Origin of the sequence: Asanoa sp. NPDC049475 (genome assembly GCF_040676915.1) — a bacterium.
Classification (GTDB): domain Bacteria; phylum Actinomycetota; class Actinomycetes; order Mycobacteriales; family Micromonosporaceae; genus Asanoa.
The window spans coordinates 256,322-367,537 of record NZ_JBFAPY010000001.1; the positions used below are offsets into that span (position 1 = coordinate 256,322).

At 71.2% G+C, this 111,216-nt stretch carries 116 protein-coding genes, 2 pseudogenes and 1 riboswitch (2 of these 119 only partly in view); of the genes and pseudogenes, 66 read left to right on the plus strand and 52 right to left on the minus strand.

The annotated features are described in order from the left end of the window. The 7 genes from AB0J88_RS01210 to AB0J88_RS01240 form a co-directional block, all read right to left on the minus strand. A protein-coding gene (locus tag AB0J88_RS01210) for an AAA family ATPase (protein ID WP_364354536.1) crosses the window boundary here: on the minus strand, positions 1-1,255 show its start. The gene continues 1,259 nt to the left of window position 1, outside the view; the window shows 1,255 of its 2,514 coding nt (coding positions 1-1,255); it begins with the start codon at positions 1,253-1,255; the stop codon falls past the left edge of the window. A 10-nt stretch (positions 1,256-1,265) separates the two neighbouring features. Continuing rightward, entirely contained in the window at positions 1,266-1,583 is a 318-nt protein-coding gene (locus AB0J88_RS01215; protein WP_364354539.1) for a hypothetical protein, read from the minus strand. A gap of 46 nt (positions 1,584-1,629) precedes the next feature. After that, complete coding sequence (locus AB0J88_RS01220; protein ID WP_364354628.1) at positions 1,630-2,232, minus strand: ATP/GTP-binding protein; 603 nt, start codon at positions 2,230-2,232, stop codon at positions 1,630-1,632. Positions 2,233-2,362: 130 nt separating this feature from the next. Continuing rightward, positions 2,363-2,803: a DUF742 domain-containing protein gene (locus AB0J88_RS01225; RefSeq protein WP_364354542.1), complete on the minus strand. Its 441-nt coding sequence runs from the start codon at positions 2,801-2,803 to the stop codon at positions 2,363-2,365. Continuing rightward, positions 2,800-3,276: a roadblock/LC7 domain-containing protein gene (locus tag AB0J88_RS01230; protein ID WP_364354545.1), complete on the minus strand. Its 477-nt coding sequence runs from the start codon at positions 3,274-3,276 to the stop codon at positions 2,800-2,802. Before AB0J88_RS01230 ends, AB0J88_RS01225 begins: the two co-directional genes overlap by 4 nt. After that, positions 3,273-6,356, minus strand: a complete 3,084-nt coding sequence (locus AB0J88_RS01235) for a nitrate- and nitrite sensing domain-containing protein (protein ID WP_364354548.1) — start codon at positions 6,354-6,356, stop codon at positions 3,273-3,275. Before AB0J88_RS01235 ends, AB0J88_RS01230 begins: the two co-directional genes overlap by 4 nt. Beyond that, the gene (locus AB0J88_RS01240) at positions 6,343-7,572 is read right to left on the minus strand and encodes a hypothetical protein (RefSeq protein ID WP_364354551.1); all 1,230 of its coding nucleotides are present in this window, start codon (positions 7,570-7,572) and stop codon (positions 6,343-6,345) included. Before AB0J88_RS01240 ends, AB0J88_RS01235 begins: the two co-directional genes overlap by 14 nt. Before the next feature lie 311 nt (positions 7,573-7,883). Between AB0J88_RS01240 and AB0J88_RS01245 the strand changes: the two genes are divergently transcribed. From AB0J88_RS01245 to paaN, 5 genes are all read left to right on the plus strand, one after another. After that, entirely contained in the window at positions 7,884-10,667 is a 2,784-nt protein-coding gene (locus AB0J88_RS01245) for an alpha/beta fold hydrolase (RefSeq protein WP_364354554.1), read from the plus strand. After that, positions 10,667-11,533 (plus strand): ABC transporter permease, encoded by an 867-nt coding sequence (locus tag AB0J88_RS01250; RefSeq protein WP_364354557.1) that lies wholly within the window; start codon positions 10,667-10,669, stop codon positions 11,531-11,533. Before AB0J88_RS01245 ends, AB0J88_RS01250 begins: the two co-directional genes overlap by 1 nt. Before the next feature lie 82 nt (positions 11,534-11,615). Continuing rightward, positions 11,616-11,749, plus strand: a riboswitch (SAM riboswitch). A 10-nt stretch (positions 11,750-11,759) separates the two neighbouring features. Then, positions 11,760-13,046 carry a threonine synthase gene (gene thrC, locus AB0J88_RS01255; protein WP_364354560.1) on the plus strand — a complete coding sequence of 429 codons (1,287 nt, stop codon included), beginning with the start codon at positions 11,760-11,762 and terminating at the stop codon, positions 13,044-13,046. A gap of 332 nt (positions 13,047-13,378) precedes the next feature. After that, on the plus strand, positions 13,379-14,389 hold the full coding sequence (locus AB0J88_RS01260) for a GNAT family N-acetyltransferase (RefSeq protein ID WP_364354563.1): 1,011 nt from the start codon (positions 13,379-13,381) through the stop codon (positions 14,387-14,389). A 113-nt stretch (positions 14,390-14,502) separates the two neighbouring features. Next, positions 14,503-16,182 (plus strand): phenylacetic acid degradation protein PaaN, encoded by a 1,680-nt coding sequence (gene paaN / locus AB0J88_RS01265; protein ID WP_364354631.1) that lies wholly within the window; start codon positions 14,503-14,505, stop codon positions 16,180-16,182. Between the two features lie 92 nt (positions 16,183-16,274). On the opposite strand, the gene AB0J88_RS01270 is transcribed toward paaN, so the two are convergent. Then, complete coding sequence (locus AB0J88_RS01270) at positions 16,275-16,736, minus strand: helix-turn-helix domain-containing protein (protein WP_364354566.1); 462 nt, start codon at positions 16,734-16,736, stop codon at positions 16,275-16,277. 58 nt (positions 16,737-16,794) lie between these two features. Between AB0J88_RS01270 and AB0J88_RS01275 the strand changes: the two genes are divergently transcribed. Continuing rightward, the gene (locus tag AB0J88_RS01275; RefSeq protein ID WP_364354569.1) at positions 16,795-17,802 is read left to right on the plus strand and encodes an alpha/beta hydrolase; all 1,008 of its coding nucleotides are present in this window, start codon (positions 16,795-16,797) and stop codon (positions 17,800-17,802) included. 3 nt (positions 17,803-17,805) lie between these two features. Here AB0J88_RS01275 and AB0J88_RS01280 read toward each other — a convergent pair whose 3' ends face one another. The 3 genes from AB0J88_RS01280 to AB0J88_RS01290 are packed head-to-tail and all read right to left on the minus strand — an operon-like array spanning position 17,806 to position 19,589. Beyond that, the gene (locus AB0J88_RS01280; RefSeq protein WP_364354572.1) at positions 17,806-18,342 is read right to left on the minus strand and encodes a GNAT family N-acetyltransferase; all 537 of its coding nucleotides are present in this window, start codon (positions 18,340-18,342) and stop codon (positions 17,806-17,808) included. Between the two features lie 49 nt (positions 18,343-18,391). Next, positions 18,392-18,724 carry a gamma-glutamylcyclotransferase family protein gene (locus tag AB0J88_RS01285; RefSeq protein ID WP_364354575.1) on the minus strand — a complete coding sequence of 111 codons (333 nt, stop codon included), beginning with the start codon at positions 18,722-18,724 and terminating at the stop codon, positions 18,392-18,394. A gap of 28 nt (positions 18,725-18,752) precedes the next feature. Then, the gene (locus AB0J88_RS01290) at positions 18,753-19,589 is read right to left on the minus strand and encodes a serine hydrolase (RefSeq protein WP_364354578.1); all 837 of its coding nucleotides are present in this window, start codon (positions 19,587-19,589) and stop codon (positions 18,753-18,755) included. A 251-nt stretch (positions 19,590-19,840) separates the two neighbouring features. On the opposite strand from AB0J88_RS01290, the gene AB0J88_RS01295 reads away from it, so the two are divergent. Then, positions 19,841-20,041 (plus strand): cold-shock protein, encoded by a 201-nt coding sequence (locus tag AB0J88_RS01295; RefSeq protein WP_089253617.1) that lies wholly within the window; start codon positions 19,841-19,843, stop codon positions 20,039-20,041. Between the two features lie 525 nt (positions 20,042-20,566). Beyond that, positions 20,567-22,186 carry a chaperonin GroEL gene (gene groL / locus AB0J88_RS01300; protein ID WP_364354581.1) on the plus strand — a complete coding sequence of 540 codons (1,620 nt, stop codon included), beginning with the start codon at positions 20,567-20,569 and terminating at the stop codon, positions 22,184-22,186. A gap of 180 nt (positions 22,187-22,366) precedes the next feature. On the opposite strand, the gene AB0J88_RS01305 is transcribed toward groL, so the two are convergent. The 3 genes from AB0J88_RS01305 to AB0J88_RS01315 form a co-directional block, all read right to left on the minus strand. Continuing rightward, a complete protein-coding gene (locus AB0J88_RS01305) occupies positions 22,367-22,540 on the minus strand; it encodes a hypothetical protein (RefSeq protein WP_364362150.1) in 174 nt (57 codons plus the stop codon). 63 nt (positions 22,541-22,603) lie between these two features. Continuing rightward, positions 22,604-23,536 (minus strand): GNAT family N-acetyltransferase, encoded by a 933-nt coding sequence (locus AB0J88_RS01310; protein ID WP_364362151.1) that lies wholly within the window; start codon positions 23,534-23,536, stop codon positions 22,604-22,606. A gap of 10 nt (positions 23,537-23,546) precedes the next feature. After that, entirely contained in the window at positions 23,547-25,817 is a 2,271-nt protein-coding gene (locus AB0J88_RS01315; protein WP_364362152.1) for a S8 family serine peptidase, read from the minus strand. 54 nt (positions 25,818-25,871) lie between these two features. On the opposite strand from AB0J88_RS01315, the gene AB0J88_RS01320 reads away from it, so the two are divergent. Then, positions 25,872-27,665 carry a glycerol-3-phosphate dehydrogenase/oxidase gene (locus tag AB0J88_RS01320; protein ID WP_364362166.1) on the plus strand — a complete coding sequence of 598 codons (1,794 nt, stop codon included), beginning with the start codon at positions 25,872-25,874 and terminating at the stop codon, positions 27,663-27,665. Here AB0J88_RS01320 and AB0J88_RS01325 read toward each other — a convergent pair. After that, entirely contained in the window at positions 27,662-29,056 is a 1,395-nt protein-coding gene (locus AB0J88_RS01325; RefSeq protein ID WP_364362153.1) for an FAD-linked oxidase C-terminal domain-containing protein, read from the minus strand. The two genes, AB0J88_RS01320 and AB0J88_RS01325, sit on opposite strands and share 4 nt — an antisense overlap. Positions 29,057-29,079: 23 nt before the next feature. Between AB0J88_RS01325 and AB0J88_RS01330 the strand changes: the two genes are divergently transcribed. After that, entirely contained in the window at positions 29,080-29,364 is a 285-nt protein-coding gene (locus AB0J88_RS01330; RefSeq protein WP_364362154.1) for a DUF4031 domain-containing protein, read from the plus strand. On the opposite strand, the gene AB0J88_RS01335 is transcribed toward AB0J88_RS01330, so the two are convergent. Then, complete coding sequence (locus AB0J88_RS01335; protein ID WP_364362155.1) at positions 29,333-29,974, minus strand: metal-dependent phosphohydrolase; 642 nt, start codon at positions 29,972-29,974, stop codon at positions 29,333-29,335. The two genes, AB0J88_RS01330 and AB0J88_RS01335, sit on opposite strands and share 32 nt — an antisense overlap. A 123-nt stretch (positions 29,975-30,097) precedes the next feature. Here AB0J88_RS01335 and AB0J88_RS01340 point away from each other — a divergent pair. Further along, a pseudogene (locus tag AB0J88_RS01340) lies at positions 30,098-31,387 on the plus strand (PrsW family intramembrane metalloprotease); the annotation flags it as partial. On the opposite strand, the gene AB0J88_RS01345 reads toward AB0J88_RS01340, so the two are convergent. Continuing rightward, on the minus strand, positions 31,378-31,710 hold the full coding sequence (locus AB0J88_RS01345) for a co-chaperone GroES (RefSeq protein WP_089253609.1): 333 nt from the start codon (positions 31,708-31,710) through the stop codon (positions 31,378-31,380). The pseudogene AB0J88_RS01340 and the gene AB0J88_RS01345 overlap by 10 nt on opposite strands. Before the next feature lie 126 nt (positions 31,711-31,836). On the opposite strand from AB0J88_RS01345, the gene AB0J88_RS01350 reads away from it, so the two are divergent. Further along, complete coding sequence (locus tag AB0J88_RS01350; protein ID WP_364362156.1) at positions 31,837-33,111, plus strand: AI-2E family transporter; 1,275 nt, start codon at positions 31,837-31,839, stop codon at positions 33,109-33,111. A gap of 214 nt (positions 33,112-33,325) precedes the next feature. On the opposite strand, the gene AB0J88_RS01355 is transcribed toward AB0J88_RS01350, so the two are convergent. Beyond that, a complete protein-coding gene (locus AB0J88_RS01355; protein ID WP_364362167.1) occupies positions 33,326-35,317 on the minus strand; it encodes an ATP-dependent DNA helicase in 1,992 nt (663 codons plus the stop codon). Between the two features lie 201 nt (positions 35,318-35,518). On the opposite strand from AB0J88_RS01355, the gene AB0J88_RS01360 reads away from it, so the two are divergent. Further along, the gene (locus AB0J88_RS01360) at positions 35,519-36,022 is read left to right on the plus strand and encodes a DUF402 domain-containing protein (RefSeq protein WP_364362157.1); all 504 of its coding nucleotides are present in this window, start codon (positions 35,519-35,521) and stop codon (positions 36,020-36,022) included. Here AB0J88_RS01360 and sigJ read toward each other — a convergent pair. Continuing rightward, positions 36,019-36,936, minus strand: coding sequence for an RNA polymerase sigma factor SigJ (gene sigJ / locus AB0J88_RS01365; RefSeq protein WP_364362158.1), 918 nt, complete (start codon positions 36,934-36,936; stop codon positions 36,019-36,021). The two genes, AB0J88_RS01360 and sigJ, sit on opposite strands and share 4 nt — an antisense overlap. 87 nt (positions 36,937-37,023) lie before the next feature. Here sigJ and AB0J88_RS01370 point away from each other — a divergent pair, with 87 nt between their 5' ends. From AB0J88_RS01370 to AB0J88_RS01380, 3 genes are all read left to right on the plus strand, one after another. Further along, positions 37,024-37,893 (plus strand): PPK2 family polyphosphate kinase, encoded by an 870-nt coding sequence (locus AB0J88_RS01370; RefSeq protein WP_364362168.1) that lies wholly within the window; start codon positions 37,024-37,026, stop codon positions 37,891-37,893. A 150-nt stretch (positions 37,894-38,043) separates the two neighbouring features. After that, the gene (locus AB0J88_RS01375; protein WP_364362159.1) at positions 38,044-38,670 is read left to right on the plus strand and encodes a DUF47 family protein; all 627 of its coding nucleotides are present in this window, start codon (positions 38,044-38,046) and stop codon (positions 38,668-38,670) included. 4 nt (positions 38,671-38,674) lie between these two features. After that, positions 38,675-39,676, plus strand: a complete 1,002-nt coding sequence (locus AB0J88_RS01380) for an inorganic phosphate transporter (protein ID WP_364362160.1) — start codon at positions 38,675-38,677, stop codon at positions 39,674-39,676. Between the two features lie 239 nt (positions 39,677-39,915). Here the strand turns inward: AB0J88_RS01380 and AB0J88_RS01385 are convergent, their stop codons facing one another. Both AB0J88_RS01385 and AB0J88_RS01390 read right to left on the minus strand, forming a co-directional pair. Continuing rightward, the gene (locus tag AB0J88_RS01385; protein ID WP_364362161.1) at positions 39,916-40,419 is read right to left on the minus strand and encodes a hypothetical protein; all 504 of its coding nucleotides are present in this window, start codon (positions 40,417-40,419) and stop codon (positions 39,916-39,918) included. A 70-nt stretch (positions 40,420-40,489) separates the two neighbouring features. Further along, positions 40,490-41,452, minus strand: coding sequence for a Gfo/Idh/MocA family oxidoreductase (locus AB0J88_RS01390; RefSeq protein WP_364362162.1), 963 nt, complete (start codon positions 41,450-41,452; stop codon positions 40,490-40,492). A 42-nt stretch (positions 41,453-41,494) separates the two neighbouring features. Here AB0J88_RS01390 and AB0J88_RS01395 point away from each other — a divergent pair, with 42 nt between their 5' ends. Next, the gene (locus AB0J88_RS01395; protein ID WP_364362163.1) at positions 41,495-42,313 is read left to right on the plus strand and encodes an NUDIX hydrolase; all 819 of its coding nucleotides are present in this window, start codon (positions 41,495-41,497) and stop codon (positions 42,311-42,313) included. Here the strand turns inward: AB0J88_RS01395 and AB0J88_RS01400 are convergent. The 7 genes from AB0J88_RS01400 to AB0J88_RS01430 all read right to left on the minus strand — a co-directional run bounded on the left by AB0J88_RS01400 (position 42,300) and on the right by AB0J88_RS01430 (position 48,685). Next, positions 42,300-44,576, minus strand: a complete 2,277-nt coding sequence (locus tag AB0J88_RS01400; protein ID WP_364362164.1) for an excinuclease ABC subunit UvrA — start codon at positions 44,574-44,576, stop codon at positions 42,300-42,302. The two genes, AB0J88_RS01395 and AB0J88_RS01400, sit on opposite strands and share 14 nt — an antisense overlap. Before the next feature lie 21 nt (positions 44,577-44,597). Further along, complete coding sequence (locus tag AB0J88_RS01405; protein WP_364362165.1) at positions 44,598-45,380, minus strand: hypothetical protein; 783 nt, start codon at positions 45,378-45,380, stop codon at positions 44,598-44,600. 63 nt (positions 45,381-45,443) lie between these two features. Further along, on the minus strand, positions 45,444-45,767 hold the full coding sequence (locus tag AB0J88_RS01410) for a DUF1416 domain-containing protein (protein WP_364362169.1): 324 nt from the start codon (positions 45,765-45,767) through the stop codon (positions 45,444-45,446). A 5-nt stretch (positions 45,768-45,772) separates the two neighbouring features. Beyond that, positions 45,773-46,621, minus strand: coding sequence for a sulfurtransferase (locus AB0J88_RS01415; RefSeq protein WP_364362170.1), 849 nt, complete (start codon positions 46,619-46,621; stop codon positions 45,773-45,775). A 162-nt stretch (positions 46,622-46,783) separates the two neighbouring features. Beyond that, a complete protein-coding gene (locus tag AB0J88_RS01420; protein WP_331716730.1) occupies positions 46,784-46,861 on the minus strand; it encodes an Ms5788A family Cys-rich leader peptide in 78 nt (25 codons plus the stop codon). A gap of 79 nt (positions 46,862-46,940) precedes the next feature. Next, the gene (locus AB0J88_RS01425; protein ID WP_364362181.1) at positions 46,941-47,645 is read right to left on the minus strand and encodes a DUF2993 domain-containing protein; all 705 of its coding nucleotides are present in this window, start codon (positions 47,643-47,645) and stop codon (positions 46,941-46,943) included. A gap of 137 nt (positions 47,646-47,782) precedes the next feature. Beyond that, entirely contained in the window at positions 47,783-48,685 is a 903-nt protein-coding gene (locus tag AB0J88_RS01430; RefSeq protein WP_364362171.1) for a hypothetical protein, read from the minus strand. A gap of 242 nt (positions 48,686-48,927) precedes the next feature. On the opposite strand from AB0J88_RS01430, the gene AB0J88_RS01435 reads away from it, so the two are divergent. The 3 genes from AB0J88_RS01435 to mshD all read left to right on the plus strand — a co-directional run bounded on the left by AB0J88_RS01435 (position 48,928) and on the right by mshD (position 51,730). Beyond that, on the plus strand, positions 48,928-49,635 hold the full coding sequence (locus AB0J88_RS01435) for a response regulator transcription factor (protein ID WP_364362172.1): 708 nt from the start codon (positions 48,928-48,930) through the stop codon (positions 49,633-49,635). A 99-nt stretch (positions 49,636-49,734) separates the two neighbouring features. Next, positions 49,735-50,790 carry a polysaccharide deacetylase family protein gene (locus AB0J88_RS01440; RefSeq protein ID WP_364362173.1) on the plus strand — a complete coding sequence of 352 codons (1,056 nt, stop codon included), beginning with the start codon at positions 49,735-49,737 and terminating at the stop codon, positions 50,788-50,790. Between the two features lie 16 nt (positions 50,791-50,806). Continuing rightward, complete coding sequence (gene mshD, locus AB0J88_RS01445; protein ID WP_364362174.1) at positions 50,807-51,730, plus strand: mycothiol synthase; 924 nt, start codon at positions 50,807-50,809, stop codon at positions 51,728-51,730. On the opposite strand, the gene AB0J88_RS01450 is transcribed toward mshD, so the two are convergent. Further along, positions 51,722-52,219, minus strand: coding sequence for an anthrone oxygenase family protein (locus AB0J88_RS01450; RefSeq protein WP_364362175.1), 498 nt, complete (start codon positions 52,217-52,219; stop codon positions 51,722-51,724). The two genes, mshD and AB0J88_RS01450, sit on opposite strands and share 9 nt — an antisense overlap. 259 nt (positions 52,220-52,478) lie before the next feature. On the opposite strand from AB0J88_RS01450, the gene pstS reads away from it, so the two are divergent. Genes pstS through pstB form a run of 4 tightly spaced genes read left to right on the plus strand, consistent with a single transcriptional unit; the run spans position 52,479 to position 56,618 of the window. Continuing rightward, positions 52,479-53,588, plus strand: a complete 1,110-nt coding sequence (gene pstS / locus AB0J88_RS01455; RefSeq protein WP_364362176.1) for a phosphate ABC transporter substrate-binding protein PstS — start codon at positions 52,479-52,481, stop codon at positions 53,586-53,588. Between the two features lie 42 nt (positions 53,589-53,630). Beyond that, a complete protein-coding gene (gene pstC / locus AB0J88_RS01460; protein ID WP_364362177.1) occupies positions 53,631-54,749 on the plus strand; it encodes a phosphate ABC transporter permease subunit PstC in 1,119 nt (372 codons plus the stop codon). Further along, entirely contained in the window at positions 54,746-55,822 is a 1,077-nt protein-coding gene (gene pstA, locus AB0J88_RS01465) for a phosphate ABC transporter permease PstA (protein ID WP_364362178.1), read from the plus strand. The genes pstC and pstA overlap by 4 nt, the downstream gene beginning before the upstream one ends. A 19-nt stretch (positions 55,823-55,841) precedes the next feature. Then, positions 55,842-56,618, plus strand: coding sequence for a phosphate ABC transporter ATP-binding protein PstB (pstB, locus tag AB0J88_RS01470; protein WP_204082774.1), 777 nt, complete (start codon positions 55,842-55,844; stop codon positions 56,616-56,618). A gap of 58 nt (positions 56,619-56,676) precedes the next feature. On the opposite strand, the gene AB0J88_RS01475 is transcribed toward pstB, so the two are convergent. Together AB0J88_RS01475 and mtfM are read right to left on the minus strand one after the other, a co-directional pair. Further along, the gene (locus tag AB0J88_RS01475) at positions 56,677-57,270 is read right to left on the minus strand and encodes an FABP family protein (protein WP_364362182.1); all 594 of its coding nucleotides are present in this window, start codon (positions 57,268-57,270) and stop codon (positions 56,677-56,679) included. Continuing rightward, positions 57,267-57,371: a small membrane protein MtfM gene (gene mtfM / locus AB0J88_RS01480; protein ID WP_275408206.1), complete on the minus strand. Its 105-nt coding sequence runs from the start codon at positions 57,369-57,371 to the stop codon at positions 57,267-57,269. Before mtfM ends, AB0J88_RS01475 begins: the two co-directional genes overlap by 4 nt. Positions 57,372-57,394: 23 nt before the next feature. Here mtfM and AB0J88_RS01485 point away from each other — a divergent pair, with 23 nt between their 5' ends. Further along, complete coding sequence (locus tag AB0J88_RS01485; protein WP_364362179.1) at positions 57,395-57,757, plus strand: DsrE family protein; 363 nt, start codon at positions 57,395-57,397, stop codon at positions 57,755-57,757. Then, positions 57,757-58,383, plus strand: coding sequence for a class I SAM-dependent methyltransferase (locus tag AB0J88_RS01490; protein ID WP_364362180.1), 627 nt, complete (start codon positions 57,757-57,759; stop codon positions 58,381-58,383). Before AB0J88_RS01485 ends, AB0J88_RS01490 begins: the two co-directional genes overlap by 1 nt. Before the next feature lie 158 nt (positions 58,384-58,541). Here AB0J88_RS01490 and AB0J88_RS01495 read toward each other — a convergent pair whose 3' ends face one another. Then, a complete protein-coding gene (locus tag AB0J88_RS01495; protein WP_364359786.1) occupies positions 58,542-59,975 on the minus strand; it encodes an MFS transporter in 1,434 nt (477 codons plus the stop codon). 130 nt (positions 59,976-60,105) lie between these two features. Between AB0J88_RS01495 and AB0J88_RS01500 the strand changes: the two genes are divergently transcribed. The 7 genes from AB0J88_RS01500 (at position 60,106) to AB0J88_RS01530 (ending at position 65,367) form a co-directional block, all read left to right on the plus strand. Beyond that, on the plus strand, positions 60,106-60,750 hold the full coding sequence (locus AB0J88_RS01500; protein ID WP_364359789.1) for a helix-turn-helix domain-containing protein: 645 nt from the start codon (positions 60,106-60,108) through the stop codon (positions 60,748-60,750). 19 nt (positions 60,751-60,769) lie between these two features. Continuing rightward, the gene (locus tag AB0J88_RS01505) at positions 60,770-61,201 is read left to right on the plus strand and encodes a Fur family transcriptional regulator (protein ID WP_364359792.1); all 432 of its coding nucleotides are present in this window, start codon (positions 60,770-60,772) and stop codon (positions 61,199-61,201) included. Beyond that, entirely contained in the window at positions 61,198-62,283 is a 1,086-nt protein-coding gene (locus AB0J88_RS01510) for a folate-binding protein (protein WP_364359795.1), read from the plus strand. The genes AB0J88_RS01505 and AB0J88_RS01510 overlap by 4 nt, the downstream gene beginning before the upstream one ends. A 22-nt stretch (positions 62,284-62,305) precedes the next feature. Beyond that, entirely contained in the window at positions 62,306-63,145 is an 840-nt protein-coding gene (locus AB0J88_RS01515) for a 3-keto-5-aminohexanoate cleavage protein (RefSeq protein WP_364359798.1), read from the plus strand. 24 nt (positions 63,146-63,169) lie between these two features. Next, entirely contained in the window at positions 63,170-64,129 is a 960-nt protein-coding gene (locus AB0J88_RS01520; RefSeq protein ID WP_364359801.1) for an asparaginase, read from the plus strand. 84 nt (positions 64,130-64,213) lie between these two features. Further along, a complete protein-coding gene (locus AB0J88_RS01525; RefSeq protein ID WP_090791581.1) occupies positions 64,214-64,816 on the plus strand; it encodes a helix-turn-helix transcriptional regulator in 603 nt (200 codons plus the stop codon). Next, a complete protein-coding gene (locus AB0J88_RS01530) occupies positions 64,816-65,367 on the plus strand; it encodes a hypothetical protein (RefSeq protein WP_364359804.1) in 552 nt (183 codons plus the stop codon). The genes AB0J88_RS01525 and AB0J88_RS01530 overlap by 1 nt, the downstream gene beginning before the upstream one ends. Before the next feature lie 59 nt (positions 65,368-65,426). Here the strand turns inward: AB0J88_RS01530 and AB0J88_RS01535 are convergent, their stop codons facing one another. From AB0J88_RS01535 to AB0J88_RS01555, 5 genes are all read right to left on the minus strand, one after another. Continuing rightward, positions 65,427-66,164 (minus strand): alanyl-tRNA editing protein, encoded by a 738-nt coding sequence (locus AB0J88_RS01535; RefSeq protein WP_364359807.1) that lies wholly within the window; start codon positions 66,162-66,164, stop codon positions 65,427-65,429. A gap of 11 nt (positions 66,165-66,175) precedes the next feature. Further along, a complete protein-coding gene (locus tag AB0J88_RS01540) occupies positions 66,176-67,069 on the minus strand; it encodes an alpha/beta hydrolase (protein ID WP_364359810.1) in 894 nt (297 codons plus the stop codon). After that, on the minus strand, positions 67,066-67,383 hold the full coding sequence (locus AB0J88_RS01545; protein ID WP_364359813.1) for a DUF2516 family protein: 318 nt from the start codon (positions 67,381-67,383) through the stop codon (positions 67,066-67,068). Before AB0J88_RS01545 ends, AB0J88_RS01540 begins: the two co-directional genes overlap by 4 nt. 133 nt (positions 67,384-67,516) lie before the next feature. Next, a complete protein-coding gene (locus AB0J88_RS01550) occupies positions 67,517-67,723 on the minus strand; it encodes a hypothetical protein (RefSeq protein ID WP_364359816.1) in 207 nt (68 codons plus the stop codon). Between the two features lie 46 nt (positions 67,724-67,769). Continuing rightward, positions 67,770-68,141 carry an MmcQ/YjbR family DNA-binding protein gene (locus AB0J88_RS01555; protein ID WP_364359819.1) on the minus strand — a complete coding sequence of 124 codons (372 nt, stop codon included), beginning with the start codon at positions 68,139-68,141 and terminating at the stop codon, positions 67,770-67,772. 46 nt (positions 68,142-68,187) lie between these two features. On the opposite strand from AB0J88_RS01555, the gene AB0J88_RS01560 reads away from it, so the two are divergent. Then, the gene (locus AB0J88_RS01560; RefSeq protein WP_364359822.1) at positions 68,188-68,670 is read left to right on the plus strand and encodes a GNAT family N-acetyltransferase; all 483 of its coding nucleotides are present in this window, start codon (positions 68,188-68,190) and stop codon (positions 68,668-68,670) included. Between the two features lie 55 nt (positions 68,671-68,725). Here AB0J88_RS01560 and AB0J88_RS01565 read toward each other — a convergent pair whose 3' ends face one another. After that, positions 68,726-69,286 carry a hypothetical protein gene (locus tag AB0J88_RS01565; protein ID WP_364359825.1) on the minus strand — a complete coding sequence of 187 codons (561 nt, stop codon included), beginning with the start codon at positions 69,284-69,286 and terminating at the stop codon, positions 68,726-68,728. A gap of 688 nt (positions 69,287-69,974) precedes the next feature. Between AB0J88_RS01565 and AB0J88_RS01570 the strand changes: the two genes are divergently transcribed. From AB0J88_RS01570 to AB0J88_RS01595, 6 genes are all read left to right on the plus strand, one after another. Continuing rightward, positions 69,975-70,418 (plus strand): hypothetical protein, encoded by a 444-nt coding sequence (locus AB0J88_RS01570; RefSeq protein ID WP_364359828.1) that lies wholly within the window; start codon positions 69,975-69,977, stop codon positions 70,416-70,418. A 73-nt stretch (positions 70,419-70,491) separates the two neighbouring features. Beyond that, positions 70,492-70,971, plus strand: a complete 480-nt coding sequence (locus AB0J88_RS01575) for a hypothetical protein (protein ID WP_364359831.1) — start codon at positions 70,492-70,494, stop codon at positions 70,969-70,971. A 7-nt stretch (positions 70,972-70,978) separates the two neighbouring features. Continuing rightward, a complete protein-coding gene (locus AB0J88_RS01580) occupies positions 70,979-71,425 on the plus strand; it encodes a hypothetical protein (RefSeq protein WP_364359833.1) in 447 nt (148 codons plus the stop codon). Beyond that, positions 71,422-72,609 carry a hypothetical protein gene (locus AB0J88_RS01585; protein ID WP_364359836.1) on the plus strand — a complete coding sequence of 396 codons (1,188 nt, stop codon included), beginning with the start codon at positions 71,422-71,424 and terminating at the stop codon, positions 72,607-72,609. Before AB0J88_RS01580 ends, AB0J88_RS01585 begins: the two co-directional genes overlap by 4 nt. After that, positions 72,606-73,079 carry a hypothetical protein gene (locus tag AB0J88_RS01590; protein ID WP_364359839.1) on the plus strand — a complete coding sequence of 158 codons (474 nt, stop codon included), beginning with the start codon at positions 72,606-72,608 and terminating at the stop codon, positions 73,077-73,079. The genes AB0J88_RS01585 and AB0J88_RS01590 overlap by 4 nt, the downstream gene beginning before the upstream one ends. Positions 73,080-73,126: 47 nt before the next feature. Next, positions 73,127-73,999 carry a DMT family transporter gene (locus AB0J88_RS01595; protein ID WP_364359842.1) on the plus strand — a complete coding sequence of 291 codons (873 nt, stop codon included), beginning with the start codon at positions 73,127-73,129 and terminating at the stop codon, positions 73,997-73,999. Here AB0J88_RS01595 and AB0J88_RS01600 read toward each other — a convergent pair. The 3 genes from AB0J88_RS01600 to mshA form a co-directional block, all read right to left on the minus strand. Next, on the minus strand, positions 73,996-74,721 hold the full coding sequence (locus AB0J88_RS01600; protein WP_364359845.1) for a peptidase E: 726 nt from the start codon (positions 74,719-74,721) through the stop codon (positions 73,996-73,998). The two genes, AB0J88_RS01595 and AB0J88_RS01600, sit on opposite strands and share 4 nt — an antisense overlap. 270 nt (positions 74,722-74,991) lie before the next feature. After that, positions 74,992-75,507: a YbjN domain-containing protein gene (locus tag AB0J88_RS01605; RefSeq protein ID WP_364360186.1), complete on the minus strand. Its 516-nt coding sequence runs from the start codon at positions 75,505-75,507 to the stop codon at positions 74,992-74,994. After that, entirely contained in the window at positions 75,504-76,862 is a 1,359-nt protein-coding gene (gene mshA / locus AB0J88_RS01610) for a D-inositol-3-phosphate glycosyltransferase (RefSeq protein ID WP_364359848.1), read from the minus strand. Before mshA ends, AB0J88_RS01605 begins: the two co-directional genes overlap by 4 nt. Positions 76,863-77,034: 172 nt before the next feature. Here mshA and AB0J88_RS01615 point away from each other — a divergent pair, with 172 nt between their 5' ends. The 3 genes from AB0J88_RS01615 to AB0J88_RS01625 all read left to right on the plus strand — a co-directional run bounded on the left by AB0J88_RS01615 (position 77,035) and on the right by AB0J88_RS01625 (position 79,083). Next, entirely contained in the window at positions 77,035-77,853 is an 819-nt protein-coding gene (locus AB0J88_RS01615; RefSeq protein WP_364359851.1) for an SDR family oxidoreductase, read from the plus strand. Positions 77,854-77,870: 17 nt separating this feature from the next. After that, positions 77,871-78,668: a class I SAM-dependent methyltransferase gene (locus AB0J88_RS01620; RefSeq protein ID WP_364360189.1), complete on the plus strand. Its 798-nt coding sequence runs from the start codon at positions 77,871-77,873 to the stop codon at positions 78,666-78,668. Between the two features lie 79 nt (positions 78,669-78,747). Beyond that, entirely contained in the window at positions 78,748-79,083 is a 336-nt protein-coding gene (locus AB0J88_RS01625; RefSeq protein ID WP_364359854.1) for an LPXTG cell wall anchor domain-containing protein, read from the plus strand. Positions 79,084-79,176: 93 nt separating this feature from the next. Here the strand turns inward: AB0J88_RS01625 and AB0J88_RS01630 are convergent, their stop codons facing one another. Next, positions 79,177-80,265, minus strand: coding sequence for a UDP-N-acetylmuramate dehydrogenase (locus AB0J88_RS01630; protein WP_364359857.1), 1,089 nt, complete (start codon positions 80,263-80,265; stop codon positions 79,177-79,179). A 70-nt stretch (positions 80,266-80,335) separates the two neighbouring features. Here AB0J88_RS01630 and AB0J88_RS01635 point away from each other — a divergent pair, with 70 nt between their 5' ends. Both AB0J88_RS01635 and AB0J88_RS01640 read left to right on the plus strand, forming a co-directional pair. Continuing rightward, on the plus strand, positions 80,336-81,097 hold the full coding sequence (locus AB0J88_RS01635; protein ID WP_364359860.1) for a maleylpyruvate isomerase family mycothiol-dependent enzyme: 762 nt from the start codon (positions 80,336-80,338) through the stop codon (positions 81,095-81,097). Between the two features lie 4 nt (positions 81,098-81,101). Continuing rightward, positions 81,102-82,130: a LacI family DNA-binding transcriptional regulator gene (locus AB0J88_RS01640; RefSeq protein WP_364359863.1), complete on the plus strand. Its 1,029-nt coding sequence runs from the start codon at positions 81,102-81,104 to the stop codon at positions 82,128-82,130. A gap of 80 nt (positions 82,131-82,210) precedes the next feature. On the opposite strand, the gene AB0J88_RS01645 is transcribed toward AB0J88_RS01640, so the two are convergent. Both AB0J88_RS01645 and AB0J88_RS01650 read right to left on the minus strand, forming a co-directional pair. Then, positions 82,211-83,434, minus strand: coding sequence for an MFS transporter (locus AB0J88_RS01645; RefSeq protein WP_364359866.1), 1,224 nt, complete (start codon positions 83,432-83,434; stop codon positions 82,211-82,213). Between the two features lie 39 nt (positions 83,435-83,473). Beyond that, a complete protein-coding gene (locus AB0J88_RS01650; protein WP_364360192.1) occupies positions 83,474-84,769 on the minus strand; it encodes an MFS transporter in 1,296 nt (431 codons plus the stop codon). Between the two features lie 144 nt (positions 84,770-84,913). Here AB0J88_RS01650 and AB0J88_RS01655 point away from each other — a divergent pair, with 144 nt between their 5' ends. Beyond that, the gene (locus tag AB0J88_RS01655; protein WP_364359869.1) at positions 84,914-85,663 is read left to right on the plus strand and encodes a phosphoglyceromutase; all 750 of its coding nucleotides are present in this window, start codon (positions 84,914-84,916) and stop codon (positions 85,661-85,663) included. 3 nt (positions 85,664-85,666) lie between these two features. Here AB0J88_RS01655 and phoU read toward each other — a convergent pair whose 3' ends face one another. After that, the gene (phoU, locus tag AB0J88_RS01660; protein WP_364360195.1) at positions 85,667-86,308 is read right to left on the minus strand and encodes a phosphate signaling complex protein PhoU; all 642 of its coding nucleotides are present in this window, start codon (positions 86,306-86,308) and stop codon (positions 85,667-85,669) included. A 171-nt stretch (positions 86,309-86,479) separates the two neighbouring features. Between phoU and AB0J88_RS01665 the strand changes: the two genes are divergently transcribed. From AB0J88_RS01665 to AB0J88_RS01680, 4 genes are read left to right on the plus strand one after another with little or no spacing between them, the layout of a single operon-like run. Continuing rightward, positions 86,480-87,769 carry an ATP-binding protein gene (locus AB0J88_RS01665; RefSeq protein WP_364359872.1) on the plus strand — a complete coding sequence of 430 codons (1,290 nt, stop codon included), beginning with the start codon at positions 86,480-86,482 and terminating at the stop codon, positions 87,767-87,769. 13 nt (positions 87,770-87,782) lie between these two features. Continuing rightward, positions 87,783-88,466: a response regulator transcription factor gene (locus tag AB0J88_RS01670; RefSeq protein WP_089253558.1), complete on the plus strand. Its 684-nt coding sequence runs from the start codon at positions 87,783-87,785 to the stop codon at positions 88,464-88,466. Between the two features lie 29 nt (positions 88,467-88,495). Next, the gene (locus AB0J88_RS01675) at positions 88,496-88,744 is read left to right on the plus strand and encodes a type II toxin-antitoxin system prevent-host-death family antitoxin (RefSeq protein ID WP_364359876.1); all 249 of its coding nucleotides are present in this window, start codon (positions 88,496-88,498) and stop codon (positions 88,742-88,744) included. Continuing rightward, positions 88,741-89,115, plus strand: a complete 375-nt coding sequence (locus AB0J88_RS01680) for a type II toxin-antitoxin system death-on-curing family toxin (RefSeq protein ID WP_364359878.1) — start codon at positions 88,741-88,743, stop codon at positions 89,113-89,115. Before AB0J88_RS01675 ends, AB0J88_RS01680 begins: the two co-directional genes overlap by 4 nt. On the opposite strand, the gene AB0J88_RS01685 is transcribed toward AB0J88_RS01680, so the two are convergent. Continuing rightward, positions 89,112-89,993 carry a hypothetical protein gene (locus AB0J88_RS01685; protein ID WP_364359881.1) on the minus strand — a complete coding sequence of 294 codons (882 nt, stop codon included), beginning with the start codon at positions 89,991-89,993 and terminating at the stop codon, positions 89,112-89,114. The genes AB0J88_RS01680 and AB0J88_RS01685 overlap by 4 nt on opposite strands. Before the next feature lie 87 nt (positions 89,994-90,080). Between AB0J88_RS01685 and AB0J88_RS01690 the strand changes: the two genes are divergently transcribed. Together AB0J88_RS01690 and AB0J88_RS01695 are read left to right on the plus strand one after the other, a co-directional pair. Further along, on the plus strand, positions 90,081-91,025 hold the full coding sequence (locus tag AB0J88_RS01690; RefSeq protein WP_364359883.1) for a Ppx/GppA phosphatase family protein: 945 nt from the start codon (positions 90,081-90,083) through the stop codon (positions 91,023-91,025). A gap of 61 nt (positions 91,026-91,086) precedes the next feature. After that, positions 91,087-91,887 (plus strand): sugar phosphate isomerase/epimerase, encoded by an 801-nt coding sequence (locus tag AB0J88_RS01695; protein WP_364359886.1) that lies wholly within the window; start codon positions 91,087-91,089, stop codon positions 91,885-91,887. A 9-nt stretch (positions 91,888-91,896) separates the two neighbouring features. Here AB0J88_RS01695 and AB0J88_RS01700 read toward each other — a convergent pair whose 3' ends face one another. Further along, on the minus strand, positions 91,897-92,430 hold the full coding sequence (locus AB0J88_RS01700) for a CGNR zinc finger domain-containing protein (RefSeq protein ID WP_364359890.1): 534 nt from the start codon (positions 92,428-92,430) through the stop codon (positions 91,897-91,899). 137 nt (positions 92,431-92,567) lie between these two features. On the opposite strand from AB0J88_RS01700, the gene AB0J88_RS01705 reads away from it, so the two are divergent. From AB0J88_RS01705 to AB0J88_RS01730, 6 genes are all read left to right on the plus strand, one after another. After that, positions 92,568-93,488, plus strand: coding sequence for a proline dehydrogenase family protein (locus AB0J88_RS01705; protein ID WP_364359893.1), 921 nt, complete (start codon positions 92,568-92,570; stop codon positions 93,486-93,488). A 53-nt stretch (positions 93,489-93,541) separates the two neighbouring features. Next, positions 93,542-94,852, plus strand: coding sequence for a hypothetical protein (locus AB0J88_RS01710; RefSeq protein WP_364359896.1), 1,311 nt, complete (start codon positions 93,542-93,544; stop codon positions 94,850-94,852). A gap of 175 nt (positions 94,853-95,027) precedes the next feature. Further along, positions 95,028-95,237 carry a helix-turn-helix domain-containing protein gene (locus AB0J88_RS01715; RefSeq protein ID WP_089253551.1) on the plus strand — a complete coding sequence of 70 codons (210 nt, stop codon included), beginning with the start codon at positions 95,028-95,030 and terminating at the stop codon, positions 95,235-95,237. A gap of 217 nt (positions 95,238-95,454) precedes the next feature. Continuing rightward, complete coding sequence (locus AB0J88_RS01720) at positions 95,455-95,556, plus strand: AURKAIP1/COX24 domain-containing protein (protein ID WP_007465623.1); 102 nt, start codon at positions 95,455-95,457, stop codon at positions 95,554-95,556. Positions 95,557-95,668: 112 nt separating this feature from the next. Continuing rightward, entirely contained in the window at positions 95,669-96,730 is a 1,062-nt protein-coding gene (locus AB0J88_RS01725) for an NAD-dependent epimerase/dehydratase family protein (protein WP_364359901.1), read from the plus strand. A gap of 275 nt (positions 96,731-97,005) precedes the next feature. Then, positions 97,006-97,875, plus strand: a complete 870-nt coding sequence (locus tag AB0J88_RS01730) for a lysophospholipid acyltransferase family protein (RefSeq protein WP_364360197.1) — start codon at positions 97,006-97,008, stop codon at positions 97,873-97,875. Between the two features lie 22 nt (positions 97,876-97,897). On the opposite strand, the gene AB0J88_RS01735 is transcribed toward AB0J88_RS01730, so the two are convergent. From AB0J88_RS01735 to AB0J88_RS01745, 3 genes and pseudogenes are all read right to left on the minus strand, one after another. Further along, complete coding sequence (locus AB0J88_RS01735; RefSeq protein WP_364359904.1) at positions 97,898-98,773, minus strand: HAD-IB family hydrolase; 876 nt, start codon at positions 98,771-98,773, stop codon at positions 97,898-97,900. A gap of 368 nt (positions 98,774-99,141) precedes the next feature. Beyond that, positions 99,142-100,008 (minus strand): annotated as a pseudogene (locus tag AB0J88_RS01740) (DUF5667 domain-containing protein); the annotation flags it as partial. A 115-nt stretch (positions 100,009-100,123) separates the two neighbouring features. Then, positions 100,124-101,017, minus strand: coding sequence for an ECF subfamily RNA polymerase sigma factor, BldN family (locus AB0J88_RS01745; RefSeq protein WP_364360200.1), 894 nt, complete (start codon positions 101,015-101,017; stop codon positions 100,124-100,126). Between the two features lie 555 nt (positions 101,018-101,572). Between AB0J88_RS01745 and AB0J88_RS01750 the strand changes: the two genes are divergently transcribed. Genes AB0J88_RS01750 through AB0J88_RS01760 form a run of 3 tightly spaced genes read left to right on the plus strand, consistent with a single transcriptional unit; the run spans position 101,573 to position 104,001 of the window. Beyond that, positions 101,573-103,114: an AMP-binding protein gene (locus tag AB0J88_RS01750; RefSeq protein WP_364359907.1), complete on the plus strand. Its 1,542-nt coding sequence runs from the start codon at positions 101,573-101,575 to the stop codon at positions 103,112-103,114. Continuing rightward, on the plus strand, positions 103,107-103,343 hold the full coding sequence (locus AB0J88_RS01755; RefSeq protein WP_364359910.1) for a glutaredoxin family protein: 237 nt from the start codon (positions 103,107-103,109) through the stop codon (positions 103,341-103,343). The genes AB0J88_RS01750 and AB0J88_RS01755 overlap by 8 nt, the downstream gene beginning before the upstream one ends. Then, on the plus strand, positions 103,336-104,001 hold the full coding sequence (locus tag AB0J88_RS01760; RefSeq protein ID WP_364359913.1) for an HAD hydrolase-like protein: 666 nt from the start codon (positions 103,336-103,338) through the stop codon (positions 103,999-104,001). Before AB0J88_RS01755 ends, AB0J88_RS01760 begins: the two co-directional genes overlap by 8 nt. Here the strand turns inward: AB0J88_RS01760 and AB0J88_RS01765 are convergent. Together AB0J88_RS01765 and AB0J88_RS01770 are read right to left on the minus strand one after the other, a co-directional pair. Then, positions 103,990-104,634: a response regulator transcription factor gene (locus AB0J88_RS01765; RefSeq protein WP_364359916.1), complete on the minus strand. Its 645-nt coding sequence runs from the start codon at positions 104,632-104,634 to the stop codon at positions 103,990-103,992. The two genes, AB0J88_RS01760 and AB0J88_RS01765, sit on opposite strands and share 12 nt — an antisense overlap. Before the next feature lie 22 nt (positions 104,635-104,656). After that, positions 104,657-105,961, minus strand: a complete 1,305-nt coding sequence (locus AB0J88_RS01770) for a sensor histidine kinase (protein ID WP_364359919.1) — start codon at positions 105,959-105,961, stop codon at positions 104,657-104,659. A 299-nt stretch (positions 105,962-106,260) separates the two neighbouring features. Between AB0J88_RS01770 and AB0J88_RS01775 the strand changes: the two genes are divergently transcribed. The 5 genes in view from AB0J88_RS01775 to hemB are tightly spaced (each overlapping or abutting the next) and all read left to right on the plus strand, a layout consistent with a single transcriptional unit that may run on beyond the window. Continuing rightward, positions 106,261-106,986: a redox-sensing transcriptional repressor Rex gene (locus AB0J88_RS01775; RefSeq protein ID WP_364359922.1), complete on the plus strand. Its 726-nt coding sequence runs from the start codon at positions 106,261-106,263 to the stop codon at positions 106,984-106,986. Then, the gene (locus tag AB0J88_RS01780) at positions 106,983-108,290 is read left to right on the plus strand and encodes a glutamyl-tRNA reductase (protein ID WP_364359925.1); all 1,308 of its coding nucleotides are present in this window, start codon (positions 106,983-106,985) and stop codon (positions 108,288-108,290) included. The genes AB0J88_RS01775 and AB0J88_RS01780 overlap by 4 nt, the downstream gene beginning before the upstream one ends. Beyond that, positions 108,287-109,213, plus strand: coding sequence for a hydroxymethylbilane synthase (gene hemC / locus AB0J88_RS01785; protein WP_364359928.1), 927 nt, complete (start codon positions 108,287-108,289; stop codon positions 109,211-109,213). Before AB0J88_RS01780 ends, hemC begins: the two co-directional genes overlap by 4 nt. Next, complete coding sequence (locus AB0J88_RS01790; protein WP_364359930.1) at positions 109,210-110,790, plus strand: uroporphyrinogen-III synthase; 1,581 nt, start codon at positions 109,210-109,212, stop codon at positions 110,788-110,790. The genes hemC and AB0J88_RS01790 overlap by 4 nt, the downstream gene beginning before the upstream one ends. Further along, positions 110,790-111,216, plus strand: the 5' portion of a protein-coding gene (gene hemB, locus AB0J88_RS01795) for a porphobilinogen synthase (RefSeq protein ID WP_364359931.1). Its footprint extends 557 nt past the window's final position; 427 of the gene's 984 nt are visible here — the first part of the coding sequence; its start codon is at positions 110,790-110,792; its stop codon lies beyond the right edge, outside the window. The genes AB0J88_RS01790 and hemB overlap by 1 nt, the downstream gene beginning before the upstream one ends.

Here is a 111,216-nt window from a genome sequence, read left to right on the forward strand (position 1 = left end):
TCGGCGGATCGGTGGTGCGCTCGGCGGCCACCGCGCGCAGCCGAGCCGCGGCCGAGTCGGGGGTCAGCGCCGCGATCTCCGGCGCCCAGACGGTCAGCAGCCGGGCGCCGACCGCGGCGGAGACGGCCCGCACCAGGTCGGACTTGCCGGAGCCGGCCGCGCCGGTGACCAGCACGCCGAGCGACACCGAGGTGGCCAGGCGGCTCAGCACGTCGCGGTGGTGGAAGCCGAGGTCGAGGAGCTCGGTGAGCTGGTGAGCCTGGTTGCGCAGGCCGGGCAGGTCGTCGACGCTGGGCGCGTTCTCGTCGACGACGGAGCCCTCGACCACGTCGCCGTCGATGACGGTGTGGCGGTCGTCGCCGGTGGTTCCCGGCCCGGCGGGCCGGGTGTCGGTTGACCCACCTTCGCCGCTCGCCCAGGCGCCGGCGCCACCGTCGGCTCCGCCCCCAGCTCCGCGCCCGGCGCCGGCACCAGCCGGGCCGGCTGAGCCACGCGCGCCACGCGGGCCGCCCGAGCCACCGGCGCCAGCCGGACCGCCGCGACCACCGCCGCCAGCGCCGACCGGGCCGCCAGCGCCGCCAGCGCCGACAGGGCCGCCAGCGCCGACCGGGCCGCCAGCGCCGCCAGCGCCGCCTGCGCCGACCGGGCCGGCCGCTGTCCGTCCGCGCGAAGCCTGGGTGATCTGTCCGTTCTCCCAGCCCACGACCGTGTCCATGGTGACCAGCGCGCCCTCGGCCGGGTTCACGTCCACGACGTCGAGCAGGGTGCTGGTCCAGGCGTAGCCGACCCGGTTCGCCAGGCTCTGCCGGGCCGCCGCGACCAACGACCGCGCCGCCTCGTCGGGCACCACGTCCTGGGGCAGCAGGGACACGTCGTCGCCGGGCGAGATGACCTTGCCCAGCAAAGCCAACCGCAGCATCTCCGGCGAGACCACCGCGACCACGTTCGGTGCGCCGCGCAGCGTGGCGCGGCGGGCGGCGACCACCGGCGCCGGGGTGACGGTGACCTGGGCGCCGTCGCGCACGCCGAGGTTGCCCAGCATCAGGTCGTCGGCGTGCAGCAGGCCGCGCCCGTCGGACGGCTCTCCGGGCGCGACGATGCCGGCGGTCGTGCGCCGGCCGGTCAGCCGCACCGGGTCGCCGGGGCGCAGGCCGAGCGCGCTGAGCACCTCCGGGTGGAGCCGGACGATGCCCCGGCGGGCGTCGAGCGCCGCCGGTCGCAGGCTCACGGTCAGGACAAGGTCACGGTCGGCCACCCAGCCGAGACTAATGCGAATCAGGCCCGAGCAACGTATGGTCCTGCCGGATCAGCTCGGCGAGCTGTGCGGCGGCGTCCTTGACCGGCCCCGGCGAGATCGCCACCGCGTCGTTGACCCAACCCACCATGAACGCCGTGCTGTCGCCGGCAGACTCGACGGACACCGTGACCGTGGTGTCCGGATGGTGCGCGACCACCCGCCGGACCGCCTGGGCGAGCTCCACGGCGACGGACGTCCGCTTTCGGGTGTCTGCCTCCGCCTTGAGCCGTTCCAGTTCCTCCCGCCGCGCCATGCGGTCGAGCGCTTCGCCGAACGCGTCCCTCATCCGGACCGACCTCCGTCCCCGTCCCCGTGCCCTGCCGTCCGTCCGCCTACGACCCGCCGCGTTCGCGCAGCGCCCGGTCCAACGCCCGGTCGAGGAGCACGAGCAGGGCGTCGCGGACCGACAGGCGTTGCCGGGCGTCGAAGCGGACCACCGGAACGTGGTCGCCGACCGCCAGCGCCCACCGCACGGCGTTCAGGTCGTGGGTGAGCTGCCCGTCGAACGCGTTCACGGCCACCACGAACGGCAGATCCGCCCGTTCGAAGTAGTCGATGGCGAAATGACACTCGTCCAAGCGGGCGCTGTCAACCACTACCAGGGCACCAAGTGCACCGCGGGTCAGGTCGTCCCACATGAATCCGAAGCGGGACTGGCCGGGCGTACCGAACAGATAGAGCTTGAGACTCCCGTCGATGGTCACGCTGCCGAAGTCCATCGCCACCGTGGTGGTCGTCTTCGTCGAGTCCGGGTGCAGGTCGTCGACGCCGATCGAGGCGGTGGTCATCTCCGCCTCGGTGGTCAGCGGGGCGATCTCGGAGATCGCGCCGACCGTGGTGGTCTTGCCGACGCCGAAGCCGCCGGCGATGACGATCTTGACGGGGATGGGCGCGCGGCGGCGCTTCACCGGAGGGCCGACCACGCGCGTGTCCACGCTCGGCGGCGCGGACCCGATGTGGTGCCAGCCCACGTTGGGCGCGTACGCCGACTGCTGCTCCCGATGGCGCCCACCATGCTCCGACCCCTGACCCCCGGCCGGTGGGCGGTCGATGGTCAACGGCCACTCAGGAGATCGCACGTAGTCCACGGATCACCCGCCGAATCGTCTCGGGGTCGCGAGGATCCGCGACCTCAAAGGTGTGTACGTCCAGATGGCCGGTGGCCCGGAGGTCTCCGACCAGCACCCGGGTCACCCCGAGGTGCATGCGCAGCGTGGCCGAGATCTCGGCCACCGACATCGGTGCGGCGCAGAGCGCCACGATCGCGTGCAGTTCGCGGGCGCTGCTGGGCAGGTGGGTGCGCGGCGGTCCGTCGTGGACGGTCACCTGCGTCTCCATGCCGATTGCCGGGTCGACGCCGACGACCCGGCCCGAGGTCAGCACGAACGGGCGCAGGCCACCCGAGGGGTCGCCGTCGGGTGGCGCTCCGCTGGCCTCGTCGCCGTGGAACCCCGCGGACAGGTACGGGCGTACGCCCGCGCCCGGCTCGGGGTCTGCTTCGGTCATGACTGCACGGAGTTCTTCAGCTCGGCGATCAGGCGAGGAGTCAGCGCGCCTCCCGCGCGGCTCGCGAAGAGCGTCATCTCGTAGGCCAGGGTGCCCAGGTTCGCCGAGCGGTCGGCGATCACCCCGAGCACCGAGCCGCTGCTGATCGAGGTGATCAGCAGGTAGCCGTCGGCCATGTCGACGATGACCCGGTTGAGACCGCCGAGGGCGTACCAGTTGGCGGCGCCGCCGGCCAGGCTGGTCATGCCGGAGACGATCGCCGCCAGCCGCTCGGCGTTGGCCCGGTCCTTGATCGCTGACATCGCCATCAACAGGCCGTCGCTAGACACGGCGATGGCTTCCAGGACACCCGCGGTGCCCGAGGTGAACGAGTCGAGCAGCCAGTTGAAGGTCTGCGCCTCCTGGCTGAGCTGGCCGTTGGACACGTCCGCATCCGGTCGTTCGATGCTGTCGTGGATGTACGGGCTCGTCATCGTGATTCCTCTTCGTCGCCATTGCCGGCACTGATTTGACGCATCGCGCGTGCCACACCGGATTCGAACTGCTGGACCAGGTCACGTGCCGCGGCCGGGTCCGGCGGTTGGTCAGACGCCGGGCGCTCGGTCGGCCCCGCCTGGTCGTCGAGCGTGGCGCCTGGTTGGCGCCGGCTGAGCGGTCGGCCCGATGGGGCCGCGCCGTCCGTGGTGCTGGTCGCCTCGGCCGCCGCGGCACCGCTGACGGCTGCCTTGGCGGATCCGTTGGCCGAGCCGTTCACGGGTACGGGTCGCGCACCCGGCACGGCACCGCCACGGACCTGCCGTTCGGCGTACCGGACGCCTGCCTCGAACTCTTCGACCAGGGCGCGGGCGGCGGCCGGGTCGGCCGGTGACGGAGGTGCCGAGGTCGGTGCCGGCTCGGGGTCGCCGCTGGGCAGCCGCGCACCGGGCACCCGCCGGCGCAGGACCGCCTGGGTCTCCTCGTCGGACAGCTCCGGCGCCGGCTTGCCCTTGGCCGCCTTGGCGGCCGGGGACGGCTTGGCGGGCTTGCCCACCTGCGCCCGGCCGGGAGCCGGTCGCTCCGGTGCGGCCGTCGGTGGCCGCTCGGCCCCGGTGGGCTTGGCGGGCGACGCCGGGCGCTGGTTCGCCGGAGGCTTCTGGTCCGGCTCGACCTCGCCCGCGACGCGGGGCTGGGGCACGAACGCGTTCCACGGCTGGCCGTTGGCGAGCATCCGGCTGGCGCGGTTGAGCGCACCCTCGTCGAAGCCCGGGACGTTGCCGGTCGGCGCGCCGTGCCGGCGGTTCGGCGGCGCCGCGCGCGGCCCCTCGTCGTCCTCAGCCGCGTCGGCAGGCGACGGCGGCGGCGTTTGGCTCGGCGGCTCGGTCCGGCCCGGCACCCGCTGGCGGATCGGCCATTCGGGCGCGGCCGTGGCCGGCGGGGCCACCGCCGCCTCGTCGGACGCCGTCGCCGGCCCGTCCGCGGGCGGTGCGGATGCTGGGCGTGGATCCGCGGCACCGGCCGGTGCGGGTGCCGGCCCGGTGGCCGGTGCCGCGGACGATCCACCGCTTCCGACGCCGGCGCGGCGCTCGGGCCGGAACGGGTCGTAGACCGGCGCGGACGAGCCGTCGCCACCGACCACCGGCGGTGTGGCGGGCGACTCCGGCCCGGCCTGCTCGATCGGGCTGCCGACGCGCGCCCGGGCGACCGCCGAGACCGGCGGCGGCTCGGCCTTGGTGACCAGGTCGCGCTCGTGCACCTCGAGCTCGGCGGTGACGCCGCCGCCCGGCGTCGGGGTCAGCGTGACCCGCATGCCGTGGCGACGGGCCAGCCGGCCGACGACGAACAGCCCGAGCACCTCGGTCGGCACCAGGTCGAGCCGTTCGCGGCGGGCCAGTCGGGCGTTCTCCTCGGCCATCCGTTCCGGCGTCATGCCCAGGCCGTGGTCGACCACGAGCAGCCGGATGCCGGGGTCGCTGACGACGCCGGTGACGGTGACCCGGGTGTGCGGCGGCGAGAACGTGGTCGCGTTCTCCATCAGCTCGGCCAGCACCAGCACCAGGTCGCCGATCATCGACGGCGCGATGCTGATCTCGGTCGGCACCTTGATGTCGACCCGCAGGTAGTCCTCGATCTCGCCGAGCGCGAGCCGGATGACGTCGGTGAGCGGTAACGGCGCGACGTGGCTGTCGGCGCCGGCCGAGCCGGAGAGCACCACGAGGCTGCTGGCGCTGCGCCGCAGGCGGCTGGAGATGTGGTCGAGCCGGTAGAGGTGCTGCAGCCGACCCGGGTCGGCCTCCTGCCGCTCCAGCCGGTCGATCAGCGCGAGCTGGCGGCCGACCAGGTTCTGGGTGCGGCGTCCGACGTGGCCGAACATCTGCGCGACGTTGCGCCGGCCGGCCACCTGGCGCTCGACCAGCCGCGCGGCGGTCGCCTGGACCCGCTCGAACGCCCGGGCCAGGTCGCCGACCTCGTCCCGGGCGCGCACGTCGACCGCTTCCAGCCGGACGGGCACCGACGAGTCCAACTCGCCGTCGGCCACCTTGGTGAGCTCGGCCTCGGCGACCTTGGCGACGTCGTCGGCCGACTCGGTGAGCCGCGTCAGCGGCCGCGCCACGGCGCGCGCCACGGCGACGCTCAACAGCACGACGCAGAGCAGGAGGAGCACACAGGCCAGGGCGACGCCGTACGCCTCGGTCAGCGCTCGCCGTTGCCGTTCGCCGACCTCCACCTTGACGTCGGCGATGATCCGCTTCTCGACGAAGCCACCGAGCGTCATCAGCGACTCGGCCATCGGGAAGAGCTGCGGCAGCGCGATGTTGTTCAACGCGCCCAGCGGGTCGGCGGCGAACCGGCCGAGGAAGTTGCCGGTGGGGCTGCGCGCGTCGACGCCCTGCTGCACCAGGTCGTACACGCCGTTCTGCTCGGGCGTCGCGTAGGAGCGGAAGCGGTCGCTGTCCTGGAGCAGGATCGCCATCGTCGCCGTGGTCAGGTCCCTCGGCGCCTTGTCGCCCAGGGCGGCGAGCAGCACGATCTGCGCGGCGACCAGGCTGATCCCCTCGTCGGAGCGGAGCACCGAGTCCAGCGCCATGATCTGCCGGCCCGCCGGGGTGGTGGTGTCCGCGTTGTTGCGCAGGCCCAGCGAGTTGATCAGTCGAGTGATCTCGCCACCGAACGTCGCCATCACGACGTTCGGGCGGGACGCGCCGCTGAGCACGGAGGCCCGCACGGTGGCCAGCGCCGGCAACGCGTCGAGCGCCAGTCGCAGGTTGACGGGTAAATCCTCGTCCGCGCGCAGGTCGGCGATGGCGTCGGTGACCACGGCGCTCTGCAGCACCAGCCGGTCGCGGTCGACGACCCCGAAGTAGTGGCCGATCGAGAGCAGCCGCTCCTGCTGTAACTGCTGCACGAGCGACCCGACCTGGCCCGCGATGTCGACCGTACGAGCCGTCTCGTCGGCCTGTTCGGCGATATTGACCCGGTTGCCCACCACCGGCACCGCCAGCGCGACGATGCCGAGCAGCGGGGCGATGAGCAGGAGCGCGAGCTTCCCGCGGATACGTAACCTACCGAGCAGCACCGGACCGCTCCCACTGTGTCTGGTTCCCCTGCGCCGCGCCCTGGTAGGGCGCGCCGGTGATCGGTGCGACCGTCGGCCACGACACGGGTTCGTCGGCCGACGGAGCGCCCGGGCCACCCTCGGGGAACGGGCCGGACGGACGGGCCTGTCGGGGCCGCCCGCCGAGGAAGAAGGCGAGGAAGAAGCCGACGGCGATCAGCACCGCCGCCGCGAGGGCGCCGCCGGCCAGCAGCTGAGTCTGGTCGATCTCGTCGAGGCGGGTGTCGAGGAGCCGGTCGACCTCGTTGAAGATCGCGGTGGACAGTTCGCCGGCCGCGGCCTGGAGCTCGCCGCGGGCCACACCGAGGATCGACTCGTCGCTGCCGGTGCCCGAGGGTGCGGCCGGGCCCGTGCCGATCTGACTGAAGATCGCCGCGAGCGTGTCCGCGGAGCGCTGGAAGCGGTCGAGCCGGCTGAGCAGGTTGCTGCCCAGGGTGCGGCTCTGCGTGCTGTCCACCGCGGACCGCAGGTCGTCGACCAGCTGGGTCGACGCCTGCTGGAGGAGAACCCGCTCGGCGCTGAGCCGCGCGACGAGCTCGGCCTGCTGCTGCGGCGTCGCCTGCGGAGCCTGCTTGCCGGGTGCCGGCGTGCTGGCGGCCTTGGCGAGCGCCGCGACGTCGGTCAGCCGGCCGGCCGCGATGACCGCCACCGGCAGCTGGCTGGCGGCGCTGTTCTGAAGGTGGAACGCGTCGCCGTCGGGGTCGTGCACGAGTCCGGACTCGTCGCGGACCTTGCCGTAGAGGGCGAGTACCAGGTCGCCCAGCTCGCGGTAGTCGGCCAACGCCTTGGTCCGGTCGGCGGTGGCGGGGGTGTCGCGGAGGGTCTCCAGGCGGCTGCGGATCTCCGACCACCGCTGGGTCGTGCGCAGCGTTGCGCCGAGCTTCGCGTCGGTGACGTCGGCCTGCTGCACGGCGGTGGCGATGGCCTCGCGGGACACCGCCCGGCCGGACACGGCCGCGGACTGTGCGTCGGCCACGGCGAACGCGACCTGTTGGAGGCTGCGCAGGTAGGCGACGCCGTCCTGCTCGCGTTCGGTCGCCGCGGCCCGGTCGCCCTCGGCGCGCCAGGTGTGCGCGAACAACAGCGCGGTCGGCACGAGCAGTGCTACGACCAATATGGACAGCAGCACGGACAGCGCTCCCGTACGGGCCCGGGAACGCGGTGCGGAACGTGTCATCGGCAACCCCTCCACGAAGTGGTGGCACGGGCGAAAACATCTGCCCCGGCCGTCCCGTCCACCGGACGGAGAAACTAGTGGAGGGGCACCCATGCCGGCCCAAACCGAACAGCCATTTCTCCTTCATCCGTCGGTTTCTATGGCCGTGCGTGATGGATCAAGAGGCGAATCTTCACGCTGTGTAACTTGCTGTCGGTTCATTGCCCGGTCGGTGCGATACGTCGGATTTCGCGGGATAAGCATGCGTCCCACCGACCGGCGGCCATTGACACTCAGAGAACGCTCAGCGCGTACGCCGTACCTTTGGCGGCATGTCGCCACCCCTGTCCCGGGTCCGCCGTCGCCTCCTAGCGGCCGGTGCGGCCGTGCTCGTCCTCGCCGGCGCCGTCACCTGGGCGGCCTGGCCGGACGACCCTGACTACCGCACGCAGGACGCCCGGATCAGCGTCCGGTCCGGTCCCGGTGGAGACGAGCCGGTCGACCTGGACACCCGGCTGTTCCTGCCGGACGGCGCGTCGGCGACGAACAAGGTGCCCGCGGTGCTGCTCGCACACGGCTTCGGCGGCACCAAGGAGAGCACCTACGCCGACGCGGAGGACCTGGCCGGCATCGGCTACGCGGTGCTGACCTGGACCGCGCGGGGCTTCGGCCGCAGCGGCGGGCAGATCCACCTGGACGACCCCGACTACGAGGTACGCGACGCGCAGCGCCTGGTCGACTGGCTCGCCGCCCGGCCGGAGATCCGCACCGACGCACCCGGCGACCCCAGGGTCGGCGTGGTCGGCAGTTCCTACGGCGGCGGACTGGCGCTGTTGCTCTCCGGCCAGGACCCCCGGATCGACGCCGCCGTGCCGATGGCCACGTGGAACGACCTCGCCGGCGCCTTCCTGCCGGAGTCGACCGGGCGCGGTCCGGTCGAGGGCGTCTTCAAGAAGACGTGGGCCGGGCTCTTCTTCGGCAACGGCGCGGGCAGCGGCCTCGGCGCACTGGGCGAGCTGCCGGCCGGTGCCGCGACCGCCGGAAACCTGGCCGGCGCCGACCCGTCCTGCGGCCGGTTCGCCGCCGACGTCTGCGCCGCGTACCAACGGATCGCCACCACCGGCCGGGCCGACCAGGCCGCCGTCGACCTGCTGCGGCGCTCCAGTCCCGCTGCGGTGCTCGGCCGGATCAAGGCGCCGACTCTGCTCGTGCAGGGCACGGCCGACACGCTCTTCCCGCTCTCGGAGGCCGACGCCAACGCCCGGGGCATCGCCGCGAACGGCACGCCGGTGCGGGTCGCCTGGTTCACCGGTGGCCACGACGGCGGTGACGGGCCGCAGTCCGACCGCGACCGGGTCAAGTTCCTCATGGCACAGTGGCTCGACCACTACGTCAAGAGCGTCGGTGACACGCCGTCCACCAGCTTCACCTGGTCGCGGATCACCGGTTTCAACGCGCTCGACCGGGGCGTGGTGACCAGCGGTTACTCCGACCCGACGTACCCCGGGCTCGCCGGCACCTCGAACTCGACGGTGACCGTCTCCGGACCGGCGCAGCCGGTGGCCAACCCGCCCTCCGGCAACCCTGCGGCGATCTCGTCGCTGCCCGGCACCGGCGGTGGGCTCTCCTCGTTCGTCAACGGAATCGTCACCGACCTGCCCGGCCAGCACGCGCGGTTCACCTCGGAGCCGCTCGACCGGCCCCTCGACGTCGTCGGAGCGCCGACCGTGCGGATCCGGGCCGCGTCCCCGACCGGTGAGGCGGTGCTGTTCGTCAAGCTCTACGACGTCGACCCGAAGGGCGTGGCGACGCTGTCCAGCGGGCTGGTCGCGCCCGTCCGGCTGACCGGGCTGCCGGCCGACATCGGTCAGGCCCAGCCGGTCGAGGTGACCCTGCCCGCCGTCGTGCACCGGGTCGAGGCCGGGCACACGCTGCGGATCGCGGTCGCGACCGCGGACCAGGCGTTCGCGACCCCGAACCAGCCGGCCGTCTACACGGTGGCTGTGCCGGACGACGCCACCGCCGTCACGCTGCCGACCGTGACCGGCGAGCCGATCGCCAGCCCGCAGGTCATCTGGCGGTACGTGCTGGTCGGCCTGCTCGCCGCCATCGCGATCGGGCTCGTGGTGGTCGTCCTGGTCGTGCGCCGGCGGCGGAACCGCCACGACACCTCGGTGCATCCCGAGTACGCCGACGTGCCGTTGCGGGTCGACGGGCTGCGCAAGGAGTACGGCGACTTCGTGGCGGTCGACCGGGTCGACTTCGAGGTGCGGCGCGGCCAGGTGGTCGGCCTGCTCGGCCCCAACGGCGCGGGCAAGACGACGACGCTGCGGGTGCTGATGGGCCTGACCAACCCCACCGCCGGCCAGATCCACGTGTTCGGCCACCAGCTGGTGCCGGGCTCCCCGGTGCTGTCCCGGATCGGCGCGCTGGTCGAAGGCCCGGGCTTCCTGCCGCACCTGAGCGGCCTGGCCAACCTGAAGGCGTACTGGGCCGCGACCGGCCGGCCGGAGGCCGAGGCCGAGCTCGACCGGGCGCTCGAGATCGCCGGCCTCGGTGCCTCGGTGCACCGCCGGGTGAAGACCTACAGCCACGGCATGCGGCAGCGGCTGGCCATCGCCCAGGCCATGCTGGGCCTGCCCGAGCTGCTGGTGCTCGACGAGCCGACGGACGGGCTCGACCCGCCGCAGATCGCCGAGATGCGCCGGGTGCTCAAGCGCTACGCCACCGACGGGCGCGCGGTGCTGGTCTCCAGCCACCTGCTGGCCGAGGTCGAGCAGACCTGCACGCACGTGGTGGTCGTCAACAAGGGCGCGATCGTCGCGTCGGGTCAGGTCGACGAGATCGTCGGTGAGTCGCCGACGGTGCAGATCGAGGTCTCCGACGCGACCGCGGCGGCCGGCGTGCTCGGGCAGCTCGCGGGCGTGCGCTCCGTCTCGGTCGAGGGCGACTCGCGGCAGTTGGTGGTCGACACCAACGGCACGGCGCGCAGCGAGGTGGTCGCCGAGCTCGTGAAGGCGGGCATCGGGGTGGAGCGGGTGGTGCCCCGGCGCCGCCTCGAGGACGCGTTTCTCGCCCTGGTGGGGGAGAGCTCTAGTGGAAGCGGAGACCGTTGATGACCGACCTCCAGGCGGGCGCGGCTGCCGGTTATCGCGCGTCCCGGACGCTCCCGATCCGCGCGGAGTGGCGGCGGCAGTGGTCGCGTGCGCGTACCCGATGGGCCCTGGGCTTGATGGTCGCGTTGCCCTTGATCATCTTGGTCGCCTTCCAGTTCGACAACGGTGGCGACGACGACAACGGCGGCGGCGAGTTCGGCAGCCTGATCGACCTGGCCACCTCGGGCGGGCTCAACTTCACCCTGTTCTGCCTGTACGTGTCGGCGACCTTCCTGCTGGTCGTCGCCGTCGCGCTGTTCTGCGGCGACACCGTGGCCAGCGAGGCGCAGTGGGGGAGCCTGCGCTACCTGCTGGCGGTGCCGGTGCCGCGCGCCCGGCTGGTGGCCGTCAAGCTGGTCGTCGCGCTCGGCTACTCGGGGCTGGCCCTGCTCACCCTGGCGGGCACGGCGCTGGCCCTCGGCACGGCCAGGTACGGCTGGGAGCCACTGCGCAGCACCGTCGCCAACGAGATCGCGCCGGGTGCCGGCCTGGTGCGGCTGCTGGGCATCCTCGGCTACCTCGCGGTCGTGCTGCTCGTCGTCGCCGGGCTGGCGTTCCTGCTGTCGGTGTCGACCGACGCACCCCTCGGAGCGGTCGGCGGCGCGGTGCTGCTGTGGATCCTGTCGAGCATCCTCGACCAGATCAGCGCGCTGGGCGCCGTGCGCAACCTGTTGCCGACCCACTACAGCACGGCCTGGCTCGGGCTGCTCTCGACGCCGACGCAGTTCGACGACGTCGTCAAGGGCGCGATATCGGCGGTGGTCTACGCGACGCTGTTCTGGTCGCTGGCCTTCTGGCGCTTCACCCGCAAGGACGTGACCAGTTGATCGCCTGAGGTCTGGTTCACAGGCTGAGAAGCGACAGGACCTTTCTCGGGTCTAGGCCTTACCCTGGTACGCACAACTGAATACCTCATCCAGAGGGGCTGAGGGATACGGCCCGAAGACGCCCCGGCAACCACCGCCGTCGACTCATAGCGGAGTCGCGGTGCGCAGGTGCCAATTCCGTCCCCGTCGCATGGTGCGGCGTGGGGAAGATGAGAGGACCTCCCTCATGACGTCGACCATCGACGAAACCGCCCCCTCCGTCTCCGACTCGCCGGCCCGCGCCCTCGTCTGTCGCGGCTGCGGAGCGGAATACCCGCTCGCCGCCCAGCACGCCTGTTACCAGTGTTTCGGGCCGCTGGAGGTGGCGTACGACCCCGCCGCGCTGGCCCGGGTCACCCGCGCGCAGATCGTCGCCGGCCCGCAGAACATCTGGCGCTACGCGCCGCTGTTGCCCGTCGGGCAGGACCCGTCGAGCCGGGTCACGCTCAACCCCGGCCTCACCCCGCTCGTCTCCGCGCCCTCGCTGGGCGCCGAGCTCGGCTTCACCGCGCCGCTCTGGGTCAAGGACGACAGCGCCAACCCGACCCACTCGTTCAAGGACCGGGTCGTCTCGGTCGCGCTGACCGCGGCCCGCGGGCTCGGTTTCACCCGCTTCGCCTGCGCCTCGACCGGAAACCTGGCCAACTCGGTGGCGGCGCACGCGGCCCGGGCCGGCGTGCCGTCGATCGTCTTCATCCCGGGCGATCTGGAGCAGGGCAAGATCATCACGACCGCCGTGTACGGGGGTGACCTCGTCGCCATCGACGGCTCGTACGACGACGTCAACCGGCTCTGCAGCGAGCTCGTCGAGACCGACGAGTTCGAGGACACCGCGTTCGTCAACGTCAACGTCCGGCCGTTCTACGCGGAGGGCTCCAAGACGCTCGGCTACGAGGTGGCGGAGCAGCTCGGCTGGCGGATCCCGGCGCAGGTGGTCATCCCGATGGCCAGCGGCGAGCTGCTCACCAAGATCGACAAGGCGTTCACCGAGCTCGTGGAGATCGGGCTGGTCGAGGCGCCGGCCGGCGGCTGGCGCGTGTTCGGCGCGCAGTCGGCGGGCTGCAACCCGATCGCCACCGCGCTGCACAACGGCACCGACGAGATCGTCCCGGTGCGGCCGATCGGCATCGCCAAGTCGCTCAACATCGGCGACCCGGCGGCCGGGCTCTACGCGCTCGAGGCGGTCAAGCGCACCGGCGGCTGGATGGACTACGCGTCCGACGACGAGATTCGCGACGCGATCCAGCTGCTCGCCCGTACCACCGGGGTGTTCGCCGAGACCGCCGGTGGGGTGACCACCGCGGTGTTGCTGAAGCTGGTGGCGTCCGGCCGGTTGGATCCCTCTTTGGAGACTGTGGTCTTCAACACCGGCGAAGGGCTCAAGACGATCGACGCCGTGGCCGAGCTCGTCGGGCCGACCTATCGGGTCAAGCCGTCGCTTCGGGCAGCTCGCGAGGCCGGTCTGCTGGGCTGAGGAGGCCGTTATCCAGGATGGACTCATACGTTCGGGTGATGCAACATGTGCTCCCCGTAGCGGTGATTTTGCCGTCCGTCGAGAAAACATGTCTACAGGGACTTGACGACCATGATGGGTATCTCGCAGGATGCTCCGTGCGGGAGGGCGAGCCGCCGTAGACTTTTGAAGTTCTAGCGACCCAGCGCCGGAGGCGTTGTGCGACCGCCCTTCCGACCAAACGTTGCCGAAGGCCCCGTCCGATGGACGGGGCCTTCGCCGTTCCCGGCCGTTAGCCGCACAGGGACGTAAATCGCTCGCGTGCCCGTCCGGGGTTGGGCACCCTGGCGGGCATGAGCATCGAGGTGACCCCGCTCGGGGCCGACGGCGGTCAGCACGCGTACGCGATCCGTTCGCAGAGCCAGGCCTTCGACGTGCCCGACTTCGCGCCCGTGTGCCCTCGGGCGTTCTCCGTGGGCCTGACCGACCCGTGGCCCGGCGTGCACAAGCAGCACGCGCTGGCCACGCTCGACGGGGTGCCGGCGGGTTTCCTCGAGCTACGCCTGCCGTACCTCGACAACACCGGCACCGCCGACCTCAACATCGACGTGCTCCCGTCGATGCGGCGGCGCGGTGTCGGCCGCGCGCTCCTGGACCACGCGATCGAGGCGTCCCGGGCAGACGGACGCAAACACCTGATCGGCGAGGCGGTGTGCGCCCTGCCCGGCGGCGCGGCGCGCCCGGTCGACGGTGACGCCTTCGCCCGCGCCACCGGTGCTTCGTTGGCCCTGACCGACATCCGGCGCCGGCTCGACGTCGCGACGATCGACCAGGCCTCGCTCGACTCGCTGGTCGGGGCCGCGTGGCCGCTGGCGGCCGGCTACAGCCTGGTGAGCTGGAGCGGCGCCACGCCGGAGGAGTTCGCCGCCGCCCAGGCCTACCTCGAGGGCCGGCTGATGTCCGACGCGCCGACCGGAGACCTGGCGGTCGAGGGCATGAAGATGGACACCACGCGGCTCCGGGAGACCGAGGTGGCCCGCGAGCGGCGGGGCCGGCGCGCCTACACGACGGCGGCGCGGCACGACGCCAGCGGACGCCTGGTCGCGATCACGGCGATCGAGTTCAACGACACCCCCGACTGGCACGCCTTCCAGCAGATCACCCTGGTCGACCCGGACCATCGCGGCCACCGCCTGGGCGTGCTGGTCAAGGTCGAGAACCTACGTGCGGTGCTGGCCGCCGAGCCGGCCCTGCGCGCGGTCGACACCTGGAACGCGGCGGTCAACGCGCACATGGTCGCGATCAACGAGGCCATCGGCTTCCGTCCGGTCGACGAATGGCACAGCTGGCAGATCGCGCTGTAGGCCCGGATTCGTATGTGACGGCGGGGCCCGGGCGCCGGCTGGCCTCAGATCCGAACCGGAGCCTGGCGGTTCTGCCCGCACCGGGGCGGGTTCGAGGAGGCAAGATGGCTGGTATGACGGAGACCCCGCACAGCTGGTTCGCCAGCCACGCCGCGACGCTCGAGCGAGCGACCGCCGCGATCAAGGACCGTGGCTACTGGTCGGCCTACCCCGAGTCGCCCAGCCCGCGCGTCTACGGTGAGACCGCCGCCGCCGAGGGAGAGGCCGCGTTCCGCGGCTACCTCGACGCGAAGTTTCCGCTCGACCAGCCCGGCGTCACCGACTGGGTGGCCACCGAGCGCAGTCCGTTCGGTGTGCCGCTGCTCGTGTCGTACCCCCACGTCGACCCGGCCACGCTGATCGCCTCCGCGACCGCGGCGCTGCCCGCGTGGCGCGACGCCGGCCCGCAGGCCCGCGCGGGCGTCTGCATGGAGATCCTGGCGCGGCTGCACGCGCACATCTTCGAGCTGGCCAACGCGGTGCAGTTCACCAGCGGCCAGGCCTTCGTGATGGCGTTCCAGGCCGGTGGCGCCCACGCGCTGGACCGGGCGCTGGAGGCGCTTGCGTACGCGTACACGGAGATGACCCGCCACCCGGCCACCGCCGGCTGGGAGAAGCCGGCCGGCAAGGGCGACCCGCTGCGGATGACCAAGACCTTCCACGTCGTACCCCGCGGCGTGGCGCTGGTGATCGGTTGCAACACGTTCCCGACCTGGAACTCGTACCCCGGCTTGTTCGCGAGTCTGGTCACGGGCAACCCGGTCGTGATCAAGCCGCACCCGGGCGCCGTGCTGCCGCTGGCGATCACCGTGCGTTACGCGCGGGCGGTGTTGGAGGAGGCCGGCTTCGACCCCAACCTGGTGCAGCTGGCCGCCGAGGCGCCCGGCGAGGGCCTGGCCAAGACGCTGGCCCTCGACCCGGCGGTCCGCATCATCGACTTCACGGGTTCGACGGAGTTCGGCGACTGGCTGGAGACCAACGCGCGCCAGGCTGCGGTCTACACGGAGAAGGCCGGCGTCAACACGATCATCGTCGACTCGACCGACGACTTCGCCGGCATGTGCCGCAACATCGGTTTCTCGCTGACGCTCTACAGCGGCCAGATGTGCACGACGCCGCAGAACATCCTGGTGCCGGCGGCCGGCATCGAAACGGACCAGGGCCACAAGACCTTCGACGAGGTAGCCGCCGGCATCGCGGCCACGGTCGCGAAGCTGACGGGCGACCCGGCCCGCGCGGTGGAGATCACCGGCGCCATCGTCAACGACGGGGTGCTGACCCGCCTGTCCGAGGTCGCCTCCGTCGGCGAGGCGGTGCTGCCGTCGTCGGAGGTCGCCCACCCGGCCTTCGCCGAAGCCACGGTCCGCACGCCGACGGTGGTGAAACTGACGGCAGCGGACACGGCGGTCTACGGCCGAGAGTGGTTCGGCCCGATCTCGTTCGTCATCGCCACCGACTCGACGGACGCGAGCATCGACATCTTCCGGTCGACTGTGCTGCAGAAGGGCGCGCTGACGGCGGCGGTCTACTCGACGTCGGAGGCTGTCCTGTCGGCGGTGGAGAGCGCCTCCCTGGACGCGGGCGTCCACCTGTCCTGCAACCTGACAGGTGGCGTCTTCGTGAACCAGTCAGCGGCGTTCTCGGACTTCCACGCGACGGGCGCAAACCCGGCGGCGAACGCGGCCCTGACCGACGGGGCATACGTGAGCAACCGGTTCCGGGTGGTGCAGTCCCGCCGCCACACGACCGCCTGATCCAACCTGACGACGCAGGGCCGAGTCGCGTACCGCGGCCGGCCCTGCGGTCGTTGCCGAGTCGCCGCCCTTGCCGGGCCGTCTGGTCACTGTCAGGCGTCGGGGCGCAGGCGTGTGAGGGTTTGTGGGGTGAGGCGGTCCCCGAGGGTTTCCAGGGCGGCCAGGACGGCCGCCAAGTCGGCGGGGCTGTGCTCGTCGCCCAGCGCGGCCGCGACCGCCTCGTCGACGGTTGCGGTCGCCACCGTGCGGCGGCGAGGGGTCAGCTCGGGGTTGCGGGCCAGCAGTTGGCGGCGGCGGTCCTTCGGGTCTGGTTCGGAGATCACCGAGCCGACCGAGCGGAGTCGGGCGACCGAGCCGGAGACGGCGCTTTGTGGCAGGCCTGTGCGGCGGGCTACCTCGCCGACCGTGGTGCCGGGGTTCTCGTAGATGTCCGTCATCACGATGACCACCGTGCGCTCGCCGCCTGGCGGCGAGCCGTCCTCAGGAGCGGGCAGGGCCTGCTCGCCGATCTTCATCAGCGTGCGGCCCAACAGGATGATCTCGACGGGGGTCATGTTCCGTAGATTACATCACTCTTGATGCATCAGAAATGATGCTTTAGCGTCGGTGGACATGAACGACTACGTCGCTGTCGACGGTGCTCGCATCTGGTTCCAGGTGACCGGCTCCGGCCCGGTCCTGCTCATCTCGCAAAGCGGCGAGGGAGACGCCGACCGCACGGTCGACCTCGTGAAGCACCTGGCCAGCCGATTCACGGTCGTCACCTATGACCGCCGCGGCCTCTCCCGGAGCACTGTCGACGACCGCAACGCCGCGGGTTCCATCCGTCAGCACATCGGCGCCCGTGGCGCCGTGGGTTCGGTTCGTCCGCTTGCCGGCGAGGGCGAGCGCGAGCGCGTGGGCTCGGTGCGCGCGCGTGTCGAGGGCGGTGCCGCGGCGGACTCGGTGCCTCGGCGTGTCGTCGCCGCCGCGGGCTCGGTCGTTCGGCGCGTCGATGAACGCGACGGGGCGGGCTCCATTCGCCGGCATGCTGACGATGCGGTGGCGGTGCTTCGGCAGGTGACTGACGCGCCCGCCGACATGCTCGGACTCAGTCTCGGGGCTGTCATCGGGTTGCACATGTCGCGGGCCCATCCCCACGCGATAAACCGCCTGATCGCCCACGAGCCGATCGCCCTGCCGTTCCTCTCACCTGCCGATCGCGAGGTAGCGCGGGCCAAGCTGGCCAACGTGCGGCGCGTGCACCAGGCCGAGGGGTGGCGGGCCGCCGCCGCGGAGGTGGCCTCCGTGCTGGGCATCGACCCCCGCAACCAGACCACCGAGCCCGGCATCACGGCATTCCCGTTCACGGAGCAGCGGGCCGCGAACTTCGAGTACTTCCTCGCCACCGACCTCGACGCCGCCTTGAACGACACCCTGCTGCTCAGCGACGTGCCCCGAAACGGGCGGATCATCCCGGCGGTCGGTGCCACCAGTCCTCAGGACGGCTTCGACTACCTGGCCGCGCTGGCACTGGCGGGCCATCTCGGCGTCGAGGCGACCCCGTTCCCGGGCGGGCACAACGGGAACCTGACCCACCCGCGTGCGTTCGCCGAGCAGGTTCGGGCGCTGCTGGGCTGATGGTCAGGCGCGGCGGCGCATCTGTAGTTCGGTCATCGCCGCCGTCGTCGGGTGCGGCAGCCTGACTCCCGTATCGACGAAGCCGACGCGTTCGTAGGCCCGCACCGCCCGGTCGTTCCCCACGACCACCTCGAGCATGAGGTCCGGCCGCCCGGCCGCGCGCGACCACGCCGCCACCGCCTCCGTCAGGGCGCCGGTCAACCCCTTCCCGCGCCACGTGGGCGTCACGTACACCGCGAAGATCACCGTCACCCCGGGCTCTTCGGGTACGACCGTGCCGCCCGCGTGGGCCACCACGCGGCCATCGGCCACGGCGATGAACTGGGCTGTCCGGTCGCCCGCCGAGGTCTCCGCGATGCGGGCCTTGTACTCCGCGTGCGACCGGGCCGCCGCCTGCGCCAGGGTCTCCAGGAAGGCCAACGGGGAGTCGGCGAGCATCTCCAGCCGGAGCGCCCGGGTACGGGCGGCGTCCGCGGGACGGACCCGGCGGACCTCGACCGAAGGCGGCAATGGGAGCGGCGGCTGCGCGGTCCCGGTCATGCTGGCATGCCTACCTGCCGGCCCGGGCGAGCCGCAACGCGCGGCCGCCTCACGCGGCCACGTAGACCCAGGCCTGGGCGCCCGATGTCAGTGGGCACAGCGCGCGGCGGTAGTCGGACACCTCGTACCCGTCCGCCGCGAGCAACTCCTCGTCCGTGAGCTCGAAGACCATGCCCTCGACCCGGTCGGTGGGGTTGCCGGTCGGGGTGACCACCGGGTGGTGCGCGGTGCCGCTCACGGCGATCACCGTCGGCTCGGTGATCTCCAGGACGCCCATCGTGTAGCCGGGCAGGGCATCGGTGCGGCCACCGAGCTCCCGGCCGAAGTTGGCGCGTTGGACGGCCGGGTCGCGGAGCGTGCCGTACGAGAAGAGCAGGGGCATGGTTCTGATCATGCCTGGCCGGGAGAGCTCACGCGGAGGGTGTAGCCAACGGCGTCGACGGCGCCAGGAGTTGGGCGCCGACCGTCGCGCACCGGGCGGCTCCGTACTCGAATCCGAGGGTGCCTGTATAACGCAGTAATACGCCGATCGCCCATTGGTCCGTGATCGCCAGGCAGGCCATGTGCCAAAGGCCGTCCGTGTCGCGCAGGAGCCAGCCGTTCTTGATCGCCACGGTGGCCGCGGCCGGTTGCGGCAATGCGAGGCGGACGCCGAAATCGCCGGTTCCGCGTACGGCGCGCATCTCCGAAAGCAACCATTGCGTCCAACGCCGGCCCGCCGCACGGCCGTCGGCGATGCAGTCCGCAAGGCGCACCGTGTCGCGGGCCGAGATCACGGTGGTGCTCCAGTTGTACGCATCCGGCGCGCTGTCGGTGAGGCCGCACATGTTGATCATTCGAAAGATCGAGTCTTGGCCGCCGAGAAGGTCGTACACGACGATGGCGGCGTCGTTGTCGCTGTCCCGGATCATGATGGACAGCTGGTGCAGCCGAAAAACCGAAGGCTCCTCGCTTTTATCTTCGGAAAGTCTTAGGTAATCGGCGGCCAACCATGCCTTCACCATCGACATGGTGTCGCTCGGTTCGGCCATGTTCGATGAGCCGGTGATCCGTCCGCTCCGCCGGTCCAACAACGCCCAGGAGAGAAAGCCGTCGACCTGTGCGGTGACGGCTCCGACCCGCAGCTCGGGGGTCCGGCCGCGGGCCGCCGCCTGGCCCGCTCGTTTCGCCGAAGCGGCTGTGACCTGCTCCTTCGGCACCACGTGGCGGATCGCGAAGGCAGTGCCGGCGACGATCAGCAGGACCACGGCGACGATTGGGAGCGTGTTCCGTGCACGGGACCGATGCCGGCCGGGCTGTGCGCCGTGTCTGCCTCGAAACACGTTCGGTTAACGAGCGAGGCGTCGGTAAGGGCGCTGAGCGTGTCCATTTTGGGGTAGTGCACGGTCGTCACTCCTCGTGTACCTTACGATTTCGGCCGCAATGTTCGAGGGCTCACCAACAACCTTGAATGGGCGGTCTTGGACCGGCAGGCGCATCAAAGGTTAGGAAGTGCACCGTGGCACAGGGCACCGTGAAGTGGTTCAACAGTGAAAAGGGCTACGGTTTCATCGCGGTCGATGGAGGTCAGGACGTCTTCGTCCACTTCTCCGCGATCCAGATGGACGGCTACAAGTCGCTAGACGACGGCCAGCGCGTCGAGTTCGAGGTCGCGCAGGGGCAGAAGGGCCCGCAGGCGGAGCAGGTCCGCCTAATTTGAAGCGAAGTCCAGCCGGGCACCGCACCCGGGTCCGCGACGACCTAGCGCCGATCCCATGAACGGGGTCGGCGCTTCTTTGGCTTTGTGAGCGGCCGCACGGTTGCATCATGCATCGAATCTCGCCATCTATTCGCGACTTTGCCCATTGCGGACAGGGGCACCTTTCAACAATCGACCGGTCACTAAACGCCCCCGGTACGCGCTGCCGGCCGACGGTGATCATCCGGTCTCGACGGGGACCCGGCGCGGTGCCCCGGGCGGCCGACTTCGCTTGCACTCGCCTGGTCCGAGTGCTAAACAAGTCATTGGCACTCACCAACCGTGAGTGCCAATGGTCGGGGCGGTGGGGCCACCGTCGAGCCCTAAGGAGACGGGCTCGGCAAGGGGCCGGTCGTCGCGGGCTATCCGGCCCGGCCGGCGGACGTCACTGTCGCCAGGTAGTGACGTCCGAAGGTGCGTAAACAGGCGGTTCTCCGTGGCCGACCAGGCCGCGGCAGCCGCGAGTGTCCAGGAGGACAACGCCGTATGGCCAAGATCATTGCGTTCGACGAGGAGGCGCGCCGCGGCCTCGAGCGGGGAATGAACACCCTCGCCGACGCCGTCAAGGTGACGCTGGGCCCCAAGGGCCGCAACGTCGTGCTCGAGAAGAAGTGGGGCGCGCCCACCATCACCAACGATGGTGTGAGCATCGCCAAGGAGATCGAGCTCGAGGACCCGTACGAGAAGATCGGGGCCGAGCTGGTCAAGGAGGTCGCCAAGAAGACCGACGACGTGGCCGGTGACGGCACGACGACGGCGACCGTCCTCGCCCAGGCACTGGTCCGCGAGGGCCTGCGCAACGTCGCCGCCGGCGCCAACCCGATGGCCCTGAAGCGGGGCATCGAGGCCGCCGTCGCGCGCGTCGCGGAGGAGCTGGCCAAGATCGCCAAGGACGTCGAGACGAAGGAGCAGATCGCCTCCACCGCCTCGATCTCCGCTGGTGACACCAGCGTCGGCGAGATCATCGCCGAGGCGATGGACAAGGTCGGCAAGGAAGGCGTCATCACCGTCGAGGAGAGCAACACCTTCGGCCTCGAGCTCGAGCTCACCGAGGGCATGCGCTTCGACAAGGGCTACATCGCGCCCTACTTCTGGACCGACCCGGAGCGTATGGAGGCCGTCCTCGACGACCCGTACATCCTGATCGTCAACAGCAAGATCTCGTCGGTCAAGGACCTGCTCCCGATCCTCGAGAAGGTCATGCAGGGCGGCAAGCCGCTGCTGGTCATCGCCGAGGACGTCGAGGGCGAGGCCCTGGCCACCCTGATCGTCAACAAGGTCCGTGGCACCTTCAAGTCCGTCGCCGTCAAGGCCCCGGGCTTCGGTGACCGCCGCAAGGCCATGCTGACCGACATCGCCATCCTCACCGGTGGCCAGGTCGTCAGCGAGGAGCTGGGCCTCAAGCTCGAGGCTGTCGGCCTCGACATGCTCGGCCACGCTCGCAAGGTCGTGGTGACCAAGGACGAGACCACCATCGTCGACGGTGGTGGCGACCAGGACCAGATCCAGGGTCGGGTCAACCAGATCCGTGCCGAGATCGAGAAGAGCGACTCCGACTACGACCGCGAGAAGCTGCAGGAGCGCCTGGCCAAGCTGGCCGGCGGTGTTGCGGTCATCAAGGTCGGCGCGGCCACCGAGGTCGAGCTCAAGGAGCGCAAGCACCGCATCGAAGACGCGGTCCGCAACGCGAAGGCCGCCGTCGAAGAGGGCATCGTCCCCGGTGGTGGCGTCGCGCTGGTGCAGGCCGGCAAGACCGCCTTCGACAAGCTCGACCTGGTCGGCGACGAGGCGACCGGCGCGACGATCGTGAAGATCGCGCTCGACGCCCCGCTCCGCCAGATCGCCGTCAACGCCGGCCTCGAGGGTGGCGTCGTCGTGGAGAAGGTCCGCAACCTGGAGACCAACCACGGCCTCAACGCCGCGACCGGTGACTACGTCGACCTGCTCAAGGCCGGCATCATCGACCCGGCCAAGGTGACCCGTTCGGCGCTGCAGAACGCGTCGTCGATCGCGGCCCTGTTCCTCACCACCGAGGCTGTGGTGGCGGACAAGCCGGAGAAGGAGAAGGCCCCGGCTGCGCCGGGTGGCGGTGACATGGACTTCTAAGTCCACCAGCAACAAACGAAAGGGCGGTCCGCGCGAGCGGGCCGCCCTTTCGGCTGTCCGCGGTTGCGCGGGCTTTGCTCTGCACCCATATACGCACCGCAGGTCAGAGCGGTGGTGCGTATATGGGTGCAGAGCAAAGCGGGTGGGGCCGCGCGCCGAGATCGGCGGGCGCGGCGGCTGCTAGCGGCGCTGGTTGCGGCGTTTGTCCGCTCGGCTCGTGGCGTTGCGGGGCGGTCCTGGCACGGGGAAGTCGCTGGGGAGGGTCAGGTCTTCGTCCACCGGCGGCGGTGGGTCGCCGGCCGTGGGGAGGTCACCAGAGGGTTCCGATGCCGTCGGCTCGTCCTCGAGGCTCATGCCGGCACGGTAGGGGCTGGAACCCCGTCCCGCTGGGTTTCGCGACACAATGCACCGCGCGGGCTACAGGCCTTCCAGCTGTCGCCGGTAGAGGAAGAAGACCCGCTCGATGCGCGCGCCCGAGTTGGCCGAGTAGAACGGCACCGGACCGACCCAGCCGATCTGTGCCGACGGCAGCCCGGCCGCCTGCTGTTCGCGCAGGCATCGGCGCAGCAGCACACCTCCGACGCCCAGACCGCGGGCGGCGGCGGCCGTGCCCATCGGCCCGAAGTACGACGGCCGCGACGAGCCCCAGCAGGCGAACCCGAGCACGGCACCGTCCCGCACCGCGTAGTGGATCCCCGCCGACGCCTCCACCTCGGCGCCCCAGCCCGGCCCGAATTCGCGGCGGGCGAACTCCGCCAACCCCGGCACGTCGGCCGGCACCGCGCGGCGCACCGCGACTCCGACCGCCGCCAGCCGGGCCTCCGCCTCCGCGGTCGGCGCCAGTGCGGGCGACCCCGGTGTCAGGTCCGCGGTCATGTTCCACGCGATGTCGGACCGCTCGTAGCCGGACGCCTCGGCCAGGCACACCGCCGCCGTGTAGCGCACGTCGATGCCCGGCCACGCGTACACGGGAGCGTTGCCGACCAGCGCCACCGAGGTGACGCCGAACTCGGCCAGCGCCGACTCCGCCCGGCCCAGCAGCGCCCGACCGATGCCGTGCCGCCGATGGTCGGGGTGCACGGCGATCAGGTCGACGTGTCCCACCGCCGCGTCGCCGTAACCGGTCGAGCCGAGCACCACCCCGACGACGGAAGGGCCGGACAGGGCGACCCAACCAGTGGTACGACGGTCGCCGGCCGACCCGGAAACCGGCCCGGGAACGCGCAGCCTGTCCACGATCGCGTCCGCCTCGGCGGCGTCGGAGGGCAGGTCCAACGCCACCCGGCAGAGCGCGGCGACGTCGGCTACGCGGTCGGGGGTCAGCTCGGCGAGCTCGTACGCATGATCCACGAGCGGGAGGCTACCTGGCCGCGCGCACGGCCGCTGCCGCGTCGACCAGGCCGCCCGCGCGGGACGGGCAGGACCGCTCGCCGGACGCCGGTGGTCCGGCGGTGCCGAGCAGCAGTTGCCGGGTCCGCGCGACGTCGCCGATCAGGGCCGGGTTGGCCGACCAGAGCAGCGCGACCACGCCGGCGACGTGCGGCGCGGCCATCGAGGTGCCGGTCAACGCGCCGTACCGCCCGCCGGGCAGCGCGGACACGACGTCGACGCCGGGCGCGACCACGTCCGGCTTGTCGACCCCGCCCGGGGCCGGCCCGCGGCTGGACGAGGGAGCCAGCGTGCCCGCCGAGTCGACCCCGCCCACCGTCAGCACCGAGGGATACGTGGCCGGCGGGTCGGCGACCGAACCGCAGGTCGGCCCGGTGTTGCCGGCCGCCACGACCACGAAGACGCCGGCTGCGGACAACGCGGTGACCGCGGGCTCCAACGACCGCCGGTCGCAGCCCTCGATCGACGGGCAACCCCAGGAGTTGGTCAGCACCTGCGGCGCCCGGTCCGGCCGTCCGGCGGTGAACGGGTCGCCGTCCGGCGGGAACGGCGCGAGCATGAACTGGAGGCAGTCGAGGTAGTGGGCCGGGTTGCCCATGTTGCGGGCCAGGTTGACGCAACCGACCCACTGCGCGCCGGGCGCCACCCCGATGCCGCCCCGCCCGACCGCGCTGCCGAGCGTGTGTGTGCCGTGCACACCGGCGTCGGTCGGCCTGGCCGTGCCCAGCCACGGGTCGAACCACGAGTCGTCGCCACCGCGGAAGCCCGGTGCCAGAGCGGGGTGCGTGCCGTCGACGCCGGAGTCGGAGCTGCCGATCACGATGCCCTGGCCGGTCGCACCGGTCGCCCAGGCGGCCGGTGCGCCGATCTGGGTGAGGTTCCACTGCGGGGCGGTCGGTGCCGGCGACGTGCCTCCGCGCAGGGCCAGCGCCGGCGCCGGCAACGGGCGCAGCCGCTGGTCGAGCAGCACCCGGTCGACCTCGGACCGGCGCGACAGCAGCGCACGCAGCGCCGGGCCGCCGCCGTGCACCTCGATTCCGTTGACCAGGTAATACGGCGTATAGGACAGGTGCCACCGGGAGAGGTCGCGGCGCAGATCCGCCTGGGTGCGGTCGGCGTGCGCGACCAGCCGGTGGTAGACCTCGGTCGTGCGCGCGGTCAACGCGGCCTGACCGGTCCCGCCCGGCAGACCCGACAGGTCGGCCTGGCTGGAGAGCACGACGAACAACCGCTCCCCGGCGAAACCGGGCTGACCAGGCCCGAAATAGACCGCCACACCGCCCAGCACGAGCAGCGCGGCGAGCCCGGCGGAGATGGACCGTCCCAGACGCAGCAGTCCGAAGCCCAGTGCGAGCAGCACCCCGGCGAAGAGCGCACAACCGGCGGCGACGAATGCCCAGAACGGCACGTCGCGGCCGAGCAGCAGCAGCGAGACCTCTTCGGGATCGGTGAAGGCCAGCGGCCCGACCACGCCGAGCCCGACCAGCCAGGCAACCTCCGCTCCGCCCGAGGAGCGCAGCGCCGCGAGGGCCATCCCGACCATGGGCAGCCCGAGCAGCACGAGCAGGTGTGGGCCGCTCTGCCCGACGCCGGCAGCGAGCAGGGCCAGCACGACACCGGCCCGCGGTCCACCGACCCAGATCGTCCGCACCCGGCTCCACCCGGCCATCGGTGCCCAGAACGCCGGACCGAGCAGCGCCGCCGCGAGCCACCCCACACAAGCCGAGGCGACCACGGCGAGCACGGTCTCCAGCACCCCGCCGAGCGCACCCAGCCACAGCCACGGGAGGAGCAGCAGCACCCCGCCGGCAGCGGCCAGTGGTGGCGGCCATAGGCGGGCGGGCCGGGCGATGACCAGCGCACCGATCGCGGCCAGGGCCGCCAGCAGGGCCAGATAGAGCTCGTGCTGGACCAGCGGGACCGCGCGGGTCGCGGTCAGCACGGCGAGCACCACGGCAGCGGTGAACCAGGCCCGGCCGGCCGCCTTGAGCGCGGCCCCGGTCGCCAGAACGCCGGCGAGCAGGGCCGGCACGCAGACCAGCAGGAACCCCAGCAGACCGACCCCGGGCCACCGCCAGCCCGGCAGCGAGATCGCGGTCAGGAGGGCGAACTGGTCGGCCAGGTAGCCCAGGCTCTGGCTGACCACGGTGCCCAGGACGATCCAGCAGCCGGCCACGATCGTCGCCACGACGCCGAGCCAGCGCGGCGGTGCGGGCCGGTGCGCGACCGCCGGAAAGGCCATGGGCGCCAGCATAGGGTCGGCCGGGGTTACCGTGGACCCGTGCGTGACCCCGCGATATCCCGTTTCGCCGCCAGCCACCTCTCCGCGACCCGGCGAGCCGACGACCTGCGCCGCCTGCGCAGCGAGCGGTTCGACGTGCTGGTCGTCGGCGGCGGTGTGACCGGCGCCGGCGCCGCCCTGGACGCGGCGTCCCGTGGCCTCAAGGTCGCCCTCATCGAGGCACGCGACTACGCGGCCGGCACGTCGAGCCGGTCGAGCAAGCTGATCCACGGCGGCCTGCGCTACCTGGAGCAGCTCGAGTTCCACCTCGTCCACGAGGCGCTGACCGAGCGCGGCCTGCTGGCCACCCGGCTCGCACCGCACCTGGTGCGCCCGGTGCCGATCCTGGTGCCGTTGCAGGCGGGCGGCCTGCCCGGACGGGCCTTCCGGCGGGGTTACTACGGCATGGGCGTCGCCGCGTACGACGTGTTCGCGGGCGTCTTCGGCCACGGCCGGGGCATGCCGCTGCACAAGCACCTGACCCGCGAGGGCGCACGGCGGCTGTTCCCGAGCCTGCGCGGCGACGTGACCACCGGCGCCATCCGCTACTTCGACGGCCAGGTCGACGACGCCCGGCTGGTCGTCACCCTCGCCCGCACCGCCGCCAGCCTCGGCGCCGCGATGGTGACCAGCGCCCGCGCGGTCGGCTTCCTCCGCCAGGCCCGCGAAGTCGTCGGCGTCCGGGTCCGTGACATGGAGGCGCGACCCGGAGACCCCGACGCCGAGTTCGAGGTACGCGCCCGCACGGTGATCGCCGCCACCGGCGTGTGGAGCGACGACATGTCGCGGATGCTCGGCGACGTCGGCGTCCGCCCGGGCTTCCGGGTGCGGGCGTCCAAGGGCGTGCACCTCGTGGTCCCGCGCAGCGCGATCACCGGTGAGGCGGGGCTGATCCTGCGCACGCCGACCTCGGTGCTCTTCGTGATCCCGTGGGGCGGTCACTGGATCATCGGCACGACCGACACCGACTGGCAGCTCGACCGGTCGCACCCGGCAGCGTCCGCGCGCGACATCCAGTACATCCTCGACCAGGTCAACCCCTGGCTGGCCCGGCCGCTGTCGACCGACGACATCGAGGGCGTGTACGCCGGCCTGCGCCCGCTGCTGTCCGGCGAGGCCGACGCCACCTCGAAGCTGTCCCGCGAGCACGCGGTGATCGAGCCGATGCTCGGGCTGCTGCTGGTCGCCGGCGGCAAATACACGACGTACCGCGTGATGGCCGCCGACGTGGTGGACCGCGCCGTCCGGCGCCTCGGCGGCGGTCAGCCGTCGACCACCGCCGACCTCCCGCTGCTCGGCGCCGACGGCTTCGCGGCCACCTGGCGCGACCGGGCCGACCTGGCCCGCCGCCGGGGCGTGCCGGCCGGCGTGGTCGAGCACCTGCTGGAGCGCTACGGCACGCTGACCGGCGAGCTGCTGGCACTGGTCGAGACCGATCCGACGCTGGCGGCCCCGCTGGCCGGAGCACCGGAATACCTCGCGGCCGAGGTGGCCTACGCGGCGTACGCGGAAGGCGCCCTGCACCTCGACGACGTGCTCACCCGGCGCACCCGGATCTCGTTCGAGACCGCACACCGGGGCAGCGAGTCGGCGCGCCACGCGGCCGCCGTGATGGGTGGAGTGCTCGGCTGGGACCAGGCGGTCCAGGACCGCGAGGTCGAGCACTACCTGGCCCGGGTCGACGCCGAACGCGAGTCCCAGCGGATGCCCGACGACGCCACCGCCGACGCGGCCCGAATGGGCGCCGCCGACGTGCGCGGCCTGGCGGCCGACCGCGGCCTGGAGATCCCGACGAGCGCAGCGCTTTAGACGACCTTGCCCGGGTTGAGCAGCCCGGCCGGGTCGAGCGCGGCCTTGATGGCCCGGTGGACAGCCATGCCGACCGGGCCGATCTCCTGCGCCAGCCAGTCCTTCTTCAGCAGCCCGACGCCGTGCTCGCCGGTGCAGGTGCCGCCCATGCCGAGGCCGAGCCGCATGATCTCGTCGAACGCGCCGCGGCCCCGCGCGACCGAGTCCGGGTCGAGCCGGTCCACGACGATGTTGGGGTGCAGGTTGCCGTCGCCGGCGTGCCCGACGACGCCGATCGGCAGCGCGTACTCGGTGGCGATCTTCTCGATGCCGTCGAGCATCGCGGCCAGCGCGGTCCGGGGCACGGCGATGTCGTCGACGATGATCCCGCCGCTGCCCTCCGGGTACGTGTCGGCGGCGAACTTCTCCATCGCCGGATGGGCCAGCCGCCGCGCCCGCAGCAGCTCGGCCGCCTCGACCTCGTCCGTCGCCGCGAACACCTCCAGCGCACCGGCCGCCACGCAGACCGCATCGAGCTCGGCCAGGTCCTGCGCCGCCCGGCTCCCGGTGTCGACCGCCGCCAGCAGCAGCGCCTTGGCGTCGGTGCGCAGGCCCATCGGGCGCAGCGCCTCGATCGCCCGCAGGTGGGTCTGGTCGAGCAGCTCCAGCAGGCTCGGGGCGAACCCGCCCGAGGAGATGGCCGCGACGGCGGCACCGGCCGCGGCGGTGGTCGGGAACAGCGCGATCAGCGTCAGCGACGTGTCGGCGGCCGGGCGCAGCCCGACCACGACCTCCGTGATCACGCCGAGCGTGCCCTCGGAGCCGACGAACAGCTTGGTCAGGTCATAACCCGCGACACCCTTGGCGGTACGCCGGCCCGTGCGCAGCACCTCGCCGGACGCGAGCACGACCTCCAGCCCCAGCACGTACTCGGCGGTGACGCCGTATTTCACGCAGCACATGCCGCCCGCGTTGGTCGCCACGTTGCCACCGATCGTCGACGACTCCCAGGAGCCCGGGTCCGGCGGGTAGCGCAGGCCCGCGTCGGCGACCGCGGCGGCCAGCGAGGCGTTGACGACGCCCGGCTGCACCACGGCGTACCGGTTGATCGGGTCGATCTCGACGATCCGGTCCATCGCGACCGTGGAGAGCACGATCGCGCCGTCGACCGCGTTGGCTGCTCCGGCCAGGCCGGTGCGGGCACCCTGCGGCACGACCGGCACACCCGCCTCGGCGGCCGTCTTCACCACCGCGACCACCTCGGCGGTCGTCCGGGGCCGGACCACGACGGCCGGCGTCCCGTACGGCACCAGGTCGGCCTCGTCGCGCTGGTGCACCCGGAGCAGGTCGGGGTCGGTCAGGACGGCGCCGTCGGGCAGCACCGCGGTCAACCGCGTCACGAGGTCAGCCATACCCGCGACGTTAGCCTTCTCTCGTGGTCTATCTCGATCCGCCCGCGTGGCCGCACCGGGGGCGACTCTGGTCACACCTGGTCAGCGACGTCTCGTACGCCGAGCTGCACGTCTTCGCCGAGATGCTCGGCTCGCCCCGGCGCGCCTTCGACCGGGACCACTACGACCTGCCGGCCAACCGGTTCGCGATGGCGGTCTGGCTGGGAGCGACGGTCGTGCCGAGCCGGGAGATCGCGCGGGTGCTGCGGGAGTCCGGCCTGCGCCGCCCGAAGCACCTCAATGGTCCAAAGCGCCCAGCTCACGAATGAGGTTGGCCCGGGCCGGCTCGGTCCAGCGCCGCGCGAGCTCCGGGTCGCGGTAGAGCGCGGGCAGCTCCAGCAGCCGGCGCAGGATCGCGGCGCGGCCGGCGCGGAACTCCGCGTCGGGCACGAACTCGTACTCGCTCCGGACGGCGGCCGCGTACGCGTCGTAGGCGGCCGGTGAGCTGGCCAGCACGGCCAGGTCCGCGTCGCAGAGCAGCGCGCCGTCGGCGTCGCCGACCTGCACCGCGTGGCCGGCGGTGAGCAGCACGAGGCGGCGTACCGCGTCGATCGCCGCTGTCGGCACGCCCAGGGTGACCAGCGACACCACGGCGAGCTCGGCGGAGGCCCGCTCGTTGCCGTCACCGGGCGTGTGCGGGTCGTATACGGCGTCGTGGAACCACGCGGCCAGGCGCACCAGGTCGGGCTGCTCGGCCCGGTCGGCCTCCTCGTCCACGATGGAAAGCACCGTCGCCAGGTGCTCCAGCGTGTGGTAATGCCGGTGCGGCTCGGCCCAGCGGGCCAACAGCGCGGAGCCTTCGGCGTCGACGGCGTGGTCGTCGGCGGTCGCACCGGCGCCCCGGGCGGCGGACCGCCAGGCGCTCGCAAGATCCCTCACCCGACCATTCTCGCTCGTGATCGACGGCGGTGTGGGCAGCGTCGCTACGCTGTCTCCATGACGCCGCCCATGATCACGCTCGCGAAGGGGCCAGTGAAGCATGGTCAGGGCTGGCGCGTCGGCGTGCTGTTCGGCGTGATCGGCTTCATCGCCCTGTGCGCGATCGCCATGTCGATCGTGCTGGGCTGGAACATCGGTGTGCAGGCCACGGTGATCGGCCTGGCCGCGGCGATCCTGCCGGTGCCGGTGCTGGTCGCCTGCTTCCTCTGGCTCGACCGCTACGAGCCCGAGCCGGCCCTGCTGCTCGCCGTCGCGTTCGCCTGGGGCGCGTTCGTCGCGACCCTGGCCTCCTACGGCGTCAACACCGGGGCCGTGCACCTGTTCGCGAACGTCGGCCTCCCCGACAGCCTGGTCGCCGTGCTGGTGGCACCGTTCATCGAGGAGACGATGAAGGCCCTCGGCCCGGCGCTCATCCTGGTGCTGTTCCGGCGGGAGTTCTCCGGCATCACCGACGGCATCGTCTACTGCGGGTTGTCCGCGGTCGGCTTCGCCATGGTGGAGAACATCCTCTACCTCGGCGGCCACGGGTACGCCGCGGGCGCTGAGCAGTACGGCCCCGCGTTCGGCGCGCAGATGCTGATCCTGACCTTCATCGTCCGGATCTTCCTGACCGGCTTCGCCCACCCGCTGTTCACGTCGATGACCGGCATCGGGCTGGGCATCGCGGCCCGCTCGGCCGACCGCTGGGTGCGCGTCTGCGCCCCGCTGGCCGGCCTCCTGGTCGCCATGATGCTGCACGGCACCTGGAACCTGGTGCCGACGCTGGCCCAGGCCACGGGTGAGGGCCTGATCCTGTTGTACGGCTACATCGCGGTGATGGTCCCGGTGTTCTTCGCCGTGGTCGGCCTGACCATCTGGCTGCGTGGCTGGGAGGGCCGGCTCACCGAGCGGGCGCTGCCGGTCTACGTGCGCGCCGGCTGGCTCAGCCCGCCCGAGGTGGCCGCGCTCGGCTCACTGGCCCGCCGGCACTCGGCCCGGCAATGGGCGCGCCGGGTGGCCGGACCGCCCGGGCTCAAGGCGATGAAGGAGTTCCAGTTCGCCGCCACCCGCCTCGCGCTGCTGCGCGACGGGCTCGACCGTGGCCTCGACAGCCGCCCGGCCGACCGGGCGCGGGCCGCCGAGGACGAGCAGCGGCTGTTGGCCGAGATCTCGGCGCACCGCCAGGTGTTCGTCGGCCGGGACCCGCAGGTGCCGCCGGCCGTCTGGGACGGCACCGGCTACCAGGTGATGTTCCCGGACGGGGTGCAGCGGCCGCTCGCCGCGCCGGAGGACCCGGTGGTGCCGATCCCGGTGGTGCTGGCCCCGCCGGTGCCGTACCACCGGCCGCCCTACTGGGGTCCGACCTACAGGTAGAGCCCGGTGGAGCCGTCCTCCACCCGCTGTGCGGCCACGGCGTGCACGTCGCGCTCGCGGAGCAGCACGTACTCGCGGCCCTGCAACTCGACCTCGGAACGGTCCTCGGGGTCGAAGAGCACCCGGTCGCCGATCACGATCGAGCGGACGTGCGGGCCGACGCCGACGGCCGTCGCCCAAGCCAGCCGCCGACCCATCGACGCGGTGGCCGGGATCACGATGCCGGCGGTCGAACGGCGCTCGCCCTCGGCGCCGTCAAGCTTGACGAGCACGCGGTCGTGGAGCATCCGGATGGGCAGCTTCTCGGTCTCAGAGTCGGCCATCACGCGGGGAACGCTACCGCGCGGCCGAACCAGCCCGACCCGCAGGGCGAATCCAGGTGCGATGGGCCAAAGACGGGCTCGCGTTCCCGCTACGGTGGGAGGGCGATTCACGAGTCAGGGGGAGTCTTGGGTCGGTTCCAGCAGGTCAGGGCGAGCGTCGCGCGCGCTTACCAGCTCGGCCGCGAATCGGTGCGGGCTGCCCGGACCCGGGAGCTGACCAGCGGCGGCGGTGACCACTTCCAGCCGGTCGTGCCCGAGGCCGAGCCACCGCCACCCCCGGCGGCCGCCGTCCCGCATCCCTCGACGACGAGCCGCGACGACGCCGACGTGCCGTACAGCCTGCGCATCTCGGCCGCCTGGTCCTGGCGGTTGCTGTTGCTGGCGATCGCGGTCTACGGCCTGGTCCGGGTCATCGGGATCCTGCGCTTCGTGGTCATCCCGCTGGCCATCGCGCTGCTGCTGACCGCGTTCCTGTCGCCGGCCGTCGGCTGGCTGCTGCGGGCGCGGCTGCATCGCACCCTGGCCGTGGTCGTGGTGATGATCTGTGGCCTGGCCGCGGTGGCCGGCACGCTGACGCTGGTGGTCAACGAGTTCGTCTCCGGTGCGCCGCAGCTGGGTGCCGACGCCGCCAAGGGCGTCCGGCAGATCCAGAACTGGCTGCAGACCGGCCCGCTGCACCTGAGCGACGCGCAGATCACCCGCTACATCGACGAGGCCCAGTCGTGGATCACCGACAACTCGTCGCGCTTCACCAGTGGAGCGATCGCGACGGCGGCGACGGTGGCCGAGCTAGCGACGGGCGCGTTGCTGGTGCTCTTCTCGACGTTCTTCTTCCTGCGCGACGGCCGCAAGATCTGGCGGTTCATCGTGCGGCTGTTCCCGCTCGGCGCCCGCTGGCGGGTCGACGACGCGGGCCAGGCGTCGTGGTCGGCCCTGGGCAACTACGTGCGGGCGACGGTGCTGGTGGCGTTCATCGACGCGGTCGGCATCGGCATCGCCCTGGTGATCTGCCGGATCCCGTTCTCGTTCGCCCTGGCGGCCCTGGTGTTCCTCGGCGCCTTCATCCCGATCGTCGGCGCCACCCTTTCGGGCGCGGTAGCGGTGCTGGTGGCCCTGGTCGCACAAGGCCCGATCGTGGCGTTGATCATCCTGGGCGCGGTGATCGGGGTGCAGCAACTCGAAGGCCACGTGCTGCAACCGCTGATCATGGGCCGCGCCGTGGCCATCCACCCGCTGGCAGTGATCGTCAGCATCGCGTCGGGTGTGGTGATCGCCGGGATCGTGGGGGCACTGATCGCGGTGCCGCTGGTCGCGGTCCTCAACGCCGCAGTCCGCCGCCTCAACAAACGCAGACCGCCGAGTATCCCGCCAGGCATCGAAGTCGTCAGCACGAAGGGCTAAGACGAAGAGCGGATGACTCAGGTCCGCCTGGGGCGCGACCGTCGCTCCCGCCAGAGAACGCTCCGCTTCGCTCCGCTGCCACCTCCGCGTGGGGTCGCGCTCAGTTCTGATGCTTGCCGCGAGGCGCGTTCACGCGCCGACCGCGACGTCGCGCGTCGTCGCGTCCTACGACGCAGGCCAGGAGGTCCGGGCCCGGGCGGCGGGTCGCGGCTGTTCAGTTCGTTGCGGCGAGGCGCTTCAAAGCGCCCACGGCTACATCCTGTCTGGTCGTGTACCAGAACGGCGGGAGCGAATTGCGGAGGAAGGCGCCGTAGCCTCGGGCTGTTTCCAGGCGGGAGTCGAGGACCGCTACCACTCCCTTGTCGCCGTGGGAGCGGATCAGGCGGCCCGCTCCCTGGGCCAGGCGGATCGCGGCGATCGGCACGCTGACCGCCGCGAAGCCGGAGCCGCCACTGGCGTCGACCGCCGCCGCGCGGGCCGCGGCCAACGGCTCGTCGGGGCGGGGGAACGGCAGCCGGTCGATGACCACGAGCTGGCACGCGTCGCCGGGCACGTCGACGCCCTGCCAGAGCGACATCACGCCGAACAGGCAGCTCGCCTTGTCTTCACGGAACCGGCGGACCAGCAGCGGCAGCGCCTCGTCGCCCTGGAGCAGCACCGGCAGGTCGGTGCGGGCGCGAACGAGCTCGGCGGCCTGCTGCGCCGCCCGGCGCGACGAGAACAGTCCCAGCGTGCGGCCCCCGAGCGACTCGACCAGGGTGATCAGCTCCTCGCCGGCCTGCGCGGGCAGGCCCGACGCCGCCGGCCGGGGCAGGTGGGCCGCCACGTAGAGGATGCCCTGCTTGGCGTATTCGAACGGCGAACCGACATCGAGCGAGCGCCACCCCGGCCCGCCGATCTCGGCGACCTCGCCCGCCGCGGTGGACAGGTTGGGCGAGCGGGCCGCGGTCTTCGTGGCGGCGGCCGCGGCGGCCGGCGTGCGGGGCGCCGGCACCTGCCCGGGCAGACCGAGCGCCCGGGCCACCGTGTCGAAGCGGCCGCCGAGTGCCAGCGTCGCCGAGGTGGCCACCACCGTGCGCTCGTCGTAGAGGTGGGTCGCCAGCGTGCCGGCCACCGACAGTGGCGCCACCACCAGCGCCCGGCGACCCGCTCCCGGGCGGTCGGGCTTCTCGACCCAGGCCACGTCGTGGTCGTTCTCCTCGAGCAGCCGCTGTGCGGTCTTGGAGATGTCGCCGATCACGGCCTTGGCCTGCTGCTTGCGGACCGGGTCGGGGTCGTCGGCCTTGATGTCGCCGATCTTCTCGAGGGCGCGCCGGGTGGCCGCGTCGAGCAGCGTGCAGGCCTCGCGCAGCGGGTCGGGCAGCCCGTCGACGATGCGGCCGGCCGGCGCCTCGGCGAGCCCGACCGCCAGCGCGTCGCCGGCCTCGAGCAGCGTCTCGGCCAGCTCCGGCTGGATCAGCGGCCGGGACCGGCGGGCGGCCCGGTCGACCAGCTCGGGGGTCAGCTCTTCCTGGGACGCCGACGAGACCCGGTCGGCCAGCTCGTGCGCCTCGTCGATGACCAGCAGCTTGTGCGGCGGGACGATGTGTCGGCCGGCGAGCATGTCGACGGCCAGCAGGCTGTGGTTGGTGATGACGACATCGGCCTCGCGCGCCCGCGCGCGGGACGCCTCGGCGAAGCACTCGGTGCCATAGGGACAGCGCTGCGCGCCCACGCACTCGCGCGCCGGCATCGAGACCTGCCTCCACGCCTGGTCGTCGACGCCCGGGTCGAGCTCGTCGCGGTCGCCGGTCGCGGTCTCCATCGCCCACTCCTGCAGGCGCAGGATCTGCTTGCCCAGCTTGCCGGCCTCGCCCAGCCACTTGACCGGAGCGGCCGCGGCGGGCGCGGGTGCGTCGAACAGCGCGTCTTCGGGCTCTTCCTCGGCCGAGTTCTCCAGCCGGGCGAGGCAGAGGTAGTGGTGGCGTCCTTTGAGGACGGCGAAGGTCGGTCGGCGGCCGAGCACCGGCTCGACGGCGTCGGCGAGCCGGGGCAGGTCGTGGTCGACGAGCTGGGACTGGAGCGCCAGGGTCGCCGTCGAGATGACCACCGGCCCGTCGACGGTCAGCGCCGGCGCGAGGTAGCCGAGCGACTTGCCGGTGCCCGTGCCGGCCTGGACGAGCAGGTGCTCGCGGGCGGCCAGGCTCTCGGCGATCGCGGCCGTCATCTGCTGTTGGCCCGGGCGGGCCGCACCGCCGGGAACCGCTCCGACCGCGGCGGCAAGAAGTGCCCCGGCGGACGGACGGGTGCGCGCTGACGAGGTCACCGTGCGACGGTACCCGTACCCCCCGACGATCCCCGCCCGCGCCACGTGCCGTTAACCCGCCGACGCGAGAGGCGTAACCCACGAATCGGTTAGGGTATTTACGTGTCGAGCGACAACGTCCGGGTGGTCTACCGCAAATATGACGGATCCGCCCACAGGGACTATCCCGCTCGTCGCCTAGCCGAAGACGACCTGGGCGTCTGGCTTGGCGTGACTCGTGGCACCGAGTCCGTCTACCACGGCCGGCCCTCCGTGGAGAAGATTCCCTTTGTGGTGCTTGTGCCGCATGACGCCTGGTGGAGCGGCATGTTCAACCCGCCGCCGCGCACGAGCGAGGTCTACTGCGACATCACCACGCCGGCCCGCTGGCGGGGCGACACCGTGCACCTGATCGACCTCGACCTCGACGTGGTGCGCCGCCGGGCGACCGGCTCGGTCGAGCTGCGCGACGAGGACGAGTTCGCCGACCACCGCGCCCGCTTCAGCTACCCCGACGACCTGGTCGCCAACGCCGAAGCCGCCGCGAAGCTGCTCTTCCAGGCCCTGGGCGACGGCACCGAGCCGTTCGCCACCGCGTACCGCAAGTGGCTCGCCCTGGTCGTCTAAGCCAGGACCCGCGCGATCTTCTCCGGATTGAGCTGGTTGTAGGCCGCCGTCACGCGCCCGTCGTCGATCGCGAACGAGAGCACCGACCGGAACGGCCGCCCGTCCTTGTAGGTCGCGTCGGCCAGCACGCCGATGCCGCCGTCGACCTCGACGAGCTCGAAGCGCAGGTCGCTCGTCTCGTTCGGCAGGATCCGCAGCAGGCCGAGCACGAAGGTGCCTACCCGCTCGGCGCCGACGATCGGCTGGCGGGCCGCCGGGAAGTGGCCGCCGGAGTCGCCGACGAAGATTACGTCCGGTGCCAGCACGGCCATCAACCGGTCGATGTCGCCGGTCTGGGTCGCGTCGAGGAACGCCTCGACCACCTGCCGCTGCTCCGCGCGGGAGGCCGTGTTGCGCGGCGCGCCGTCGGTGACCGCGCGGCGGGCGCGGGAGGCGAGCTGGCGGGCGGCCGGCACCGTGCTGCCCATCGCGGCCGCGATCTCGTCGAAGGGCACACCGAACGCGTCGTGCAGCACGAACGCCACCCGCTGCTCCGGGGTGAGCCGCTCCAGCACGACCATCAGCGCGGTGCCGAGCTCCTCGCCGAGCACCGCACGATCGGCCGGGTCAGGGGCGAAGTCGCCGGGACCCAGCCGCGTCACCACGGGTTCCGGCAACCACTGACCGGGGTACGCCTCGCGGCGCACGCGGGCCGACCGCAGCACGTCCAGGCAGATCCGGGCGGTCGTCGTGGTCAACCAGCCCCGCAGGTCACGGATCTCCGCGCGGGCGGCCGGGTCGGTCAGGGCGCCTGAGCAGCGCAGCCAGGTCTCCTGCACCACGTCCTCGGCCTCGGCCCGGCTGCCCAACATGCGATAGGCGACCGAGGTCAGATGGTCACGCTCGGCTTCGAACTCGCGCGCAAGGTCTTGCATGCCGGCCTCCCCTTGTGGGCATTCTGCCAGCGTCGGCATTGCCGCCGGCCGTCGCCTACGCACGTGGAGTGAGCGGATATGCCCGATATGCGGAGCCTGTTGCGCGTGCGTTCCGAGAGCCCTGACGTCCCGATCGACCTCGGCGCGATCGACCCGAAGTCGACCCCGGGACTGCCGGGCCGCAAGGTCACCGGCCGGGAGCCGAGGGCGTGGGCGCGGGCCGAGGTCGAACGGATCGGCGGGGAACTCGCCGCCCAGCAGGAGATGCTCTTCGCACAGGCGACGGTGGAGCCCCGGCTCGGCCGGTCGGTGCTGCTGGTGCTCCAGGCGATGGACTGCGGCGGCAAGGACGGTGCGGTCAAGCGGGTCGCCGGCGCGATGAACCCACTGGGCCTGCACATCAAGGCGTTCGGACCGCCGACCCCGGACGAGCGGCAGCACGACTTCCTCTGGCGGATCCGCAAGTCGCTGCCGCCGGTTGGCTACGTCGGCGTGTTCAACCGCTCGCACTACGAGGACGTGCTGGTCGTGCGGGTCAACGGGCTCGCGCCGGAGTCGGTCTGGCGGCCCCGCTACAAGAAGATCAACGATTTCGAGCGCAAGCTGACCGACGCCGGCACGACGGTGGTCAAGGTGATGCTGCACATCTCCCGCGAGGAGCAACGGGAGCGGTTGCTGCAGCGGCTGGTCGACCCGACCAAGCAATGGAAGTTCAACCCCGACGACCTGGACTCTCGAGCCCGCTGGGACGACTACCAGGCCGCGTACGCCGAGGCCCTCGCCCGCTGCGACTCCGACAGCGCTCCCTGGTACGTGCTGCCCGCCGACCGCAAGTGGTACCGGGACTGGGCGCTGTCCCACCTGCTCCGCCAGACGTTCGCCGAACTGGACCTCAGCTACCCCCAGCCGGACTACGACTTGGCAGCGCAGCGGCGTCGGTTGGAAGCGGACGGTTGACCTAGATGAACAACAGGTGAACCAGAGGTTGCGGTCGGATAGACCCTGGTAGCCCCGCGAAATAAGCGATCCGAGGTTTCCTAGCATTCGTTGAACGCGTTCCCCGGCGGCGCGTCCGGATACCCCCTTCGACGCGACGAGGTCCGTGCCGTGAAGTTCACTTTCCGTCCAAACGACGGCGCTTTTTACGAGCTCTTCAGCAGAGCTGCGGACAACCACGTCCGTGGCACCGAGCTCCTGCAGGAACTGGCGCTGCCCGGCGTCGACGTGCAGTCGGTCAGCGAGCGACTCACCGAGGTCGAGCACGACAGCGACCAGATCACGCACGAGCTGTACCAGAAGATCAACTCGACGTTCGTCACCCCGTTCGACCGTGAGGACATCTACCGGCTGGGCTCGCTGCTCGACGACGTGATGGACCACCTCGAAGCGGTCGGCAGCCTGCTCTACCTCTACGGGCTCACCAAGCTGCCGGCGCTGCCGCGGGAGATGCACGAGCTGGTCGAGGTGCTGGACCAGCAGGCCAAGCTGACGGCCGAGGCGATGCCCCGGCTCAAGTCGATGAAGGACCTCGAGGACTACTGGATCGAGTGCAACCGACTGGAGAACGAGGGCGACCGGGCGTACCGGATGCTGCTCGTCAGGCTCTTCTCCGGCGAGTACGACGCGCTCACCGTGCTCAAGATGAAGGAGGTCGCCGACGAGCTCGAAGCGGCGTGCGACTCCTTCGAGCACGTGGCCAACACGGTCCAGACGATCGCCGTCAAGGAATCCTGAACCGTTGGACGCTCCGCTTATCGCCGTCCTCGCGGTGATCCTCGTCGCGCTGGCCTTCGACTACACGAACGGCTTCCACGACGCGGCCAACGCGATCGCCACCAGCGTCTCGACCCGGGCCCTGACCCCGGGCGTGGCCCTGCTGATGGCCGCCATCGGCAACTTCATCGGCGCCCACTTCGGTGAGAAGGTCGCCAAAACCGTCGGCAGCGGGCTGGTCAACCTGCCCACCGGCTCCGGCAGCCTGGGCGTGGTCTTCGCCGGCGTGGCCGGCGCGATCGTCTGGAACCTGATCACCTGGTACTTCGGCCTGCCCTCGTCCTCGTCCCACGCCCTGATCGGCGGCCTGGTCGGCGCCACCCTCGCCGCGTCCGGCACGGTGCTGTGGGCCAAGGTCATCGACAGCGTCGTGCTGCCGATGGTGCTCTCGCCGCTGGTCGGCTTCGCACTCGGCTACATCGTGATGCGGTTGATCAGGTTCTTCTTCCGGAACGGCCAGCCGAGCAAGCTCAACCGCGGGTTCCGCTGGGCGCAGACCGCGTCGGCGGCCGCGATGTCGGTCGGCCACGGCATGCAGGACGCAGCCAAGACGATCGGCATCATCGTGCTCGCGTTGTACGTCGGCGGCCACCAGAGCGACCCCGGAACGATCCCGGAATGGGCGTTCTGGACGTCGGCGTCGGTGCTCGCGCTCGGCACGTACGCGGGCGGTTGGCGAATCATCCGCACCCTGGGCCGCCGCATCATCCACCTCGGCCCACCGGAGGGCTTCGCGGCGGAAACGGTCGCGAGCGGCGTGCTCTACTTCAACGCCCTGGTCCTGGGCGCCCCGATCTCGACCACCCACACGATCACCTCGGCGATCATGGGCGTGGGCGCGACCAAGAAGCTCTCCGCGGTCCGCTGGGGCGTGGCCGGCAACATCGTCGGCGCCTGGATCCTGACCTTCCCCGCCGCCGGCGCCATGGCCGCCCTCACCTACTACGCGGTCAGGCCGATGTTCTAAGAGAAGGTCCTGTTCAAGAGCCGGATCATGACTCGGGTCCGCAGTGGTCCGGACCGTTCCTCCCGCGAGGGAGCGCTCCGCTGCGCTCCGCTGCCAGGTCCGCGGTTGGCACACGCGGGCCCGCGGTGGTCCGGACCCGCTCTTGGCGCGAGGCACCTCGCGGTTGCCAGGCTCCGCGCTGGCGGTGGTCCGGACCCTTCCGGGCTGTTGCGGTGCCTCGGTCCGCGGTTGGCAACGGTCTAGCGGGAGTCCTTGCGGACCTGGACTGCTTTCGTGGCTGATCTGGTGGTGGCGTGGCGCCTGATGCGGTCGGGGGTGCGGCGGCTCCGGTCGGCGACCTGGTCCTCGCGTGGGTCGCGGCGGCCACGTGAGGACGCCGGGACGGGCGGCGGGGTGAACTGGGCCGCGCGGGCCTCGGCGATCCGCTCCGCCTTGAAGGCGCGCGCTGCGGCCCGGGCGGCCGTCGCCAGGCGGCGGCTGACCCGGGCCAGGGCCTCCTCGAAGACCTCGGCCTTGTTGCGGTCGCGGCTGCCCCGCGGGTAGGCCTTGCCCCGGCCGCGGGTGTCCTTGACCCGGACGGCCGAGGCGCGGCGGTAGTTCTTCACGTACTTGTCGCGGGCCCGGCGCACCCTGGTGTGCAGCTCCACCAGCTCGTCCTCGTCGAGCGGGGCAAGCTGGTCCGCCGTCGTCTCGTGGACCAGGAGCTGCTCGTTCTCCGTCAACGTGCCGACAAGCGCCTGCATGGTGGCCCCCCAAGAAGCGAAGCTTTCTCCTCATCTTGGCCGGGGGAGTGGCCGCTCGGGCCGGTTTGAGCTAGTACGTGACCCCGATCTGGGCGCGGATCTCGTCCAGCAGGCCCATGACCTCGAGCGTCGTGTCGTGCGGGATCAGCGGGCTCTCGATCAGGCCCGCCTCCAGGCAGCGCTGCACCTCCATCGCCTCGAACTGGTAGCCCGCTCCGTCCTGGGCCCGGGTCACCGTCTCCGGCTCCGCGCCCGGCCGGTGCAGCGTGTAGCTCGTCGCGTGGAAGAAGGACGGCAGGTCGATCCGCCCGAGAGTGCCAGTGATCGTCGTCTGGGTGCTGGTCGTGCCGAGCAGGCCGCAGGTCAGCGTGGCCACCGCGCCCGAGTCGTAGCCGAAGACGATAGCGGTGTTCTCGTCGGTGCCTTCCGGTCCGATCTTGGCCCACGACCGGATGTGGTCCGGGGCGCCGAGCACGAGGTGGGCCATCGTGACCGGGTAGACGCCCAGGTCCAGCAGCGCTCCGCCGCCCAGCTCCCGGGCGCGCAGCCGGTGTGACGACGGGAACGGGCCGTAGACGCCGAAGTCGGCCGACAGGGTGGTGACCTCGCCGATCACGCCGTCGGCGATGAGGTCCAGGACCGCGCGTACGGTCGGGTTGACCCGGGTCCACATGGCTTCCATGAAGAACACGCCGGCTGCCCGCGCCGTGTCGACGAGCTCGGCGGCGCTGGCGCGGTCGAGGGTGACCGGCTTCTCGCAGAGCACCGGCTTCCCAGCCCGCAGGCAGACCATGGCCGCCTCGAAGTGGGCCGAGTGCGGGGTCGCGACGTAGATCGCGTCGACCTCGGGGTCGGCTGCCAGCTCGGCCCACGACCCGTACGCCCGGGGAGCGTCGAACCGCGCGGCGAACGACTTGGCCGACTCGATCGACCGCGACCCGACGGCAACCAGCGAAGCGCCGGGCGCGTAGCGCAGGTCGCCCGCGAACTTGGCGGCGATCCCGCCGGTCGCGAGGATTCCCCATCTCGTCATGGCCCGCACGCTAGCCCACCTCGCGGCCGATAGGCTCGGCCGGTGGTCGAGGAGTTCGCAGTGCCACCCCAGATCGCCGACCACGCGCGGCGGTTCGTGGCCGAAGGCAGGACACCGGCGACGCCGAGGCTGGCGGCGACCGTGCTCCTGCTGCGGCCCGCCCAGGACGGCGGGTTCGAGGTCTACCTGATCCGCCGGGTCGCCGCGATGGCCTTCGGCGGCATGTACGCGTTCCCCGGCGGCGGCGTCGACCCCAGCGACTCCCAGGCCGACCTCGGCATCGACCCGACCGACCTGGCCGCCCGGCTGGCCACCGACCCCGAGCGTGCCCAGGCGATCGTCTGCGCGGCGGCCCGCGAGGTCTTCGAGGAGGCGGGCGTGCTGCTCGCCGGCCCCACCGAAGACAGCGTGGTCGGCGACGTCAGCGGCGACGACTGGGAGGCCGCCCGGCACGCGCTGGTCGGCCGCGACCTCGGCTTCGCCGACTTCCTCAAGACGCGCGACCTGACGCTGCGGGCCGACCTGCTGGCACCGTGGAGCCGCTGGATCACGCCGGAGTTCGAGCCGCGCCGGTTCGACGCCTACTTCTTCGTCGCGGCGCTGCCCGGCGGCCAGGTCACCCGCGACGTCTCCGGCGAGGCCGACCACACCATGTGGATCCGCCCGGCCGAGGCGGTGGCCCAGGCGCGGCGCCGCGAGGTGGCGATGCTGCCGCCGACCGTCATGACGCTCCAGCAGGTCGCCGACTGCCCCGACATCCCGGCGGTGTTCGCGGCCGCCGCCCGCCGCGAGCCGGCCGCCGCGATGATGCCGACGATCGACCTCGCCGCGGACGGCGGCCCACGCTTCAGGTACGGCTGAACGCCTCCAGGTCGCGCCGCACCGCCGCGGCCGTGTGGGTGTCGGCCTCGAGGAGGTCGGCGGGTGTGCCGGTGAACAGCACCTCGCCGCCCTTGGTGCCGCCTTCCGGCCCGAGGTCGACGATCCAGTCCGCGTTCTTGATGACGTCGAGGTTGTGCTCGATCACGACCACGGAGTTGCCCTGGTTGACCAGCCGGTCGATGATTCCCAGCAGATGCTGGATGTCGGACATGTGGAGGCCCGTGGTCGGCTCGTCCATCACGTACACCGTGCCGGTCTTGTGCAGTTCCGTCGCGAGCTTGATGCGCTGGCACTCGCCGCCCGACAGCGTGCTGAGCGGCTGGCCGAGCCGCAGGTAGTCGAGCCCCACGTCGTTGACCGCGGACAGGATGGTGCGCAGCTTCTTCTCGGTGAAGAACTCCGCCGCCTCGGCCGCCGTCAGCTCCAGCACGTCGGCGATCGATTTGCCGCGCAGGTGGTAGTCGAGCACCTCCTGCGAGAACCGGCGCCCGTGGCAGACCTCGCACGGTGACTTGAAGCCCTCCATGAACCCGAGGTCCGTGTAGATGACCCCGAGGCCCTGGCAGTTGGCGCAGGCGCCCTTGGAGTTGAAGCTGAACAGCCCCGCGTTGACCCCGTTGGCCTTGGCGAACAGCCGCCGGATGTCGTCCATCAGGCCGGTGTACGTGGCCGGGTTCGACCGGATCGAGGCGCCGACCGCCGACTGGTCGATGTTGACCGCGTCCGGGAACTGGCCGAGGAAGACCTCGTTGACCAGCGTGCTCTTGCCTGACCCGGCGACGCCGGTGACCACCGTCAGCACGCCGGTCGGGATGTCGACCGTGACGTTGCGCAGGTTGTTGAGCGTCGCACCGCGGATGGTCAACGCTCCCGTGGGAGTGCGGGCCGACGTCTTGAGCGGCAGCGCGTGCCGGATGAACCGGCCGGTCAGCGTCGGCGCCGACGCGAGCTCGGCGAAGCTGCCCGCGAAGACCACCTCGCCGCCGTGCGTGCCGGCCTTGGGACCCAGGTCGATGACGTGGTCGGCCACCGCGATCACGTCCCGGTCGTGCTCGACGACCAGCACGGTGTTGCCCTTGTCGCGCAGCTTGACCAGCAGCTCGTTGAGCCGCTGCACGTCGTGCGCGTGCAGGCCGATGCTGGGCTCGTCGAAGACGTACATCATGTCGGTCAGGCTGCTGCTCAGGTGCCGGACCATCTTGATCCGTTGCGACTCGCCGCCGGAGAGGCTGGTCGTCTCGCGGTCGAGCCGGATGTAGCCGAGCCCGATGGTCACGAGGTTCCGCACGCGGTCGGTGAGGCTCTCGACCACCTGGGCGCCGGCGCCGTGCACCGTTCCGGCCAGCTCGCCGAGGGTCGCCAGCAGCGACGTCGCCTCCATCGCCAGCAGGTCGGTGATGTGGTAGCCCGCGACCTCGACCGACAACGCCGCCTGCGTCAGCCGCGCGCCCTTGCAGAGCGGGCACGTGCCCGTGGTGACGAAGCGGAGGAGGCTCTCGCGGTTGCGGTCGGACATCGCGCCGATGTCCTTCTTGACGTAGAGCCGGGTGAACTTGTCGACCAGGCCTTCGTACGTCGTGTTGATCTTGCCGCCCTGCCATTCGACCGGAACCTTGCCGGTGCCGTGCAGGAACACCTCCCGTTCCTGGTCGGTGTAGTCGCTCAACGGCTTGTCCGCGTCGAACCAACCCGACATCAGGTACGTGCTCAGGTACCAACCGCCGACCGCGAAGTCGGGGTGCAGGATCGCGCCCTCGTTGAGGGACTTCGACGGGTCGAGCAGCTTGTCGAGGTCGACCGTGGTGACCCGGCCGAGCCCCTCGCACTCGGGGCACATGCCCTGGGGGTCGTTGAACGAGAACGCTGTCGATGACCCGATCCGCGGCTGGCCGACCCGGCTGAAGAGCAGCCGGACCAGCGGGTTGATGTCGGTGATGGTGCCGACCGTCGAGCGCGAGCTGCCGCCGAGCCGCTTCTGGTCGACGATGATCGCGGCGGACAGGTTGGCGATCGAGTCGACGTCGGGATGGCCGTAGCTCGGCAGGAAGTTGCGGGCGAACGCGGTGAAGGTCTCGTTGAGCTGCCGCTGGGCCTCGGCGGCGACGGTGTCGAACACCAGTGACGACTTGCCCGAGCCGGAGACACCGGTGAACACGGTGATCCGGCCCTTCGGGATCTGGACGGTGACGTCCTTGAGGTTGTTTTCGCGGGCTCCGATGATCTCGATGTGGTCAGTCAGCACCCGTACACTGTACGGAACGCGTCAACAGAGTTTGGTCACGTAGACCCGGGCGTCGTCGTCCGACGCCGGAAGCACGGCGACCGCTTCGCGTGCACCCCGGCGATAGGCGTAGACCTCGGCGGTGTCGACGACCGCGACACCCTTGTCGTGCTCCCGCGCGGTGGCCGGATCGACCTTCACCCCGTGGCCGACCGCCGACGCCGTCGTCGCGGGCTCGCCGGACGGGCAGCGACCGAACGCGACGGTCGGTGCCTCGACCGACGTGGCGCCGAGGACGGACAGGACCTCACCCGGCAGGGCGTCCTCCGGGCGTTCCGGCAGCAGCGAGACGAGGTCGACGTCCGTCGGCCGGCAGCCGGTCGTCACCGTCACCTGCACCTCGCCCGCGGAGATGACCTTGCCGCGCAGGGCCACGAACTCGCCGGCGTCGGCCCGCAGCGCCTTGCCGTCGGCGCTCACCTCCGCCTCGTAGGCCGCGGGATAGCCGGTGCCGAGCCGGCCGAGCAGGCCGGCGGCGTCCTTGGTGAAGAAGCGGACGACGCCGGTCGCGGTCGCGCCGTCGCGGAACGGCGTGATGCGGCAGCCCTTGTCCACCGTGATCGGCGTGATCACCGGAACGGCGTCAGGCCCGGCCTGGGCGACGCTGTTGCCCAGCGCCTCGCTGACGATCCGCATCGCCGCGGCCACGTCGCGCTGCTCGCGCACGGTCGGCTCGTCGGTGCGGTGGGACACCACGGCGAGCACGCCGAGCACCAGAGCCCAGGCGGCCAGGCCGCCGACCACCCAGAGCCGCCGTCGTGTCACCGGGCCATGGTGACACGACGGCGCCCCGGCCGATGGCCGGGGCGCCGTCGAACAAGCGAAAGGTCAGCCGACCTGGACGCCGGTCTCGGTCACACCGCGAGCGGCGGTGACCGTGGTGTCGCCGTTGCCGTGCCGGGACAGGGCGCGCAGCGTCCACGTGCCCGGTGCGGCGAAGAACCGGAACTGGCCGGCCGGCGAGGTGACCACCTCGGCGGCGAACTCACCGGTCGCGTCGAGCAGCCGGACGTACGCGCCGCCGACCGCGGAACCGTCGGCCGCCGTCACGATGCCGGTGATCACGGTTTCCTTCTCGAGGTCGACGCTGGCCGGCAACGGCGCCGACTGGTCGGGCGCCGCGCAACTGGCGTCGACAGGAACGGTCGTCATCGTGGTCACGCCTTCCCCGGCTCGTCGCCGAGCGCGACGGGCACGCCGACGAGGGAGCCGTACTCGGTCCAGGAACCGTCGTAGTTCTTCACGTTGGAGTGCCCGAGCAGCTCCTTGAGCACGAACCAGGTGTGCGAGGAGCGCTCGCCGATCCGGCAGTAGGCGATCGTGTCCTTGCCGTCGTCGAGACCGGCGGCCGAGTAGATGGCCCGGAGCTCGTCGTCGGTCTTGAAGGTGCCGTCCTCGTTGGCGGCCTTGGACCACGGCACCGACACGGCGGTCGGGATGTGGCCACCACGCTGCGCCTGCTCCTGCGGGAGGTGCGCCGGAGCGAGCAGCCGACCCGCGTACTCGTCGGGCGAGCGCACGTCGACCAGGTTCTGCGTGCCGATCGCCTTGACGACCTCGTCGCGGAAGGCCCGGATCGTGGTGTCCGGCTCCTGCGCCGAGTAGGTGGTCTGCTCACGCGTCGGCAGGTCCTTGACCAGTGGCCGGGCGTCGAGCTCCCACTTCTTGCGGCCACCGTCGAGCAGCTTGACGTCGCCGTGGCCGTAGAGCTTGAAGTACCAGTACGCGTACGCCGCGAACCAGTTGTTGTTGCCGCCGTAGAGGACCACGGTGTCGTCGTTGCCGATGCCACGCGCGGAGAGCAGGGCCTCGAACTGCTCCTTGTTGACGAAGTCCCGGCGGACCGGGTCCTGGAGGTCGTTCTTCCAGTCCAGCTTGATGGCGCCGGGCAGGTGGCCACCGTCGTAGGCGTTGGTGTCCTCATCGACCTCGACGAAGACCACGCCGGCGGCGCCGAGGTTCTTCTCGGCCCAGTCGGCCGAAACGAGTGCGGTGTCGCGACTCATCAGTTCACTCCTGTGTGTGGACGGAGGTGGTGGTGAGTCAACGCGCGCGGGGAATCTGGATATCGCCGCTCACGCGCGTGACCCAGGATTAGGGATCACGGGTTGAGCGACGGCGGCACTGCCGGGCGGGAAAGGGAAAGAGCAGACCTCAGCGCGCCGCCGTCAGATGACGGGGCGACACAGGCAGGTGGCCACGCGGCACAGGTCGACCGCGCGCCGTTTGGTGAGGAACGTCCCCATGGGGATGAAGGCTACCAGCAGTGCACTCCGAGGTCACCGGGCTGACCACCATCCGGGAGTGACGGCCGGGTGACTCGGGTCACCCGTTCAGCGGCACGTCCTTGGCCGTGGCGGTCACGGCCAGCCCGTCCGTGGTGGGCTCGACCTTCTTGAGCTCCATGTTGAAGGGCAGCGCGGGAACATCCACGTTGATCGAGATCCGCTGGATGAAGTTGGCGACGACCTGCTGCGCGAGCGGCACGGCCGGCAGTCCGTCCGCGGTGGCGTCCTTGAGGTTGATCTTGATCTGGCGGCCCTGGACCGACAGCTCGGCGGCGCCGTTGACGGTGAACCGCTGGCCGAGGACCTCGACCGGGGCACTGGCGAGCAGCTTGCCCTCGCGCTCGGAGAGCTTGAGCCCGGGCTGGTCGATCAGGGCGGTGACGCTCTCGTACGTGATGGTCCCGGTGCCGTCGACGGTCTTGGCGATCACGTCGCCCTGCCCGCTGCGCAGGGTGTCCAGCGAGGCGGCCACGTCGCGCGCCACCACGTCCAGCCGAGGCAGGTTGACCGCGTTGCCGTCGACGTCGCCCTTCACGTCGCGCATGACGATCGAGATCTCCTCGTAGTTGCCCTTCAGCACCTGGGTCAGGAACGGGAAGCCGCCGACCGACACCTCCGGGGGCGCCGACTGCACGTTCTGCGCGGCCACTTCGTTGCTGACCTGCTCGGCGATCTTCTTCTCGGCGAAGTTGGCGGCCACCCGGTCACCCACGACCAGGATCCCGGCGATCACGATCAGCATCACGAGCAACGTGATCAACACGCGCCGCCCGCGGCGACGGCGTGGGCGGGTTTCCTCCGCGTAGTAGGTGGTCGTCACCGTTCCTCCTCGTTGTTGGTTTCCTCCTTACCCACGCGGGTCAAGTCAGGAACGCTGGCTCAGGTCAGGAACAACACCGTCATGGCGTACGCCGCCGGCGCGGCCAGGGCGAAGCCGCCCAGCGGCCCCTGCATGTGCCGGGCCACCCACAGCGTCGGCCGGTCGCCGGCCATCTGCCGCCCGGCCTCGGAGTAGTCGGCCGCGAGGTCGGCGAGCACGGCGAAGACCGCGGCCACCAAACCGACCACCGCGGCGCTGCTCGGGCTGAAGGTGAACAGGAACGACCCGATGACGGCGCTGAGCAGGGTGCCGGCCATCGCACCGAAGATCACACCGCTGGCGCCGCGGGGCACCTGGGGTGCCAGCCTCGGCTTCGGATAGACCGCGTCGGCGATCCGGGCCACCATCAGCGCGACCGCGCTCGCCGTGACGCACACCAGAATCACCTGGGTGCCGAGCGGGATCCGGCTCAGCATGACCAGCGAGGCGAACGCGACCACGCCGAGGACCAGCACCATGGTCGAGCGCAGTGACTCGCTGATCCGCCGCCGGTCGTCGGGGCGGATGGCCTGGATGGCCACCGCGACCACCAGCCCGACCAGCCCGATCAGGCCGAGCGTGCCCAGCCCGGGCTCCGGCGAGTTGACCGCCCGCAGGTCGCTCCAACCGGCCACGACCAGACAGACGCCGCCGACCGCCAGCAGCGCCGGCGGGCGGGTGGCCATCAACCAGGCGAGCACGAAGAGCACCTGGACGCCGGCCAGCATGAGGGCGAACGGCACCCGCGCGCCCGGGCTCGACGACTGGGCGCCGAAGATCAGGCCGATGCCGACCAACCCGGAGAAGACCGCGATCGCCACGGACAGCGCGGGCCGGACCGGCGTGATCTCTATCTCTTCGAGATCATCGTCGTCGGGAGCGCCGGCGTCGGCCGAGGTCGCCGGGGAAGTCGAGGGGAACACGGTCCGATCGTGCCAGACCCGCTCCAACCACGCGCACGTCGCGGGGTCGGATCGGCCGAACGCCTGAATGAACGGACGGACACCGGACGGTTACAGCCGTCTCATCGGTTAAGCTCGGTTCGACTCGTCGAGGGCGTTTACGCAGGCGTAACACGACTGAGCGAGGCTGGCACCACCCCGTCAGCGAAGCCGGGTTCCCCGCCGCGGCCGCAGTGCCGCGTTAAGACGGAGGTGACTGACGCGTGGAGATCCTGCTACTGGTGACCGCCCGCGCCGGTGAGCCGGCGAGCGTGCTGGGCGCGCTCGATCTGCTCCCGCACTCGGTCCGCACCGCGCCGCGCGACGTGCGCACGCTGGTCAATGGCCCCAGCCCCGATGCCGTGATGGTCGACGCGCGCTCCGAGCTGTCCGAGGCCAGGGCGACCTGCCGGATGCTGCACGCGACCGGGTTGGGTGTCCCGCTGATCGCGGTGGTCACCGAGGCCGGGCTGATCGCGCTCAACGCCGACTGGGGTGTCGACGACGTGATCCTGGCCAGCGCCGGTCCCGCCGAGGTCGAGGCCAGGCTGCGGCTGGCGGTCGGCCGGATGACCAACGCCACGGCCGCCGCCAACGGGCTGATCCGGGCGGGCGAGCTCTCGATCGACCCGGACACCTACGCGGCCAAGCTCAAGGGTCGCCCGCTCGACCTGACCTACAAGGAGTTCGAGCTGCTCAAGTTCCTCGCCCAGCACCCGGGCCGGGTGTTCACCCGCGACCAGCTGCTGCGCGAGGTCTGGGGCTACGACTACTTCGGCGGCACCCGCACGGTCGACGTGCACGTGCGGCGGTTGCGGGCCAAGCTCGGCTCCGAATACGAGTCGATGATCGGCACCGTGCGGCAGGTGGGCTACAAGTTCGTCGTGCCACCCACGCGCTCCCTTCCCGACAACGAGCTCCTGTCGGTGTGAATCCGAGAGTCGCCGAGGCCGCCCCGTAACTTCGGGGCGGCCTTTCTCGTTTGTCCAGGTTTGAGCACCTAAAACACGAAAAATCCATACGCTGACTTTGTGAAGATCGGACCCACCACCAGGACCATCGCGATCGTCACGGTCATCGTCTCGGCGATCATGAGCAGCTCGTACCTCATCGGGAACTCTTCCCAGCAGGATCACGAGCAGGGCAGGACGGCGGCCGGCGGCTACGACAGCGGCGCCGCGCGAGGCGAGCGCCACCGCGGCGCCGCGGACGACGGGCTCGGTGTGCCGGCATCACCGTCGGGCCGTGAGCGGGCCAAGCAGAACGCGGCCACCAAGCCACCGCCGAAGCCGGACACGCCACCGCCGTCCACCGCCGCACCGGGTGGTCCCGGACCGGTCCACCAGGAAGTGCCGGCCCTGCCGCCGCTGCCCGCCGTGTTCGACCAGCGGGTCGTGGTCGGCCCTGGCAAGCCCCCGCTGATGCCCGACAAGGCCGGGCCGTTCGGCAGCCGGATGACCACGGGCACGCTCCAGGTGGCGCTGACCTTCGACGACGGCCCCGATCCGAAGTACACGCCCGAGGTGCTCGCGCTGCTCGACGAGTACCAGGTCAAGGCCACGTTCTGTCTGGTCGGGGAGATGGTCGTCCAGTTCCCGGCGCTGGTGCGGGAAATCGTGGATCGGGGCCATACCCTCTGCAACCACACCTGGAACCACGACGTCACGCTCGGCACCAAGAGCAAGGCGGTGATCCGGGCCGACATGCAGCGCACCAACGACGCGATCCACCAGGCGGTGCCGGACGCCAAGATCTCGTACTTCCGGCATCCGGGCGGTGCCTGGACCCAGGCGGCGGTCGACGTCGCCAAGGAGCTGGGGATGTCGTCGCTGCACTGGACGGTCGACCCGCAGGACTGGACGAAGCCGGGTGCGAAGAGCATCGAGCAGACCGTCGCCACGGGCACGGCCATCGGCTCGATCGTGCTCATGCACGACGCGGGCGGCGAGCGGGAAGGCACCGTCACCGCGCTCAAGACGCTGCTGCCGGATCTGGAGAAGCGGTTCGCGCTGGCGGCGCTGCCACCGGGCATCGACGAGCCGAAGCGCCACGGCATCGAACTGCCCATCCACGCCGGACAGAAGTGACCGCTACCGTGATCACGTGACTGTGATCCGGCTCGACCGCCTCGACACCTCGGAGGTCGCCGCGGTGCTCGACCTGGCCTCGCGAGCCGGCGACACCGACGGCGCCTACCCGTTCTCCGAGCACGTGGTGCTGCACATCCGGCACGGCGGCGAGCAGGCGGCCGTACACCTGCTGGTCCGTGATCCGGACGGGTCGCTCGTGGGCTACGCGCACGTCGACACCACCGACGAGGTCGAGGGTGCCGCCGCCGAGCTCGTCGTGCACCCGCTGCGCCGCCGGCACGGCCTCGGACGGGAGCTGGTCAACGCGGCCATCGACGCCGCGAACGCCGCCGGGTCGCGGTCGCTGCGGCTCTGGGCACACGGCGACCACCCGTCGGCCGGAGCGCTGGCCGTCGAGCTCGGCTTCACCCGGGCCCGCGTGCTGTTCCAGATGCGCCGCTCGCTGTTCGCGCCGTTGCCCGAGCGGGAGCTGCCGGCGGGGGTCAACCTCCGCGCCTTCGAGCCGGGCCGCGACGAGGAGGACTGGGTGCGGGTCAACGCCCGCGCCTTCGCCCACCACCCCGACCAGGGCCGGTGGACCATCGACGACCTGCGCATCCGGATGGCGGAGCCGTGGTTCGACCCGGCCGGCTTCCTGCTGGCGGTCGACTCCGACACCGGGGCGCTGCTCGGGTTCCACTGGACCAAGGTGCACGGGCAGGGCGCACACCAGCACGACCCGATCGGCGAGGTGTACGTGGTCGGCGTCGACCCCGACGCGCAAGGTCGCAAGCTGGGCGGCGCTCTGACCATCGCCGGGCTGCGCCACCTGCGCGGGGCCGGGCTGGACCAGGCGATGCTCTACGTCGACGAGTCCAACACCGCCGCGTTCCGGCTCTACACCGGGCTCGGCTTCGCCGTGTGGTCGACGGACGTGAGCTACCGCCGCTCAGAGTGAGCGGCCGTACTCGGCCAGTGCGCCGATCAGGCTGACGAACGCCGCGAGGCACAGCCACGTGCGCACGTGGTTCCAGCGCACCCACTTCGCCTCGAACGCCGCCCGTACCGCGTGCGGGTCGGTCATCCTCTCCGGGTCGCCGTCGGCCACCAGCGCGTTGTTGAGCGGCACGTTGACGCCGAACGTGATGCCGAGCTGGATCGCGTAGAGGACGGCTGCGACGACGATCCACCACACTGTCCGTTCACCGGTGTTCAGGCCGAGCGCGACCAGGGTGAAGAGCATGGCGCCGCCGAACGAGAACGCGAAGAGGCCGTTCAGGATCTTGATGTTGATCTCGCGCATGGCGACGACGAAGGTACGGTCGTCGGTGGCCGCGAGGCCGCGCATCACCGCCACGCCGAACGTGTAGAAGAGGCCGGCGGCCAGCCCGGTGGCCAGCACCGCCAGCGCGAGAGAACCGCCACGGACGGTCAGCACGTCAGTCATACCTGTGAGTCTGTGCGGACCAGGGACATCGAGCCATCGCTCAGGCGCTCGCGCGCATACGCCGTCGTCTGTGGCCGGTTAACGGAATCGACATCCATGGCTCAGCAGGTAGCCACCCGCGCGGCCGGAGCTGTTCACCCCACGTTCACTCGGGCCCGGGGAGTCGGCTACCTACCCCTCCTAACTTCGCTGGTAGCACCGGGGGCAGCACGCTTCCGGGCCCAACCGAGAAACCTCGTTTCGAAGGGATATCCCTCAGGTGAAGCTCCAGCGGCACGGCACCATCGCCTGCCTTGCTCTGACGGCGGCGCTCGCGCTCAGCGCGTGTGGCTCGGACAACGAGGCGCCGACCACGCCTGGTGCGTCCGGCGGCGCTTCCTCCGCAGCGGCCGACTGCGCGACGGGCACGCTCAACGCGTTTGGCTCGTCCGCGCAGAAGAACGCCGTCGACGAGTGGCGCAAGGCCTACCAGCAGCTCTGCACCGGCACGACCATCAACTACGAGCCCAACGGCTCGGGTGCCGGCATCCAGTCGTTCATCGCCAAGACGGCTGACTTCGCGGGTTCGGACTCGGCGCTCAAGGAAGAAGAGCAGCCGCAGGCCGACGCCCGGTGTGGCTCCGGCCCGGCGATCCACCTCCCCATGGTGATCGGCCCGGTCGCGGTCGCCTACAACCTGCCCGGCGTCGACGGCCTGCAGCTCAAGCCCGACACCCTGGCGAAGATCTTCAACGGCAGCATCAAGAAGTGGGACGACGCCGCGATCAAGGCCGACAACCCGAGCGCGACGCTCCCGTCGACCAACATCCAGACCGTTCACCGGTCGGACGAGTCGGGCACGACCGACAACTTCACCAAGTACCTGAGCACCGTCTCCCCGTCCAACTGGACCTTCGGCAACGCCAAGGCGTGGAAGGCCCCGGGCGGCACCGGCTCCAAGGGCTCGGACGGCGTCGCGACGTCGGTCAAGGGCGCCGAGGGCACGATCGGCTACATGGAGTGGTCGTACGCGGAGAACGGCGGCCTGTCCAAGGCCAAGATCGCGAACGGCGCCGGTGAGTTCACCGAGCTGACGGCCGACGCGGCCGGCAAGACCATCGCGGGCGCCGAGGTCACCGGCACCGGCGACGACCTCAAGATGAAGATCGACTACGCCACCAAGACCCCGGGTGCCTACCCGATCGTCCTGGTGACCTACGAGATCGTCTGCAGCAAGGGCACCCCGGCCGACAAGCTCGCGCTGGTCAAGGGCTTCCTGAACTACGCCGCCAGCGCCGAGGGCCAGGGCTCGCTGACCGAGCTGGGCTACGCGCCGCTGCCGACCGAGGTGCAGACCAAGGTCCAGGCCTCGATCAAGAACCTCGCCTGAGCTAAGTCCTAGGAACCGAACGAAGACGAAACGAGCGAGCGAATGGCCGACAGGCACTCCCGCTCGGCCGACGTCAGCACCGGGGGGCCGGGTGTGACTTCCAGTCACGCCCGGCCCGTCGGCGCAACCGCGTCGACCGGCGTTCTCGACGGGCAACCGGGTGGCAACGCCCCGGTGCCGCCGGACTTCCGTACCAACGGTGGCGGGCTGGGCGGCGGCGGGGCACTGCCGCGCCGCAAGGGGTTCGGCGCCGAGTCCATGTTCCGCGGGCTCACGCTGGCCGCCGGCACGATGGTCCTGGTCATCATCGTGGCGATCACGGTCTTCCTGATCGCGAAGGCCGTGCCCGCGCTGCGCGCGGACGACGCCAACTTCCTCACCGAGACCGACTGGTTCGCCAACGAGAGCCCGCCGCGGTTCGGCATCGCGGCGCTCGCCTACGGCACGGTCATCAGCGCCGTGATCGCCCTGGTCGTGGCGGTTCCGGTCGCCCTGGGCATCGCGCTCTACCTGTCGCACTACGCGCACCAGCGGATCGCGACGGCGCTGGGCTTCATGATCGACCTGCTGGCGGCCGTACCCAGTGTGGTCTTCGGTCTGTGGGGTCTGATCGTCTTCGTCGAGCCGGTCCGGGACTTCTCGGTCTGGCTCAACAAATACTTCAGCTGGATCCCGCTCTTCGGCGGTGACGGCCCGTTCGGCCGCTCCCTGATGCTCGGCGGCCTGGTGCTCGCCATCATGGTGCTGCCGATCATCACCTCGCTCTCCCGCGAGGTGTTCATGCAGACGCCGACCGCCAACGAGGAGGCGGCGCTGGCCCTGGGCTCGACCAAGTGGGAGATGATCCGCACCGCGGTCCTGCCCTACGGCCGGCCCGGCGTGATCGCCTCCGTGATGCTCGGCCTCGGCCGCGCGCTCGGTGAGACCATCGCGCTCGCGATGACGCTCGGCTTCATCAACGAGATCAGCCCGAACATCATCAAGAACGGCGGCAACACGATCGCCGCCAACATCGCCAACGGCTTCGGCGAGGCCGGTGAGCTTGGCCGCGGCGCGCTCATCGCGTCGGGTCTCGTGCTGTTCACGATCACCCTCATCGTCAACATGATTGCCCGGGCGATCATCTACCGGCGTCGCGAGTTCACGGAGTCCGCCGCATGACGTCTACGACGCTTCCCGCTCCGGGGCAGGCTCCCAAGCTGCACACCAAGAAGCTGCCGGCCGTCGCCTTCCTCGGCGTCGCGGTCGTCGCGCTCGGTCTCGGTGCCGCTCTCTCCTACGGCACCGGCATCGGCGGCTGGGTTCTCGCGCTGGTCATCGGGCTGATCCTCTACCTGGTCGGCATCTTCGTCGCGGTCAACGCGGTCGAGGGCCGGCGCTCGGCGCGCAACCGCACCTGGAGCGCACTGATCCACTCGGCGTTCGTGCTCGCGGTGCTGCCGCTCATCTCGGTCGTCTGGACGCTCATCTCCAAGGGCGTGGAGCGCCTCGACGGCGACTTCTTCGGCTCGTCGATGAACAACATCGGCGCCCGCGACCCGAACGGTGGCGCGTACCACGCGATCATCGGCACGCTGGAGCAGGTCGGCATCGCCGCCCTGATCACCATCCCGCTGGGCGTACTCGGCGCGATCTACATCGTGGAATACGGCCGCGGCCGGTTCACCTTCCTGATCCGGTTCTTCGTCGACGTCATGACGGGCATCCCGTCGATCGTCGCCGGCCTGTTCGTGCTGGCGTTCTGGGTGCTGATCGTCTCGCCGTGGTTCAACGACGGCGCTCCAGCGTTCTCGGGCTTCGCGGCCGCGTTGGCACTGAGCGTGCTGATGTTGCCGACGATCGTCCGGTCGACGGAGGAGATGCTGCGCCTGGTGCCGGCACCGTTGCGCGAAGGCTCCTACGCCCTGGGCGTGCCGAAGTGGAAGACCATCCTGAAGATCGTCATCCCCACGGCGCTGCCCGGCATCGTCACCGGCATCATGCTGTCGATCGCCCGCGCCGCCGGCGAGACCGCCCCCGTGCTGCTGGTCGCGGGCGGCAGTGCCGCGATCAACTTCAACCCGTTCGACGCGCAGCAGGGCTCGCTATCGCTGTTCGTCTTCCAGCAGGCCGGCGACGCCTCGCGCTTCGCACCGGCGCGTGCCTGGACCGCGGCGCTCACCCTGGTGGCGCTGGTCCTCATCCTCACCATCGCGGCGAAGCTGCTCGCCCGCCGCAACCGCATTCCGCGCTAGCAACCCGAAGGACTGACAAATGGCCAAGCGTGTCGAGGCGACCGGGGTCACCGCCTACTACGGTTCGTTCAAGGCGATCGACAACATCAACCTGCGGGTTGAGCCGAAGACGGTGACCGCGTTGATCGGTCCGTCGGGTTGTGGGAAGTCGACGTTCCTGCGTTCGATCAACCGGATGCACGAGGTGTTGCCGGGTGCTCGGGTCGAGGGTTCGTTGACGGTCGACGACGAGAACATCTACGACAAGGACGTCGACGTCACGGCGGTACGCCGGATGATCGGCATGGTGTTCCAGCGGCCGAACCCGTTCCCGACGATGTCGATCTTCGACAACGTGGTGGCGGGGTTGAAGCTCAACGGTGTGCGGCGTAAGTCGGTGTTGCAGGACGCGGCGGAGAAGGCGTTGCGGTCGGCGAACCTGTGGGACGAGGTCAAGGACCGGTTGGGCAAGCCGGGTGCGGGCCTGTCGGGTGGTCAGCAGCAGCGGCTGTGCATCGCGCGGACGATCGCGGTCGAGCCGCAGGTGGTGCTGATGGACGAGCCGTGCTCGGCGTTGGACCCGATCTCGACGTTGGCGATCGAGGACCTGATGTTCAAGCTGAAGGACCGCTACACGATCATCATCGTCACGCACAACATGCAGCAGGCGGCCCGCGTCAGCGACCGCACGGCCTTCTTCTCGATCGAGCGCACCGGCGACCCGGGCCGCCTCATCGAGCACGACTCGACGCAGAAGATCTTCAGCAACCCGAGCCAGAAGAAGACCGAGGACTACATCACGGGCCGCTTCGGCTGAGCCTGGTTCTCCTGCTGTTCGGCCCGCGACTTCTCGGTCGCGGGCCGAATGCGTTCGGTCAGCCGCCGACGCGGGTGAGGCGGGCCGACAGGTGCGGCGACATCGGCTGGCCGAGGGCCGCCATGTCCTGCGCGTAGAGCAGGGCGCCTTCGACGATGCCGTAGAGGCGGTGGCCGGCGGTCACCTCTTTGGCGGTCGGCGTGCGCAGGACCAGGTCCGTCGCCATCTCGACGCGGGTGCCGTCGATCTTGCCGATGTGCATCTCCATGATGCCGCTCGGCGTGGTGATCAGCGCCTCCAGCTCGCCGGTGCCCCGGCCGTCGACCATCACCGGGCGCCACCAGCCGGTCTCGCGGCCGGCCGGCTTCACCGGCAGGTTCTCCTCGTTGATCACCCAGGCGCGCGACTCGTAGTAGAGGAACGGCCGCCCGTCGTGGGTGATCTTGATTTCCTGGCCGTAGTCGAAGTCTTCGATCGTCGGGAAGCCACCACGCCCGCGACCGCGCCACAGGCCGATGTACGGCAGCAGCGGCTGCAGCGCCGGGTGCAGGTCAGGCCCTTCGCGCAGGTCGTACGTCTCCACGAACGGATACGGATCCACCGGCGGGGCGTTGAGCCACGGCGGGGGTTCGATCGGGTTCTCGTCGGTCACCATCTGCCCCTTGCTACGCGTGCTGCCAGGTAGACCAGACCACCCGCCAGCGCGCCGAAACCTGCCACGAGCAGGCTTACGAACCCGATCTCGGTCACCACGTGCACGATCCTATGCTGAGCCGATGGCTCGTACCCTGATCGTCAAGGTCACCGCCGGAGCGGACGCGCCGGAGCGGTGTGCCCAGGCCTTCACCGTCGCCGCGACGGCAGTTGCCGCCGGGGCCGACGTCTCATTGTGGCTGACCGGTGAATCGTCCTGGTTCGCGCTCCCCGGTCGGGCGGAGACCTTCGAACTGCCGCACTCGGCACCGCTCCAGGATCTGCTCGCCGCCGTGCTGGCCGCCGGCCGCGTCACCCTCTGCACCCAGTGCGCCGCCCGCCGGGAGATCACCGAGGCTGACGTGATCCCGGGCGTACGCATCGCGGGCGCGGCCGCCTTCGTCGAAGAGGCCCTGACCGACGGAGCCCAGGCGCTGGTCTACTGATGGCCCGCGACTGGGTCGACTGGCACACCGGCTACGCGGACCCGGACTCCACGATCTCGCGCCGACTGGTCGCGGTGCGGGAGCAGATCCGCCTGGCCCTGGACGAGGCCCCACCCGGCCGCATCGGCGTGGTGAGCATGTGCGCGGGTGAGGGCCGGGACCTCCTCGGGGTCCTCGCTACCCACCCGCGCGCCGCCGACGTCGACGCGCGCCTGGTGGAGCTCGACCCGGTGCTGGCCGACCGCGCCCGAGCCACGGCAGCGGGTCTCCCGTCGCGAGTAGAGGTGATCCAGGCCGACGCGGCTCTGACCGACACGTACACGGGTGCGGTCCCGGCGCAGGTGGTCCTGTTCTGCGGAATCTTCGGAAACATCTCGGACGAGGACATCGCGACAACGGTGGCGGCAGCACCGGAGTTCGCGGCGCCCGGCGGAGTCGTGATCTGGACCCGCCACCGCCGCGAACCCGACCTGGTGCCCCAGATCCTGGACTGGTTCGCCGCGGCGGGCTTCGAGCCACTCTCGGTCTCACCACCGGACGCCGACTACGGCGTCGGCGCCCACCGCAACACGGGCCCGCCCCGCCCCCTCGTCCCGGGCCGCCGCCTCTTCAATTTCCAGCGCTGACGAACCGGACACCCTCCGGGGTGTCTTCCACCGGCTTTGCTCTGCACCCATATACGCACCGCAGGTCAGAGCGGTGGTGCGTATATGGGTGCAGAGCAAAGGCTCCAGAAAACAGCGCCCTCTCCGGTGGGAGGGGGCGCTGTTCGTTCAGGTGATCGTCAGGCGCGGGCCTTGCGGGGGAGCAGGAAGCCGAGGGCGAAGGTGATCGCGGTCAGGGCCAGCGCGATCAGGGTCACCCGTTCCACGCCCACGTCGATGCGGCCGAAGAAGACCGTGCCCAGGACCGCTACGCCGAGGACCGCTCCCAGTTGTTGCAGCGACTCCAGGATGCCCGCTGCCGAGCCGACCTCGTCGTCGCGGACCTCGCCCATGATGATGCCGAACAGCGGCACGAAGATCATGCCCATGCCGATTCCGTAGACCAGCAGCGGCACCAGGAGTTGGCGGATGCCGAGGTCGTCCAGCTGGAAGACCGGGTACAGCGCCGCGGTGCCGACCAGCATCAGGGCCAGTCCGATGTGCAGGATGTGCCGGCCCAGGCGGTTCGTCATCGTGCTGCCGAAGCCCGAGCCGACGAACGCGCCCACTGCCCAGGCCGCCATCGTCAGGCTGGCCTTCATCGGGCTGTAGCCGAGCACCAGCTGCAGGAACATCCCGACGGCCAGCGAGAAGCCGGCGATGGCTCCGAAGAAGAAGATCACGAAGAGCACGCCCGAGGCGTACGAGCGGCGCGTGAAGACCCGGAGCTCCACCAGCGGGTCGCGGCCCGAGCCGGACCGGCGGACCTGCCGCACCGCGAACGCCACCAGGACCGGCACCGCGGCCGCCATCATCGCGAACGTCCACATCGGCCAGCCCAGCTCGCGGCCCTGCATCAGCGGGAAGACCAGCAGCAGCAGGCCGATCGCCGCGGCCAGGGCGCCGCTCACGTCGAGGCGGGTGCGATCGCGCTGGGCGGTCGCGGTCGGCAGTGCGGCGCGGCCGGCCAGCAGTGCGAACAGGCCCAGCGGCAGGTTGATCGCGAACACCATCCGCCACCCGGTGCCGAACAGGTCCGCGTCGATCAGCGCGCCGGCCACGACCGGGCCCAGGATCGTCGAGAAGCCGATGATCGGGCCGAAGGTGCCGAACGCCTTGCCGATCTCGTGCGGCGGGAAGAGGTCGCGGATCAGGCCGAAGCCCTGCGGCACCATCACGGCCGCGAACAGGCCCTGCACCACCCGCGCGGCGATCAGGCTCTCCGGCGACCAGGCGACCGCGCACATCAGCGACGCCGCGACGAAACCGACCACGCCGACCAGCAGGACGCGGCGCCGGCCGAACATGTCGCCGAGCCGCCCGCCGGTGAGCAGGCCGACCGCCAGAGCCAGCGTGTACGAGGCGGCGACCCACTGCAGGCTCGTGTAGCTGCCGCCCAGCGAGGCCTGGATCGCCGGCGCGCCGACGTTGACCACCGTGGTGTCTAGCAGGTTCATGATCGTGGCGGCCAGGATCGCGAAGAGGCCGAGCCAGCGGCGGGAACGGACCGGAGCGGCGGCGACCGGTGCGGCCGGCGGAGTGACGGTGACGGGATCCAGGACGACGGTGCTCACGGCTACCTCCGAGACGGAGCGGAATGAACTGTTCCGCCATCAGGCTAGCAGAGCGGAACGATCTGTTCCACGGTATAACCGAGAAACAGAACAGAATTTTTCGTTCCGTTCGAGTGGTAGTGTTGTACGCATGACGACCGTCCCGCTGAGTGGCCGCCGCGCCCAGGCCGCCCGCAACGACTCGGTGATCCTCGATGCCGCGCGCGAGGTCTTCATCGCCGACCCCAGTGCGCCGATCGCCGCCGTGGCGCACAAGGCCGGCGTCGGCATCAGCGCGCTCTACCGCCGCTATCCGAGCAAGGAGGAACTGCTGGCCAAGCTCTGTCTCGACGGCCTGCTGCTCTATGTCGAGCTCGCCGAGGAGGCCAACGCGGCCCTGGACGCGGGTGCCGACCCGGCAGAGACCTTCAAGACGTTCATGGTGCGGGTCGTCGACGCCGACACGCACTCGCTGACCCAGAAGCTGGCCGGAACGTTCGAGCCGACCGAGGAGCACACCCGCAACGCCATTCGGGCCGGCGAGCTCAACCAGCGGCTCGTCGAGAGCCTGCACGAGGCCCGAGTGGTCCGACCTGACCTCGCGCTGGCCGATCTCGGGCAGATCTTCGAGATGATCGCCGCGATCCGGTTCGGCGACGACCAGCGCCGCGGCGAGCTTCGGCGTCGCTACCTCGGACTGCTCATGGCCGGCCTGTTCCAGCCCGACGCGGCACCGCTGCCCGGGCCCGCGCCGTACGTGGGTGAGTTCGCGAACCGCTGGGCCAAGACCAGTTAATGCGGCGAACTATTATTCGATGGTGTCGGATTCCTCGCTTGCTGAAGTGCTCCGGGCGCGTGGGCTGCGATTGACAGCGCAGCGGCAGCTCGTCCTGGAGGCCGTCTACGAGCTGGGGCACGCGACACCGGAGCAGGTGCACAACGCGGTCCGCGAGACCGCCGCCGGTGTGAACATCACCACCATCTACCGCACCTTGGAACTGCTCGAGGACCTCGGGCTGGTTACCCATACGCACCTCTCGCACGGATCACCGACGTACCACGCGGCTGGGAACCACCAGCACGTCCACCTGGTGTGCCGGTCCTGCGGAGAGGTCACCGAGATCGAACCGTCGGTCCTCCAACCACTGGTGGACCAGCTCGCCGCGGAGCGCGGGTTCCGGGTCGACGTCGGGCACGTGGCGCTGTTCGGCGACTGCGGGGCTTGTGAGGGGCGGGAGCAGGGATGATCGACGCACCGGGCGCGGTGGCCATCGAGGCCATCGACGAGGAGAGCGCGGACCGGGGAGTGGCCGCACACTACGGCGACCCCGTGCGCGAGCAGCGGCTGCTGGCCGACGACGTCGCGCTGGTCGACCGGTCCAACCGTGGCGTGATCGCCGTGCCGGGCGAGGAGCGGGCCTCCTGGCTGCACACGCTGACCACCCAGCACCTGGCCGACCTGCGCGCCGGGCAGGGCAGCGAGCTGCTGGTGCTGTCGCCGCACGGGCACGTCGAGCAGCACGCGCTGGTCGCCGAGGACGGCGAGACCACCTGGCTCGACACGGAGCCGGGCGCGACCGCGGGCTTGCTGAAATACCTCGAGATGATGCGGTTCTTCACCAAGGTCGACCCGCGCGACGCCACCGCCGAATACGCGATGTTCGCCCTGGTCGGCCCCAACGCGGTGCCGGCCGCCGCCAAGCTCGACGAGAGCCTGGGCACGCTGGCGGCACCCGACGCGGTCGCCGTGCCGGGCGCCAAGTTCTCCGCCGGTGACGCGCCGCCGCGGCCGACCACGATCTACGACGTCCGCGCGCTGCCGGGTGGTGGCTGGGCGCGTCGCACCGCGCTCGGCGTCGACGTGCTGGTGCCGCGCGACCAGTTCGCCGCGACGACCCGCAAGCTCCTCGACGCGGGCATCGCGCCGGCCGGTCTCTGGGCGTACGAGGCGACCCGGGTGGCCGCCCGCCTGCCGCGGCTCGGCTGGGAGACCGACCACCGCACGATCCCGGCCGAGGTCGACCTGATCGGCCCGGCCGTGCACCTCGACAAGGGCTGCTACCGGGGCCAGGAGACGGTGGCCCGGGTGCACCACCTCGGCCGGCCGCCGCGCCGGCTGGTGCTGCTGCACCTCGACGGCGTGACCACCGACCAGCCGCCGGCCAAGGGCACCGAGGTGACCTCCGACGGCCGCACGGTCGGGTTCGTCGGCACCGCCGTGCGCCACCACGAGCTCGGCGCGGTCGCGCTGGCCGTACTCAAGCGCAACGTTCCCGACGACGCCACGCTGCGGGTCGGCGAGTCCACGGCGGCGATCGACCCTAGCTGAGCCTCCGTTTAGGCTGACGCCCATGACAACAACGACGTTGATCACGGTGGCGCCGACGGGTGCCGAGTCGGCCAAGTCCGACGTGCCCGCCCTGCCCGTCACGCTCGACGAGCTGGTGGTGACGGCCAAGGAGTGCGCCGCCCTCGGTGCCTCGGTGATCCACGTGCACATCCGCGGCGAGGACGCGCGCCCGACGCTCGACCTCGGCCGGCTGCGGGAGACCGTGGCCGCGCTCCGCGAGTCGACGGACCTGATCGTGCAGCTCTCCAGCGGCGGCGCGGTGACCGACCCCGAGGCTCACCGGCTGCGCGTCCTCGACGCCGAGCCCGACATGGCCTCCTGCACGATGGGCACGGTCAACTTCGGCGACGACGTGTTCATGAACCGCTGGGAGTTCGTCGTCGACCTGCACACCCGGATGCAGGAGCGGGGCATCGTCCCCGAGTACGAGATCTTCGACCTCGGCCACCTCGCCGCGCTGGAGCGGCTGCTGAGCAAGCACGGGCTGCCGGCCGGCGGGCACGTGCACGTCGACTTCGTGATGGGCGTGCCGGGCGGGATGCCCGGCACGACGGCCGCCCTGGTCGCCTGCGCCAACGAGGTGCGCAACCTGCCGGAGGGCACCACCTTCTCGGCCACGGGCATCGGGCGCACCACGATCCCGGTCATGCTCGCGTCGCTGTCGGCCGGCGGGCACCTTCGGGTCGGCATGGAAGACACCGTCACGTACGCCAAGGGCCGTCCGGTCGAGTCCAACATGCAGCTCGTCGCCCGCGCGGTCGGCTTCGCGCAGCTCGCCCAGCGTCCGCCGATGACGCCTGCCGACGCGCGTGAGCTGCTCGGGCTCAAGACCAACTCCTGACAGGGCAGGGGTACGGTCGCAGCCATGGGCAAGTTCTACGAAGGCGGCGTACGCCTCACCGAGGTCGTCCGTTCCGGCTTCTCGGAGGGTTACCACCACGGCTCCGTGGTGGTGCTCGACGCGTCCGGCAACACCGTCGCCGCCGCCGGTGACGTCGAGTCGCCGATGTTCCCGCGCTCGTCCAACAAGCCGATGCAGGCCGTCGGCATGCTGCGCGCGGGGTTGCGGCTGACCGACCCGGCCGACCTGGCTCTGGTCTGCGCCAGCCACTGGGGCCAGGACATCCACGTCAACCGGGCCGCCGCGATGCTGCGCTCGGTGGGGCTGGACGAGTCGGCGCTGCGCTGCCCACCCGACCTGCCGCTGGACCCGGCCGCCAGGGCCGACGTGATCAGGGCCGGCGGCGGGCCGTCGCGGATCCAGATGAACTGCTCCGGCAAGCACACCGGCATGCTGCTGACCTGCGTGGCGGCCGGCTGGCCGACCGAGGGCTACCTGGCGCCCGACCACCCCCTGCAGAAGGCGCTCACCGCCGCGGTGGCCGACGTCGCCGGCGAGGACGTGGTCGCCACCGCCGTCGACGGCTGCGGCGCCCCGCTGCTCGGCATCTCGCTGACCGCTTTGGCCCGGGCGTTCGGCACGCTCGTGGAGGCCGCGCCGGGCAGCGACGAGCGCTCCGTCGCCGACGCGATGCGCGCCCACCCGGAGTTGGTTTCGGGCACCGACACGGTGGAACTGAAGTTGATGGCGGCCGTACCCGGAATGCTCGTCAAGGCCGGCGCCGAAGGCGTGATGGCGGTCGCCGTGCCGGGTGCCGGCGCGGTCACGATCAAGATGGACGACGGCGCCCACCGCGGCAACCGGCCGGTGCTGGTGTCGGCGTTGCGCCGGATCGGCGTGACGGGCGAGGCGCTGGAGCAGGCCGCCGCGGAGCCGGTGCTGGGTGGCGGTCAAACGGTCGGAGCACTCCACAGCGCCTGGTAGGTCCGTTTCCCGACATTGTGGTCCTGCTAACTGCTGTTAGCGTTTCGCTTGCAGCAGCTAGCAAGCGGAGCTAACGTCGTTGCCATGCCCTCGAAAGATCTGCCCCGCGACGTGGGGGGATTCATCCGAGACCTGCGGCGCAACGCGCAGATCTCGCTCCGCCAGCTCGCCGAGCAGGCGGGCGTGAGCAACCCCTACCTGAGCCAGGTCGAGCGCGGGCTCCGCAAGCCCAGCGCCGAAGTGCTCCAGCAGCTGGCCAACGCCCTGCGGGTGTCGACGCCCGTGATGTACCTGCGTGCCGGCCTGCTCGAGGAGAAGGAAGGCCATGGCGTGCTGACCGCCATCGCCGCCGACTCCGAGCTGACCATCGCGCAGAAACAGTCGCTCAGCCAGATCTACGAGACGTTCCGCCGCGAGAACGCGCGGCACGCCGAGGCGGAGGCGGAGACGGCCAAGCAGGCCGAAGCCGCCAGCGAGGCGGCCGCCCAGGCCGCGCGCGCCGCCGACGCCGCCGCTGCCGCGGCCGGTCGCGCCGCCGGTGGGCCCACGAAGGCCCCGACCGGCTGGCCCGACGACACAGAAGCCACCCCAACACCGGCGGCGGAGCCCGCCAAGCCGGTGGTCAAGAAAACGGCCAAGAAGGCCGTGAAGAAGGCGGCACCAAGGGCCGCCGAGGAGGAGAACTGATGTCCCAGCCGAAGACGACCCGCATTCCGGCTCCGTTGTACGCGGCCGCCGGCGCCGGAGAGATGGCCTACCGTCAGCTGCTCAAGCTGCCGACGTATGCCAACGACCTGGGCGACAAGGCCGCCAACAACGGTGCGGAACTGCGCCAGTCGGTGCTCACCACGACCACCGAGCTGCGCCAGCGGGCCACCAAGGCCTACCGGCAGGCCAACGAGCGCGCGGTCAAGCTGCGTCGCGAGGACCTCGACGTGGACCGCCTGCGTGACCTGGCCATGCGCAACGCCGGCCAGTTCATCGTGACCGCCCAGGAGATGCAGGAGCGGGCGATCGCGTTCTACGGCGAGCTCGTCGCGCGCGGCGAGAAGGTCGTCGGCACCGGCATCGTGGAGGCCGCCGACACCGTCCAGGCCGACATGGTGGAGACCGGCAAGCCGATCCAGCCGAAGTCGGAGAGCAACGGGCACGGCACCCTGCACAGCAGCGAGCCCAAGCCGGCCGTCGCCAAGAAGACCGCGCCGACCACGCCCCCGAAGAAGACCGCCAAGCCGTAAGCGCCACACCGAAAAGGGGACCGACCAGCTGGTCGGTCCCCTTTCGCGTACCCGAGGGATCAGTCGGCGATCCGGACCCGTACCCGACGGTTGGCCTTGCCCTTGCTCTCGACCTTGACGACCTGCACCCGGCCGATCTGGCGCGTCGACGCGACGTGGGTGCCGCCGTCGGCCTGCACGTCGAGGCCCACGATGTCGACGATGCGGATCTCCTGCTCGTCGGCGGGGATCAGGTTGGACTGGGTGCGGATGATGTCGGGCAGCGCCAGCGCCTCGGTGCGGGGGAGGACCTTCACCGCGACGGCCCGGTCGGCGGTCACCTCGGTGTTGACCAGCTCCTCCAGCTTGAGCTTGAAGTCCGGCGGCACCTCGGGGAGGTTGAAGTCCATCCGGGCCTCGCCGGGCTCCATGTTGCCGCCCGTGACCAGCGCGCCGAAGTCGCGGAAGACCACACCACAGAGCACGTGCAACCCGGAATGGGTACGCATGAGCATCGTGCGGCGGGCATCCTCGACGGCGCCGGTCACTTTGGCGCCCACGGGTGGCAGCGGGTCACCCTCGGCCGGCAGCAGGTAGAGGTCGTCGCCCTTGCGGGTGCCGACGATCCGGGTCTGGGTGCCCTGCCAGAGCAGCGTGCCGTGGTCCGGCGGCTGGCCACCGCCGCCCGGGTAGAAGGCCGACCGGTCCAGGACGATGCCGTCGTCGGGCGACGAGTGCAGCACCGTGCACTCCCACTCGCGCAGCGTCGGGTCGATCAGGTCGAGGCGGTGTGTGCGGCCGTGCTCGGAAACGCCCATGACCGGGCAGACTACTCCGGGGCGTTGAGGAAGTCCGAGATCCGGGTACGCAGGTCCGCCCGGTCGGTCCAGACCACGCCGGGCCGGTCGTAGACGTGCAGGGTGGCGTTGGGCAGCGCTCCCGCGAGCCGCTCGGCCGTCGCCACGGGGTGCAGGTCGTCGCCGGCGCACGCGATCACCAAGGCTTCGGCGGTCACGTTGCGCAGCGGTGCCGGGTCGGGGATCGCCACCTGCTCGGCCAGCGAGTCCAGGTCTTTCGCCAGGCCGTCGCGCATGAGCTGGTCGATCCGCTGCCGGAGGTAGGCCCAGACCGCCGGGGTGCCCCGCAGCGTGGGCGGGAACTCGACGGAGATCGCGTCGGCGACCGCGGCCACGTCACCCGAGGCCACGGCGTCGGCCAGGGTGGCCAGGCGGGCCTTGACCGCGGCCGGGCGGGGCAGGTCGAGCACCGCCGGGAGGAAGAAGACCAGCCGGTCGAACCGGTCCGGGTTGTCGGCGACCAGCCGGGTCAGCGCGCCGGCGCCCAGGCTGACCCCGAGCGCCCGGGTCGCGCCCGAGAGGTCGGAGATCGCGCGCAGGTCACGGGCCAGGTCGGCGTACGACCATGGTCCCGGCGGCGCGTCGGAGCGCCCGTGGCCGCGGAACTGGAAGAAGACCTTGCGCCCGGCGACCGCGCTGCCGTAGGGGCGGGTCACCGCGATGCCGCTGGCCAGGCCGTGCGCGAACACGGTGGTGGGGTTGCCGGCGCCGGTGACCAGGCGTTCGAGGCGGACGCCGTGCGGGGTGGCGACGACCTCGGTCTCGGGCTCGGGCAGGGTGGGGCGCCCGCTGCGCGGGGCGCTCGGGCCTGGCCCGTAGGTCCGCGGACCCCCGTCGGGCGGTGGGGGCCAGCGGAAGTCCCTCACCAGAAGCCTTTGCCGTCAGTCAGATCCTTGAGCCCTGGTCGCACGTCGAGCAGGTAGACCATGGCCGCGCCGATGCCGATCAACTGGAAGAGGTTGAGCGTGCGGTTCGAGAGCAGCAACGACAGCAACAGACAGATGCCGAGAATCGCCAGCCAGCCACCCTTGGGCAGCGAGCCGATGGCGGCGAACGCGTCGCCCCGCTGGGTGAGGCAGTGCACGAACGCGACGCCGATCAGCACCAGTGCGAGGATCAAGAACACGATGTTGATGCCCCAGAGGACATTGTCATAGAAAATGGGCGCGCTCGTGGACATGCCCCTAAGCGTACTTCCGTGTCGCGCGCACGGGTGCCGGGAGCTTTGGGCCAGCCCACCTGATCATGGCTGCTGGTGCCGGCCCGTCCGACTTCTGGGCTATCCGGGCGTCGGGTCGCGGCGTCCTCGTGGTTCAGCGCTCCGGCACGTAGCGCCATGGGGGGTCGCTGCCGGGTGCGTCGTCGGCCACATATGTCTCGGTGACCTTCTTCTCGCCGTCAGGGCCGGTCCAACGCCATTCGTGGGTGAGCGGGCTCGGCGGCAGGCCGTCGGTGATGGGCACCTCGATCTGAGTGCCGTCCTGCGGGCCGCCGATGACCGGAATCCACGCGTTTGCCATGTCCAGATCATCGCGCGGGCGATTGTCTGGCGTGCGGCGAATCGCGCTATCCGGCCGGCTCGGGTAGTCGTGCCGCCAGCCTCTTCGGCGCCATCAGCCGGTAGCTCTCGGTCAACAGCTCACCCACCTCGACCCAGTCGGTGCGCCGGCCGAAGGTGATGCCGACCACGTTGCCGCCCCAGTCGGCGCGGAAGAACGGCGGCCCCCCGCTCGCGAACGCCGCGACCTCGTCGTCGGGCGCCCGGAAGGTCATCACGACGCTGCCGTCGTCGCGGGTGTAGACGTGGGCGATGGTGCGCTGCCGGATCCGCCAGCGCATGCCGATCCAGGCTGGTTCCTCGTAGGCCTCCGGCAGGCCGAGACAGATCGCCCGCAACCTGGTGAGGATCGCGGGTGGGACGTCGCCGGGTGCGGACATACGAGGACCGTAGCGGCGCCGTACGACAGTTCCGTAGCCTCGGCCCATGCCTCAAGTGACCCTCCGCCCGGCGGCCGAGACCGACGCCGAGACGCTCGCCGAGATCTGGGAACGAGGCTGGGCCGACGGTCACCTGGGCAACGTGCCCGATGCTCTCGTAGCGGTCCGCACCCCGGAGACCTTCCGGACCCGCACGGTCGAGGGCCTGCCGCACACGACGGTGGCCCTGGTCGGCACGGCGATCGCGGGCTTCGTCAAGGTGGTCGACGACGAGGTCGAGCAGGTGTACGTGGCTGGTGCCCACCGCGGCTCCGGCGTCGCCGGGGTCCTGCTGGCGGAGGCCGAGCGGCAGGTAGCGGCCGAGGGCTACGCGGAGGCCTGGTTGGCAGTGGCGGCGGGCAACGGCCGAGCACGCCGCTTCTACGAACGCAGCGGCTGGTCAGACGCGGGCCTCTTCGACTACCTAGCCAGCACGGCCGACGGCCCAATCCCCGTCCCCTGCCACCGCTACACAAAACCAGTCGCCTAGACGACGAAGCGCCCCGCACCTAAACAGAGGTGCGGGGCCGCTCGATGTGCCGTCGCTACGGGGCGGTCGGGTTCAGGCTGAAGGTGCTGCCGCCGGACTGCGATGGGCCGGAGCGCGTCGGGTCAAGCGTCACCGTCCACCGAGTGGTGAACTCCATGCCCTGGCAGCCGACAGGGGCGTCGGCGTTCAGCGTGACGGCCTTGTTCAGGTTGATTGTGTATGAGGTGGCCGACGGGCCCATGGTGGTCGTCGGCGTGTAGCTGCCAAGGGTCATGAAGCCTGCGCAGCCGTTCTGGTCGTCGTTGACGATGTCGCTGATCTGTCCGGTGATGCTGGTGATCCTGGCGTTCATCGTGTTTTCCGACGAGACGGGGATGCTGAGCTGAACGATGCCGGACTCAGTCGGCATGAGGCCGTGATCCGCAGTGGTGGTGTCCGAGAGGGTCCGGCCCTGCCAGGTGCCGGTGACCTCGAAGGGCTCAAACGTCTCGCTCTTGCCGCCAACGACGTCTCCTGCGTCGGACTGGGACCAGAGCGCGTATGCGACGCCCGAGACGGCGAGGACGCCCGCGGCGGCGAGGGTGGCGGCGAGGATGCGCTTCGAACGCTTCTGCAAGGGAGGTCTCCTAGGGCGGGCCGGCGTAACCGGGCCGGCTCGGTGTTCATGGCGGGTATCGCGGACAAACCGGATTTTCCGGCCGTTGCGGCGACATAGGAGACTCTGCCCGAACGCGGCGAGTTCGTGGCATAGAGAACACGGTCCGTGGTTGCTCGCCAACAAGCGATCCCATCGGTCGGACCGGATGACCCCGAATAGGTGACCCCCTTGAACGCGATAATTGCTCGGCCCTGGCCGAGAATTTAAGCAACGCATAAAGCGCGCAGATCATTCTCGAAAAAGCGGTCAAGAATCGCTCCGGCACTGCGCCACATTGCGGACTGAATAACCTGCCCGGAGCGGAGCTCACGCTCGACCGCAGCCAGGCCGGGAGAAGAATCCGCAGGTCAGAGCGTTTCGCCACGCCGGTCGTTGCTAACGCCACGGGACCTGCTAGGACCGTGTTTTCCCAGCTCAGAGCGTTGTCCACGACCTCGGAAACCCCATGAAACGGGCTTAACGGGCATATTGGGTCACTCTAAGGGGTTAGGCCGTCAGGGTTTAGTTGTGCTATTTGCGCACAGCAAAGGTCGGACGGTTGCTTGCTTGAACGATAAGCGTCTTCTGGGCAAGGTTGTCATCGGCGCCGGACCGCCTCCACCGGGCCGGCGCCGACATATCTCGCCCATTCGAAAGGACTCCCGCCATGCGCAGGTTCAACAAGCGGACAGTCACCGTCGCAGTCGCCGCAGCCGTCACGCTCGGCGCCTCGAGTGCCGCTTGGGCCTGGTGGGAGTTCTCGGGCCGGACCACCGTCCAGGCCTCGGCCGCCTCGATCAAGCCGATCGAGGTCGAGACGCGGGACGTCAACGGCCTCTACCCGGGTGCGGAGAAGGACCTGCGGGTCGAGATCTACAACCCGAACCCGTTCCCGGTCGTTATCACGGAAGCCGAGGCGACCGTCCGCACCAGGTCGGAGCACTGCGACGACGCGATCAGCGTCGAGTTGCCCAGGCGACCGGTCCGGGTCGAGCCGGGCCACAAGACCTACACGTTGGAAGACGCCGTTCGGATGGACCGCGACGTGGAGCGATGCCAGGGCGCGGACTTCAAGGTGGTCATTTTCTACTCGGGCCAGAACGCGGCCTGATCGCCGTCGGCGGGCGGCGGGGCCGGTTCGGCCCGGCCGCCCGCCGAGCCCAGCAATGAGCGTAGGAGCGTCCATGCGCAACATGTCCCAGCGCACCGCCATCATCACGCTGGTCGCGGTCATCGTGACCGGCATCGCCAGCGTGGCGTGGGCGGCGTGGTCGGTCACCGGCCAGGGGACCGCGACGGTGACGGCGGCGGAGGTGACCGCGCTGCAGGCGACGGCCCGGCCGACGGGGAGCCTGTTCCCGGGTGGCACCGCCGACATCGAGATCAGCGTGACCAACCCCAACGAGTTCGCCGTCGAGGTGCAGTCGTTCGCGCAGGCGACGGACATCGTCGTCGACGCCGCGCACGCCGCCGGGTGTCCGGCGGGCAACGTGCGGCTCAAGGCGACCAAGAAGCCGATCGGCGAGCGCATCGAGGCCGACGGCGGCCGCGAGACGTTCGTGGTCGAGGACGCGGTCGAGATGGTCTACAACGCACCCGAGTCCTGCATGGGCGCATCGTTCGAGATCACGCTCGCGTTGGCCGGCGTCGGCCTGCCGGACTGAGGTCGTCGTGAAGCTGACGACGTCCCTCGCCGCGGGTGCGGTGGCGCTCGCGCTGGCGGACGCCTTGGCCGCTTCCGGCCCCGCCGGCGCCGAGATCAGGCTGACCGGCGACGAGGCGCACACCTTCGTGATCGACGGGACGACGGTGTCCGGCCTCCACCCGGGCTCCGAGCGGTCGGGCAAGTTGCGGGTCCGGAACCCGTACACGTTCGACCTGCGGGTTACTAGCCTGCGCGCTGACGTCGTCGACAGCTCCAGCCCCATCTGCCCGCCCCACTCGGGCAACCTCGCCGCCGGCCCGCACCAGGGCTGGCTGCCCCTAACGGTGCGCGCCCGTCAGTCGCGTGATGCCGGTTCGATTCCGATCCGGATGCCCGCCTCGGTGACCAACGAATGCTCGGCGGTCACCTTCACCATCCGGATCACCGGTGTAGCCACGAAGGTGAACAAGTGAAGAGACTGATCGCCACGTCCCCTGCTGTCCTCGGTGGCATTGCCGCTGTCACCCTGGTCGCCGGCGCCGGGGCGGCGATCGCCGCGTGGCGCGTGCAGAGCGACGAGGTCGTGCTAACCGCCGAGACCGCGACGCTCTCGCCCGGCAACAAGCCGGTGGTCAGCGCCGCCGGCAACGTGGTGACCGTGTCGTGGATGCCCAACACGTTCGGCGAGCGGAAGGTCGACAGCTACCGCATCCAGCGGTACGACCTGGCCGGCTCGAGACAACAGCCCCGCGGCACCTGCGAGGAGAACGTCGCCAAGGAGTCCTGTGCGGACTCAGGTGTGCCGACCGGCTCGTGGCGCTACTCGGTCGTGCCGGTCAAGGGCGGGTGGACCGGCCCGGAGAGTGCCAGGAGCGATGCGGTGATCGTCGCCGCCGACGGCAAGGCCGTGGTGGTCCCCGACCCGGCGGTCGAGAAGCCGGCCGGCCCGGCCGCAGGTCCCGCCGTCGTCGCGATCGGCGACCCCGCCCAACCCGCCGCCGACCCCGCGCCGGGCAGCCCACCCGCGTGGACCGTGCAGCCGGGCACCGATGGGGTGCTCGGCACGGACGACACGCTGACCTACGCCGGTGGGTCTCCGGTCGCGCCGGCCGACGTCATCACCGGTTGGGACGGCGCCTCCCGCCCGGTCATCGTGGTGGCCGAGGCCGGCGCGCAGCCGGTGCTGACGGTCGACGACGGCGCGACCCGGGTCTTCGGCCCGCTCGCGGTGCCGCCCGCGACGGTGCCGGCCGACGTCACGTTCGACGCGACGCTGGCCGAGGTGAAGGGCCGGATCGTGGTCACGCTCGGCGCGATGCGGGCGGCGCCGGCACCGGCCGAGGAGGCCACCGCACCCGGCGCCCCGACCGCCGGCACCGAGCCGACCGAGGGCACCGACGCCCCGGAGACCCCCGACACGACCACGCCCGGCACGGAAGCCCCGGAGACGGCCGAGCCTGCGGGCACGCCGAGCACCACCGAGTCGGCCGGCGGCACCGACCAGCCGGCTTCCGGCGGCGACGGCGGTGATGGCGGTGATGGCGGCGACGGTGAAGAGAGCCAGAGCGAGCCGGCCGCCGCGACCGGCACGCCGGCCGCGGAGGTGACCCCGTCGACGGCCGGCAGCGAGCCGGCCGTCGTGCTCGTCGCCACATGACCGGCCCGGCCGGCGAAGAACCGACGACGAGCGAGGTCACGGGCCGTAACCTCGCGACCGTCCTGAGCGGTGTATCCGGTGTGCAGCTCACGCCGAAGAAGGTCCTCGCGCTGATCCTCGGGCTCGGTCTGCCCGTCGTGGTCGCCGCCGGCTGGGTGCTCGGTCAGCGCCAGGCCACCGGCACGCCGGCCGGTGGGTCGGGGGCGATGGGCACCGCGCCGCACGAGCAGGTGCCTTCGCCGGCCGCCCAGTACGACGTCTACGACGGCGCGCCGACGATCGTGCCGATGGCGAGCACCTCGCCCGCGCCGTCGCCACGACCCAGGAGCGCCGGGCCGAAGAGCAGCGAGGCGCCGCAGCCGACGATCCCGCCCAGCGCCGTGCCCGAGGACCAGACACCGAGCCCGGAGCCGAGCCCCACGGACACGAGCCCGAGCCCGGTGGAGCCGAGCGCGGAGACCTCTAAATAGCCGGCTAAACCGCCCAAAAAGGAGGCGGTCGCCCGTACGGTCACCTCATGGGCCTGATCCTGGCGATCGTTTCGGCGATCTGCTACGGCTCGGCGTCGGTGTTCCAGGCGGTCGCCGCCCGCCGGGCGCCGAGCTCGGACACCGTGAGCGCGAAGTCGCTGGTCGGGGTGTTCGCGCAGTGGCCGTACATCCTCGGTCTGGCCCTGGACGGTGCCGGCTTCGTGGCCCAGTTCATCGCGCTGCGCAGCCTGCCCATCTTCCTCGTGCAGGCGGCGCTGGCGGCCAGCCTCGCGGTCACCGCGGTGATCGCCATCCCGCTGCTCAAGTTGCGGCTCGGCACCGTGCAGTGGCTCGCGGTCGGCGGCGTCTGCGTCGGCCTCGCGCTGCTGGGCGTCTCGGCCGGCCACGAGAATGCCGACCAGCCCTCGTGGGGCTTCCGGATCGGCGTGACCATTGCCGTGCCCGTGCTGGCCCTGCTCGGCCTGGCCGCGCTCAAGCTCGAGGACCCGCTGCGAGCGGCGACCCTCGGTCTGGTCGGCGGCCTGTTCTTCGGGATCGTGGCGCTGGCCGCGCGGTCGATCTCCGACGTGGACTTCGTCGACTGGTTCAGCGGTCCGGAGATCTACACGCTGGTGGTCGCCGGCGGCCTGGCCTTCGTGTTCTACACGATCGGCCTCCAGCGCGCCTCGGTGACGACCGTGACCGCCGGCCTGGTGATCGGTGAGACGGTGCTCCCGTCGGTGGTCGGCGTGCTCGCGCTTGGCGACACCACCCGGCGCGGCTTCATCCCGGTCGCGGCGGTCGGCTTCGCCCTCGCGATCGCCTCCAGCCTGATGCTGGCCAAGTACGGCAGCCTGGAGGAGCCGGAAGCAGCGACCGACGCGCCGAAAACGGGAACCGCCGAGCTACAGGCGGACTAGACCGGCTGCTCGGCGATCCGGCGCGCGTTCAGCGGCCGGTGCACGCCGGCCTCCACGCGGTACGCGTCGGCCCCAGGAGCGGACGTGACCGCCTCGACCAGCTCTGTGCCGACATAGTGCAGCCCGGTCCCGTCGTCGGTGGCGTACCCGGCGGGCAAGGTCCCGTCGTCCACCAACCGCTGGAACAAGGCCCGCCGGGGCTGGCTCGTGTAGTCGTGGTGGACGCCGTTGCTGTAGGGCAGGAAGCCGAGCGCGTCGGTCACCGGGTCGAGGTCGTCGGAGAACGAGTCGGTGGTGCCGCCCGTGTGCCAGCAGATGCTGCCCGCGCTGCCACCGCCGAGCACCACGCCGGCCTCCCAGCACTCGCGCATGATCTCGTCGAGCCGGTGCGCCCGCCAGACCGCCAGCAGGTTGACCACGCTGCCGCCGCTGACCCAGATCAGGTCCCGGGAGAGCAGGAACGACCGCACGTCACGGACGTTGGGCTGGGGGAAGAGCTGTAAGTGGCTCGGCTCGGCGTCGGCGGAGTCCCGCAGCACGGCGTAGAGGCTGGCGATCGCCGCCGGGTCGTCGCCGACCGCGGTGGTGACGAAACAGACCTTGGCCCGGGGTACGCCGGTCAGCGATATCGCGTGGTCGAGAAGGGCGCTGCGCCGGCCAGGCGGCGTGCCGGCCGGACGGGCAGCGGGCGAGACGGCGAAGATCTGCGGCGGACGAGACACGCGCTTGATCATGTCAGAAGCGGATGGGCCAACCAGCGGGGCGAACGACGCCCACCCCCGTAAGCGTCGCCCGCTCGCCCGCCGGTTTCAGGTGGCCGACCGTCCCCCAACGGGTTGGCCACCGTACCCCCAACGCTTGCGCTCGCGTGCCGGGCCTCGCGGCCTGCGGCTACCCCAAAAACCCCTCGAGCGTGGCGCCAAGAAGAACGGTAGTTCTCGACGAGATCAGTGGACAAGCGAGAATGCCTGTCTCGCCCATCACATCGGTCCTTACCGCCCAGTAGGTGAGGTGGGCTCGAAGAGATGGGTGAACGCCTGGAGGTTCGCCGTGGACTCGCCGCGCTTGACGCGCCATTCCCACTCGCGCCGGATCGCCGTGCCGAAGCCGATTTCCAGCATCGTGTCGAACGAGTCGTCGGCATAGCTCAGCACGGCGCCGAGCAAGCGGTCGAGCTCGTCCTCGGTGACCGCGGCCAGGCCGGTCCGGCCGGTCAAGTAGACGTCACCGGCCTGGTCGATGGAGAAGGCGACCCCGTACATCCGGGCGTTGCGCTGGAGGAGCCAGGCCCACAGCTCTTCGCGCCGCTCGTCCGGCTGGCGCATCACGAACGCCTCGATCCGCAGGGCGTGCTCGCCGACGATCAGGTTGCAGGTGGTCTTGAGCTTGTGGGTGCCGGGCAGGGTCACCACGTAGGACAGCTCGCCGGTCGGCTCGTACGCGAGCTCCCGCTCGGCGCAGACCCGCTCGATCAGCGCCGCGACCTCGGCCGGCGAGGGGCCGCTCACCACGCGGCCGCGCCCGCGCCCAACGCCGCCGCTTCGCCCTCGAGCCGGGCGGTCAGCCGCTCTCGATGCTCCGTCACCGCACCACCGTAAACCGCGAGCAGCCCGCTCGCCGTGCGCGACCAGGAGAACTCGCTGGCGTGCGCGACGGCGCCCCGGGAGAGCTCGACCCGCAGGCCCGGCGCGGCCAGCAGGCCGCCCAGCGCACGCGCCCAGTCGTCCGGGTCGTGGCCGTCGACCAGCACGCCGCTGATGCCGTCGCGGACCGCGGTGACCAGGCCGCCTACCGCGGCGGCGACCACCGGGGTGCCACAGGCCTGCGCCTCGACGGCGACCAGCCCGAACGACTCGTTGTACGACGGCACGGCGACCAGGTCGGCGGCGCGGTAGACGTCGGCGAGGTCGCTGCCGGTCTGCGGGGGCAGGAAGCGCACGGCGTGGCTGATGCCGAGGGAGGCCGCGAGCTCGATCAGCGCGGCCGGCCGGGCCAGGCCGGTGCCGCTCGGGCCGCCGACGATCACCACGGTCAGGTCGCGGGCGAGCTCCGGGTCTCGGGCGTGCAGCGCGGCGGCCGCGGCCAGCAACACGTCGGGTGCCTTGAGCGGCTGGATCCGGCCGACGAACGCGACGATGTGGCCGCGCTCGGGCAGCCCCAGCCGGCGCCGGGCGGAGCCCTTGTCGCCAGGCGTGAAGCGGTCCAGGTCGACGCCGGGCTCGACCACGCTGACCAGGTCGGGGTCGGCTCCGTACCGGTCGATCAGGTCGCGGGCCTCGAACGTCGTGTTGGCCACCAGCCGGTCGGCCTCGGCGACCACCTGCTCCTCGCCGACCACCCGGGCCAGCGGCTCGGGCCGGTCACCGGCGGCGAGCTGCGCGTTCTTGACCTTGGCGAGGGTGTGCGCGGAGTGCACCAGCGGCACGCCCCAGCGTTCCCGGGCCAGCCAGCCGACCTGCCCGGAGATCCAGTAGTGCGAGTGCACCAGGTCGTAGTAGCCGGGCGCGTGTGCCGCCTCGGCGCGGAGCACGCCGGTGGCGAAGGCGCACATCTGCGCCGGCAGGTCTTCCTTGGCCAGGCCCTCGAACGGACCGGAGATGACGTGCCGGACCAGCACGCCCGGCGCCATCTCGACGGTGTGCGGGAGGTCGCTGGAGGTGGCCCGGGTGAAGATCTCGGTCTCGACACCGGCCTCGGCGAGCCGGCGGGCGACCTCGGTGACGTAGACGTTCATGCCGCCCGCGTCACCGGTGCCGGGCTGGTCGAGCGGTGAGGTGTGAACGGACAGCGTGGCGATGCGTCGGGGGAGCGGCCAGGGCTTGGGTCCTCGCTGCCGGCCGACGCCGGACGGCGCCTGCACCACATCTGCTCCTTCCAAGCCGGGGGCCCGGCATCGCCGGGCGCCCATGTATAAACCTCTCCCCCAGGCGACATCTTCCCCACGGACGGGTGGCTACGCCTACTCGGCGGGAGACATACGTGACGGACTTCATCCGGCAATGAGGCGCGCCACGGGATGGGAGAGGATTGTCGGCATGCCGATCGCCATCGTCACCGGTGCCTCCAGCGGGATAGGGGCAGCTACCGCCCGCCGCCTGGCCATCGAGGGGTTCACCGTCGTCCTGTCCGCCCGGCGAGCCGACCGGCTGGCCGAGTTGGTGACGCAGATCACCGACGCCGGCGGCAGTGCGGTCGCGGTGCCCTGCGACGTCACCTCCGACGAGTCGGTCGTGGGTCTGGCCGAGGCGGTGGCCGACCTCGCCGAGTCGTACGGGCGGGAGGCCGGCGGCCCGGACGAGCCGGTCACCCTGCTGGTCAACAACGCCGGCGGCGCGATCGGCCTCGACTACGTCGAGCACGGCTCGGTCGACGACTGGCAGTGGATGTTCGACGTCAACGTGCTGGGCACGCTGCGCGTGACCAAGGCCCTCCTGCCGCAGCTGGAGGCCTCCGAGGCCGGCACGATCGTGATGGTCAGCTCCACCGCGGGCTTCATCGTGTACGAGGGCGGGGGCGGCTACAGCGCCGCCAAGCACGGCATGACCGCGATGACCGGCACGCTGCGGCTCGAGCTGGCAGGCCGCCCGGTGCGAGTGGTCGAGGTCGACCCGGGCATGGTGCGCACCGACGAGTTCGCGGCCAAGCGATTCCGCGGCGACCAGGAGCGCGCCGACGCGGTCTACGCCGGGGTCGAGATGCCGCTGACCGCCGACGACGTGGCCGACTGCATCGCCTGGACGGCGACTCGGCCGCAGCACGTCAACATCGACCGGATCGTCGTCCGGCCCCTGGCCCAGGCCGCGCAGCACAAGGTCGCCAAGGGACGGATCGGCCGGCAACGGCCGACCAGCTAGCAGAGCGGGAAGCAGAACTGACCGGGCGGCAGCGTCCGCAGGGGTTCGTCACCAGAGGGACGACGAACCCCAACCGGCTGCGCCGGATCGACAACTGGATCGCGGCGTACGCGGGGAATGGGTTGCGGGATGCCGTCGATCCGCTGGTGGTCGACCTCGGCTACGGCGCCACCCCGGTGACCGCGGTCGAGCTGCGCTCCCGGCTCGCCCGCGTGCGACCCGACGTGCGGGTGGTCGGGCTGGAGATCGACCCCGTCCGGGTGGCAGCGGCCGCGCCGGCCGCCGATCCGCCCGGGCTGACCTTCGCCCGCGGTGGTTTCGAGCTGGCCGGGCTGCGTCCGGTGGTGGTGCGGGTGCTCAACGTGCTGCGCCAGTACGACGAGGGCGCTGTGGTCGACGCGTGGGCGATGATGACCCGCGCGTTGGCACCGGACGGGATCGTGGTCGAGGGCACCTGCGACGAGCTGGGCCGGCTGGCCGCCTGGGTCTGCCTGGATCGCTCCGGCCCGCGCTCGCTGACCTTGGCCGCCCGCCTGTCGACCCTGGACACCCCGGCCACGCTGGCCGAACGGCTGCCCAAGGCGCTGATCCACCACAACGTGCCGGGGGAGCCGGTGCACGACCTGCTGCTGGCGCTGGGCGACGGTTGGCGGGACGCGGCGCCGTACGCGACGTTCGGCGCGCGACAGCGCTGGCAGCGCGCGGTGGCCTCGGTCAAGACCGCCGGCTGGCCGGTGCTGGATCGCCCCGCCCGTTGGCGGCTCGGAGAGCTGACGGTCGCCTGGTCCGCGATCATGCCGACAAAATTCCCTTAAGCGGACACGCCACCTAAATCGCCACAGCCTCGTTGGGCCGTCTGACAACAACCCATCACACAGACGGGGAGGACAGGCTGTGCGTAACCGGCTGTCCCTCATTCTCGCCGCTTTCGCGCTGCTGGTGCCGGCGATCGCGCTGACCAGTGTGGCCGCCCAGGCCGCGCCGGCCGCGTACGTGGCCGCGGCGCCGTGTCCGCCGGGCTCCGTCCAGCAGGACTACTACTGCGAGCCGACCGACACCCCGACGACGCCGGTCGTCGAGGAGCCGACGCCCGAGCCCACGCCGATGCTGCCGAAGACCGGTGCGGACGCCGGGGTCGTGGCCGGGATCGGCGGCGGCGTGCTGCTGGTCGGCGCGGTCATCGCGATCTGGGCGACGGCTTTCCGCCGCCGCCACCGTTTCGAGGCCTGAGCTCTGCAACACCCCCCAGCCCGGTGCGTACCCGGGGGTCCAGTGGGGGTTACCGAAGGGGGTCCGCTCGCCGCGGGCCCCCTTCCCTTTGTCTCAGAGAGCGCAGTTGACCAACACCGGCTCGGGGTGCAGGGTCACGCCGAACCGCTCGTGCACGCCGTCGCGGATCTCGCGCGCCAGGTCGAGCAGCGCGGCCGTGCTGCCCTGGCCGCGGTTGGTCAGCGCCAGGGTGTGCTTGCCGGAGATGGCCACGCCACCCCGGCCGCCGTAGCCCTTGGTGAACCCGGACTTGTCGATCAGCCAGGCGGCGCTGACCTTGACCGTGCCGCCCGCGGCCGGCCACGAGGGCGGGTCGCCGACGCCGCCGGCCCGCGCGCGCAGGAACTCGAAAGCGGCCGCGTCGAGCACCGGGTTCGTGAAGAACGAGCCGACGGACCAGGTGTCGTGGTCGGCCGCGTCGAGCACCATGCCCTTGCCCGCGCGCAGGGCACGGACCGCCGCCCGGGCCTCGGCCAGCGGCACCCGCTCGCCCGGCGCGACCGCCAGCGCCCGGGCGAGCTCCGCGTAGCGCAGCGGCGCCGACCGCGGGTCCCGGGCCAGCCGGAAGTCGACCGAGAGCACGACCCAGCGGTCGCTGTGCTTGAAGACGCTGGTCCGGTAGGCGAAGCGGCACTCGGCCGGAGCCATTCGGCGGACGGTGTCGTCGAGCCGGTCGTAGACCTCGACGCCGACGATCGTCTCGGTGACCTCCTGGCCGTACGCGCCGACGTTCTGGATCGGCGTCGCGCCGGCCGAGCCGGGGATCCCGGAGAGGCACTCGACCCCGGACCAGCCGGCGTCGACGGTGGCGGCGACGAACTCGTCCCAGGGCTCGCCGGCCGCGACCCGGACCACGACGTGGTCGGCGTCGGAGTCGACGACCTCGAAACCGCGGGAACGGATCAGGATCACCGGTCCGGGTACGCCCGCGTCGGCGATCACGACGTTGCTGCCACCGGCCAGGATCATGCCGGGTGCACCGTCGCGCGCGGCCGCGCGTACCATTTGCACGATTTGATCCGGGTCTTCCGCCCTTTGCACCTGGTCTGCGGGGCCGCCCAACCGCAGCGTGGTGAAGTCGGCCAACGCTCGTGGATCGAGCGGGCCGGTGGCGGTCGGAGGTTCGGCGCTAACGTCTGGCACGTTGTTCACCCTAGGCTGGGATGCTCCGGCATCAGTGGCGACGGTCCGGCCTGCACCTAAGGAGCACCCGATGACCAGACTGCACGGCACCAAGGACTTCTGGCTCGGCGGTGTGCGAGCGGAGGCGGCCGCGTTCGCCGCCGCGGTGGCCCAGGCGCCGCCCGACGCCCCCGTCCCGTCCTGCCCCGGCTGGACCGTCACCGACCTGGTCCACCACCTCGGCAGCTGCTACGAGTGGGTGACCGCGCTCGTGGAGCGGGGCGGCACCGAGCGGCCCGAGAGGCGCGAGCACCCCGTCGACGTGCCCGGCGGTGAGGCGGCGCTGGCCTGGTGGCAGATGCGCTACGACACCCTGATCTCCACTCTGGACGCGGCCGATCCCGAGGCTCCGCTGTGGAACTGGGCGCCGCAGTCCAAGAAGGCCGGCTTCTGGAACCGGCGGATGGCGCACGAGACCGCCGTGCACCGCTGGGACGCGCAGATGGCGCTGGCGGCGAGCGAGCCGATCGAGGCGAAGCTGGCCGCAGACGGGATCTCCGAGGCGCTGGACAGCTGGCTGCCGGCCGGGCGGCGCAAGAGCGGCGACCGTCCGCACGGTGTCGTGCAGCTCTTCGCGGCCGACGCCGACCAGGAATGGCTGGTGCGACTGCGCGGCGAGGGCGTCGCCCTGCTCGACACCGACACGATCCTCGACACCGACGAGCCGCCGGCCCGGGTGCAGGCCGAGGGCACCGCGAGTGATCTGCTGCTGGCGATCTACGGCCGGGTGGGCTTCGATGTCCTGGTGGTCAGCGGCGACCCGACGCTGCTGACGGCGTTACGCACGGGGTGATTCCTTGACCAGGGCGAAGAACGGAACCCGAGAGCGGCCGACGCTCGAGGCGGTGGCCAAGCGGGCAGGCGTGTCCCGGGCCACCGTGTCGCGGGTGGTCAACGGCTCGACCACGGTCGCCGAGCCGATCCAGGAGGCGGTCCGGCGGGCGGTGCGCGAGCTGGGCTACGTGCCCAACCTCGCCGCCCGGAGCCTGGTCACCCAGCGCACCGACTCCGCCGCCCTGATCCTGCCGGAGACGCCGACCAGGGTGTTCTCCGACGACCCGTTCTTCCACGGCGTCATCCGCGGCGTCTCGATGGAGCTCGACGCGGCCGACAAGCAGCTCGTGCTGCTGATCGCCGGCTCGACCGCAGGCCACGACCGGGTCGAGCGCTACACGATGGGCCGGCACGTCGACGGCGTCATGTTCGCCTCGATGCACGGCGCCGACCCGCTGCCCGCCGCGCTGATCCGGATGGGCATCCCGGTCGTGTGCAGCGGCCGGCCGCTCGGTCGGGCCACGGTCGAGGTGCCGTACGTCGACGTCGACCAGATCGGCGGCGTGGTCTCGGCCGTCCGGCACCTGCTCGACTCGGGCCGCAAGCGGATCGCGACGATCTCCGGGCCGCAGGACATGGTGGCCGGCATCGACCGGCTGACCGGCTACCGGCAGGCGCTGCGCGACTCCGACCGGCGCTCGATCGTCGCCATCGGCGACTTCACCCGGGAGTCCGGCACCGTCGCGATGCGCCAGCTCCTCGACGACGACCCGAAGCTCGACGCGGTGTTCGCGGCCTCCGACCTGATGGCCCACGGCGCGTTGCGGGCGCTGCGGGAGGCGGGGCGGCGGGTGCCGGACGACGTCGCGGTGATCGGCTTCGACGACATCGAGATGGCCCGCTACACCGAGCCGCCGCTGACCACGGTCCGCCAGCCGATCCAGCAGATCGGCCGCGAGATGGCCCGCCAACTGATGCGCCTGGTCGCGGGCGAGGAGATCGAGCCGGTCACGATGCTCCCCACCGAATTGATCATTAGAGAGAGTGCTTGATTGCTCGGTACGAGCGCGCTGCTCCGCTCCCTCACGTGGCCAGGCGCCGCCCGGGATCTTGTGAGCCCGCCGGTTCGCGCTTAGACCGCTACGTGTTCTCGTTCGTGTGTGGCTAGTGCTCGGCGGGCGGCTTCGCGGTCGCGGGACGGGCCGGTCAGCAGGTGGCCGACGGCGGCGACCAGGCCGACCGCTCCGACGACGATCCAGTGCCAGCTGCCGAGGTGGTCGAGGCTGAGGCCGCCGAGGGCCGGGGTGATGAAGGCGGCCGCCGGGAAGGTCAGGCTGAACACCGACTGGTAGCGGCCGCGCAGTTCCTCCGGTGACAGCTCCGCGTTGACCTCGGCGTTGGGTGGCGCGGCCAGCATCGAGCCGATCGTCCAGATCACCGACGCGAGCAGGTAGACGGCCAGGTGGTCGGCGAAGGCCAGGGCGCCGAAGCCGAGGCCGATCAGCCCGAGCGCCGTGGCCAGCACGGTGTGCTTGCGGTGGCCGTCGATCAGCGGGGGCACGAAGAGCTGGCCGACCACGATGAGGGCGGCGCTGATCGCGACCACCGTCCCGTACGCGGCGGGGCTCAGTCCGTCGCTGCGCATCGCCAGCGGCATGATCGTCGAGGTCTGGGTGGACAGCGCGGCGAGCAGGAACGTCAGGCCGACGAAGACCAGGTACGTGCGGTCGGTGAGGGCCGTCAGCAGCCCGCCGTTGTGCGCGACGCCCGCGTTGCGGCGGAACGTCTCCGGCACCTTCCAGGCGATCACCGCCGCCGTGACCGCCGTGGCGCCCGCGTCGGCGAGGAACAACGCCAGGTAGCTCACCTGGGCCAGCACGCCGGCGAGCAGGCCGGCCGCGGCCATGCCTAGGTTGAACGACCAGAACTGCAGGTTGAACGCCCGCGAGCGGCGTTCGGCGGGCACGATGTCGACGATCGCGGCGACGAAGGCCGGCATGGGCATCGAATGGACGAGCCCGAGTGCGACGGTGAGGGCCGCGATCGCGCCGAGGTGCGTGGTGAAGGCCAGCGCCGCCATCAGCCCCGCCGCCACGGTGTGCGCCCAGAACAGCGTGGCCCGCCGTCCCCAGTGGTCGGCGAGGACGCCGCCGAGCAGCGTGCCGGCGACGCCGCCGATCCCGTAGCCGCCGACGACCAGGCCGGCCAGGCTGGCCGAGGCGCCGCGCTCGTCGGTCAGGTAGACCGACATGATCAGCATGGCGAACGCGCCGACCCGGTTGATCAGCATGCCGGTCCAGAGGTACCAGTAGGTCCCGGGCAGGCCGCCCGCGGTGTTCCGCAACCAGGCCCGCAACCCCGTCCTCCTTCAGTTAAGAAAGCTTACGGAGGGACGCTACGAAGCGGCGGAGGTTGGCGCCAGCGTGTCGCTCATCACGCCGGGTGGAGCGGGTGTGACGGGCACCGACGCGCGTGCGGCGGCGGCGATCGCGGCCGTGCGCCGTTCCCGCGCCGGCCCGGCGGTCAGGTTGATCGCCGCCGCGAGGAAGGCGATCAGCGCGCAGCCCACCCAGAGCGCGGTGTTGCCGAGCAGGTCGCGGACGAAGCCGCCGGCCACCGGTGCGGTGAAGCCGGCGATCGACCAGGAGAGCGCGAAGACACCCTGGTAGCGGCCGCGGACCGAGGCGGGGGCCAGGTCGGCGATGGTCGCCGCGTTGGCCGGCGAGTAGACCATCTCGCCGACCGTCCAGACCAGCACGGTCATGGCATAGAGCCAGGCACTGCCAGCGACGGCGGTCAACCCGAAGCCGATGCCCTGCACGATCGTGCCGACCGCGAGCACCCGCACGCGGCTGTGCCCGCCGATCAGTTTCGGGATGAAGAGTTGGCCGAGCACGATCAGCACGCCGTTGAGCGCGATCACCCAGCCGAAGGTCGACGAGGACAGGCCGTCGTCGGTCATCGCGATCGGCAGCATCGAGATGTGCTGCAGGAAGACCATCGCGGCCAGCAGGTTCGCCAGGGTGAAGACCAGGAACACCCGGTCCCGCAGGACCATGCCGAGACCTCCGCCGTTGCCGGCGACCGCCAGGTGTGCGCCGACCGGTCGGGTCTCCTTGATCTTGGTGAATACGATCGCGGCGGTGATCAGCGTGGCCGAGGCGTCGAGCACGAAGAGCAGCACGTAGTCGAGGTGCGCCGCGAAACCGCCGAGGATCGCCGCCGATGCGAAGCCCAGGTTGATCGCCCAGTAGTTGAGGGAGAAGGCGCGTACCCGATCGCGGTCCGGCACGACGTCGACCATCATCGCGGCGAACGCCGGCCGGGCGGCCTCGGCGAACGCGCCGAGCGCGAACGCGACGCCGGCGATCATCGCGAAGGGGCGGGAGAAGCCGAGCAGCAGCATCATGCCCGCGCCGCCGACGTGCGCGACCAGCAGCGTCGGCCGCCGGCCCCAGCGATCGGCGAGGATGCCGCCGACCATCGTGCCGACCCCGCCGCCGGCGCTCCATAGGCCGACCACCAGGCCGGCCTGGATGTCGCTGAAGCCCCGCTCCTTGGTCAGGTAGACCGTCAGGAAGATCAGTACGAAGCCGCCGAGCCGGTTGACCAGGGTGCCGCACCAGAGATACCAGAACGTCCTGGGAAGCCCACCCGTCGTCTCACGCAACCAGCTTCGTACCACTCCCAGGCCCCCTTTGTAATGACCGCCAATCCGCAGCGGCCTTACGCAACCTAGGGGCTGGGCACCCAGGAAGTCATCAGGATTACCGCATGGCGGTCGTCACGCCGGGTGGGTCGCAAGCCGGTTCATGGGCTGCGCGAGGATGGCGGCATGACTGTGGGGACGTTGGTGCTGCTCCGGCACGGCGAGAGCGAGTGGAACGCGAAGAACCTGTTCACCGGGTGGGTCGACGTCGACCTCACCGACAAGGGCGAGACCGAGGCCCGGCGCGGCGGCGCGCTGCTGCGGGAGCACGACCTGCTGCCCGACGTGCTGCACACCAGCGTGCTGCGCCGCGCGATCCGCACCAGCGAGCTCGCGCTGGGCGAGGCCGGCCGCTCGTGGATCCCGGTGCGCCGGTCGTGGCGGCTCAACGAGCGCCACTACGGGGCGCTCCAGGGCAAGAACAAGAAGCAGACGCTCGAGGAGTACGGCGAGGAGCAGTTCATGCTCTGGCGCCGGTCGTACGACGTGCCGCCGCCGCCGATCGACCCGAACGACGAGTGGGCGCAGACCGACGACCCGCGCTACGCGGCCCTCCCGCCCGAGCTGATGCCGCGCACCGAGTGCCTCAAGGACGTGCTCGTCCGCACGCTCCCGTACTGGTACGACGCGATCGTCCCGGACCTGCTGGCCGGCAGGACGGTGCTGGTCGCCGCGCACGGCAACTCCCTGCGCGCCGTGGTCAAGCACCTCGACGGCATCTCCGACGAGGCGATCGCCAAGCTCAACATCCCGACCGGCATCCCGCTGCGCTACGACCTGGACGCCAACCTGCGCCCGATCACCCCGGGCGGCGCGTACCTGGACCCGGCGGCCGCCGCCGAAGCCGCAGCCGCCGTAGCCAACCAGGGACGCTAAAAATCAAACCTGTTCGCCGGTCACTAGGTAGATCACGTGGTGGCCGGCGTTCACGGCGTGGTCGGCGAAGCGCTCGTAGAAGCGGCCCAACAGGGCTCCGTCGATGGCCGTCTCGGCTCCGTAGGGCCAGTCGGGGCTGAGCATGACCTTGAACAGCTCGACGTGCAGCGCGTCCATCGCGTCGTCGTCGGTCTCGAGCTCGGCGGCGCCGACCGTGTCGAGCTTGGAGATCACGGTCGCGATCTTGGCCGCCATCTTGTCGGCCACGGCGGCCTTCGCCTGGAAGACCGGGCGCAGCTCGGCCGGGACCGCCGGCGACGGGTGGCGGCGCAGCGCCGTCTTGGCCACGTGGTCGGCGAGGTCGCCCATCCGCTCCAGGTCGGCGGCGGTCTGCAGGGCGGTGATCAGCACCCGCAGGTCGCTGGCCACCGGAGCCTGGCGGGCCATGAGATCGGTCACCCGCTCCTCGACCTGGTTGTAGAGCGCGTCGACCTCGGCATCCCGGGAGATCACATCCTCCGCGGCGGCCTTGTCGGCACGCAGCAGTGCGGTGGTCGCCTCGGCCATCGCGGTGCGGACCGCCTCGGCCATGTCGACCAACAGCTGGCTGACGATGTGCAGGTCAGCGCGGAACTCTTCGCGCAAGGCCATCTTGGTGCTCCTGGGGAACGATTGACATATGTCCGGTTCACCGTAGGTGTACGCCAAAGAACGCTAGTGAACGGCGCTCTGCCGGCTGGTGAACATTGTGCGATCTGCCCCTGCTCCGCCCGGCCCGACCAGGCTTTTCGTTAACAATGACCCTACGATCGCCTCGTGGAATGGGCGATCGTGGCTGGCGTGTGCGTCAGTCTGTTGGCGGGCTTCGCCGCCGGTTCGCTGATCCCGCGCATCAGGCGGCGGGGGTCAGCGACCGTCGCCGCTACCCGCGCCGCGGGCGAGGGAAGGCAGGCGATCACCATCGACCGGGACGGTCCGCAGCCCGGGCTGGGTCGCAAGAGCCTCGACTCGCTGCGGGTCGGCGTGGTGGTGCTCGACGGCGACGACACGGTGGTGCTGGTCAACCCGGCGGCGCGGGCGATGGGCCTGCTGCGCTCGGCAGGCACGCCCGGGAGCCTCGTCGCGCACCCGATCATCCGTACCCTGGCCGGCCAGGTCCGCCGCTCCGGCGTCCGCCGCGAGGTCGAGATGGACCTGCCGCGCGGCGACGGCCTCTCGGACCCGCTGGGCGTGCACCTGCGGGCGGTCGGCCTCGGCGGCAACTTCGTGGCCGTGGAGGCCGCCGACGTCACCGAGTCGCACCGGGTCAGCCGGGTGCGCCGGGACTTCGTCGCCAACGTCAGCCACGAGCTCAAGACCCCGATCGGCGCGCTCCAGCTCCTAGCCGAGGCGCTGCTCGACGCCACCGACCCGACCAACGTCGGCCCCCAGCCCGGCGCCGGCCCCGAGGAAGACGTGGCCGCCGCCCGCCGGTTCGCGGTGCGGATCCAGCACGAGTCGACCCGGCTGGGCCGGCTCGTCAACGAGCTGCTCGAGCTGACCCGGCTTCAGGGCGCCGACCCGCTGCCCGATCCCGAGCCGGTCCCGGTGGACTGGGTGGTCGCCGAGGTGATCGACCGCACCCGCACGACGGCCGCCGCCCGCGAGATCGAGGTCGTGGTCGAGGGCAAGCGCGGGCTCACCGTCTACGGCAGCGACAGCCAGTTCGCCACCGCGCTGTCCAACCTGGTGGAGAACGCGATCGCGTACTCGAAGGAAGAGACCCGGATCACCATCACGACCGCGCTCGAAGACTCGTCGGTCGTGCTCTCGGTGGCCGACCAGGGCATCGGCATCGCACCGGACGAGGTCGACCGGATCTTCGAACGGTTCTATCGTGCCGACCGCGCCCGCTCCCGGGCGACCGGCGGCACCGGGCTAGGCCTGGCCATCGTCAAGCACATCGCCACCAACCATGGCGGTCGCATCGATGTAGTCAGCACACTGGGGGAGGGTTCGACGTTCACCCTTCGGTTTCCGGCCAGTCCGCCGGACGCCGCCCTCCCGCTACCCCCCTCTATTGAGATCGTGACCGGATCGGCCGAGTCGAGCCGATCCGAGCGGTAAGGAAGGAAAGTCCGTGGCCCGCGTGCTCGTGGTCGAGGACGAAGAGTCGTTCTCCGATGCCCTCTCGTACATGCTCCGCAAGGAGGGTTTCGAGGTCTCGGTCGCACCGACCGGCACCTTGGCGCTGACCGAGTTCGACCGGACCGGCGCCGACATCGTCCTGCTGGACCTCATGCTGCCGGAGATGTCCGGCACCGAGGTCTGCCGCCAGCTCCGCCAGCGCTCCCGCGTGCCGATCATCATGGTCACCGCCCGGGACAGCGAGATCGACAAGGTGGTCGGCCTGGAGATCGGCGCCGACGACTACGTCACCAAGCCGTACTCGCCGCGCGAGTTGGTCGCCCGCATCCGCGCGGTGCTGCGCCGCCAGGGCACCGAGGTCACCGAGCCGGACGCACCGACCCTGGCCGCCGGCCCGGTCCGGATGGACGTCGAGCGCCACGTGGTCACGGTCGACGGCTCGTCGGTCCAGCTGCCGCTCAAGGAGTTCGAGCTGCTGGAGCTGCTGCTCCGCAACGCCGGCCGGGTCCTCACCCGAGGCCAACTGATCGACCGCGTCTGGGGCGCCGACTACGTGGGCGACACCAAGACCCTCGATGTGCACGTCAAGCGCCTCCGGTCGAAGGTCGAGCCAGAGCCGTCCACGCCGCGTTTCATCGTCACCGTCCGCGGCCTCGGCTACAAGTTCGAGCCGTAAATCTGTACAAGCGTTGTACAGTTCGCGGTATGAGTGCTGAGCCGCTACCTCCCGCCGAGGACCTAGAGATCTCTGTCAGCGACGCCCGCGCGCGACTCGCGGAGCTTGTCGACGAGGCCGAATCCGGAAAGGTCATCTACCTGAGCCGGCACGGTCGGCGCGCGGCCGCGCTCGTCCCGGCAGACCTGCCGGAGCAGGTGGCCAGCGATCAGGCTCGTGCGTTCGCCCGGCGGTTCGCTGATCGACATGGGCCGCTGCTCGATCGGTTGGCCGAATGATCCACTACCTGACGGTCGCCGACGTGCTGGCGATCGCGAACGAGATCGGCGCGGGCGGCGACCTTCGCGATCCTGGTTTGCTGAGTTCGGCTGTGGTGCGACCGCAGTCGGCGATGTTTGGCGTTGAGGCTTACACCGACATCTGGGACAAGGCCGCGGCGTTCATGCACTCCTTGGTTGCCAATCATCCTTTTGTCGACGGCAACAAACGCACGGGACTCGTGGCTGCGTTGGCGTTCCTCGACCGAAACGGGATAGCAACGGAGCCCTTGGACGAGGACCTTGCCTACGAGCTGACGATCGGAATTGCCTCGGGCAAGATCCGTGAAGTTCCCGAAATCGCCGCAGGACTCCGCGGCTGCATCGGTTAGCGCTTCTTCGGTGGCGCGGCTGGCTCTGCGCCGCCGTTGAGGTCCTTGGTGCGCGTCAGCGGGAGGCGGCGCTTCGGGTCTGCCGGGTGGGGGGCGACCATGCCGCGGCGGGCGCGGGCGGCGCACAGTTCGGCCAGCTTGCCGTAGGCCGCCTTGCCGATCAGGGCCGTCAGTTCCGGCTCGTAGGACTGCCACATCGCCTCGGTGCCCACGTGGGCCTCGGGCGACGACGTGCACCACCAGTGCAGGTCGTGGCCGCCCGAGCCCCAACCTCGGCGGTCGAACTCCGTCAGCGTGGTGATCAGGATCTTGGTGCCGTCGGGGCGCTTGTTCCAGTCCTGGTCGCGGCGCACCGGGAGCTGCCAGCACACGTCCGGCTTGTATTCCAGCGGGTGCACGCCGTCGCGCAGGGCCTGGGCGTGCAGCGCGCAGCCGCCGCCCGCCGGGAAGTCCGCGTCGTTGAGGAACACGCACGGGCCGTCGGCGCCCTGGGTGGCGGTGCGCCGGGCCGGCGTCTTGCCGTCGACGGTGTCCATCTCGGTGTAGTTCTTGAACCCGCGGCGGTAGTGCTGCCAGGTCTCCGGCGTCAGCTTCTTGGCCGCGGCCCGGATCCGGGACTCGTCGTCGGAGTCGGTGAAGAACGCCCCGTGCGAGCAGCAACCGTCTTCGGCCCGGCCCTCGATGATGCCGTGGCAACCCTTGCCGAAGATGCACGTCCAGCGCGACAGCAACCAGGTCAGGTCGGCACGGATGAGGTGTTTGGGGTCCTCGGGGTCGAAGAACTCGACCCATTCCCGCGGGAAGTCCAGGTCGACCTCGCGGCTGCGGGGATCGTCGGCCGAGTCGACGAGAACGCGAAGCTGGTTGCGTGCTGGCACCCGACAAGACTACGCCCGAACATGCTGCGGGCCGCTTTGGCGCACGGCAAGGCGGTGGCGATAACCGTTGGGCCATAAGGTGCGGACATGAGGTTGGGCGTTCTAGACGTCGGTTCCAACACCGTTCACCTGCTGTTGGTCGACGCGCACCACGGTGCGCACCCGTGGCCGGCGCACTCGGAGAAGGCGGTGCTGCGGCTGGCCGAGCAGATCGGCCCAGACGGCGCGCTCACCAAGGCGGGCGCGGACGCGCTGGTCAAGGCCGCGCACGACGCGCAGGCCAGCGCCCGCCGGCTCAAGGCCGACGACCTGTTGGCGTTCGCCACGTCCGCGGTGCGGGACGCGACGAACTCGCAGGAGGTGCTGCACCGGGTACGCAAGGAGACCGGCGTCCGCCTCCAGGTGCTCTCGGGCGCCGACGAGGCCCGCGCCACCTTCCTCGCCGTCCGGCGCTGGTTCGGCTGGTCGGCCGGCCGGCTGCTGGTGCTCGACATCGGCGGCGGCTCGCTGGAGATCGCGGCCGGCATCGACGAGACGCCGGACCTCGCGATGTCGCTGCCGCTGGGCGCCGGCCGGCTCAGCCGGGAGCGGCTCGGGGTCGACCGGGACACCTCGACACCACCTTCGCCGAAGAACGTCGACGAGCTCCAGGCGTACGTGGAGAAGCAGCTCGAAACCGCCGCCACGAAGCTGGCCGACGTGCGCTGGGACCGTGCCGTGGCGACCTCCAAGACGTTCCGCACACTGGCCCGGCTCGCCGGCGCCGCGCCGTCCCGGCAGGGGCTGTGGGAGCCGCGCGCGCTGTCCGCGCAGGGCCTGCGCCAGGTGCTGGGCTTCATCCGGCTGATCCCGCCGCGCCAGGTCTACGAGCTCGAGGGCGTCAGCGCCAGCCGGTCGCACCAGTTGCTGGCGGGTGCGGTGGTGGCCGAGGCCGTGCTGCGCCGCCTCCAGATCGACGCGGCGGACATCTGCCCGTGGGCGCTGCGCGAAGGCGTGATCCTCCGGCGCCTCGATCAGCTTGAATCGGCATAAACGATGGATTTGGGGTGGCTCGTCCGGGTGGCCGCTGGCACGTAGGACTACCCTGATTGACGTGACCTCGCGCACCCCCGTACTCCTGTCAAGCTCTTCGGTCTTCCCCGAGCCGACCGCCGCGGCCTTCGAAATGGCCGCGCGGCTGGGCTACGACGGCATCGAGGTCATGGTCTGGACCGACGCGGTGAGCCAGGACTCCGGCGCCCTCAAGGGGCTGGCGGCCCACTACGGCGTGCCGGTGCTCAGCGTCCACGCGCCCTGCCTGCTGGTGACCCAGCGGGTGTGGAGCTCCGACCCGTGGGAGCGGCTGCGCCGCGCGGCCGAGCTCGCCGAGTCGCTGGAGGCACCGACGGTGGTCGTGCACCCGCCGTTCAGCTGGCAGCGCGACTATGCCCGGTCGTTCCAGCCAGGACTCGAGCGGATCGCGCACAAGCACAGCGACCTGACCTTCGCGATCGAGAACATGTTCCCGGTACGCATGGCCGGCCGCGAGTTCGTGCCCTACCAGCCGGGCTGGAACCCGACCGAGTCCGGCTTCGACGCGTACACGCTGGACCTGTCGCACTGCGCCGCGAGCCGCACCGACGCGCTCGCCATGGCCGACGCGATGGGCGACGGCCTGCGGCACGTGCACCTGGGCGACGGCAGCGGCGAAGGGCGCGACGAGCACCTGGTGCCCGGGCGCGGCAGCCAGCCCTGCGGCGAGCTGCTCGAGTCGCTGGCCGGGCGCGGCTTCCGCGGCTCGATCGCGGTGGAGGTCAACACCCGGGGCGCCAAGAGCCGAGCCGACCGCGAGGCCGACCTGGGCGCGGCGCTGGCGTTCGCGCGCGCCCACCTCCCCGCCCCGGCGAAGGTCTGACCGGAAGGCTCAGACCGCGGCGAGCGTCGCTCTCTTGCGGGCACGGTGGGCGGCCACGTGCGAGCGGGTGGCGCAGCGCTCGGAGCAGAACCGCCGGCAGTTGTTGGACGACGTGTCCAGGTAGACGTTGCCGCACCGGTCGTCGGCGCAGACCCCGAACCGGGCACTGCCGTGGGTGGTCAGCCAGACCGCCAGCCCCCACACCGCCGCGGCGAGGAACTCGTTGCTGGCCGAAGCGCCGCGGCTGGTCACGTGCATGTGCCAGTCGCTGGCATCGTGCCCGGAGATTCGCGGCTGGACCGGATGGTCCTTCAGCAGTGAGTTGAGCTCGTTGACCGCCTCGGTGTCACGGCCGGCGCTGCCGCACTGGAAGACCTCGCGCAGCCGCTTCTGTGCGCGGCGGAACGTCGTCACATCACGCTCGGTGACCTCGTCGCGCATCCAGGCGTTGTCGGCGATGAAAACGGCCCGCAGGTCGTCGATGCCCTCCATCGGGGCGTTGACCAGGTCAACGGCGGTGCGCGCGTACGCATCGAAGTTCACCCGACAACCGTAGACGACGCGGCCGGCGCATGCCTCGTCCGTGGGGCCACTCCGCGACGAAGCCACTCCGCTAAGCGATCATGAACGTGTGCCAAGCTCGCCGAGTAGCGCCCGCCAACGGGCGCTACGCTGCGGGCATGCTCCGTTCGGTCATCCTCGCCGCCTCCCGGTCATCCCGGGTCGAGCGGCTCGTCGAGACGGCCCCGCTGACCCGCGACGTCGTCCACCGCTTCATCGCCGGCACTGTCACCGATGACGCTCTGCACACGACCCGCGACCTGGTGGGTGACGGCCTCCGGGTGACCCTGGACCACCTCGGCGAGGACACGGTCAACCCCGACCAGGCCACGGCCATCAAGGACGAATACCTCGCGCTGCTCGGTGCGCTCGCCGGTGCCGGCCTGACGCCCGCCGCCGAGGTCAGCGTCAAGCTCTCGGCCCTCGGCCAGAAGTTCGACGAGCAGCTCTCGTACGACCTGGCCCGCCAGATCTGCGCCGCCGCGGCCAACGCCGGCACGACGGTGACCCTCGACATGGAGGACCACACCACCACGGACTCCACCCTGGAGATCCTGGCCAAGCTCCGGCTCGACCACCCCGACACCGGCGCCGTGCTGCAGGCCTACCTGCGCCGCACCGAGGCCGACTGCCGCGAGCTGGCCACGCTCGGCTCCCGGGTGCGGCTGTGCAAGGGCGCCTACAAGGAGCCCGAGTCGGTGGCCTTCCAGTCGGCGATCGAGGTCGACAAGTCGTACGTGCGCTGCATGAACATCCTGATGTCCGGCGAGGGCTACCCGATGCTGGCGACCCACGACCCCCGGCTGATCGCGATCGCGGAGGACCGGGCACGCTGGTTCGACCGCTCGACCGACGCGTTCGAGTTCCAGCTGCTGCACGGCGTGCGCCCCGACGAGCAGCTGCGGCTCGCCGGCGAGGGCTACACGGTGCGGGTCTACGTGCCCTACGGCGACGACTGGTACGGCTACATGATGCGCCGCCTGGCCGAACGTCCGGCGAACCTGCTGTTCTTCGCCCGGGCCATGAAATCGCGCAAGTAACTCATCCGTACGGCTGATCCCTCGATCGGGTGGACGGCCTTAATCTCGCCCGGATGGCTGAGGAGACAGGTGCGCCGGCACCACGCCGGCGATGGTCCTTGTGGCTTTCCCTCGGCCTGGTCGCCGCGCTCGTGCTGTGCGTCGCTCCGGTCGGAGTCGGCGTCGTCGTGTTCCGTGGGCTCGACTCTCCGGCCTGGCCGGCGACACCGTCAGCCAAGGCCGAGCCGGCCCGCAGCCCGGTCGCCGGCGACGCCGACCGGGTCACCGCCGCCTGGCTCCGCGACCGGATCGGCGCCGCGCTCGCCGCACAGGGCACCGCGCTGCTCGGTGGCGACCAGGCGGGCTTCGTCGCGATCGCCGACCCGGCCAGCCCGGCCAAGGCCACGCTGAGCGCCCAGTTCGCCTCGTTGCGGGGCATGAAGGTGACCCGCTGGGTGCCGTCGGCCGACTCGATCCCGTCGTCGGTCGGCCCGCGCAGGTGGCGAGCGCTGGTCGAGGTCGAGCACTGCTTCGTCGAGCCCGACTGCAAGCCGATGACCATCACGTACGGCACCGTGTGGACCGACACCGCGGCCGGACTCAAGCTGGTCGGCGTCGAGCCCTCGATGTCGACGTACGACGGTCCCCGCCCGTGGGAGGTCGACCAACTCGTGGTGGCCCGCGGCAAGAGGGTCGTGGTGGCCACCACGAAGCCGCTGCGCGGCCAGCTCAAGACGGTGCTGGCCGAGGCCGAGAAGGCCGCCGTGGTCGCCGACCGGTACGCCGTCGGCGGGCCGCCCCCGGCGCACTACGAGGTGTTCTACGCCGGCACCGACCAGTGGAAGCGGTGGTTCGGCGGCAGCCGGCCGGCGTGGACCGCCGGCTACGCGCTGCCGGTCGGCGGGCGCCAGGTCGACGTCGTGATCAACGCGGCCGCTCCGCAGCGCAACAACCTCGACGACCTGCTCCGCCACGAGATGACGCACGCGTCCACGATGCCGCCGAACGGCTTCCCGACGTCGGCCTGGTGGCTGGTCGAGGGGATCGCCGAGCTCGCCGCGTCCGGTGGGGCCGCGCCGCAGGCGTACGAGGGCATCGAAGAGGTGCGCAAGGTCGTCAAGGAGCGCGGCTGGGCCGGTCCGCTGGAAGATCTCAAGATCGCTGATGGCGCGGCCGACTGGGAGGTCGCCGGCGCGTACGGGATCGGCTATCTCGCCGTCCGACAGCTCGCTGAGCGCTTCGGCGAGCCGGACGTGCTGGCCTTCATGAAGGCCCTGACACATGACCGGATGTCGATCGACGAGGCCAGCCGCGAGGTTTTCGGGGAACCGTGGTCTGTGCTCAATGATCAGTGTGTGGCGGCTGTGAGGGCGGCCGCGGCATGATCACGAGTCGCGAAATGTCCCCTTTAGGGGTAGATTTCGGGAAAACTCGGTGAGTTGAGTTGACTAACCATGATCAAACCCGCGAAGGGATCGCGCCGGTAACAACGGCACCGCTACCGTACTAGTTACACGAGCGCCTGACGGCGCGCGCCGGGGATGGATTGGTTGGTGAGCCATGGCAGGATCACCACAAGCCGACAGGCTGTCGGAGGTCAAGTTCCTCACGGTGGCCGAAGTGGCGACATTGATGCGGGTGTCAAAGATGACGGTCTACCGCTTGGTGCATTCGGGTGATCTCACCGCGGTGCGCGTCGGTCGATCGTTCCGGGTTCCGGAACATGCCGTGAACGAATACTTACGCGGCGCGTTCCAAGAGTCCGCATAAGAGTGACCATGGAGCCGGCCGCGGGGCTGTGACGGCCCCGCGGCCGGGGTCGCTTTGGTTGGGCTGACGGTCGACGCGTACCCTGGATCGCGATTCTGACCCCGCTGTGGTGCAATGCGCCCGCCGTCGGGTCGAATCCGATGTCAGATCGCCGTCGGCCTTCACGTCCCCGTGACGTCCGGCGCATGTCGCACGTTCACTGGGAGAGGGCTGTCGTATGGGCTCGGTGGTCAAGAAGCGCCGCAAGCGTATGGCCAAGAAGAAGCACCGCAAGCTGCTGCGCAAGACCCGCGTCCAGCGTCGCCGTCTCGGCAAGTGACGCCGGCCCGAGCCTGAGGTCCAGTTCTGGGCCATCGGCTCGGGTCTGACGTCAGTGCCGGTGGCCCGGCGCGTCCGCGCGGCACCCTCCTGATCCTTGACCGGAGGCCAACGTGAGGTCGCGACCAACAGGCTCGGTTGTCGTCACCGGCGTCAGCCGGTTTCTGGGCGCCCACGTGGCCGCCCGGCTCGCCGCCGACGACCGGATCGGCCGCGTGGTCGGGCTCGACCCGCACGCGCCACCAGCGGAGTTCGCCCACCTGCTCGACGGTGTCGAGCAGGTGCGCGGCGACGCCGGCTCCGCCAGCACCGTGATCGCCGACCTCGAGGCCGAGGCGGTGGTCCACCTCGCGCTGGCCACCGCACCCGACCCGCAGCACGGCGGCCGGGCGGCGATGAAGGAACAGAACGTCATCGGCACCATGCACCTGCTCGCCGCCTGCCAACAGGCTCCGCGGCTGCGCAAGCTGGTGATGCGCTCCTCCACGGCGGCCTACGGCGCGTCCTTCCGTGACCCGGCGGTGTTCACCGAGGACACCGAGCCCCGTGAGGTGCCGCGCGGCGGGTTCGCCCGGGACATCCTCGACATCGAGGGCTACGTCCGCGGCTTCCGGCGCCGCCGCACCGACGTCACCGCGACCGTCCTGCGCTTCGCGCCGTTCATCGGCTCCAGCGCCGACACCACGCTGACGCGCTACTTCGCCCGGCCGGTGGTGCCCACCGTGCTCGGCCGCGACCCGCGCCTGCAGTTCCTGCACATCGACGACGCGCTGGAGATCGTGCACCGGTCGGTGGTCGACGACCACGCCGGCACGTTCAACGTCGCGGGCGCCGGTGTCCTCTCGTTGTCCCAGGCGATCCGCCGCGCGGGCCGGATACCCGTGCCCGTCCTCGAACCAGGTCTGTCCGCCGCCTCCAACCTGGTGCGCAACCTCGGCCGCAGCGGCTACGGGCTCGACCAGGTCGACCTCTTCGTCCACGGCCGGGTGGTCGACACCACCAAGCTGGTCGACGAGTTCGGCTGGAGCCCGCGCACCACCGCCGACGCGTTCGACGACTTCGTCGCGGGCCACCGGGGTGGTGCGGTGCTGCGCAGGGAGCAGTTGGCCCTCGCGGAACAGGCCATCCTCGACGGGATCCGCCAGGCACGCGCGACCGTGCAGGAGAAGGCATGACTGAGGAATCGGGCCGGCCCGACCGGCCGCCGCGCAAGAGCACCCGCAAGGCGACTCCCCGCCGCGCACCGGCGCAGAAGACCAACGGCGCCACCCGCCGCGGCAGCGTGCCGTCGACCGACTTCGTGGTCGGTGAGGCCGCGAGCAACGGCGTCGCGCCCGCCGGACCCAACGGCAGCGGGACGGCCTCGCCCAACGGCGACGGTCCGGCTCGGGCGGCGGCCGCGAGTGGCGAGCCGACCGCGGACCGGCACAACGGCAGCGCTCCGGCGCCCCTGCCGCCGGCCGTGGCCGACCAGCCCGGCGACGTCTGGGATCAGCGCGTTGCCAAGGGGCTGGCGTTCCTGCGGCGCCGGCTGGGCGGTGACTACGAGGTCGACGAGTTCGGGTTCGACCCGGAGCTCACCGACAAGGTGTTCCTGCCGATGCTGCGGCTGCTCTACCGCGACTGGTTCCGCACCGAGGTGTTCGGCGTCGAGAACCTGCCGGCGAACGGGTCGGCGCTGGTGGTCGGCAACCACTCCGGCACCGTCGCGCTCGACGCGATCATGCTGGCCACGGCCGTCAACGACCGCACACCCAACCGCCGCCACCTCCGGCTGCTCGGTGCCGACCTGGTGTTCCGCATGCCGATCGTCTCGGAGCTGGCGCGCAAGTCCGGCGGCACGGTCGCCTGCAACCCCGACGCCGAGCGGCTGCTGCGCACCGGCGAGCTCGTCGGTGTCTTCCCCGAGGGCTTCAAGGGCGTCGGCAAGCAGTACGCGCAGCGCTACAAGCTCCAGCGCTTCGGCCGCGGCGGGTTCGTCTCGGCGGCGCTGCGCACGGGCACGCCGATCGTGCCGGCCGCGATCGTCGGCGCCGAGGAGATCTACCCGATGCTGGCCGACATCAAGCCGCTGGCCCGGCTCCTCGGCCTGCCCTATTTCCCGGTGACGCCGACCTTCCCGTGGCTCGGCCCGCTGGGCATGCTGCCCCTGCCGAGCAAGTGGCTGATCGAGTTCTCGAAGCCGATCCCGACGGCGCACCTGCAGGACCAGGCCGACGACCCGCTGGTCGTGTTCAACCTGGCCGACCAGGTCCGGGAGACCATCCAGCAGACGCTGCACACCCTGCTCGAACGCCGCCCCGACCCGTTCGGGCGGTAGGAGGCGGAGCGGTAGGCCAGCCTCAGCCGGCCCGGCGGCGTCGCCGGGCCGCGAGCACCGTGGTGATCGCGCCGGCCAGCAGACCCGCCGCCAGCGTCGACGGCACCGCCACCTTGGCCGCCTTGCGCCCGGTGCGGAAGTCGCGCATCTCCCAGCCCTGCTCCCGGGCGGCTCGACGCAGCCCGCTGTCGGGGTTGACCGCGACCGCGTTGCCGACCGCGGAGAGCATCGGCAGGTCGTTGACCGAGTCGCTGTACGCCGTGCACCGGCGCAGGTCGAGCCCTTCGACGTTGGCGAGCTGAGTGATCGCGTCGGCCTTGGCCGGCCCATGCATCAGGTCGCCGACCAGCCGGCCCGTGTAGGCACCGTCGATCACCTCGGCCACCGTGCCGATCGCGCCGGTCAGCCCGAGCCGCTGTGCGATGACCCGGCCGATCTCCACCGGCGCGGCGCTGACCAGCCAGACCCGCTCGCCGGCGTCGAGATGCAATTGCGCGAGCGCGCGGGTGCCGGACCAGATCCGCGGCGCCATCAGCTCGTCGAAGATCTCTTCGGTCAGCCGCTCGATGTCGTCGACCCGCCAGCCCTCGATGAACGCCAGCGCCACCTTCTTGGCGCGGGACATGTCGCCGGCGTGCTCGGCCGCGAGCAGCCGGTAGCGCGCCTGCTGCCAGGCGAACCGGGCCAGGTCGGTGGTGGTGAAGTAGCGCCGGGCGGCCAGCCCGCGGGCGATCCAGTAGATCGACGCGCCCTGGAGCATGGTGTTGTCGATGTCGAAGAAGGCGGCCGCGCTCTTGTCGATGTCGACCTCGAGGGCCGTCTCGAGCTCGGCCGCGGCCCAGCCGGCGGTGTGACCGTGTGCGTCCGTGCTGATGGTCAGCCGGTGCTCCGATGCCACGCAGCTACCTCCGATCGATCCGCCTTCGGCCCCTCGAACGAGGGTATCCGGCCGAACGCACCGCTTCAGCGATCGAGGCGTTCCTCCAGCTGAGGAACGCCCCGATCGTGGTAGGTCGGCAAGGGTCAGGAACCGGGTACGAGTCCGCCGAGCAGGTCGCCGAGATCCTCGACGAGGTTGCTGTCGTTGCTCGGTGCCGGGGTCGGCGAGGCCGGTGCCGGGCTGGAGCCCGGACGGTCGGCCGAGCCGGGCGCGGCGGGCGAGCCCGAGGTGGCTGGCTTCGGGTCGGACTTCTCCGGCCGCGTGTCGGTCGCCTCGCCGTCGCCACCGGACTGCTTGCCGGCCGGAGCGTCAGCCGGCGCGCTGCCCGCCGGGCACGCACCCGGCAGCGGACCCAGCGCGTCGCTCTTGGCCGCCGCGTCACCGCCGCACTCGAGGGACCGGCGCAGCTCGTCGGCGCGCTTCTCGACCGACAGCAGCAGCGCGACTGACGACAGCGCACGCTCGTGGCGGGCGTCCGTCGTGGTGCCGAGCAGGCCGCTGACCTCAGTGCGCTGGTGCTTGAGGAACGCGTCGACCGCGTCGAGCGCGGCCATCTCGTGCCGCTGCGCCGCGGTCGTGGTGAGTAGCCGCACACCCTCGGTCGTGTTGGCGTCCATGTCGTCGAGCGCCCGGGAGAAGCCGTCGCTGTCGCTGACCGCCCGCGCCTCCGACAGCCGGTTGCGGGCGAAGTCGAGGAACAGCTGACCCTTGGACAGGTCGGAGCTGGCCAGCGCGAGCTGAGCCCGTTCGGTGGAGCGCTTGACCCCGTAAAGCGCGTCGCCCGGCACCGCGTTCTCGCTGGCCGCCGACATGCCCGAGATGGCGATCGCGCCGACGGCGACGCCGGCCAGGATCGCTCCCCGGGTGCGGATGCGGCGCGCCCGTTGCTTCGGCGCGGTGGCCGCCGCCCGGAACGCCTGCAGGTCGACGGTCGCGCCGGTGTCGGCGACCGCGCCGATCCCCTCGCGCTCCGCCGCGGCGACCAGGGCCGCACGCAGGCTCATCCGGAACTCGGGGTCGACGTCCACGTCGACCGAGTGTTTGAGCGCTGACACCCGATGCCCGACAGCCACGACATCGGCGAGATCGTTGTCCACCGGAGACCGTACGTGGTGACGACGGCCGCCATGGGCCTCGTCAAGAAGCTGGGCGAAGCGCTCGGCGCGCCGCCGGTGGAAAAGGACGGAGTTCACCGCGGGCACCTCCCTTCGCTGGTTACGACAGTGAAACCGGGATGGAAACCCATCACCGGACGCATCGAGTCCAACTGTCGTAGGGCACGAGAAGTTACGGGGCGGTCCCCACCGGTCACGGTTGGAACCCGTCCGGCAGCAGCCGGGCGAGGGCTCTGACCGCCCTGTACTGCAACGCCTTGATGGCGCCCTCGTTCTTGCCCATCGCCTGCGCGGTCTCGGCCACGGAGAAGCCCTGGAGGAACCGGAGCACGATGCACTCCTGCTGCTCGGGGTTGAGCTGCTTGACGGCCGTGAGCAGGGCGACGTTGGTGATGTGGTCGACCACCGCGGCTTCCGGGCTGCCCTCGGGACCACGGTCCTCGCGGTCGGCGTCGAGCACGTCGCCGGTGGTCACCTCGAGCCGGTACCGGCCCGACTTGAAGTGGTCGGCGACCAGGTTGCGGGCGATCGTGACCAGCCAGGCACCCAGGTCGCGGCCCTGCCAGGTGAAGCTGCCGATGCGCTTGAGGGCGCGCAGGAACGTGTCGGACGTCAGGTCTTCGGCGAGCTGGCGGTTGCCGACGCGGAAGTAGACGAACCGGAAGACGGTGTCGACGTAGCGGTCGTAGATCAGCCCGAACGCCTCGGCCTCGCCCGCCTGTGCCCGCTCGACCAGCGTCCAGACCTCGGTTGCCGGGTCGGACGGGTCGGGGCGGGACGGGTACTGGGTCGGCGCGCCTCCGGAGCCTCCGGTGCGCTGCTCGGTGATCGGCGGGACGGCGGGCAGCACGGCGGTCTCGCCGCTCTCCGCCGGGCTCTGGCCGACACCGGGCTGGGCCGGCATGGTCGGTCGGTTGGGTGTGCCCACCCGGCCGCCGTTGACCTGCTTGGAGTTGCTGCCCGGACCGACCGGGCGACCCGGGATGTCGGTGTGCGGCTTGTTGCGGGTCCGCCGGGCGCCCCCGTCGGCGACGGAACCGTCGCCACGCCAGGTGGATCCGTCACCTCGGATGTCGAGGCTCCGCATCTCGTGCAGCGTCCGGCGGAGCGCCGCGAGGCCCGAGTCGAACGCGGCCGGAAGGTCGCCGAGGTAATCCGGGGCATAGCTGTGCGCCGTCACTTGCCGCCCTCCAACCGGAGCCAGCACGGGGCGGCACCGGGACATAGGTGCTCATGCAACGCGTTCACGGGCACAGCGGCCTCCTCGGGGATGAGGGGTGTGACTCACATACAAAAGGGGTGAGCCGACCCAGGAATGATAGGGCCAACATCACCCACGTGTGGGGAGTCCGTTACACAGAGCCGAAGTATTTCCCGATACCACCTGAACGTGTCGCACATCTTGTCCGCTGTTGGACCTAAGACACCTGCCCGGAGGACGCCTGTCACCTGCGGAAAGCGGGCGACACGCCGAATCGCGACACGCCGATATACACAGGAGCCTTTGGCCGATCGGCGACACGCGGGTGCCTCCTCGGCTCCTGAGCGCAGTCCCGTCGGCGGGATCGCGACGCACACTCGCACAACGCACCGGACGACAACCGTGGCCACGGTCGGCGTCACTGTGCCAGACTCGGCGACCGTGGTGGACCGCCGTTCCGACACACTTGCCGACCGGGTGGCCGCAGCCGCTGCCGCGACACCCGACAAGACCGCCCTGATCTGGCACGACACGAGCCTGAGTTGGGCCGAGCTCAACCGTCGCGTCGATGCCGCCACGGCCGCGCTCACCGGGCTCAACCTCGAAACGGGCTCCCGGGTTGCGCTCGCGTTGCCCAACTCACCTCGATACGCCGTGACGTTCTTCGCCGTCCTGCGGGCGGGCCTGGTCGCGGTGCCGGTCAACCCGGCGTACACCGCCCGGGAGCTGCGCCACGTGCTCGCCGACTCGGGGGCGTCTCTGCTGGTCGCCAGCCCCGACGTCGCGCGTCTCGTGGAGGGCGTCCGAGGTGACCTGCCCGAGTTGGCGCGCGTACTCGAGAAGCTGCCGGAAGAGGGCCCGACCGGGGTGCCGGCCGCGGGCGGTGACCTCGCGGTCCTGCTCTACACCTCGGGCACCGAAGGCGCGCCCAAGGGCGCGATGCTCAGCCACCGGGCCCTGCTGGCCAACCACGCGCAGATCGACGCCATAGCTCTTGGTGGGATCGGCACGCCGACCGTGGTCGGCCCCGACGACACGCTGTTGCTCGCGTTGCCGCTGTTCCACGCCTACGGGCTCAACTCGGGGCTCGGCGCGGTCGCCTATCACGGCGCCACCGGGGTGCTGGTCGACCGCTTCGACCCCGCCGACTCGCTCGCCCTGATCGCCCGCCACGGGGTCACCGGCCTGGTCGGGGTGCCCTCGATGTACCAGGCCTGGTCGCTGTTGCCGGACGCCGGTTCGGCGATGACGACGGTACGGGTCGCGGTGTGCGGCGCCGCTCCGCTGGAGCCGGAGACCGCGACGCGGTTCACCCGGGCGACGTCGCATCAGGTCTTCGTCGGGTACGGGCTGACCGAGACCGCGCCGGCGGTCACCTCGACGCTGGTCAGCCCCGAGCCGAAGCTGGGCTCGATCGGTCGGGCCATCCCCGGTGTCGAGCTTCGGCTGGTCGCGCCCGACGGCAGCCCGGTGTCCGACGTGTCCGATCTGGACGGTGACGAGTTCGACCTCGAGGTCGGGCCGCCCGAGACCGATCCCGGCGAGATCGTGGTCCGCGGTGCCAACCTGTTCGACGGCTACTGGCCCGACGGGCGCGACGGTCCCGACGCCGACGGGTGGTGGGCCACGGGCGACATCGCGTACGCCGACGCCGACGGAGACCTGTTCATCGTCGACCGCCGGGGTGAGCTGATCATCGTCAACGGCTTCAACGTCTACCCTCGCGAGGTGGAACAGGTTCTGGAAGCCCACCCGGGCGTGGCCGAGGCGGCGGTGATCGGCGTGCCGCACCCGTACACCGGGCAGACCGTCAAGGCGTTCGTCGTGCGCGCGCCCGGCACCGAGGTGGATCCGGACGAGCTGCTCGGGCACGCCGAGGCCAACCTCGCGCGGTTCAAGACGCCGACGGCGCTGGAGTTCGTCGCGGAGCTTCCGCACTCGGCGATCGGCAAGGTGCGCAAGGCGGAGCTGCGGGATGCCTAGGATCACGCTGCTCACCCGGGCCGACTGCCACCTGTGCGACGCGGCACGGTCCGCGCTGGACCGGGTCACCGAGCGCACCGGCGAGAAGTGGACCGAGCTCGACGTGGCGGACGACCTCGAGCTCGAGCGCGACTACGGCGACCGGCTGCCGGTGGTGCTGCTCGACGGCAAGGAGCACGGTTACTGGCGGGTCGAGGAGGACCGGCTCGTCAGAGATCTCGATGGGTAAAGTCGTTCACGTGACGCGTACGCACCTGGTCTGGGACTGGAACGGCACCCTGCTCAACGACTTCGCGCTGGTCCTGTCCGCGACCAACCACGCGCTCTCGACCGTGGGCGGCCCGGCGGTGACCGCCGACCACCACCGGCGCCACTTCATCCGGCCCGTCGCCGACTACTACGCGATGGTGCTCGGCCGGGCGGTCGACGCCGACGAGTTCGACCAGCTCGACGAGATCTTCCACGACGCCTACCGGGCCGGGCTGACCACGTGCGCGCTCGCGGACGACGCCGTCACCGCCATGCGCTCCTGGAACGGCAGCCAGTCCCTGCTGTCCATGTGGTTCCACGAGGACCTGGTGCCGGCCGTGACGGCGTTCGGGCTCGACGGGCGCTTCCAGCGGGTCGACGGCGTGCAAGTTGCACTCGGCGGCGACCGCGCGTTCAAGGCCGGCCATCTCGCGCGGCACGTGGAGGCCCTCGGGGTCGACGGTGGGTCGGTGGTGCTGATCGGCGACTCGCTCGACGACGCAGACGCCGCCAGGTCCGTGGGTGCCGGATGCGTGCTCTACACCGGCGGGTTCACCGACGAGGGACGGCTGCGCGCCTCCGGGCATCCGGTCGCCGGGACGCTCTCCGAAGCCGTCGAGATCGCCCTAACCGCGTAGGTAGGTCAGCACCGCCAGCACCCGCCGGTGCTGCTCCTCGTCGGGCGGGAGCTGGAGCTTGGTGAAGATGTTGCGCACGTGCTTCTCCACGGCGCCGTCGCTGACCACCAGCTTGCGGGCGATCGCGGTGTTGGACATGCCCTCGGCCATCAGCCCGAGCACCTCCCGCTCGCGGGCGGTCAGCTCCCGCAGCGGGTCGTCCCGCCGGCGTCTGACCAGCAGCTGGGCGACCACCTCGGGGTCGAGCACCGTGCCGCCGGCGGCCACGCGGCCGAGCGCGTCCAGGAACTCCGTGATGGCCGCCACCCGGTCCTTGAGCAGGTAGCCGACCGCGCCGGCCCGGTCGGCCAGCAGGTCGTCCGCGTACGAGACCTCGACGTACTGCGACAGCACCAGCACGGGGGTGCCGGGCACCAGGCGGCGCGCCTCGACCGCGGCCTTGAGCCCCTCGTCGGTGTGTGACGGCGGCATCCGCACGTCGACGATCGAGACGTCGGGCTTCTCCCGGACGATCGCCTCGACCAGGCTGGGGCCGTCGCCGACCGCGGCCGCCACCTCGTGGCCGTGCTCGGTCACGAGCCGCACCAGGCCCTCGCGGAGGAGCACGGCGTCGTCAGCGATCACAATGCGCACCGGTCGAGCGTAGTAGAAACCCTCAGATGGGGAGGGACGCCTGGATCAGGGTGGGGCCGCCGGCGGGGCTGGTGACGGTGAGCCGCCCGCCCGCAGCGTGCACCCGGTCGGCCAGACCGGCCAGGCCGTGGCCCTTGGAGACGTGCGCCCCGCCCTCGCCGTCGTCGGAGATCTCGACCCGCAGGTCGTCGCCCTCGCGGCTGACCGCGATCCGGCAGATCTCCGCCCGGCTGTGCTTGGCGACGTTGGTGAGCGACTCCGCCACCACGAAGTAGGCGGCGCTCTCCACCGCCGGGTCCACCCGGCCGTCCGGCTGACCCAGGGTCTGGTCGATCGAGAGGTCGATCGGGATCACGCCGCGACTGGCGAGGGCGGCCAGCGCGCTCGGCAGCCCGCGGTCGACCAGGATCGGCGGCGCGATGCCGCGGGACAGCGAGCGGAGCTCGTCGAGGGTCTCCCGGGTCTGGGTCAGCGCCTCGTCGATGGTCCTGCGGGCCGCCTCGGGGTCCTTGTCGAACTGCTGCTGTGCCCGGCCGAGGTCCATCGCGAGCCGGACCAGCCGCTGCTGCGGGCCGTCGTGGATGTCGCGCTCCAGCCGGCGCAGGGCGGTCGCCTCGGCCGACACCGCGGCCCGCCGCTGCCCTTCCAGCGTGGTGATCTTGCTGCGCATCTCGGCGACGCCGGTCAGCATCGCCTTGCTGAAGTTGGCCTGGAGCAGCGCCATGCCGCGCACCACGATCGGCAGGCTGAGCAGGAAGAACACGCCGATGGCGGTGTACAGCAGCAGGCGCGGGCCGGTGCCGTCGCCCAGGCCGAGCAGGGTGTTGAGGTCGACCTCGTCGTCGCCGCGCGGGATCGCCCAGTCGTAGGTCCAGTAGAACGCGCCGCCGATCGCACCGGCCCACCACGACACGGTGACCACGAAGGCGACGATCGACAGGACGAACTTGACCAGTGCGTGCACCGCGTCGAGCCACGACTGGCTGTCGCCGATGACGGCGATGACGCGCTTGAAGAGGCCGGCGTCGGGCTTGGCGGTGCGGTACTCGGGGCGCACCCGCGGCAGCCGCAGGATGCGGCCGATCGCGAGCCGGTCGAGGTCGGCGAAGATCCGGGCGAGCAGCAGCGCTCCCGCCATCACCGGCAGGCCGATGCCCGTGACGACCAGACCGGCGCTGAGCACCAGCCCGACCAGGACCGCGACGAAACCGGCGATCGCCAGCGGAAAGCCCACGATCACGTACGCCGAGTCGGTGAGCAGTTGACGCACGATGCCACGGTGACTCGTGGTGCTCGAGGTGGGGCTGGAAACGACGGCTGTTGTCATGCCATCGACGCTAGGCATCGGCGCTCTTTCCCCCCATCCCGTCGGCTTGCCTCTTCAGGGTAGGGCTGGCCGTACCTCACCCCCGTACCCGTGACTCGTGATTGGTGGTATGGGTCCCATTTACGCAATAATCGTGAACAGGAACGGCGACCAAGATCGCGATTTGTGCACGAGTTCACAAGCGCCTAGTCTGTGTTCCCGACGAATCCCGTTAACACAGCCGGTCTTCGCGCACTGGGTCGGGGCGGCACAGTCGCGGGCCCCGTGCGGGCAGCCGGACGATCGCAAAACGGAGTCGCATGAGCCAGCACCGCCCGACGGGCCCCAACGGACGGTCCGGCGGCGTACCTGCCCTCCCGGACCTGCCCGAGGCGACGGTGGCCCGCCTGCCCGAATATCTTCGTGCGCTGCACCACATCGCCGAAACGGGCAACGACACGATTTCGAGCGAGGGGCTCGCCGCGGCGGCCGGGGTCAACTCGGCAAAATTGCGCAAAGACCTTTCCCACCTCGGCTCGTACGGGACGCGTGGGGTTGGTTATGACGTGGCGTTGCTCATCGACCAGATCGAGTTCACCCTCGGACTGACCCAGCGCCGAGCGGTCGCGCTCGTCGGCGTCGGTAACCTCGGTCACGCATTGGCCGGCTACGCGGGCTTCGCCAGCCGCGGCTTCCGCATCGCGGCCCTCTTCGACGCCGACCACTCGCGCGTGGGCGAGCCGATCAACGGCCTGAACGTCCAGCACATCTCCGACCTGGCCACGGTCGCCGCCGCCGAGTCGATCGCCATCGGCGTCATCGCCACTCCCGCCGCCGCGGCCCAGGACGTCGCCGACGCCCTCGTCGCGGCCGGCGTCACCAGCATCCTCAACTTCGCGCCATGTGTGCTTTCAGTCCCCGAAGGGGTGGACGTCCGCAAAGTCGACCTGGCGATCGAGTTGCAGATCCTGTCGTTCCACGAGCACCGTAAGTCGGCGTTGACCTCCCTACCGGGCGGTCTTGCAGAAGAGGCGGTGGGCACGTGAACCTGATCGTGGTGGGCGCTTCCTACAAGACCGCGCCGGTCGCGATGTTGGAGCCGCTGGTGGTGTCGCCGGCCGACATGACCAGCACGCTCGACCAGTTGGTGGCGCAGCCCTACGTCCGCGAGGCGGTCGTCCTCTCCACCTGCAACCGCGTGGAGATCTACGCCGCGGTCAGCGGCTTCCACGGCGGCCTCACGGACATCTGCGCGGTGCTCGGCGAGCGTGCCGGTCGCGCCCCGGCCGAGCTGGCCAACCACCTCTACGTGCACCACGACGCCGCCGCCGTCGAGCACGCGTTCCGGGTCGCCACCGGGCTCGACTCGATGGTGATCGGCGAGGCGCAGATCCTCGGCCAGCTGCGTGACGCTTACCACTCGGCCACCGAGGCCGACAGCGCGGGCCGCACGCTGCACGAGCTCATGCAGCAGGCGCTGCGGGTCGGCAAGCGGGCGCACGCCGAGACCGGCATCGACAAGGCCGGGCAGAGCGTGGTGACCGCGGCCCTCGACATCGCCGCCTCCCACTTCGCCGGCGGGCTCACCGACCGGCCGGCCCTGGTGGTCGGTGCCGGTGCGATGGGCGCCCTCTCCGTCGCCACGCTGTCCCGCCTCGGCGTCGGCCCCGTGTCGGTGACCAACCGGGGTGCCGACCGCGCGACCCGGCTCGCCGCCGCCTACGGCGCCACCGCCGCGCCGATCGCCGACCTGCCCCGGCTGCTGTCCGACGTCGACCTCGTGATCGCCGCGACCGCGTCCACCGAGCCGGTGCTCACCCGAGCGACCGTCGAGGCCGCCCTGCGGGGCCGCACCACGCCACTGGTCCTGCTCGATCTGGCCGTGCCGCGCGATGTCGAGCCCGAGGTCGCCGGCCTGCCCGGCGTCGTCGTCGTCGACATCGACACGCTCGCCTCCGAGCTGCGCGCCGGCCAGCACGCCGCCGACGAGGTGGCCGTGCAGGACATCGTCGAGACCGAGGTCGAGGCGTTCGTCGGCTGGCTGCGCGGCGCCGACGTGGCACCGACCGTGGCCGCGCTGCGCACCCGGGCCGACGAGGTCGTCGCGGCCGAGCTGGGCCGGCTCCGGCAGCGCCGTCCGGAGCTGACCGAGGAGCAGCGGGCCGAGGTCGCACATGCCGTGCACCGGGTGGTCCGCCGCCTGCTGCACTCGCCGACCGTCCGGGTCCGGCAACTCGCCGCCGAGCCCGGTGGCGACCAGTACGCCACGCTGATGCGCCAGCTCTTCGACCTCGAAGTGCCGACGACCGCGCTGGCGGATGACGTCCCCCCGTTGGGAGAGCCCAGATGACTCCGCTGCGACTCGGGACCCGGGCGAGCAAGCTCGCGCTGGCCCAGTCCCGCCTGGTCGCCGAGGCGGTGACCGCCGCCACCGGCCGCCCGGTGGAGCTGGTGGAGATAAGCACCGCCGGTGACCGGTCTTCCGCGCCGGTCGCCCAGCTCGGCGTCGGCGTGTTCGTGTCCGCCCTGCGTGACGCGCTCACCGACCGCCGGATCGACTTCGCGGTGCACTCCTACAAAGACCTGCCGTCGGCCCAGCCGGGCGCGCTGCACATCGCGGCCGTCCCGCTGCGGGAGGACCCGCGCGACGCACTCATCGCGCGCGACGGCCGCATGCTGACCGACCTGCCCGACGGCGCGACCGTCGGCACCGGTGCGATGCGCCGGATCGCTCAGCTCAACGCTCTGCGGCTGCCGCTGCGGGTGACGCCGATCCGGGGCAACGTCGACACCCGGATCAGGCGGGTCACCGGCCCGGAGGCCGACCTTGACGCCGTCGTCATCGCCCGCGCCGGAGTGGTCCGGCTCGGGCGGGCCGACGAGATCACCGAAACGCTCGACCCGATGCTGATGCTGCCCGCACCGGCACAGGGTGCGCTGGCGGTGGAGTGCCGCCACGACGACCACGACCTGGTCGCGGAGCTCGGGGCGCTCGACGACGGACCCACCCGGGCCGCGGTCACCGCGGAACGGGCGTTGCTGGCCACACTGGAGGCCGGGTGCAGTGCCCCGGTCGCCGCCTACGCGGAGCTCGCGGAGGGTGAGGACGGCGATGAGATCTACCTGCGCGGTGCGGTGATCAGCGCGGATGGCGAACGCGCCATCCGGCTCTCGCGCACCGGAACGCCCAGCGCCGCCGCGGAGATCGGCAAGGCACTCGCCGCCGAGCTCCTCGACCGTGGCGCCGATACCTTGTTTGGGAGCACAGAATGACCCGCACCCGTAAGCCCGCAGGCCACATCTCGTTCGTCGGGGCCGGACCCGGCGACCCGGGCCTGTTGACCCGCCGGGCGCACGACGCGCTGGTCGAGGCCGACCAGGTGGTCTACGACCGCGGCGTGCCGGAGTCGCTGCTCGCGGCGATCCGCGCCGAGGCCAAGGACGACGCCCAGTTCACCCCGGCCGAGGGCACCACCGGCGACGTGGCCAAGGTGCTGATCTCGGCCGCGCGCTCCGGGCTCTCCGCCGTGCACCTCGTCGCCGGTGACCCGTTCGGGCACGAGTCGGTGGTCAAGGAGGTGCAGGCCGTCGCCCGCACCGCCGTCCACTTCGAGGTCGTGCCGGGAGTCGGCCAGGCCGAGGGCGTGGCCACCTACGCAGGCGTGCCGCTCCCCGGGCTGCGTACCGCCGCCGACGTCGACGACGTCTCGTCGCTGGACTTCGAAGCGCTGGCCACCGCGGTGGCGCGCGACTCGCTGGCCCTCGCGGTCGACGCCGGTGACCTGGCGGCGCTCCGCGACGGCCTCCTCTCCGCCGGACTCGACGGCAGCACCCCGGTCGGGGTGACCGGCGACGGCACCGGCGAGACCCAGTTCACCACGACGTCGACCGTCGACAGCTTCGTCGCCGCCGCGCTCGGCTTCACCGGCCGCGTGGTGCTCACCCTGGGCGCGGGCGTCGCGCACCGCGACAAGCTGAGCTGGTGGGAGAACCGCCCGCTGTACGGCTGGAAGGTCCTGGTCCCGCGCACCAAGGAGCAGGCCGGCGCGATGAGCGCCCGGCTGCGGGCCTACGGCGCGATTCCGTGCGAGGTGCCGACGATCGCGGTCGAGCCGCCCCGCACGCCGGCGCAGATGGAGCGTGCGGTCAAGGGCCTGGTCGACGGTCGCTACGCCTGGGTGCTCTTCACCTCGGTCAACGCGGTCCGCGCGGTATGGGAGAAGTTCGGCGAGCACGGCCTCGACGCCCGCCACTTCGGCGGCGTGAAGATCGCCTGCATAGGAGAGGCAACGGCCGACGCGGTCCGCGCCTTCGGCATCCAGCCCGAGCTGGTGCCCACGGGCGAGCAGTCGTCGGAGGGCCTCCTGGCGGAGTTCTCGCCGCACGACGAGGTGCTCGACCCGGTTGGCCGGGTGCTGCTCCCGCGCGCCGACATCGCCACGGAGACCCTCGCCGCGGGCCTCACCGAGCTGGGCTGGGAGGTCGACGACGTGACGGCGTACCGCACGGTCCGCGCGGCACCGCCGCCGGCAGAGATCCGCGACGCCATCAAGTCGGGCGGCTTCGACGCGGTCCTCTTCACGAGCTCGTCCACGGTCCGCAACCTGGTCGGCATCGCGGGCAAGCCGCACACCCGCACGGTGGTGGCGGTCATCGGCCCGAAGACGGCAGAGACGGCAACGGAGTTCGGCCTGCGCGTAGACGTCCAGCCGGCCCACGCCTCGGTCCCGGACCTGGTCGAAGCCCTGGCCTCGTACGCCGTGGAACTGCGCGAAAAGCTGGCAGCGATGCCGGCGAAGCAGCGCCGCGGCTCAAAGGTGCAGGGCCCGACGGCTCTCAGGTTCCGCTGATGCCTTTCCCCACGGACCGCCCACGCCGGCTACGCGTCAACCCAGCGGTGCGCCGCCTGGTCGAGGAGACCAAGCTGGCGCCGTCGGAGCTCGTACTGCCGATGTTCGTCAAAGAGGGCCTGACAGAGCCGCGCGCCCTCTCCGCGATGCCCGGCGTGGTGCAACACTCCCGCGACTCACTACGCAAAGCCGCGGCGGAAGCGGTCCGAGCAGGCGTAGGCGGCATCATGCTCTTCGGAGTGCCGCTGGAGAAGGACCCAGAGGGCTCAGGCGGCCTGGACCCGAACGGCATCCTGAACGTAGCGATCCGAGACGTGATCGCCGAGGTAGGCGACGCCACGGTAGTAATGGGCGACCTCTGCCTGGACGAGTTCACCTCCCACGGCCACTGCGGCGTCCTTGACGACAAAGGTCGTGTAGACAACG

Bases quoted from the DNA above. Each gene is read 5' to 3' on its own strand.
- AB0J88_RS01215 (WP_364354539.1), bottom strand. From the start codon at position 1,583: ATGAGGGACGCGTTCGGCGAAGCGCTCGACCGCATGGCGCGGCGGGAG.
- AB0J88_RS01225 (WP_364354542.1), bottom strand. From the start codon at position 2,803: ATGACCGAAGCAGACCCCGAGCCGGGCGCGGGCGTACGCCCGTACCTG.
- AB0J88_RS01230 (WP_364354545.1), bottom strand. From the start codon at position 3,276: ATGACGAGCCCGTACATCCACGACAGCATCGAACGACCGGATGCGGAC.
- AB0J88_RS01240 (WP_364354551.1), bottom strand. From the start codon at position 7,572: ATGACACGTTCCGCACCGCGTTCCCGGGCCCGTACGGGAGCGCTGTCC.
- AB0J88_RS01245 (WP_364354554.1), top strand. From the start codon at position 7,884: ATGTCGCCACCCCTGTCCCGGGTCCGCCGTCGCCTCCTAGCGGCCGGT.
- AB0J88_RS01250 (WP_364354557.1), top strand. From the start codon at position 10,667: ATGACCGACCTCCAGGCGGGCGCGGCTGCCGGTTATCGCGCGTCCCGG.
- thrC (WP_364354560.1), top strand. From the start codon at position 11,760: ATGACGTCGACCATCGACGAAACCGCCCCCTCCGTCTCCGACTCGCCG.
- AB0J88_RS01260 (WP_364354563.1), top strand. From the start codon at position 13,379: ATGAGCATCGAGGTGACCCCGCTCGGGGCCGACGGCGGTCAGCACGCG.
- paaN (WP_364354631.1), top strand. From the start codon at position 14,503: ATGACGGAGACCCCGCACAGCTGGTTCGCCAGCCACGCCGCGACGCTC.
- AB0J88_RS01270 (WP_364354566.1), bottom strand. From the start codon at position 16,736: ATGACCCCCGTCGAGATCATCCTGTTGGGCCGCACGCTGATGAAGATC.
- AB0J88_RS01275 (WP_364354569.1), top strand. From the start codon at position 16,795: ATGAACGACTACGTCGCTGTCGACGGTGCTCGCATCTGGTTCCAGGTG.
- AB0J88_RS01280 (WP_364354572.1), bottom strand. From the start codon at position 18,342: ATGACCGGGACCGCGCAGCCGCCGCTCCCATTGCCGCCTTCGGTCGAG.
- AB0J88_RS01285 (WP_364354575.1), bottom strand. From the start codon at position 18,724: ATGCCCCTGCTCTTCTCGTACGGCACGCTCCGCGACCCGGCCGTCCAA.
- groL (WP_364354581.1), top strand. From the start codon at position 20,567: ATGGCCAAGATCATTGCGTTCGACGAGGAGGCGCGCCGCGGCCTCGAG.
- AB0J88_RS01305 (WP_364362150.1), bottom strand. From the start codon at position 22,540: ATGAGCCTCGAGGACGAGCCGACGGCATCGGAACCCTCTGGTGACCTC.
- AB0J88_RS01315 (WP_364362152.1), bottom strand. From the start codon at position 25,817: ATGGCCTTTCCGGCGGTCGCGCACCGGCCCGCACCGCCGCGCTGGCTC.
- AB0J88_RS01325 (WP_364362153.1), bottom strand. From the start codon at position 29,056: ATGGCTGACCTCGTGACGCGGTTGACCGCGGTGCTGCCCGACGGCGCC.
- AB0J88_RS01345 (WP_089253609.1), bottom strand. From the start codon at position 31,710: ATGGCCGACTCTGAGACCGAGAAGCTGCCCATCCGGATGCTCCACGAC.
- AB0J88_RS01355 (WP_364362167.1), bottom strand. From the start codon at position 35,317: ATGACGGCCGCGATCGCCGAGAGCCTGGCCGCCCGCGAGCACCTGCTC.
- sigJ (WP_364362158.1), bottom strand. From the start codon at position 36,936: ATGCAAGACCTTGCGCGCGAGTTCGAAGCCGAGCGTGACCATCTGACC.
- AB0J88_RS01370 (WP_364362168.1), top strand. From the start codon at position 37,024: ATGCGGAGCCTGTTGCGCGTGCGTTCCGAGAGCCCTGACGTCCCGATC.
- AB0J88_RS01385 (WP_364362161.1), bottom strand. From the start codon at position 40,419: ATGCAGGCGCTTGTCGGCACGTTGACGGAGAACGAGCAGCTCCTGGTC.
- AB0J88_RS01390 (WP_364362162.1), bottom strand. From the start codon at position 41,452: ATGACGAGATGGGGAATCCTCGCGACCGGCGGGATCGCCGCCAAGTTC.
- AB0J88_RS01410 (WP_364362169.1), bottom strand. From the start codon at position 45,767: ATGACGACCGTTCCTGTCGACGCCAGTTGCGCGGCGCCCGACCAGTCG.
- AB0J88_RS01415 (WP_364362170.1), bottom strand. From the start codon at position 46,621: ATGAGTCGCGACACCGCACTCGTTTCGGCCGACTGGGCCGAGAAGAAC.
- AB0J88_RS01420 (WP_331716730.1), bottom strand. From the start codon at position 46,861: ATGGGGACGTTCCTCACCAAACGGCGCGCGGTCGACCTGTGCCGCGTG.
- AB0J88_RS01425 (WP_364362181.1), bottom strand. From the start codon at position 47,645: ATGCTGATCGTGATCGCCGGGATCCTGGTCGTGGGTGACCGGGTGGCC.
- AB0J88_RS01450 (WP_364362175.1), bottom strand. From the start codon at position 52,219: ATGACTGACGTGCTGACCGTCCGTGGCGGTTCTCTCGCGCTGGCGGTG.
- pstC (WP_364362177.1), top strand. From the start codon at position 53,631: ATGGCCGACAGGCACTCCCGCTCGGCCGACGTCAGCACCGGGGGGCCG.
- pstA (WP_364362178.1), top strand. From the start codon at position 54,746: ATGACGTCTACGACGCTTCCCGCTCCGGGGCAGGCTCCCAAGCTGCAC.
- pstB (WP_204082774.1), top strand. From the start codon at position 55,842: ATGGCCAAGCGTGTCGAGGCGACCGGGGTCACCGCCTACTACGGTTCG.
- AB0J88_RS01485 (WP_364362179.1), top strand. From the start codon at position 57,395: ATGGCTCGTACCCTGATCGTCAAGGTCACCGCCGGAGCGGACGCGCCG.
- AB0J88_RS01490 (WP_364362180.1), top strand. From the start codon at position 57,757: ATGGCCCGCGACTGGGTCGACTGGCACACCGGCTACGCGGACCCGGAC.
- AB0J88_RS01500 (WP_364359789.1), top strand. From the start codon at position 60,106: ATGACGACCGTCCCGCTGAGTGGCCGCCGCGCCCAGGCCGCCCGCAAC.
- AB0J88_RS01505 (WP_364359792.1), top strand. From the start codon at position 60,770: ATGGTGTCGGATTCCTCGCTTGCTGAAGTGCTCCGGGCGCGTGGGCTG.
- AB0J88_RS01510 (WP_364359795.1), top strand. From the start codon at position 61,198: ATGATCGACGCACCGGGCGCGGTGGCCATCGAGGCCATCGACGAGGAG.
- AB0J88_RS01515 (WP_364359798.1), top strand. From the start codon at position 62,306: ATGACAACAACGACGTTGATCACGGTGGCGCCGACGGGTGCCGAGTCG.
- AB0J88_RS01520 (WP_364359801.1), top strand. From the start codon at position 63,170: ATGGGCAAGTTCTACGAAGGCGGCGTACGCCTCACCGAGGTCGTCCGT.
- AB0J88_RS01525 (WP_090791581.1), top strand. From the start codon at position 64,214: ATGCCCTCGAAAGATCTGCCCCGCGACGTGGGGGGATTCATCCGAGAC.
- AB0J88_RS01530 (WP_364359804.1), top strand. From the start codon at position 64,816: ATGTCCCAGCCGAAGACGACCCGCATTCCGGCTCCGTTGTACGCGGCC.
- AB0J88_RS01535 (WP_364359807.1), bottom strand. From the start codon at position 66,164: ATGGGCGTTTCCGAGCACGGCCGCACACACCGCCTCGACCTGATCGAC.
- AB0J88_RS01545 (WP_364359813.1), bottom strand. From the start codon at position 67,383: ATGTCCACGAGCGCGCCCATTTTCTATGACAATGTCCTCTGGGGCATC.
- AB0J88_RS01550 (WP_364359816.1), bottom strand. From the start codon at position 67,723: ATGGCAAACGCGTGGATTCCGGTCATCGGCGGCCCGCAGGACGGCACT.
- AB0J88_RS01555 (WP_364359819.1), bottom strand. From the start codon at position 68,141: ATGTCCGCACCCGGCGACGTCCCACCCGCGATCCTCACCAGGTTGCGG.
- AB0J88_RS01560 (WP_364359822.1), top strand. From the start codon at position 68,188: ATGCCTCAAGTGACCCTCCGCCCGGCGGCCGAGACCGACGCCGAGACG.
- AB0J88_RS01570 (WP_364359828.1), top strand. From the start codon at position 69,975: ATGCGCAGGTTCAACAAGCGGACAGTCACCGTCGCAGTCGCCGCAGCC.
- AB0J88_RS01575 (WP_364359831.1), top strand. From the start codon at position 70,492: ATGCGCAACATGTCCCAGCGCACCGCCATCATCACGCTGGTCGCGGTC.
- AB0J88_RS01590 (WP_364359839.1), top strand. From the start codon at position 72,606: ATGACCGGCCCGGCCGGCGAAGAACCGACGACGAGCGAGGTCACGGGC.
- AB0J88_RS01595 (WP_364359842.1), top strand. From the start codon at position 73,127: ATGGGCCTGATCCTGGCGATCGTTTCGGCGATCTGCTACGGCTCGGCG.
- AB0J88_RS01615 (WP_364359851.1), top strand. From the start codon at position 77,035: ATGCCGATCGCCATCGTCACCGGTGCCTCCAGCGGGATAGGGGCAGCT.
- AB0J88_RS01635 (WP_364359860.1), top strand. From the start codon at position 80,336: ATGACCAGACTGCACGGCACCAAGGACTTCTGGCTCGGCGGTGTGCGA.
- AB0J88_RS01655 (WP_364359869.1), top strand. From the start codon at position 84,914: ATGACTGTGGGGACGTTGGTGCTGCTCCGGCACGGCGAGAGCGAGTGG.
- AB0J88_RS01675 (WP_364359876.1), top strand. From the start codon at position 88,496: ATGAGTGCTGAGCCGCTACCTCCCGCCGAGGACCTAGAGATCTCTGTC.
- AB0J88_RS01680 (WP_364359878.1), top strand. From the start codon at position 88,741: ATGATCCACTACCTGACGGTCGCCGACGTGCTGGCGATCGCGAACGAG.
- AB0J88_RS01690 (WP_364359883.1), top strand. From the start codon at position 90,081: ATGAGGTTGGGCGTTCTAGACGTCGGTTCCAACACCGTTCACCTGCTG.
- AB0J88_RS01705 (WP_364359893.1), top strand. From the start codon at position 92,568: ATGCTCCGTTCGGTCATCCTCGCCGCCTCCCGGTCATCCCGGGTCGAG.
- AB0J88_RS01710 (WP_364359896.1), top strand. From the start codon at position 93,542: ATGGCTGAGGAGACAGGTGCGCCGGCACCACGCCGGCGATGGTCCTTG.
- AB0J88_RS01715 (WP_089253551.1), top strand. From the start codon at position 95,028: ATGGCAGGATCACCACAAGCCGACAGGCTGTCGGAGGTCAAGTTCCTC.
- AB0J88_RS01720 (WP_007465623.1), top strand. From the start codon at position 95,455: ATGGGCTCGGTGGTCAAGAAGCGCCGCAAGCGTATGGCCAAGAAGAAG.
- AB0J88_RS01745 (WP_364360200.1), bottom strand. From the start codon at position 101,017: ATGCGGAGCCTCGACATCCGAGGTGACGGATCCACCTGGCGTGGCGAC.
- AB0J88_RS01755 (WP_364359910.1), top strand. From the start codon at position 103,107: ATGCCTAGGATCACGCTGCTCACCCGGGCCGACTGCCACCTGTGCGAC.
- AB0J88_RS01760 (WP_364359913.1), top strand. From the start codon at position 103,336: ATGGGTAAAGTCGTTCACGTGACGCGTACGCACCTGGTCTGGGACTGG.
- AB0J88_RS01770 (WP_364359919.1), bottom strand. From the start codon at position 105,961: ATGACAACAGCCGTCGTTTCCAGCCCCACCTCGAGCACCACGAGTCAC.
- AB0J88_RS01775 (WP_364359922.1), top strand. From the start codon at position 106,261: ATGAGCCAGCACCGCCCGACGGGCCCCAACGGACGGTCCGGCGGCGTA.
- hemC (WP_364359928.1), top strand. From the start codon at position 108,287: ATGACTCCGCTGCGACTCGGGACCCGGGCGAGCAAGCTCGCGCTGGCC.
- AB0J88_RS01790 (WP_364359930.1), top strand. From the start codon at position 109,210: ATGACCCGCACCCGTAAGCCCGCAGGCCACATCTCGTTCGTCGGGGCC.